General features: G+C 65.8%; 89 protein-coding genes and 1 pseudogene (1 of these 90 running past the window's edge). 39 read left to right on the forward strand and 51 right to left on the reverse strand.

Annotated elements, in window-relative coordinates:
* Together NZU74_07235 and NZU74_07240 are read left to right on the forward strand one after the other, a co-directional pair.
* On the forward strand, window positions 1-1763 hold a 1763-nt coding region (locus NZU74_07235; protein MCS6881111.1), incomplete at its 5' end, for a LuxR C-terminal-related transcriptional regulator.
* Window positions 1764-1904: 141 nt separating this feature from the next.
* Entirely contained in the window at window positions 1905-3356 is a 1452-nt protein-coding gene (locus NZU74_07240; protein ID MCS6881112.1) for an NAD(P)/FAD-dependent oxidoreductase, read from the forward strand.
* A 79-nt stretch (window positions 3357-3435) separates the two neighbouring features.
* Here NZU74_07240 and NZU74_07245 read toward each other — a convergent pair whose 3' ends face one another.
* The 7 genes from NZU74_07245 to NZU74_07275 form a co-directional block, all read right to left on the reverse strand.
* Window positions 3436-4389 (reverse strand): CoA ester lyase, encoded by a 954-nt coding sequence (locus NZU74_07245; protein MCS6881113.1) that lies wholly within the window; start codon window positions 4387-4389, stop codon window positions 3436-3438.
* 176 nt (window positions 4390-4565) lie between these two features.
* Window positions 4566-4811, reverse strand: a complete 246-nt coding sequence (locus NZU74_07250) for a hypothetical protein (GenBank protein ID MCS6881114.1) — start codon at window positions 4809-4811, stop codon at window positions 4566-4568.
* Between the two features lie 91 nt (window positions 4812-4902).
* On the reverse strand, window positions 4903-5427 hold the full coding sequence (locus tag NZU74_07255; GenBank protein ID MCS6881115.1) for an FHA domain-containing protein: 525 nt from the start codon (window positions 5425-5427) through the stop codon (window positions 4903-4905).
* Window positions 5428-5780: 353 nt separating this feature from the next.
* The gene (locus NZU74_07260; protein MCS6881116.1) at window positions 5781-7043 is read right to left on the reverse strand and encodes a VWA domain-containing protein; all 1263 of its coding nucleotides are present in this window, start codon (window positions 7041-7043) and stop codon (window positions 5781-5783) included.
* 2 nt (window positions 7044-7045) lie between these two features.
* Window positions 7046-8134: a protein phosphatase 2C domain-containing protein gene (locus NZU74_07265; protein ID MCS6881117.1), complete on the reverse strand. Its 1089-nt coding sequence runs from the start codon at window positions 8132-8134 to the stop codon at window positions 7046-7048.
* A gap of 139 nt (window positions 8135-8273) precedes the next feature.
* Window positions 8274-10319, reverse strand: coding sequence for a serine/threonine-protein kinase (locus tag NZU74_07270; protein MCS6881118.1), 2046 nt, complete (start codon window positions 10317-10319; stop codon window positions 8274-8276).
* A 172-nt stretch (window positions 10320-10491) separates the two neighbouring features.
* The gene (locus tag NZU74_07275) at window positions 10492-11295 is read right to left on the reverse strand and encodes a [LysW]-aminoadipate kinase (GenBank protein MCS6881119.1); all 804 of its coding nucleotides are present in this window, start codon (window positions 11293-11295) and stop codon (window positions 10492-10494) included.
* 246 nt (window positions 11296-11541) lie between these two features.
* Between NZU74_07275 and NZU74_07280 the strand changes: the two genes are divergently transcribed.
* Window positions 11542-12639 (forward strand): N-acetylmuramoyl-L-alanine amidase, encoded by a 1098-nt coding sequence (locus NZU74_07280; GenBank protein ID MCS6881120.1) that lies wholly within the window; start codon window positions 11542-11544, stop codon window positions 12637-12639.
* 507 nt (window positions 12640-13146) lie between these two features.
* On the opposite strand, the gene NZU74_07285 is transcribed toward NZU74_07280, so the two are convergent.
* Window positions 13147-15915 (reverse strand): C25 family cysteine peptidase, encoded by a 2769-nt coding sequence (locus NZU74_07285; GenBank protein ID MCS6881121.1) that lies wholly within the window; start codon window positions 15913-15915, stop codon window positions 13147-13149.
* A gap of 258 nt (window positions 15916-16173) precedes the next feature.
* Window positions 16174-17103 carry a DUF11 domain-containing protein gene (locus tag NZU74_07290; protein MCS6881122.1) on the reverse strand — a complete coding sequence of 310 codons (930 nt, stop codon included), beginning with the start codon at window positions 17101-17103 and terminating at the stop codon, window positions 16174-16176.
* Window positions 17104-17542: 439 nt separating this feature from the next.
* Between NZU74_07290 and NZU74_07295 the strand changes: the two genes are divergently transcribed.
* Together NZU74_07295 and larC are read left to right on the forward strand one after the other, a co-directional pair.
* Window positions 17543-18295, forward strand: coding sequence for an alpha/beta hydrolase (locus tag NZU74_07295; protein MCS6881123.1), 753 nt, complete (start codon window positions 17543-17545; stop codon window positions 18293-18295).
* On the forward strand, window positions 18292-19521 hold the full coding sequence (larC, locus tag NZU74_07300) for a nickel pincer cofactor biosynthesis protein LarC (protein MCS6881124.1): 1230 nt from the start codon (window positions 18292-18294) through the stop codon (window positions 19519-19521). The genes NZU74_07295 and larC overlap by 4 nt, the downstream gene beginning before the upstream one ends.
* A 24-nt stretch (window positions 19522-19545) precedes the next feature.
* Here the strand turns inward: larC and tkt are convergent, their stop codons facing one another.
* Window positions 19546-21576, reverse strand: a complete 2031-nt coding sequence (gene tkt, locus NZU74_07305) for a transketolase (protein ID MCS6881125.1) — start codon at window positions 21574-21576, stop codon at window positions 19546-19548.
* A gap of 316 nt (window positions 21577-21892) precedes the next feature.
* Between tkt and NZU74_07310 the strand changes: the two genes are divergently transcribed.
* The 4 genes from NZU74_07310 (at window position 21893) to NZU74_07325 (ending at window position 24034) form a co-directional block, all read left to right on the forward strand.
* Complete coding sequence (locus NZU74_07310) at window positions 21893-22372, forward strand: hypothetical protein (GenBank protein MCS6881126.1); 480 nt, start codon at window positions 21893-21895, stop codon at window positions 22370-22372.
* Window positions 22373-22516: 144 nt separating this feature from the next.
* On the forward strand, window positions 22517-23011 hold the full coding sequence (locus NZU74_07315) for a hypothetical protein (GenBank protein ID MCS6881127.1): 495 nt from the start codon (window positions 22517-22519) through the stop codon (window positions 23009-23011).
* Window positions 23012-23102: 91 nt separating this feature from the next.
* Window positions 23103-23657, forward strand: a complete 555-nt coding sequence (locus NZU74_07320) for an AAA family ATPase (protein ID MCS6881128.1) — start codon at window positions 23103-23105, stop codon at window positions 23655-23657.
* The gene (locus NZU74_07325; GenBank protein MCS6881129.1) at window positions 23654-24034 is read left to right on the forward strand and encodes a cytidine deaminase; all 381 of its coding nucleotides are present in this window, start codon (window positions 23654-23656) and stop codon (window positions 24032-24034) included. Before NZU74_07320 ends, NZU74_07325 begins: the two co-directional genes overlap by 4 nt.
* 390 nt (window positions 24035-24424) lie before the next feature.
* Here the strand turns inward: NZU74_07325 and NZU74_07330 are convergent, their stop codons facing one another.
* On the reverse strand, window positions 24425-25132 hold the full coding sequence (locus tag NZU74_07330) for a DarT ssDNA thymidine ADP-ribosyltransferase family protein (GenBank protein MCS6881130.1): 708 nt from the start codon (window positions 25130-25132) through the stop codon (window positions 24425-24427).
* 607 nt (window positions 25133-25739) lie between these two features.
* Window positions 25740-26015: a DUF4242 domain-containing protein gene (locus tag NZU74_07335; protein ID MCS6881131.1), complete on the reverse strand. Its 276-nt coding sequence runs from the start codon at window positions 26013-26015 to the stop codon at window positions 25740-25742.
* A gap of 327 nt (window positions 26016-26342) precedes the next feature.
* On the opposite strand from NZU74_07335, the gene NZU74_07340 reads away from it, so the two are divergent.
* The 6 genes from NZU74_07340 to NZU74_07365 all read left to right on the forward strand — a co-directional run bounded on the left by NZU74_07340 (window position 26343) and on the right by NZU74_07365 (window position 34777).
* Window positions 26343-26888 (forward strand): TIGR00730 family Rossman fold protein, encoded by a 546-nt coding sequence (locus NZU74_07340; protein ID MCS6881132.1) that lies wholly within the window; start codon window positions 26343-26345, stop codon window positions 26886-26888.
* 190 nt (window positions 26889-27078) lie between these two features.
* Entirely contained in the window at window positions 27079-28584 is a 1506-nt protein-coding gene (gene gltX, locus NZU74_07345) for a glutamate--tRNA ligase (protein MCS6881133.1), read from the forward strand.
* A gap of 121 nt (window positions 28585-28705) precedes the next feature.
* The gene (gene malZ / locus NZU74_07350; GenBank protein MCS6881134.1) at window positions 28706-30541 is read left to right on the forward strand and encodes a maltodextrin glucosidase; all 1836 of its coding nucleotides are present in this window, start codon (window positions 28706-28708) and stop codon (window positions 30539-30541) included.
* Between the two features lie 109 nt (window positions 30542-30650).
* A complete protein-coding gene (rplI, locus tag NZU74_07355) occupies window positions 30651-31151 on the forward strand; it encodes a 50S ribosomal protein L9 (GenBank protein ID MCS6881135.1) in 501 nt (166 codons plus the stop codon).
* Between the two features lie 293 nt (window positions 31152-31444).
* Window positions 31445-32776 carry a replicative DNA helicase gene (dnaB, locus tag NZU74_07360; protein MCS6881136.1) on the forward strand — a complete coding sequence of 444 codons (1332 nt, stop codon included), beginning with the start codon at window positions 31445-31447 and terminating at the stop codon, window positions 32774-32776.
* A gap of 585 nt (window positions 32777-33361) precedes the next feature.
* Entirely contained in the window at window positions 33362-34777 is a 1416-nt protein-coding gene (locus NZU74_07365) for a hypothetical protein (GenBank protein MCS6881137.1), read from the forward strand.
* Window positions 34778-34982: 205 nt separating this feature from the next.
* Here the strand turns inward: NZU74_07365 and NZU74_07370 are convergent, their stop codons facing one another.
* The 3 genes from NZU74_07370 to NZU74_07380 form a co-directional block, all read right to left on the reverse strand.
* Window positions 34983-36236 (reverse strand): serine hydroxymethyltransferase, encoded by a 1254-nt coding sequence (locus NZU74_07370; GenBank protein ID MCS6881138.1) that lies wholly within the window; start codon window positions 36234-36236, stop codon window positions 34983-34985.
* Window positions 36237-36277: 41 nt separating this feature from the next.
* A complete protein-coding gene (locus tag NZU74_07375; protein MCS6881139.1) occupies window positions 36278-37588 on the reverse strand; it encodes a hypothetical protein in 1311 nt (436 codons plus the stop codon).
* A gap of 267 nt (window positions 37589-37855) precedes the next feature.
* Entirely contained in the window at window positions 37856-38587 is a 732-nt protein-coding gene (locus tag NZU74_07380; protein MCS6881140.1) for a metal-dependent hydrolase, read from the reverse strand.
* Window positions 38588-38840: 253 nt separating this feature from the next.
* On the opposite strand from NZU74_07380, the gene trxA reads away from it, so the two are divergent.
* The 3 genes from trxA to NZU74_07395 all read left to right on the forward strand — a co-directional run bounded on the left by trxA (window position 38841) and on the right by NZU74_07395 (window position 39798).
* Window positions 38841-39167, forward strand: coding sequence for a thioredoxin (trxA, locus tag NZU74_07385; protein ID MCS6881141.1), 327 nt, complete (start codon window positions 38841-38843; stop codon window positions 39165-39167).
* A gap of 68 nt (window positions 39168-39235) precedes the next feature.
* Window positions 39236-39526, forward strand: coding sequence for a metal-sensitive transcriptional regulator (locus NZU74_07390; protein MCS6881142.1), 291 nt, complete (start codon window positions 39236-39238; stop codon window positions 39524-39526).
* Window positions 39523-39798 carry a hypothetical protein gene (locus tag NZU74_07395; GenBank protein ID MCS6881143.1) on the forward strand — a complete coding sequence of 92 codons (276 nt, stop codon included), beginning with the start codon at window positions 39523-39525 and terminating at the stop codon, window positions 39796-39798. The genes NZU74_07390 and NZU74_07395 overlap by 4 nt, the downstream gene beginning before the upstream one ends.
* Before the next feature lie 60 nt (window positions 39799-39858).
* Here NZU74_07395 and NZU74_07400 read toward each other — a convergent pair whose 3' ends face one another.
* The 8 genes from NZU74_07400 to NZU74_07435 form a co-directional block, all read right to left on the reverse strand.
* Window positions 39859-40923 carry a ParB/RepB/Spo0J family partition protein gene (locus NZU74_07400; protein ID MCS6881144.1) on the reverse strand — a complete coding sequence of 355 codons (1065 nt, stop codon included), beginning with the start codon at window positions 40921-40923 and terminating at the stop codon, window positions 39859-39861.
* Between the two features lie 77 nt (window positions 40924-41000).
* A complete protein-coding gene (locus tag NZU74_07405; protein ID MCS6881145.1) occupies window positions 41001-41921 on the reverse strand; it encodes a diacylglycerol kinase family lipid kinase in 921 nt (306 codons plus the stop codon).
* 35 nt (window positions 41922-41956) lie between these two features.
* Window positions 41957-43153, reverse strand: a complete 1197-nt coding sequence (gene trpB / locus NZU74_07410) for a tryptophan synthase subunit beta (protein MCS6881146.1) — start codon at window positions 43151-43153, stop codon at window positions 41957-41959.
* Between the two features lie 121 nt (window positions 43154-43274).
* The gene (locus tag NZU74_07415) at window positions 43275-43613 is read right to left on the reverse strand and encodes a hypothetical protein (protein MCS6881147.1); all 339 of its coding nucleotides are present in this window, start codon (window positions 43611-43613) and stop codon (window positions 43275-43277) included.
* A gap of 86 nt (window positions 43614-43699) precedes the next feature.
* On the reverse strand, window positions 43700-45184 hold the full coding sequence (locus NZU74_07420; protein MCS6881148.1) for a metallophosphoesterase: 1485 nt from the start codon (window positions 45182-45184) through the stop codon (window positions 43700-43702).
* Entirely contained in the window at window positions 45162-45824 is a 663-nt protein-coding gene (locus NZU74_07425) for a phosphoribosylanthranilate isomerase (protein MCS6881149.1), read from the reverse strand. The genes NZU74_07420 and NZU74_07425 overlap by 23 nt, the downstream gene beginning before the upstream one ends.
* Before the next feature lie 21 nt (window positions 45825-45845).
* Window positions 45846-47642, reverse strand: a complete 1797-nt coding sequence (locus NZU74_07430) for an NYN domain-containing protein (protein ID MCS6881150.1) — start codon at window positions 47640-47642, stop codon at window positions 45846-45848.
* A 438-nt stretch (window positions 47643-48080) separates the two neighbouring features.
* Complete coding sequence (locus tag NZU74_07435) at window positions 48081-49088, reverse strand: glycosyltransferase family 2 protein (protein MCS6881151.1); 1008 nt, start codon at window positions 49086-49088, stop codon at window positions 48081-48083.
* A gap of 117 nt (window positions 49089-49205) precedes the next feature.
* Here NZU74_07435 and NZU74_07440 point away from each other — a divergent pair, with 117 nt between their 5' ends.
* Window positions 49206-50258, forward strand: coding sequence for a radical SAM protein (locus tag NZU74_07440; protein ID MCS6881152.1), 1053 nt, complete (start codon window positions 49206-49208; stop codon window positions 50256-50258).
* Window positions 50259-50480: 222 nt separating this feature from the next.
* Window positions 50481-52736 carry a DUF2029 domain-containing protein gene (locus NZU74_07445; protein MCS6881153.1) on the forward strand — a complete coding sequence of 752 codons (2256 nt, stop codon included), beginning with the start codon at window positions 50481-50483 and terminating at the stop codon, window positions 52734-52736.
* Here the strand turns inward: NZU74_07445 and NZU74_07450 are convergent.
* The 10 genes from NZU74_07450 to NZU74_07495 form a co-directional block, all read right to left on the reverse strand.
* Window positions 52720-53511, reverse strand: coding sequence for a hypothetical protein (locus NZU74_07450; protein ID MCS6881154.1), 792 nt, complete (start codon window positions 53509-53511; stop codon window positions 52720-52722). The two genes, NZU74_07445 and NZU74_07450, sit on opposite strands and share 17 nt — an antisense overlap.
* Before the next feature lie 157 nt (window positions 53512-53668).
* Entirely contained in the window at window positions 53669-54598 is a 930-nt protein-coding gene (locus tag NZU74_07455) for a type II secretion system F family protein (protein MCS6881155.1), read from the reverse strand.
* On the reverse strand, window positions 54595-56592 hold the full coding sequence (locus tag NZU74_07460) for an ATPase, T2SS/T4P/T4SS family (GenBank protein ID MCS6881156.1): 1998 nt from the start codon (window positions 56590-56592) through the stop codon (window positions 54595-54597). The genes NZU74_07455 and NZU74_07460 overlap by 4 nt, the downstream gene beginning before the upstream one ends.
* A 133-nt stretch (window positions 56593-56725) precedes the next feature.
* The gene (locus NZU74_07465; GenBank protein ID MCS6881157.1) at window positions 56726-57991 is read right to left on the reverse strand and encodes a ParA family protein; all 1266 of its coding nucleotides are present in this window, start codon (window positions 57989-57991) and stop codon (window positions 56726-56728) included.
* 96 nt (window positions 57992-58087) lie between these two features.
* Window positions 58088-59323 carry an ATPase, T2SS/T4P/T4SS family gene (locus tag NZU74_07470; GenBank protein ID MCS6881158.1) on the reverse strand — a complete coding sequence of 412 codons (1236 nt, stop codon included), beginning with the start codon at window positions 59321-59323 and terminating at the stop codon, window positions 58088-58090.
* 163 nt (window positions 59324-59486) lie between these two features.
* On the reverse strand, window positions 59487-60356 hold the full coding sequence (locus NZU74_07475; GenBank protein ID MCS6881159.1) for an SAF domain-containing protein: 870 nt from the start codon (window positions 60354-60356) through the stop codon (window positions 59487-59489).
* 17 nt (window positions 60357-60373) lie between these two features.
* Complete coding sequence (locus NZU74_07480; GenBank protein ID MCS6881160.1) at window positions 60374-60925, reverse strand: pilus assembly protein; 552 nt, start codon at window positions 60923-60925, stop codon at window positions 60374-60376.
* 39 nt (window positions 60926-60964) lie between these two features.
* A complete protein-coding gene (locus NZU74_07485) occupies window positions 60965-61396 on the reverse strand; it encodes a pilus assembly protein (protein MCS6881161.1) in 432 nt (143 codons plus the stop codon).
* Window positions 61397-61616: 220 nt separating this feature from the next.
* On the reverse strand, window positions 61617-66182 hold the full coding sequence (locus tag NZU74_07490; GenBank protein ID MCS6881162.1) for a hypothetical protein: 4566 nt from the start codon (window positions 66180-66182) through the stop codon (window positions 61617-61619).
* A gap of 290 nt (window positions 66183-66472) precedes the next feature.
* The gene (locus NZU74_07495; GenBank protein MCS6881163.1) at window positions 66473-67141 is read right to left on the reverse strand and encodes a hypothetical protein; all 669 of its coding nucleotides are present in this window, start codon (window positions 67139-67141) and stop codon (window positions 66473-66475) included.
* A gap of 362 nt (window positions 67142-67503) precedes the next feature.
* Between NZU74_07495 and NZU74_07500 the strand changes: the two genes are divergently transcribed.
* Genes NZU74_07500 through NZU74_07515 form a run of 4 tightly spaced genes read left to right on the forward strand, consistent with a single transcriptional unit; the run spans window position 67504 to window position 72117 of the window.
* Complete coding sequence (locus NZU74_07500) at window positions 67504-68520, forward strand: thiamine pyrophosphate-dependent dehydrogenase E1 component subunit alpha (protein MCS6881164.1); 1017 nt, start codon at window positions 67504-67506, stop codon at window positions 68518-68520.
* 60 nt (window positions 68521-68580) lie between these two features.
* A complete protein-coding gene (locus NZU74_07505; GenBank protein ID MCS6881165.1) occupies window positions 68581-69615 on the forward strand; it encodes an alpha-ketoacid dehydrogenase subunit beta in 1035 nt (344 codons plus the stop codon).
* Between the two features lie 29 nt (window positions 69616-69644).
* Window positions 69645-71042, forward strand: a complete 1398-nt coding sequence (locus NZU74_07510) for an alpha/beta fold hydrolase (GenBank protein ID MCS6881166.1) — start codon at window positions 69645-69647, stop codon at window positions 71040-71042.
* A gap of 52 nt (window positions 71043-71094) precedes the next feature.
* Window positions 71095-72117 (forward strand): NAD(+)/NADH kinase, encoded by a 1023-nt coding sequence (locus tag NZU74_07515; protein MCS6881167.1) that lies wholly within the window; start codon window positions 71095-71097, stop codon window positions 72115-72117.
* A gap of 100 nt (window positions 72118-72217) precedes the next feature.
* On the opposite strand, the gene NZU74_07520 is transcribed toward NZU74_07515, so the two are convergent.
* Window positions 72218-73819 carry an alpha-amylase family glycosyl hydrolase gene (locus NZU74_07520; GenBank protein ID MCS6881168.1) on the reverse strand — a complete coding sequence of 534 codons (1602 nt, stop codon included), beginning with the start codon at window positions 73817-73819 and terminating at the stop codon, window positions 72218-72220.
* Window positions 73820-73829: 10 nt separating this feature from the next.
* Window positions 73830-74321 (reverse strand): YcxB family protein, encoded by a 492-nt coding sequence (locus NZU74_07525; GenBank protein MCS6881169.1) that lies wholly within the window; start codon window positions 74319-74321, stop codon window positions 73830-73832.
* A gap of 461 nt (window positions 74322-74782) precedes the next feature.
* Between NZU74_07525 and NZU74_07530 the strand changes: the two genes are divergently transcribed.
* Window positions 74783-75739, forward strand: a complete 957-nt coding sequence (locus NZU74_07530) for a pyridoxal-phosphate dependent enzyme (protein ID MCS6881170.1) — start codon at window positions 74783-74785, stop codon at window positions 75737-75739.
* A gap of 181 nt (window positions 75740-75920) precedes the next feature.
* Here the strand turns inward: NZU74_07530 and NZU74_07535 are convergent, their stop codons facing one another.
* From NZU74_07535 to NZU74_07550, 4 genes are all read right to left on the reverse strand, one after another.
* Window positions 75921-77171, reverse strand: a complete 1251-nt coding sequence (locus tag NZU74_07535) for an ABC transporter permease (GenBank protein ID MCS6881171.1) — start codon at window positions 77169-77171, stop codon at window positions 75921-75923.
* Between the two features lie 9 nt (window positions 77172-77180).
* Window positions 77181-77954 (reverse strand): ABC transporter ATP-binding protein, encoded by a 774-nt coding sequence (locus tag NZU74_07540; protein ID MCS6881172.1) that lies wholly within the window; start codon window positions 77952-77954, stop codon window positions 77181-77183.
* 176 nt (window positions 77955-78130) lie between these two features.
* Window positions 78131-79885 carry an efflux RND transporter periplasmic adaptor subunit gene (locus tag NZU74_07545; GenBank protein ID MCS6881173.1) on the reverse strand — a complete coding sequence of 585 codons (1755 nt, stop codon included), beginning with the start codon at window positions 79883-79885 and terminating at the stop codon, window positions 78131-78133.
* Window positions 79886-80110: 225 nt separating this feature from the next.
* Entirely contained in the window at window positions 80111-80770 is a 660-nt protein-coding gene (locus tag NZU74_07550) for a TetR/AcrR family transcriptional regulator (protein MCS6881174.1), read from the reverse strand.
* Between the two features lie 225 nt (window positions 80771-80995).
* On the opposite strand from NZU74_07550, the gene NZU74_07555 reads away from it, so the two are divergent.
* The 3 genes from NZU74_07555 to NZU74_07565 all read left to right on the forward strand — a co-directional run bounded on the left by NZU74_07555 (window position 80996) and on the right by NZU74_07565 (window position 83393).
* Window positions 80996-81865 (forward strand): glucosaminidase domain-containing protein, encoded by an 870-nt coding sequence (locus NZU74_07555; GenBank protein ID MCS6881175.1) that lies wholly within the window; start codon window positions 80996-80998, stop codon window positions 81863-81865.
* A gap of 415 nt (window positions 81866-82280) precedes the next feature.
* Window positions 82281-82574, forward strand: a complete 294-nt coding sequence (locus NZU74_07560) for a hypothetical protein (GenBank protein ID MCS6881176.1) — start codon at window positions 82281-82283, stop codon at window positions 82572-82574.
* Between the two features lie 105 nt (window positions 82575-82679).
* The gene (locus NZU74_07565) at window positions 82680-83393 is read left to right on the forward strand and encodes a glycerophosphodiester phosphodiesterase (protein MCS6881177.1); all 714 of its coding nucleotides are present in this window, start codon (window positions 82680-82682) and stop codon (window positions 83391-83393) included.
* A 130-nt stretch (window positions 83394-83523) separates the two neighbouring features.
* On the opposite strand, the gene NZU74_07570 is transcribed toward NZU74_07565, so the two are convergent.
* Together NZU74_07570 and NZU74_07575 are read right to left on the reverse strand one after the other, a co-directional pair.
* Window positions 83524-85335: an ABC transporter ATP-binding protein/permease gene (locus tag NZU74_07570; GenBank protein ID MCS6881178.1), complete on the reverse strand. Its 1812-nt coding sequence runs from the start codon at window positions 85333-85335 to the stop codon at window positions 83524-83526.
* A 226-nt stretch (window positions 85336-85561) separates the two neighbouring features.
* Window positions 85562-87400 carry an ABC transporter ATP-binding protein/permease gene (locus NZU74_07575; GenBank protein ID MCS6881179.1) on the reverse strand — a complete coding sequence of 613 codons (1839 nt, stop codon included), beginning with the start codon at window positions 87398-87400 and terminating at the stop codon, window positions 85562-85564.
* Between the two features lie 386 nt (window positions 87401-87786).
* Between NZU74_07575 and NZU74_07580 the strand changes: the two are divergent.
* Window positions 87787-89112, forward strand: a pseudogene (locus NZU74_07580) (FAD-dependent oxidoreductase).
* Window positions 89113-89207: 95 nt separating this feature from the next.
* On the opposite strand, the gene NZU74_07585 reads toward NZU74_07580, so the two are convergent.
* The 3 genes from NZU74_07585 to NZU74_07595 all read right to left on the reverse strand — a co-directional run bounded on the left by NZU74_07585 (window position 89208) and on the right by NZU74_07595 (window position 92542).
* Complete coding sequence (locus tag NZU74_07585) at window positions 89208-89495, reverse strand: HU family DNA-binding protein (protein MCS6881180.1); 288 nt, start codon at window positions 89493-89495, stop codon at window positions 89208-89210.
* A 324-nt stretch (window positions 89496-89819) separates the two neighbouring features.
* Window positions 89820-91214 carry an adenylosuccinate lyase gene (gene purB / locus NZU74_07590; GenBank protein MCS6881181.1) on the reverse strand — a complete coding sequence of 465 codons (1395 nt, stop codon included), beginning with the start codon at window positions 91212-91214 and terminating at the stop codon, window positions 89820-89822.
* A 353-nt stretch (window positions 91215-91567) separates the two neighbouring features.
* A complete protein-coding gene (locus tag NZU74_07595) occupies window positions 91568-92542 on the reverse strand; it encodes a metallophosphoesterase (protein ID MCS6881182.1) in 975 nt (324 codons plus the stop codon).
* 510 nt (window positions 92543-93052) lie between these two features.
* Here NZU74_07595 and uvrC point away from each other — a divergent pair.
* The 4 genes from uvrC to NZU74_07615 all read left to right on the forward strand — a co-directional run bounded on the left by uvrC (window position 93053) and on the right by NZU74_07615 (window position 99125).
* Complete coding sequence (uvrC, locus tag NZU74_07600; GenBank protein MCS6881183.1) at window positions 93053-95074, forward strand: excinuclease ABC subunit UvrC; 2022 nt, start codon at window positions 93053-93055, stop codon at window positions 95072-95074.
* A gap of 98 nt (window positions 95075-95172) precedes the next feature.
* Entirely contained in the window at window positions 95173-96780 is a 1608-nt protein-coding gene (locus tag NZU74_07605) for a methylcrotonoyl-CoA carboxylase (GenBank protein ID MCS6881184.1), read from the forward strand.
* A 124-nt stretch (window positions 96781-96904) separates the two neighbouring features.
* The gene (locus NZU74_07610; GenBank protein MCS6881185.1) at window positions 96905-97816 is read left to right on the forward strand and encodes a pseudouridine-5'-phosphate glycosidase; all 912 of its coding nucleotides are present in this window, start codon (window positions 96905-96907) and stop codon (window positions 97814-97816) included.
* 268 nt (window positions 97817-98084) lie between these two features.
* Window positions 98085-99125 (forward strand): sigma-70 family RNA polymerase sigma factor, encoded by a 1041-nt coding sequence (locus tag NZU74_07615; GenBank protein ID MCS6881186.1) that lies wholly within the window; start codon window positions 98085-98087, stop codon window positions 99123-99125.
* 64 nt (window positions 99126-99189) lie between these two features.
* Here the strand turns inward: NZU74_07615 and NZU74_07620 are convergent, their stop codons facing one another.
* The 5 genes from NZU74_07620 to recA form a co-directional block, all read right to left on the reverse strand.
* On the reverse strand, window positions 99190-99543 hold the full coding sequence (locus NZU74_07620) for a zinc-ribbon domain containing protein (protein MCS6881187.1): 354 nt from the start codon (window positions 99541-99543) through the stop codon (window positions 99190-99192).
* A gap of 418 nt (window positions 99544-99961) precedes the next feature.
* Window positions 99962-101644 (reverse strand): CTP synthase, encoded by a 1683-nt coding sequence (locus NZU74_07625; GenBank protein ID MCS6881188.1) that lies wholly within the window; start codon window positions 101642-101644, stop codon window positions 99962-99964.
* Window positions 101645-102054: 410 nt separating this feature from the next.
* Entirely contained in the window at window positions 102055-102723 is a 669-nt protein-coding gene (locus NZU74_07630; protein MCS6881189.1) for an MBL fold metallo-hydrolase, read from the reverse strand.
* 62 nt (window positions 102724-102785) lie between these two features.
* Window positions 102786-103451 carry a recombination regulator RecX gene (locus tag NZU74_07635; protein ID MCS6881190.1) on the reverse strand — a complete coding sequence of 222 codons (666 nt, stop codon included), beginning with the start codon at window positions 103449-103451 and terminating at the stop codon, window positions 102786-102788.
* 135 nt (window positions 103452-103586) lie between these two features.
* On the reverse strand, window positions 103587-104642 hold the full coding sequence (recA, locus tag NZU74_07640) for a recombinase RecA (protein MCS6881191.1): 1056 nt from the start codon (window positions 104640-104642) through the stop codon (window positions 103587-103589).
* A gap of 466 nt (window positions 104643-105108) precedes the next feature.
* Between recA and NZU74_07645 the strand changes: the two genes are divergently transcribed.
* The 5 genes from NZU74_07645 (at window position 105109) to NZU74_07665 (ending at window position 111820) form a co-directional block, all read left to right on the forward strand.
* Window positions 105109-105600 carry a DUF427 domain-containing protein gene (locus NZU74_07645; GenBank protein ID MCS6881192.1) on the forward strand — a complete coding sequence of 164 codons (492 nt, stop codon included), beginning with the start codon at window positions 105109-105111 and terminating at the stop codon, window positions 105598-105600.
* Window positions 105601-105732: 132 nt separating this feature from the next.
* Window positions 105733-107388: an ABC transporter substrate-binding protein gene (locus tag NZU74_07650; GenBank protein ID MCS6881193.1), complete on the forward strand. Its 1656-nt coding sequence runs from the start codon at window positions 105733-105735 to the stop codon at window positions 107386-107388.
* Between the two features lie 104 nt (window positions 107389-107492).
* On the forward strand, window positions 107493-108386 hold the full coding sequence (locus tag NZU74_07655) for an ABC transporter permease (protein ID MCS6881194.1): 894 nt from the start codon (window positions 107493-107495) through the stop codon (window positions 108384-108386).
* A gap of 32 nt (window positions 108387-108418) precedes the next feature.
* Window positions 108419-110500: an ABC transporter ATP-binding protein gene (locus tag NZU74_07660; protein MCS6881195.1), complete on the forward strand. Its 2082-nt coding sequence runs from the start codon at window positions 108419-108421 to the stop codon at window positions 110498-110500.
* A 375-nt stretch (window positions 110501-110875) separates the two neighbouring features.
* Complete coding sequence (locus tag NZU74_07665) at window positions 110876-111820, forward strand: ABC transporter permease (GenBank protein ID MCS6881196.1); 945 nt, start codon at window positions 110876-110878, stop codon at window positions 111818-111820.
* Between the two features lie 63 nt (window positions 111821-111883).
* Here the strand turns inward: NZU74_07665 and NZU74_07670 are convergent, their stop codons facing one another.
* Both NZU74_07670 and NZU74_07675 read right to left on the reverse strand, forming a co-directional pair.
* Window positions 111884-112498 (reverse strand): superoxide dismutase, encoded by a 615-nt coding sequence (locus NZU74_07670; GenBank protein ID MCS6881197.1) that lies wholly within the window; start codon window positions 112496-112498, stop codon window positions 111884-111886.
* Window positions 112499-112643: 145 nt separating this feature from the next.
* Window positions 112644-113273 (reverse strand): winged helix-turn-helix transcriptional regulator, encoded by a 630-nt coding sequence (locus NZU74_07675; protein ID MCS6881198.1) that lies wholly within the window; start codon window positions 113271-113273, stop codon window positions 112644-112646.
* Window positions 113274-113575: 302 nt separating this feature from the next.
* Here NZU74_07675 and NZU74_07680 point away from each other — a divergent pair, with 302 nt between their 5' ends.
* Window positions 113576-115343: the beginning of a DUF2298 domain-containing protein gene (locus tag NZU74_07680; GenBank protein ID MCS6881199.1), read on the forward strand. It continues 5963 nt past the right edge of the window; the window shows 1768 of its 7731 coding nt (coding positions 1-1768); it begins with the start codon at window positions 113576-113578; its stop codon lies beyond the right edge, outside the window.

Here is a 115343-nt window from a genome sequence, read left to right on the forward strand (position 1 = left end):
TGCCGCTGGACGGGGAGGGGCGCTGGCACCGCTTCCACGCCCTGTTTCGGGACCTGTTGCAGCGGCGGCTGCGGCAGCGGGACGACGGCGGTCTGGAGCGGACGTTGCAGCGGCGGGCGGCGGACTGGCTGGCCGCGGACGGGCAGGTGGAGGAGGCGGTGCGTCTCTACCTCGCCGCCGGTGAGGACGACGCCGCGGCCCACGTGATGGAACAGGCGCTGGCGCGCGAAATGGGCCGTGATGTGATAGCTGCGCCGCCCGGATACCTGCTCCGTCTACTGCCGGTTGAACTGATCCGCCGGCGCCCGGGCCTTTCCCTGCTCGAGGCGCGTCTGGGGGCGATGCTCCTCAACCCATCCGCGCTGGCCGCGAGCCTGGCCCGTGTTGACGCCCTGCTGGCCGAGCCGGAATATGCCGCTGCGCCACCGCCCTGGCCCAGCTTTTTCGGTGACCTGGCCGTGCTGCGCGGGACCCTGCGCGGCTTGCAGGGCCGCCCCGCGGAGGTCATTGCCCTCATGCAGGAGGCGCTTACCCTGCAGCCGGTTCCGGTGCTCGTCGGGCAGGCGCTCCTGTTGATGGGGCGCGCCTATGCCGCCGATGGCCGCTATGCCGAGGGTGTGCGACGCATCCATCAGGAGTTGACTGTCCCGACGGTCAAGGGCAACCCGCAGCACGCCGTGCACTGCTACGCGAGCCTGTGCTCGCTGCATAGCATCGTTGGCAGCATCGCCGACCTGGAGCGCGACACCGCGAAGTTGGCCAACGCAGGGATGGCCCTCCGGCCCTCTGAAAACTACTACGGCTACGTCCACAGCAATCTCGGACGAGTGGCCTATGAACTATCGCGCCTGGAAGTGGCGGCTCACCACTTCGGCATGATCGCGCAGCACAGGTACTATGCCACTACACCAATTGCGCTGGGTGCGATGACCGGCCTGGGCATGATTGCCGCCATTCAGGGTGATTATGCCACGGCCGAGGCATGGCAGCGTGAAACCTGGGAATTCGCCCATGAGCTTGGCACGCCGTATGCCCGCCATCAGGCGCTGGGGCTGGCGGTCTGGCTGGCCCTTCGGCGCGACGACCGCCAGACGGCGCTGCGGCTTGCGCGGGAGATTGAGCCAGATATCCACGTAGGCGCGTATGGGTGGTTCGCCTTGCAGCCGCCGCTGGTCATTCAGGTGCAGACCTTGATCACCGCTGGCGACCGGGAAGAGGTGGCCCGGGGCGAGACGCTCCTCAAGCGCCTGCGCGCCGCAGCCGAGGCGTTGCACAACATCCGTCCCCTGGTGGCCATCCTGGTATGCCAGGCGCTGCTCTTCCAGGCCCGCGGCCAGCGTCGCGAGGCGCGCGGGAGCATCGGGCGGGCCGTCGAACTGGCCATGCCTCGGGGCTACCTGCGAACATTCGTTGATTTTGGCCCGGCCATCGCCCCTTTATTGCAACTCCTGGCTGGTGAGGGCATCGCCACGGTCTACCTGCGACCCATTCTGGCCGCGCTCGAACCGTCCGCCGTAAGGCCCGGTCACGTTGCCGGCCCGGAGCAGCGCCCGCGTCTGCCCGAGGCCCTGTCGCGCCGGGAGCGCGAGATTCTGGCCTTACTGGCCGAACGCTGGTCGAACCAGGAAATCGCCGAGCGTCTGCATATTACGCTGAACACGGTGCGTAAGCACACCAGCACGATCTACAACAAACTCGGCGTGAGCGGCCGTCGCGAGGCCGTGGCCGTCGCGCGGACGCTCGGTTTGCTGCCGGGTCAATAGAAATGGGGAAACCTGGTTTCCCCACGCCCCTGCTCCACGGTTAGAAAGCTGGTCGCCTATCGCGATCGCGGATTGCGCAAGGCGCGTCCGGACACTCTTGAATTCGCCCCGATGTATGAACGGGTCGCCTGGCACCGCGCTATGAACCCTGAATATGTCGATGTCCTGATCGTCGGCGCCGGTCTCTCCGGCGTCGCTGCCGCCTACTATCTGCAGACCCGCTGCCCCGCGAAGCGCTATGCCATCCTCGAGGCCCGCGCTACCATCGGCGGCACCTGGGATCTGTTTCGCTATCCTGGCGTGCGCTCCGACTCGGAGATGTACACCCTGGGCTATAGCTTTCGCCCCTGGCGCGAAAAGAAAGCCATTGCCGATGGGCCGAGCATCCTGCGCTACATCCGCGAAACCGCTCGCATCTTCGGGATTGACCGGCGCATTCGCTTCCAGCATCGGGTGCGCCGGGCCTGCTGGTCGTCGGAGGATGGCCGCTGGACGGTCGAGGTGGAGCGCGGGCCAGAAGAGGCGCCGCTGCGCCTCACCTGCGCCTTTCTATTTATGTGCAGCGGCTACTATGACTACGCGCGCGGCTACACCCCCCGCTGGCCGGGGATGGAACGCTTTGGCGGGCGGATCGTCCATCCGCAGCAGTGGCCGGAGGATCTGGAGTATAGCGGGAGGCGCGTCGTGGTCATCGGCAGCGGCGCCACTGCGATTACCCTCGTGCCGGCCCTCGCCGAGGGCGGGGCCCAGGTGACGATGCTCCAGCGTTCCCCGACCTATGTGCTGACCCGGCCCTCGGAGGACGGCGTGGCCCTTGCGTTGCAACGCCTGCTCCCTCCATCGCTGGCTGCCCGGGCCACGCGCTGGAAGGCGGTGCTGGTCAACACCTTCTTCTACTACCTGGCGCGCTGGTTTCCTACCGCCACGAAGCAAACAATCATCCGCATGGCCCGCCGGGAGCTTGGCCCCGGCTACGACGTCGCCACCCATTTCACGCCGCGCTACAATCCCTGGGACCAGCGGCTATGCCTGGCCGCCGATGCCGACCTATTTCGCGCCATTCGCTCGGGCCGGGCGACGGTCGTCACCGATGAAATCGCCACCTTCACCGAGACGGGCATCCGCCTGTGTTCGGGGCGCGAGCTTGAGGCCGATGTGATTGTCACCGCCACCGGGTTGGTGATCAAGCTGATGGGAGGAGCGGAACTGGTGGTGGACGGCCGGCCGGTCAATCTCGCCAGCACCCTCAGCTACAAGGGCATGATGTACAGCGACATCCCCAATCTGGCTTCGGCCTTTGGCTACACCAACGCCTCCTGGACGCTGAAGTGCGAATTGACTGCCGCCTATGTCTGCCGCCTGCTCAACTACATGGAACGCCATGGCTATCGCCGGTGCACGCCGCGCCAGCGCGAGCCGAACCTCGCGACGGTTCCAGCGGTTAACTTCACCTCGGGGTATGTGCTGCGCGCTCTCGACAGCCTGCCGCGCCAGGGGGTCAAACAGCCGTGGAAGGTCTACCAGAACTATCTGCTCGACCTGCTGAGCCTGCGCTTCGGTCCCGTCAACGATGGCGTAATGGAGTTCCGTTGAACACCGTGCACGCGCATCATCGCCCCGTCTCTTTGGAAAGCTCTATCCGGCAATCCAACATCCACAATCCGCAATGGCATTATTCCTCGCCTCGCTGCTGGATCAGGCGGTGCTGCTCAACGATCACCTGAGCCATGCGAATGTTGACCGCGTCAATCATTTTGCCGTCGAGGCTGACGACGCCGCGGCCCTGGGCCACGGCCTGGGCATAGGCCCGCAGCACCGCCTCGGCGCGCGCCACCTCCGCGGCTGATGGCGCAAAGACGCGGTTGATGATCTCCAACTGCCCGGGGTGGATGGCCTGCTTGCCGTCGAAACCGAGGGCGCGGGCGGCGCGGCTGGCCCGTTCCAACTCTTCAGGCGCCTGCAAACCGGCGAAGGGGCCGTCGAGACAGCGCAGGCCGTGCGCCCGCGCCGCAGCCACAATCGCATGCATTACTGCGTGCCAGCGATGGCCGGGGTAGGCTGCGTCATGCTCATCGCGTTCACCCACATTTGCCAGGGGCGCCCGCAACCCTGCCGCGTAGTCGCCCGGACCATAGATCAACGTCTCCAGGCGGGGCGAGGCCGCGGCGATCTCGCGGATGTAGAGAAAGCCCCGCGCCGTTTCGATCTGCGCCTCAATGCCGATCCGTCGCGACAGACCACGGGCCAGTTCAATCTGCGTAAGCAGCCGGTCCACGAAGGCGATATCCTCGGGACCGCTGACCTTTGGCACCATCACCAGGTCCACGTGCTCGCCGGCCGTCTCGATCACCTCAATCAGGTCGCGGTACGCAAAGGGGGTGTCCAGGCCATTGATGCGGAAGGAGCGCAGGCGCGGCCCGAAGTCGAGTTCGCGAAAGGCGCGGGCCACATTGGCCCGGGCGCTGTCCTTGTCGGCGGGGGCGACGGCATCCTCGAGGTCAATGCACACCGCATCGGCGGCGCTGCGGGCCGCCTTTTCGATCATGTTCCAGCGCGATGCAGGTACGAACAATTCGCTGCGCTGGAGCCGGCCCGCAGCGCCAGCGTGACCGGGATACTCGATCATAGGCTGTTTCCTGTCCATTTGTCGGCGTAAGCGCGCCACCGGGCGCCCACGCCCGTACTGTGTACAAACAGGGAAATCTAGATTCCCCGTGTCTCTGCCCGTGGGGAGGCCCGGCAGCCAGGCGCCTGGCTGCCGGGCAGCGCAAACCTCTGGTTTGCGCGCAGAATCGTCTGCAGTCACGAACGGAAGAAGTCGATCACTGAACTGCGTTCTTCCTCACTGGGCATTAGTTCGATGAAGGTAATGCGATGCCAGGGAAAGATCACCGCCTGCACCCCGGCAGCTAGGTAGCTGACCGGCTTGCCGTCGCGCTTGCGCATATTAAAGACGCGGATAAACTGGTCGCCCGGCTGAGGTTCGGCCTCGATCTCCGCCAGCAGCGGATCTTCGCCGGTCAGATGCAGAATGACAGTCTTGGCCACAGATGACGCTCCTGAGATGACGAGCGGCGCCTACGGGAGCATCCGCGAGAACGAAGTCCTCCCAGGCGCCCTTCGGATGACCGACACCCATTTATCCTATCTCGAATCGCAGCAGCAGCGTGCCGAGTTTCAATTCATCGCCCGAGCGAATGGGGAAGGGTTCCTGCGGCGGCAGGCGTCGCCCGTTCACGAACGTGCCATTGGCGCTGGCCAGATCTTCGATGCAATAACTGCCGTTTTGCAGGGAGATCATCGCGTGGCGGCGCGAGACCCCGGCATCGTAGCCCCCATCGAGGCCGAGATCCACGTCGGGGTAGATCCCGCGCTGGTTATCTTTGCGGCCGATGAGCAGGGTGTCGCCGGCCTCCAGGGTGATGCGCCTGCCGCTGTTGATCACCACCAGGGTAAAGGTTGGCGCCAGGCTCTCGGCTGGCGCGTCAATCACCAGCGGCTCGTTCATCGCGGAGGCCGGTTCTTCCCCCCTGGCCGCCGCGGCCCGATTGAGGGAAGCGGTGGTCTCACGGCGCTGCGGGTTGCCCAGCAAACTGGCGCCACACTCCGAGCAGAAAATTGCTCCGTCAAGTTGTTGCGCGTTACAGTGAGTACATCGCTGCATGCCTGCCTCCCTCGGCGGACTGGCGGGCGAACACAGGTTCGCTGCGCCAGTCGTTCGTATTTCGGTGCGGCTTTTTGGGTTAGACCATCTCTCAAAAGGGATTACGCTTGCGTTACGGTCTTGTACCGGCCCGCCCCCTCCCTGACCTTCCCCCGGCGGGGGAGGGTGGGGGAGGGGGCGGAGTTGCCGAAAAACTTCGTTCACAGAGTACTGAGTAGTCTGTAAAGTAAGTTTCCTGGTGTTTGTCACCCCAAGCGGAACGAGGGGTCTACGGCGCCAGGAAGCGGAAGATGCTTCGCTTCGCTCAGCGTGACAGGGCGAGCGAAATCCGGAACACTTAATTCACAGACTACTCAGTCCTGTCCCTCCCCCGGCCCCATCAATCCGCGCGTGCCATACTTAATGCGTTTGCGCCCTTCGGCGCTGGCGATGCCTGAGCGCAGCAGGCGGGTGGCTTCCTCCTGCACGGTGCGCGCGAGTTCGGTCTCCCCGGCCTCGAACAGGCGCGTGCCCGCCATTTGCAGGCGGCGCGTGGCCTCCTCGATCTTTCCCTCGGCGACGTCCTGCCATGCGCTGGCCTGCAACCGGTAGGCCACCAACCGTTCCAGCCAGTGCTTCACGGTTGGATCGACCTCATATGTCACGCTGTCGGCGGAGCGCACGGCGACCCGCAGGACCAGTTCGCCGTGCTGCTGCATCAGGTGCATGGCGGGAAGGTTGTAGGTCAGGTTCAAGCGCAGCAGAGGGTGGTCGCCAATGCCGAGAGAGGGAACGACGACTTCGAGCAGCAGGGCCTGTGGATCGGCGCCGGACCAGTCGCCCAGGGGCGCGTTCCAGACCAGTTCCCGTTCCTCCAGCGCCTGCACCTTGCCGATGAACGGGCGCACCCGATCCACTGAACGGAGCAGCGCGCCGGGGCGCAGTTCGCAGCGCAGGGTCATATCCTGCGCGAAGGTGGAGGACATGCGCCGGACTTCATCGGTAAAGATCGCGCCGATCTCCGCTGCCGAAGTGATGAACTGGGTGCGGCTGCTCTCATGGGCGGCCATGGTTTCGAGCAGGTCTTCGTTCCACTCGTTGCCGATGCCCAGGGCCGTCAGGCCGATGCCGCGATTCTGGGCGCGGCGGGCGATTTCGACGCAGCGGCCCTCGTCGCCGTAGGTGCGTCCATCGGTCAGCAGGAGAATGCGGCTCACACTCCGACCCAGCACCGGTTTCTGGATCTCCTGAAGCGCCAGGGCCATGCCCGTAGCCATCTCGGTGCCGCCAGCGGCCTCGATCATACCGATCTGGCGCTTCAATTCATTGCGGTTGCGAACCCGCTGCGCCGGAATAACGACTTCGGCGCGATCATTGAAGGTGATCAGGGCGAAGTAATCATCGGCATCGAGCATCTCCACAATGCGCCCGGCGGCCTCTTTCACCTGCTGAAGCCGTTCGCCGCGCATCGAGGAGCTGCGATCAATCACCAGGCAGAGGTTCAGGGGCAGCTTCGGCAGGGTCGCCGGCAGACCCTGGGCCGTTAGTTCGAGCAAAGCGTAGAGCAGTTGCGGCTCGTTGCTCGCGGCGAGCACATTACGACTGAGGGTCACGCGAAGGGCGATGCCTGGGCCCATAGTCACTGCTCCGTGCGCGGCAGGGTTACTACGATTGCCGAGATATTGTCGTCGCCCCCGGCCAGATTAGCCAGAGCGACCAGTTCGTCGCAGGCGTCCTGGGGCCACTGGCACTGGCTCAGGGTCTGTTCCATAGTTGCCTCGTCCACCAGGCTCCACAGGCCGTCGGAGCAGAGCAGCAGATGCGAACTCTGGCCGACAGGCTGGTAGATGAAGTCTACCGGCACATGCGGCTGCTGCCCGACGGTGCGGTACAACTGGTTGCGCAACGGGTGCTCGCGGGCTTCCAGGGGATCGAGCTGGCCAAGCTGGATGAGCCGGCCAACCGTCGAATGATCGGTCGTCAGGGGCCGCAGGCCGCCTGGTTCGTAGAGATAGGCCCGGCTATCGCCCACGTGGGCAATATAGAGACTATGGCCAACGAGGAGCGCGGCGGTGCAGGTGGTGCCCATGTCGCTGCCCAGGGCCTGCGCCGCGTCCCAGACGGCCTGGTTGGCGGCCTGCACCGCCGAGATCATGAGCGGTTGCAGGGCCTCGGTGGCGTTGTCGTCGAGGGCGGGCAGAAGAAGCTGGCTGAGGACATAGTTCACCACAGTGCGGACGGCCATGCGGCTGGCCAGTTCGCCGCCCTGATGCCCGCCCATGCCATCGGCGACGATGAACAGCCCGATGCCGACATCGCCATTCTCACGGGGGAGTGAGGCCAGCATGGCAAAGCTGCTGTCCTGATTATTCTCGCGCACCCGCCCGACGTCGCGGGCCACGGCAACGGCGAGACCCTGCAGGGAGCGTCGCGCGCACACCGCGGGGGCGCTACTGGCATCGAGGTAGTGGGTCGAAGGCTCCGGGCCGCTGTCGTCGGCATCGGGAGGCGGTTGCAGGGGCAGGGTGGGCGTCTTCGCCGGATCAGGAGGCGCTTCCGGCAGGGGCGTCGCCTCTTGCGGCGGAGCGACTTCAACGGGAGAGGCGTCCTCACTGGTCCACCAGGGCGGCTCTTCTGGCGGCGGGTCGGTGATAGAGCGAGGCTCGTTGCTCCCGCTCGCGGGGTGGTTGGCATCGTCGGGATAGAATAGCTTGCCAAAGTGGATCATGACAACTCCGACCGCGTCGAGACAATCTTAACCTTGACAGCCGGTTAGAGGAGAGCGGGGACGCCGGGGTTCTTCATATCCCTGCCCGGAGGCCCGGACGGGCGAAACCTGTCCAGAAACGCTCTTACTCCACCGGCACTCATGCTTTCAACGCATAGATCTTCTGATCCATTGAGCCAATATACACGATCCCTTCGGCGATGGCCGGCGAGGAGACCACCGGACCGCCGGTGGGATATTTCCAGATCAGGTTGCCCTGACCGGCGTCAAGGCAGTACACACAGCCGTCCACAGCCCCGAAGTACACCCGGCCAGCCTCTACCCGCGGCGAGGAAGTGATCTGGCTGCCCACCTCATACTTCCAGGCCAGGCGTCCCGTCTTGGCGTCGAGGGCGTAGAAAAATCCGTCTACACCGCCAACAAAGACGCGAGTGCCCACCACGCACGGTGAAGAATTCACATAATGACCGGTGCGGAAGCGCCAGGCTGGCCAGCCGCCTTCGGCGTCCAGCGCATACAGGTTCTGATCAAGCGAACCGACATAGACCAGGCCCTCGCCGATAGCCGGCGAAGAGCGCACCGGCATCTGGGTGCGCTGTTTCCACTTCACCCCGCCGCTGCGCGCATCGAGGCAGTAGACGTGCCCATCGTCGCCGCCGATAAAGATCGTCTGCCCGGCGATGCATGCCGACGAGCGGATTGGGTTCCAGGTGCGGTACTTCCAGATCAGCGTGCCGCGCAGCCCATCGAGGGCATAAATGTGCTGGTCATCGGAGCCGATGAAGACCACCCGATCCTCGATCCGCGGCGATGAGCGCACCGGTTTGGAGGTGCGAAAAGTCCAGCGCAGACCGCCGCGGCGCATATCGCAGCAGTAGATCGCGCCATCCTCGGAACCGACAATGACGTTATCCTGCCAGACCGCTGGCGACGAACTGATGCCCGCCTCGGTGGCATACTTCCAGCGGAACTCGCCGCGCCCGGCGTCGAGAGCGTAGAGATTATGGTCATACGAACCGACAAAGAGCATGCCCCCGGTGACGCAGGGCGAGGAACGCACCTCATCTTCGCAGGCAAAGCTCCACACCAGGCTGGTGCTGGCGGCGCCCTTGATCGCTGCCGGCGCCGTGGCGCGAGGGGCGGCCGGCGTCTCGCCGATGCCTGGAACGGCCAGCAAGGCTCGTTTCAGCTCCTCGGCGTTCTGCCAGCGGGCCTCCATATCATACTCGATGGCCTTGACGATTAACGCCTCCATTTCCGGCGAAACCGAGGGGTTCAACTGGCGGATGGGACGCTCGTGGAAGGTGAAGGGCGTTTCCAGGCGCGGATCGGTATTAGTGAGCAGATGGTGCAAGGTGGCGCCGAGAGCGTAGATGTCCCCTACTGGCTCGGCGATGCCACGGTACTGCTCGGGGGGCGAGTAACCCTCGGTGCCGATCATGGTGCCCTTGCGATCGCTGCGATTCAGGGTGCGGGCGATGCCGAAGTCAATCAGCACAATGCGATCATCTTCGAGCACCATGATGTTGGACGGCTTCATGTCGCGGAACACGATCGGCTGGGGTTGGTGATTGTGGAGGTAGGCCAGCACATCGCAGATCTGCACGGCCCAGCGCCCCACGCGGACTTCGTCGAGAGGTTTGCCCGCTTCTTCGAGCACTGTCTCCAGGTCCTTGCCCTTAATCAGCTCCATGACCAGGTAGACGCGCCCATTTTCCTCGAAGAAGTCGTAGACCTTGGGAATGGCCGGATGTTGCAGGGTCGCCAGCAGACCGGCCTCGCGCTCGAAGTTCTTCAGATTGAGCAGGCGGGTGTGCGAGTCCGGGGCGCTCTGGGCCATTTCTTTGACCGCGCAGTAGCGCACCACGTCCTTGAAACGCAGGTCCCGTCCGCGGTAGACCAGGCTCATCCCGCCGATGCCGATGGCCTCTTCAATCTGGTAGCGCCCCTGGAGCACGGCGCCGGGGGGCAGGAGCGGCATCGCGGCAGAGTTTCGGGGCGTGGGGGGATGTGCGGCGCCGACCTTCTCACCGGCAGCGCGGTTGGAATCAATGGCCCGGGCGCCCTCATCGGCGGCAGTATCGCCGACGAATGTTCGAGTTCCCTCCTCGGGGGGTGGAGCGGAAGCGCTTTCGGCTGGCGGAACGCTGAAGGCTTTCGTGCCGACTTTCTTGATCAGACCCATCGTCAACCTCTGCGGGCCGGGCGAGCCTGCGCCACAAATGAAGGAGGGAAATGCATGCGTATAGCTACACTGCGAACCATTATAGTGACGGAGCGTACCAGTTGGCAACTGTCCGGCTGATTACGCCGGTACAGAGACGGTCAACTCAAAAAATCCGCAATCTAACATTGCCCTAGGCAATGACCGTGCCCTGGCCGGCGAGAGCCGCGCTGACGCATCCGGGACGCCGCGCGTCGCCGAGCACCACCCGGCGCACCCCCTGCTCCAGCGCCTCCTGCGCGCCGAGGATCTTCTTGCGCATACGGCCCTCGGCAAAGGCCAGGTTGGCTTCAATCTCATCGCGAGGGATACGGGTGATCAGGCTGCTCTCGTCGGGAAAATTGCGCAGCAGGCCCGGCACATTCGAGAGCAGCAGCAGCGTCTCGGCCTCCAGCGCCGCGGCGATCGCCGCCGCCGCGCGGTCCCCGTCAACATTCAGGGCCTCGCCCGCCTCCGAGCAGGCCAGCGGCGCCACTACCGGCAGGTAGCCATTGTCGAGCAGCATCCGCAGCAGCGCCGTGTTCACCCGCTCGATTGCGCCCGTCCAGTCGTCGCGGAGCAGTTTCTGCCGCCCATCTTCGACGATGCGAATGGTCGCCTTGCGCTTGCCCTCCAGCAACCGCCCGTCGAGGCCGCTCAGGCCGATGGCGTTACAGCCGCGGCGCTGCAACCGTTCGACCAGCCCCTTGTTGACCAGCCCGCCCGTGGCCATCATAAACAACTCCAGGGTGCGCCGGTCGGTGTAGCGGCTGGTGTAGCCGCTGGGGGAGGTTACGAAGCGCGGCGGGTGGCCCAGCGCTTCGCCGAGCCGGTTGGTTTCATCGGAGCCGCCGTGGACCAGCACGAGCCGTTCGCCCCGGGCATGGAGGGCGGCCAGGTCGTCGCAGAGGGCCTCGTAGTTGTTGCCGGCGCTGCCGCCGACTTTGATTACGTTCATAGTGCGCCTCGAACCCTGTAGTGGGAGCGGAAGCCGCCGGCTTCTGTTGTTCTTTATAAGCCGCGGTCTACCGATGCAAAGCACGCCGTCACGGGCTACACTGTTAAAGATCTTTAGCCCCTCCGGGTCCTCCCTCTCTGCACCAATCAAGATATACTGAGAGGGCGCAGCCTGCCCGGACAATGCCATCCAGGGCGTAGGTTTTACGCCGCCGGTCTGGCTTAATCATATCCGAGGAACCCGTAGATGTCCAAACGACTGAACCGGCGCCCCGTCGCTCCGTTGCTCGTGCCGGCCCTGACGTTGCTGCTCTCGGCCTGCATCGCCGCTCGCGCCGCGCCCCCGCCGCCCACGATGCCCGCCCCCTCTCCGACCGCGCGCGCTACGATTGCCCGCAGCCTGGCGGCCCCTACCGGCGGCTCATCGCCGACGCCCGCGCCGGCGCCGGAGACGAGCACGACCGCGCCCCTCGCCACGCCAACTCCTCGCCCTCCAGGCACGCCGCCACGGGTTGGTCTTCAGGCGGGGCACCTGCGCGCCGACGAATTGCCCGAGGAGCTGGCTCGTCTACGAACCTCAACGGGCGCCCGTTGGGGCGACGTTACCGAGGCAGAACTGAACCTCGCCATCGCCAACCGCGTCAGGGCCTTGCTCGAAGCGCAGGGCGTGGTCGTAGACATCCTGCCGGCCACTGTGCCGCCGGGCTACGACGCCGACGCTTTTATCGCCATTCATGCCGACGGCTCCGGCAACTCCGCCGCCCGAGGCTGGAAGCTGGCCACGCCCTGGCGCGCCTCCGCCGCCTCGCGGGCGCTGATGCAGGCCGTAGCCGCCTCCTACGGCCCCGCCACGGGTCTCCCGGAAGACGGCGGCGGCGTTACCTTCAATATGAAGGGCTACTACGCCTTCAGCTACCGTCGCTACCAGCACGCCATCGCTCGAACCACGCCAGCGATCATCATCGAGATGGGCTTTATGACCAGCGCCGCCGACCGTGCGGTGCTCTTCGGGCAGCCTGAGCGGGTGGCTCGTGGCATTGCCGAGGGTGTGCTTGCCTATCTGCGCCAGCGCAATCCGAACGACGGCGCAGCCCTGCTGCCGCCTGAGTACCCGGTGATGCGCGCCGTGGCGACGGGCGCGCTGGTGCGCGCCGCGCCCCGCAACGACGCCCGCGTCCTGCTGCGAGCCGGAGAAGGCGCACGCATCGTGCCGTTTGATAAGCTCGATGGATACTATCAGGCTTTCGTGCGCGCTGGCGACGCGCGGGTGGTTGGCTGGGTGCGCGAGGATGAACTCATCGCCACGAATGAGCAACCGATCTTCCCAACGCCCACGAACCCGTAGCGGGTGAAGCGGCGGGTGCGAGCAGCGAGGCGCAGCGGGATCTAATTACTCTGTGAACGACTTTTTCGGCATCTCCGCCCCCTCCCCAACCCTCCCCCGCCGGGGGAGGGAGTCCGGCTCCTCCCCCAAACGGGGGGAGGCTGGGAGGGGGGCGGGAATGCCAGGAAACTTCGTTTGCAGACTACCAGGTAGTCTGTGCATTCAATTTTCCGGCATTTCGCTCGCCCTGTCATGCTGAGCGAAGCGAAGCATCTTCCGCCTCCTGGTGCGACAGATCCCTCGCTCCGCTCGGGGTGACAAACACCGGGAAACTTAGTGCACAGACTACTAATGAAGATGAAGAAAATAGTCCAGTATTCCTGGACGCTGCGGGCTGAAGCCCCGGCTGAGGTCATGAAAGCCCCTCCGGGGCTTCCACGTCCTGAGCGATGGCTTTAGCCCGCAGCTCAGAGCACGCGCGACGTGATAGCGCCAGGATACCGGATTCATTTCTTAATTCTCATCAGATCACCGCCGCGTAATTGGCAGATACAGGCTCTCTCCCGCCAGATTCGCCCGGGGAGCAGTAAGGGGGTCGCCGAGCAGCGTGAAGGTGCTGCCGGTTTCCTGGCAGCACGCCGACGCTGTGAACAGTTCCAGGTGGCCGGCCAGCGTCAGCGCTCCCAGGGGCGCGGGCCGCGGCGCGGCCCACAGCGCCTGGTAGAAGCCCCGTTGCAACGCATCGTGGCCGTAGAGCACCCCCAACCCGGTCGAGCTCCAACTGGCAATTGCCCCGCCGTCGGGTCGCACGACCAGGCGCTCATCAATTGACGTGCCGGTGAATGCCGGGGTCTGGAAGGCGCCGGTAAGACAGGATAACGCCAGCACGACCGGCAGCCGCCCGGTATTGCGCAGGTCGTCCACCTCGAACAGACCCAGGAGGTACTGCCGATCCTGCGGGGCGTCGGGCTGCAGCGGCGGCCCGGTATAGGCCCACTGGAACTGCAAGCCGTGGCCGAGGAAGGTGATAAACGCCGCGCCATTGTCAAAGGCGCCCATCGTGCGGCTCAACGCCGCCAGCGGGTCGCGTTCGCGCCAGGGGTCGCCCGCAGGCGCCTCGGGGTCGTAGTAGACCCGCGTGATCCGCGCCCGCGGCGAGTGGAGGGCAATACTTTCCTCCGCAGCAAGGGCGAAGTTGCCGCCGATGTCGGGGTTATCGGCGATGTAGGCCAGGCGCGCCCGCCAGCCGCCCAGCAGGCCGCTGCGCTCATACGCCAGGATCTTCGCCGCCAGGGCCGCTGTTTCTTCAACGCTCTTGGAGGGTAGACGCCCCAGCCACATATCCGGCAGGCGATCGCGAAGCGGGTCATCGCCCTGGAGGCGGACGAAACAGGTCTCGCAGGCCGTTTCGCCGAGCCAGGGGTCAACCATAGCCAGGTAGGGAGGGATCCAGGTGCGGTTGTTGCGTCCGAGGTAGTTGCGCGGGTCGGAGGCGCCATCGCCGACCAGCACGACGGCCGTCGGGGCGGTCTCCCAGCTTGCGGCGGCATAGCGCAGGAAGCTGCGGATCGCCTCCGGATGCACCTCCCCGCCGCTCCAGGCATCGTAGAGGGCTTCGACCGCCACGGTCGCCACCGTCCACCCCTGGGCGCGGCGGTGGGCGATGAGCGGCTCAAGCGCTTCGAGAAAGGCCCGCGGCGCGATGTACACTGTCTGCGCGTTACGGGGCAGGGTGACGGGCGCATGGGCCGCTACCGCGGGCCGGTGCAGCGTGCCCGGCCCGGTGACCAGATAGGTGCGGGGCGCGGGCGCGTTGTCCTCGAAGGCGGCCCCGCTAAAGTTCAATCGCGCGGGCGCCCGCGGATCACTTACATCATACAGCGTCGCGCCTGAGGGCAATCCCTCGAGCTGGTAGCGGAAGCGCCCGGCGCTGCCCACGAAGCGGGCGCCGTTGCCGCGCAGGTCGAGGCTCACCGGCGCCTCCCATGCCACGCCGTCCAGGTGCACCTGGTCGGCGCCTCTCTCAGGTAGCAACCAGACCGTCACCTGGGTGGCAAAGGCCGGCAGACTCACCCGTTCCGACCAGGTTCCCCGGCCGCTCCAGCGGGCGATGCCTTCTGGCTGCCCGGCGGTGGCGCAGGGCCGGTAGGAGGGGTCGGCGGGAGGCGCGCCGGCCCGCGCGCAGAGCGTAAAATCGCCGCGCCGCAGGGTTGCGCCCTGAAGGGTGAGGGTGAGCGGCCCGTTCGGCGGGAGCACGGGGGTAATGGCGGCGATCACGCTATCCGGCGGGTTTGGGGGCGATGCCACGCGTAGATCGGCGCTGAAGAAGTGATCGCCATCAGGACCGGGAAGGCGACTCTCGAGGATCTGATTGGAGCGCCAGATACCCTGTTCAATTGCAGTGGTGCGGAGCGGCGCGTCGGTAGCGGTGGCATCGCGAACGGCCATAAGCGCCCCGGCGCCCCGGCCCGCGGTCAGCCAGAAGGTGGATGCGGCGTTCCAGCGATCGCCCGGCTCGGCGTAGAAGCGCAGGGCCGCCGGGGTGCCGTCGGCGGCGCGCAGGATCTCCACGGGAACATCGCGTCCTCGGTAGCGCAGGCGCAGCGTCGCCGGATCGGCCTGGGCCAGGTTCAGCCCGGCGGCAGCCAGGTCCGCTGCGGTGAGTTCCTGGATGCCGGGCGCGGTTACGGTGATCTTCCAGGCCGGCTCGCCGGCCAGCGGGTCGGGCGCAGGGGCCCCGGTCGTGAAGGGCCGCGCCTCCAGTCGCGCCAGGGCGCTGATGTCAGCCGGGCGCGCGCCGGGAACAAGCGCTTCGGCCACTTCCACCCGGAACGCGGCGTCGCCGGCCACGTAGACCGGGTTGAGGGCATACACGCCCAGGCGCTGATCGCGCAGCCATCCTTCGCGGAGCAGGGTAATCGGCCCGGCGGCCACAGGGAGCGTTGCAAACTCCGGCAGCGGCGGGTACACCTCGCCATCCGGATGGGTCCGGACAGGCAAAGGGGCGCGGTCCGGCGCGTCGCCGCTCCACGGCGTCTGTTGCAGCCTGGTCAGTCGGGGAGCGGCATCACCTTCGGCAGGCAACAGCAGCGCGACCAGTGTTGAAGCCGGGGGCGCCGCGGAGGCTGGCCCGGGCCCCTCCGGCCACTCCAGGCGCAGCGTAACGCCGTCTGTGCCGGCCAGTGCACCGGCGCGCGGGCCGGGAGGCTCGGACCGGGCGGTGATCAATGCGGGCGCCTGGACAACAAAAAGCAGAGCCAGGACGATCGAGAGGAGGGCTGAAAGGGGCGTTTTCATGTCGTTTCCTGGCGTTGGTCTAATATCATTTTGGATTGCGGATTTTGGATTTTAGATTGCGCTGTATGGTGTTCTGATGGGGCCTGGCGATGATACGCGGGCAAGGTGTTCAACAGGAAGTGGCATAAGGATAATGTCAAAACGTCGGAGGAGGGCGCGGCTCTCCTTGAGCCTCCCATACAACAACAGGATGTTGCCGGGATTCTGCTCCAAAAGGCCGCGCCGCCTCTGTCATCCCTCATCCCTTCAAATTGCAGGTCAGGAACGCGCCCCGGGTCGCGCCCTGCGGCGCACCAGCAAGCTCCCCGCGATCAGCATCAGGCCAAGCATGATTGCCAGGGCAGGCAACACCCCGTCATTGCCTGACGAAGTGCCGGGCAATGAGGCTGGCGGCGGGCTGCCCAGGGCTGCCGAAGCCTGATTGTTGTTCGGGTTAGCGTCTGGACTGTTGCTCGACACGCTGGCCAGGTTCCGATTGTTCGGCGGCCGGGGCGCTTGCGTCACCCGCGCCACGATACGGACGGTGATCGACTCGCCCGGCGCCAGCTCGCCAATGCTCACCCGGACGGTGTTTCCGCTCACGCTCACTTCACCCCGATCAGCCGTCGCCGACAGGATCGTCAGGAAGGAGGGAAGCGTGTCCTCGACAACGACGCCGGTTGCCACACTGCCGCCAATGTTCGAAACGACGATCGTATACGTAACATCGGCCCCTACTACGCCAACCTGCGGATCAACCGCTTTGCTGATCGCCGGATCGGCCAGAACCGCCGGCGTGGCTGTTAGCGATGGCGTAGGCGTCGCGGTCGGGGTCGCAGTTTGGGTTGCAGTCGGCGTTGCCGTTGACGTGGGCGTATCGCGTGGGCGCTCCTCCTCTTGCGGTGGCGGAGGGCTGGTTGGCGTCGCGGGCGGCGTCACCGTGGCCGGGGGCGGCGTCACCGTGGCCGGGGGCGGCGTCACTGTGGCCGGGGGCGGCGTCGCCGTGGCCGGGGGCGGCGTCGCCGTGGCCGGGGGGAGCGTTGCCGTCGGTGGTTCCGGGGTGCGCGTGGCCGGCTCTCCAGTAGGGCTCTCGGTAATGAGCAACACCGGCGCTGCCACGGCAGGCATGCTCTGGCGCGGCAACAACCCCCATCCGACGAGCAAGATTCCGATGAGGAAGAGGAGCGCTCGCCCAGGTGCAGCCTTCATTGTTGACTCCTAGCGCTGGTGAAAGGTTCCTTGTGCGTACGATACAGATTAGGATCTCACCTGGATACAGGCTATTGTACGGGTGAGGGAAAACCGGGTTCTGCGCACCCCCGCCCGACGTACTGGCGCTATCCTAACATCCCTTGCTGAAAAGCAATGCACATAGCAAGGTTCTCAACTAAGTATGGACGGCTGAAACCTTATTCTGGTCACGGTGCGCCGGATTGGCAATGCCTCTTGACGGCGCGAAGGCCCCGGCGTAGGATCGCCCACAATAGGCTGTCCAGGTCCTCACCCTCCCCCAGCCCCCTCCCTCTCCACCTCTTGTGGAGAGGGAGGGGGCGCCGGGCGCAGCGAGGTAGAGGAACACCCTCTGACGCCGATTGGACAGACGCGGGGCAGACCGATTTCCCCGCGCCCCTGCTGGAGAGGAAATCGCTTGAACCTCGTTCCAACCCGCCACGGCCCCTTGCACTATCTGGACGCGGGATCAGGCCCGCCGCTGATATTACTGCATGGCAATACCTACACCGCGGCTACACAGGCTCGCCTCGCGGCCCGTTTTGCCGACGAGCACCGGGTCATCAGCGTGGACCTGCTCGGTCACGGTCGCTCGGCGCGGCCCGAGGGGCTGTTTACGACGCGCTATTTTGCCATGCAGGGCGAAGCCATGGCCGATTTCCTCGGCGCAATGTTCGACGCGCCCGTGCCGGTGTTCGGCATGAGCGCTGGCGGCATCACCGCCCTCAACGCCATCTGCCATCGCCCTGACCGCATCGCGGCCCTGATCCTCGATGGCGTTTTTTACCAGGTAACCACGGCCACGGTGGACGCCCATCACCACAGTACTACGAACATGTCACCATCCTGGCACCGTTACATGCGCGCCCAGCACGGTGAAGACTGGTGGCCGCGTCTGAACGCCGGCGTCGAGTATGCTATCGAACTCATGGCCGCTGCGCGCACCGTTGTTGCTCCCTGCCTGGAGGCCATCCACGTTCCGGTGCTGGTGTTCCAGGGAGGCCGGGACCCGTTCGTGCCGAACGCGCAGGCGCAGATTATCGTGGCGGGTATCCGGGGCGCGCGGCTGGTGTACGAGCCCGAAGCCGGGCACCTGCTGTCCTGGCGCAATCCTGCTGCCTTCCGCGAACGGGTGCGACGCTTTCTCCACGACCACGGGTTAGCGCCATGAAGGTTGCCTATTTCGATTGTTTTCACGGCGCCGCGGGAGACATGCTCCTCGCGGCGTTACTGGACGCCGGGCTGGAAGTCGCCGCGCTGCAAACGGCCCTGAACGGGCTGGGTCTCGACGGGTATACTCTCACTGTCCGACGCGCCCTCAGCCACGGCGTGATGGGCGCCCGACTTGAGATTGCCACACGCGAGGACCAACCTCCGCGCGACTGGGCGCAGATCCGCGCCCTGCTTGCCGCAGCGGACCTGCCCTCGCCAGCGGGAACCTGGGCCATAGGCGCGTTCGCGCGCCTCGCCCGGGTCGAGGCCGCTATTCACGGCGTGCCGGTTGAGCATGTGCATTTCCACGAGATCGGCGCCGTTGACAGCATCGTTGACACCGTCGGCGTCTGTGTCGGGCTGGCCCTGCTGGGGGTCGAGCGCGTCTACGCCTCGCCCTTGCCCCTGGGACGGGGCTGGGTGCCGACGCAGCACGGCCCGCTGCCCGTGCCGGCGCCGGCCACTCTGGCACTTCTGGCCGAGGCCGGCGCGCCGGTGCTGCCCGCCCCGCCCGGCAGTGACGGCGAACTGGTTACGCCCACCGCCGCGGCGCTCCTGGCCGAACTCGCCCGCTTCACGCAACCCCCGATGATCGTGCGCAGGGTTGGCTATGGCCTGGGCCGCAGGGAGTTTCCCCGGCTCAACGGCCTGCGAGTCTGGATCGGCGAAGCGTACCCGGACTCCGGCGCTGAGCCGGCGGCAACCGGCGGCAACTCCTCCGGCCATCCTGAAACGCTTTACGAACTGCGCTGCAACCTCGACGACGCCACCGGCGAAGGGGTCGCCTATGCCATCGAACGTCTGCTCGCCGCCGGCGCCCTCGATGCCTGGGCCGCGCCCCTGGTTATGAAAAAGGGCCGTCCGGGGCTGCATCTCGCCTGTCTGGCTCGCGCGGAACAGGTGACCACGCTCGCCGAGCTGATGCTCCGCGAGACACCAAGCCTGGGGGTGCGCTGGTCACCCGTGGAGCGCCAGGCGGCCGCTCGCGACTGGGTGATGGCATCCACCCCCTGGGGTGCGGTGCGGGTCAAGCGCAAGCTCCTCAACGGTGCGGTCGCAGGTCTGGCCCCTGAGTACGAGGACTGCGCCGCCATCGCCCGCGCCCACAACATCCCGCTGGCGCAGGTATATGCGGCCGCCGTCCGGGCCGCCGAGACGTCGGGGTTGGAGGAGGGCGCCAGCTAGTGCAATCCGCAATCGAAAATCGCTCTATGCCTCGCGCAACAAGGCCAGCGTCGCCTCAACTACATGACGGGCGGTGAGGCCGTAGCGCCTGAACAATTCCTGATAAGGCGCCGAGGCTCCGAAACGATCCACGCCCAGAGCTATGCCACGAGGTCCGAGATAGCGTTCCCATCCCAGGGTGCGCCCCGCCTCAATCGCCACCCGCACCGTCATAGCGGGCGGCAGCACGCTCTCTCGGTAATCGCGCTCCTGGGCCTCGAACAGCTCCCAGCAGGGCAGGCTCACCACCCGCGCCGCGACGCCGCGCTCGGCCAGCAGATCGGCGGCCTCGAGGGCCACGGCCACCTCGGAACCCGAGGCGATCAGCAGGGCCTGCGCCCCTTCGGCGTCACGCAGCACGTAGCCGCCCCGCAGCGCGCCCTCCGCCGGCGCCAGCCGCTGGCGATCAAACGTGGGCACATTCTGGCGGGTGAGCACCAGGGCCGTCGGGCCGTCGCGCCGTTCGAGGGCGTGCCGCCAGGCCATGCGCACCTCGTTGGCATCGGCGGGCCGGAAAACGTGCAGGTTGGGGATGAGCCGCAGCGACATCAGATGCTCGACCGGCTGGTGGGTGGGGCCATCCTCACCCAGGCCAATGCTGTCGTGGGTGAACACGAACACCACCTGCAGGCCCATGAGCGCCGCCAGCCGAATGGCCGGGCGCATGTAGTCGCTAAACACCAGGAAAGTGCCGCCGTAAGGAATAATCCCACCGTGGAGCGCCATCCCATTGAGCGCCGCCGCCATGGCGTGCTCGCGCACCCCGAAGTAGATGTTGCGCCCGGCGAAGCTCGCGCCGCTCAGCGGCGCCGCGCCCTTGAGCGTGGTGTGGTTCGAGCCGCCCAGGTCGGCCGAGCCGCCCAGCAACCCAGGCACGACCGGCGCCAGCGCGTTCAGCGCCTGCCCGGAGGCCACCCGCGTGCCCTTAGCCTGCGGGTCGGGCGCGAAGGGTGGGAGCAGCGCCTCCCAGTCGGCGGGGAGCGCGCGGCTCTGCATCTGTTCCCAGAGGGCCGCCAGTTCCGGGTAACTCGTCCGGTAGCGCGCCAGGAGCGCGGTCCACTCCCGCTGGCGCCGGTCGCCCACCTCCAGCACCAGATGCATGTGCTCGTACACCGCCTCGGGCACGTAGAAGGCCGGTTCGAGGGGCCAGCCCAGGTTGGCCTTGGTCAGCCGGGCCTCTTCAGCCCCCAGCGGTTCGCCATGGACGATGTGCTTGCCGGCCTTATTCGGGCTTCCGTAGCCGATCACCGTGCGGGCGATGATCAGCGAGGGCCGGCTGCGCTCCGCCCGCGCCTCGGCCAGCGCCTCGGCCACCTCGGCCATCTGGCGCCCGTCCACGTGCAGCACCTGCCAGCCATAGGCGGCGAAGCGCGCGGCCACATCCTCGGTGAAGGTCAGTTCGGTCGGGCCATCGAGCGAGACCAGGTTCGAGTCGTAGAGCGCAATCAGTTTGCCCAGTTGCAGGTGCCCGGCCAGACTCGCCGCCTCGTGGCTGATGCCCTCCATCAGGTCGCCGTCGGAGCACAGGACATACGTGTAATGGTCAACGATGGGAAAACCAGGTCGGTTGAAACGCTCGGCGAGCCAGCGTTCGGCCATGGCCATTCCCACCGCCATCCCGAACCCCTGCCCCAGCGGGCCGGTGGTCGTCTCCACGCCGGGAGTCAGGCCATATTCGGGGTGGCCGGGAGTTTTGCTCTCCCACTGCCGGAAGGCGCGCAGGTCGTCGAGGCTCAGGTCGTAGCCGCTGAGGTGCAGCAGCGCATAGAGCAGCATTGAGCCGTGCCCTGCCGAGAGCACGAAACGATCCCGATCCGGCCAGGCGGGATCGGCGGGGTTGTGCTTCAAAAAGCGGGTCCACAACACATAAGCGGCGTCGGCAATGCCCAGCGGCAGCCCTGGATGGCCGCTCTTCGCCGCCTCGATCGCGTCAATCGCCAGGGCGCGGATCGCATTCGCGCAGAGCCGGTCAATCTCAGCCTGCCCCAGTTCTCCTGCGCCCGTCTCGTTGGTCATACGTTGCTCCTTGGTGACAGTGTGGCTATGACCTGAGCATTATAGCACCGCGGCTCGCTGCTTCTCGTAGCATTACGGCAACCGCAGAGCTAATGCGATAGCCCCTTCTGGCGGCGGCGTCTTGCAGCCCGGGGCCCTGCGCGGAGGTCAGGGCCTGCCTCAGGAGGAGTCTGGCGCCGACCGAGTGACCCAATGGCCATATGCGCCGTCATGTCTGCAAAGCTCGCCTGACGGCCATACTCCGGCTTTCACTGGCGCGCCGCGTCGTTGCGGCAATGGCGAAGGAAGCGACATCAAGGGAGGAAAGGACAATCGAATGGCCTCGAAGTCGGATTTCACCCCCGAAGAGTGGCAAACCATCGGTCTCGCGCCGGTCGTTACCGCGATGTACATCTCGATGGCCGATCCCAGCGGTCCGATCGGGTTGATGAAAGAGATGTTCGCCGCCGTCAGCGGCATCATCGAAGGCGCCAAAGACGCAGCCTCGCTTCAGATCGTCAAGGATCTTGCCGCCGATCTCGAGGCGCGCGCGATCAAGCCCGATCTGCCGAAGTTCTCCAGCAAGGAAGAGGCCAAAACCTTTGCCGTGAATACGGTCAACCAGGCCATAGCCCTGGTCGAGGGTCGCTCGCCGGAGGAGGGCCGGGCCTTCAGGCAGTTCCTCTACGATACGGCCCAGAAGGCTGCCGAGGCCGGCAAGGAAGGGGGCTTCCTCGGCTTCGGCGGTACGGCGGTCAGCGACCTCGAGCGGCAGGCCCTGGCCGAACTGGCCTCGGCGCTGGGCCTGGCGGCGTAGAAGCCGGCCCGGCGGCGTAGAGCCGGCCCGGCGGCGTTACGCCGCCGGGCGCGTTCATTACCCCCCGTCCGTTTGCATCGCCCGCCTGCATCCTCTACAATACGGCGGTGACGCCAGGCGCCCGGTCCGTTCGCTCTCAACCGTATGGCTGATCTCCGGCCCGATTCCGACCCGGCCATCGCCGCCCTCGCGCGCGACCTCGACCGCGCCCGCGCGTCGAGTTACCCGCTGACGTTCGCCGTGCGCCGTCTGGCCGCCGATCCGGTCCATCCCGCCGCTGCCTGCGACGCCCTGGCTGTGGAACTGGGCTATCAGGGTCTCGGCGACCACTGGGTCGAGATACCTCGCCGCATCGCGGTCAAACTCCTCACCCATCTCATCGGCGGCGACCTGGCCTACCCGGTGCAGGTCGTTCCGCCAGCGCAGGCCCAGGAGCTTGCCCGGCGCGTGCTCGACCTCGTGCCGGGCCGCGCCCGCTACTTCACTAACGGGGCCATCAGCGGCGACTTCGCCCTCTACGACATCAACGGGCAGGAGGTGCTCGGCTGGCGCTCCATCAGCGCGGCTATGTTCGACAACGGCCTGATCATTGTCGGCGATGAGCGCATCGTCTTCCTCTGGGCCGAAACCTCGGCCTGACCGGGGAGAGTTCAGGGACAGAGCCTCTTCCGAAGGCAAGGGCTACCGGGCCGCAGAACCACACCAGGTGCGTAGCGAAGGAATCACAGCCATGGTCCTGGCAATCGTAGGGATGGCCGGTTCAGGCAAGAGCCAGGTGACGCGGCGGCTGGCCGAGAAGGGACTGCCGACGATCCGCTTCGGCGAGTTCATCATCCGCGAGGTGCTGGCCAGGGGCCTGCCGATCACTCCCGAGCACGAACGGGCCGTGCGCGAGGAGCTGCGCGCGACCCACGGGATGGACGTGTGCGCCCGGTTCGCCCTGCCGCAGATCCGCGCTCTGCTCGCCGAGCATCCGGCCGTGATTATTGATGGGCTGTACAGCTTCAGCGAGTACAAAACCCTGAAACGTGAGTTCGGCGACGACCTGGTGGTCGTCGCGGTCTATACCCCGCGGGCGGAGCGCTACCGGCGGCTGGCCGCGCGCGACGAGCGGCCTCTCACCCCGGCCGAGGCCGAGGCCCGCGACGAGCGCGAGATCGAGCACATCGAGAAAGGCGGGCCAATTGCTATGGCTGATCAGCTTATCGTCAACGATGGCGACCTGGCGACGCTGAACGCGCGGGTGGATGCGCTGTTCGACCGGTTGACGCAGGAGCGGGAATGACAGACTTCGCGAGCTTGCTGGACGCCGCGCGGCGGGCCACGGCGCTGGCCCATGCGCCGCGCACGGGGCGGCAGGGCGGGGCGGCGCTGCTGGCCGAGGACGGGCGCATCTTCGCCGCAGGCAACCTGGAGGTCGCCAACTACGCCTCCAGCGTCTGCGCGGCGAAGGCGGCGCTGATCAGCGCCTGGGCCGCGGGCGCGCGCCGCTTCACGGCGCTGGCCGTGGCCGGCGCTGGCGCCGACATGCCCTACCCCTGCGGCGACTGCCTGCAGGCCCTCATCGAGTTCGCCCCCGCCCTGCTGATCCTCAGCGAAGCCGATCTCGATCGCCCTGTGCCCATCGCCGATCTGTTGCCTGATGCGTTCGGGTTGGGGTAAGCCTCCGCCGTTCGCCTTCGATTTGAATGCCCCATACCACAGCGTCGCATCCCGTTGGGCGCTATGCCTGTCCGGAGAGTGCAAAAACGGCTTAAATGCAAGCTTTAAGGGCTATTTCTTTAACAGAAAATCGGCCTTCAAAACTTCTGGCGTTACTTCTTGCTCTCTTGGCAGATAAATTCTGACAGGGATCTCTAATTGCGACAAATATCTGCACATTAAAGGGTCTACCTCCCGCCAAGACAGACCTCCTAAACCACAACCCAGGGCTGGCATTGCAAGCGATATAATGCCTTCTTTTTAGTTATTTTTAATCCATTTCAACCCCTCCTCAATGCCTATAATATCAGAGCGTTCCCTCCAGTGTTTTTTGTTGGAAAAAGCAAAAAATCACTTGTTTGAATTAAGATTTGGAAGACCTGAAGGACCATCTGCAAGTTGTCTGTCGAAGTATGCTTCACGTTTATACAAGGCGGGCTTGCCCATCATTAATATTTTCTTGCGACAAATATCTTGATAGTATACATAAACGTCAGGGAATTGATACTTTGCCCTGGACGCCAGCCCTTTACCCATTACATCTACGGTGTTTACGCTAATCGTAAGTGTTTGCATTTGTGAAAAGAACATATCCCCTTCGATAAGGTAAAGACTTTGAGTGATCTTGTGCTGCTGCTTAGGCTGAAAGAACATGTATGACTCTGGCATAATAGACACTTGCAATAGATGTATTAATTCCCTTACTTTCTTAGCTATAGTGTGATTCGCCACATAAATTGTATCAATTAGTTCAGAAGGAATGATATCAGGAACAAGACACTCGGCCATTATTTTGCGCTTGGAACCGTCTTCTTCTTTCCACCATTCATTGTTGATAATATCCCACATTTGAGAAATGCTCTTCAAGCTTTGTTCAGCAGATTGAATTTCTGATGTCGTTGCATTTCCTGTTGAAATAAATATATCTGATCGAGCAAGTAAATCTTGGCGAATTCTAAGAACAACTATGTCATCATTTCTTGTCTTGTATGACACGGTAAAGCATTGGATTGCGAGGTTGAAAGTAAACATTAGCAAACTCCCAAAGACTCTTGCCATCAGGCGTTGTTCTCTTTTGACGATTGCTCACTATTTGTGCGTCATAAATTGGTGTATAGTCGATGCCTTTCGCTTCCACGAGAGCGTGTGACAGTATGCCCTCTTGAAGGATGGAACGAATATTATTGATATGCGTAATGTAATAGAGACCTTTGATAGGAGGCTTCTTCATAGTACCCCTAACCTTTCAAGAGTTGAGCGGCACAGTTGTTCAACTAATAATATAAAGTCTGCGGTCTCCTTTCAGGAGACAGAGCTTGTGCAAAGTCTGTCTCATGCGGCGGATTTGGGGCCAACCTCACGAAGTTTGCACAAATCCTATTTCAGGAGGCGGCTGAACAGTTGAGTTACAGGCCCGCATCACCTGAGTGGTTTGGCAAAGACGTCCGCCTGATTTTTGCCACCCTAAGCGCATTCAATGCTATACCCTGTTAGCAAGCGGGATATGCTTTATCTAGCTCAACATTACAGAGCGAATAACGTACTGGGAAACCTTAATTCACAGAGAAAATATCTTGAAGTCCTGTTCGAAGGTTTCTACATAACCGCCCGCGGCCCCGCCGCCACTGGCCGGCGACCGAACCGCGGGCAGGGTGACGGGGCGAAACTACTCCGCCGTCGTCGGGTCAATCACCGTTCGGACCTCGGAGATGCGATTGGCCGGAAAGCCACCCTTTTCCGCGTGTTCCCGGATCGTCGCTTCGTCGGGCGCGATGTACACGCAGTAGATCTTGTCGTCGGTGACGTAGCTGTGCAGCCACTGGATCCGCGGCCCCATGCCGTGCAGCACGTCGCACGATTTCTGTGAGATGGCCTGCAACTCCTGGGCCGAGAGCTTGCCCGCTCCAGGAAGCTCGCGCTCGATCACGTACTTTGGCATCATCGACCTCCTTGTCATGTGGCAGGGAAACCCTCGTTCCCTATCCTCTGCAACCTGCGGCCAGGAGTCGCGCGGCGCCCCTTCCCGCCCCCGGGCCAAGGTCCTGAGCAGACAATGACGTCGCTAAACCTCCCGGAAGGGGTGTTCGCCTGCCTCGAATCCGTGGGGGAAGCTCCTTGATTATAACCTATTGTCGCCGGTTGTGTTTCTCGGCGATCACTCCCGAATTACTCCCTGGTGTACAATACGAACCGTATCATTTAAGCAGCGTATCTGTTGCGCCAGCCTGCGCGCGTGCAGGGGGCGCCTGCCCCGCGGTGGAGGACGTCTATGAAGCGCTCGATCTGTCTGTACTGTGGCTCCCATTCCGGCACGAACCCGGCCTTCGCCGCCGACGCGGCGGCATTTGGCCAGGCGGTGGCAGCGCGTGGGTGGCGGCTGGTCTATGGTGGCGGGAGCGTGGGTTTGATGGGCGTGGCTGCTCGCGCCGCCCTCGCCGTGGGCGGTCAGGTGATCGGGGTCATCCCCCGCGCCCTGCTCGAACGCGAACAGGGCTTTACTGAAGCGAGCGAGTTGATCGTTACCGAAACCCTGCGCGAACGCAAGGCGCTGATGTTTGAACGCTCCGACTCCTTCGTCGCTCTCCCCGGCGGCTTTGGCACGCTCGAGGAGACGGTCGAGACTCTCACTCTGCGCCAGTTGCGCTACCATAATAAGCCGATCTATTTGCTGGATACCGCGGGCTTCTTCCAGCCCCTGCTCCAGTTTTTTGAGCACGCCCGCGCCTCCGGGTTCATCCAGCCTGAACATTTTCACCTGTTCACGGTGACCAGAAGCGTTCCCGAGTTGATGAATCTGCTCGAACGCGGCGCGTAAGTCCGCGAACCTCCGGGCGCAGGCCCGGGGCGACCCGGTTAGCCTGCAATGTGTAATGCCGGCGCCTGTTGATGGGCGTCCCCCCCCGGTGGCGCCGGCATGCGCTCTATGACAATCCCAAATCCAAAATCCACAATCCAAAATGGTATACTATGGGGGTGTCTGATATCTCCCGCAGCGGAGCCCGCGCATGATTGAGATTACCCCTCCGGTTCGGGTGCGTTTCGCCCCCAGTCCCACCGGCTACCTGCACATTGGCGGCGTGCGCACCGCCCTGTTTAACTGGCTTTTCGCCCGTCACTACGGCGGGCAGTTCATCCTGCGCATCGAGGATACCGATGAGAAGCGCTATGTGCCCGGCGCCGCCGATGATATTATGGCCTCCCTGCGCTGGGTCGGCATCGAGTGGGACGAAGGCCCCGATATCGGCGGCCCGTATGGCCCCTACATCCAGTCGCTGCGCTTCGACCAGGGCATCTACCAGGTGTACAGCGAGCAGTTGCTCGAGTCGGGCCACGCCTATATGTCCTTCACCACTGAGGAGGAGCTGGCCCGGCTCCGTGCCGAAGCCGAGATGCGCGGCGTCAAGGCTTTCCGCTTCCGCGGCCCCGAACGCGACTGGCCCCTCGAACGGCAGCGCGAACTGGCCGCTACCGGCAAACCTTACACCATCCGCCTTAAAACGCCCCTGACGGGCCAGACCACCTTCACCGATCTGGTGCGCGGCGCCGAAGGCATTACGGTACAGAACGATCAGTTGCAGGATATTGTCCTGATCAAGACCAGCGGCATGCCCGTTTACCACTTCGCCCATCTGGTGGACGATCATCTGATGCGCATCACCCACGTGCTGCGGGCCGAGGAGTGGGTGCCCTCCACGCCCTATCACGTGTTGCTCTACCAGGCGTTCGGCTGGGAACCGCCCGTCTTCGCCCATCTGCCGGTGATCCTGCGCCAGGACGGAAAGGGCAAGCTCTCCAAGCGCAAAGATGATGTGGCCACCAATCGGTTCTGGGAGCGCGGCTACCTGCCCGAGGCGATGATGAATTACCTGGCTCTTCAGGGATGGAGCTATGACGATAAAACCGAGATTATGAGCCGCGAGGAGTTGATCGAGCGGTTCACCATCGATCGGGTCCAGGCCAGCCCCGCCCGCTGGAACCCGGAGAAGCTGCGCGATATGAATGGCATCTATATCCGCAAGCTCGCTCCCGAGGATCTCGCGGAACGTCTCCTGCCCTTCCTGGTCGCCGCCGGGCTGATTGGCGATCCGCCCTCCGAGGCCGAGCGCGCCTATGTGGTGCGCCTCGTGCCCTTGATCCACGAGCGGCTGGAGGAGTTGAGCGAGGCCCCCGGCCTGCTCGAGTTCTTCTTCCGTGAGCCGCGGCCCGGCTCCGAGGGCTACGCCCCGGCTTCGCTCGTTCCTAAAGGGCTGGACGCCGCCCAGACCGCGGCGATGCTGCAAGCCGCCCACGCCACCCTGCGCGACCTGGAACCCTGGACCCCCGAGGCCCTGGAGGCGGCGCTGCGTGACCTGTGCGCGCGCCTGGAGCGCAAGCCCGGCCAGCTCTTCGGGGCGCTGCGCGTGGCCGTCTCCGGCCGCACCGTCGCCCCGCCCCTCTTCGATATGCTCGCCGCCCTCGGTCGCGATCGCACGCTGGCCCGCCTTGATGCCGCCATCGCGGGGCTGGGGTGATGGTCCTCACCCTCCCCCGCCGCGCTGCGCTCGGCGCCCCCTCCCTCTCCACTGCAGGTGGAGAGGGAGGGGGCCGGGGGGAGGGTGAGGACCATCATCTCAATGAAATGGACACACCTGCATGCTCCCGGACTGGTCCCATTCCATTCATCACGACGGCTCGCCGCGCTACGTGCAGCGGGCGGGCCTGGCCCTCGGCGATAGCGCCCGTCTCTGGCTGCGAGTTGCTGTTGATGCTCCCGTCGAGGCCGTGTTTCTCCGCACCTGTCCCGATGGCGAAGAGTCGGTGACGGCCATGGCCCCGGCGGGCATCGAGGACGGCTGTCGCTGGTGGCATGCCAGCCTGAGATTGACCATGCGCCGCACCGGCTACCGCTTCGTGCTGCGCACGCGCGACGGCAACCGCTGGTATAACGCGGCGGGGGTCTGGTTGCATAACCCCACCGATGCCAACGACTTTGTGCTGCTCGCCGGCTACGAGGCGCCGGGCTGGGTGCGCGAGAGCGTGTTCTACCAGATTTTTCCCGACCGCTTCGCCGACGGCGATCCCACGAACAATGTGCGCGACGAGGAGTACCTCTGCTACGGCCGGCCCGTGGCGGCCCGGCCCTGGGACGCCCTGCCGCGCCGGGGCCACGGCGCCAGCGAGTTCTACGGCGGCGATCTGCAGGGGATCGTCGAGCGCCTTGATTACCTCCAGGATCTCGGCGTGACGGCGCTCTATCTCAACCCGATCTTCACTGCGCCGAGCAGCCACAAGTACGACGTGGCCGATTACACTGAGGTGGACCCCCACTTCGGCGGCAACGCGGCCCTGGCCGACCTGCGGGCCGCCCTCAGCGCCCGCGACATGCGGCTGGTGCTCGACATTGTGCCGAACCACTGCGGCAGCACCCATCCCTGGTTCCAGGCGGCCCTGGCCGACCTCCGCGCCCCTGAGGCCGAGTTCTTCACGTTCCACCGCCATCCCGACGAATACGAGTGCTGGCTGGGGGTGCGCAGTCTGCCGAAGCTCAATTACCGCAGCGAGCGCCTGCGCGACCTGATGTACGCCGGCCCCGACGCGGTGATGCGCCGGTGGATGCGCCCGCCCTACCGTATCGATGGCTGGCGCATTGACGTGGCCAATATGCTCGGGCGGCAGGGGCCCTGGAACCTGGGCCACAAGCTGGGACGCGGCATACGCCGCGCCGTCAAGAGCGAGAATCCCGAAGCCTATCTGCTCGGCGAGCACTTCTTCGATGGCACGCCCCATCTCCAGGGTGATGAACTTGACGCCACGATGAACTACCAGGGCTTCACCTTCCCGGTCTGGAACTGGCTTGGCAGCGCCGGACGCAAGCCCTGGAGCGATCCGCATCCCCTGCCCACGGCCGCCCTGGCCGCGCAGTGGACGGCCTTTCGCGCCGCCATACCCTGGCAGATCGCCATCCAGCAGTTCAACCTCCTTGGCAGCCACGACACTCCCCGCGTGCGCACCGTCCTCGAACACGACCCCCGGCGCCTGCGGGTGGCCGTCGTGCTGCTGTTCACCTACCCCGGAGCGCCCTGCATCTACTATGGCGACGAGGTGGGTCTCGCGGGCGACGGCGACCCTGAGTGCCGGCGCACTATGCCCTGGGACGAACGGGAGTGGGATCATGACCTGCGGGGCTTTTACCAGCGTCTGGCGCGGTTGCGGCGCGCCTCGCCCGCCCTGCGCGAGGGCGGCTTCCAGCTCCTCTACGCCAGCGGGCACACCCTGGGCTACCTGCGCGAGGCCCCCGACGAGCGGCTGATCATCGTCGCCCGGCGCGGCGACGATGGCCTGGCCGCTATGCCGGTGCGCCACGCCGGCCTGCCCGACGGCGCGCGCCTGCGCGACCTCCTCAGCGGCGCCGAGACCAGCGTGCAGGGCGGCTGGCTGCCCCTCGCCGCTCTGCCGACGGTGGGGGCGCAGATCTGGCAAGTCGGGTAGGCTTCTCAGCCGGTCCGACCGCCATTGACGCTCCTCCGCTCGCTGTGGTATCATACCCGGCGTTGCATTGCGAGCCGTGCATTTGAGGAGTGGCATTGTGGGCGCAAAAATGAAGGTCATCCTGCTCCAGGATGTTGAGCACCTGGGCAAAGCGGGGGATATTAAATCCGTCTCTGGCGGTTTTGGGCGCAACTATTTGATCCCGAAGGGTTACGCGGTGCTGGCCACCCCTGGCCAGATCAAGCAGGCCGAGGAGCGCCTCGCCGCCCAGCGGCGGCGCGCCGAGGCCGCGCGCCGCGATGCCGAGGCCGTCGCTGCGCGCATTAATGGCCGCACGATAGCCTTTACCGTGAAAGTAGGCGAGCAGGACCGGCTCTACGGTTCGGTCACCAGTAGCGACATTGCCGCGCAGATCGCCGCGCAACTGGGCGTGGAGGTGGACCGCCGCAAGATTGAGCTTGAAGAGCCGATCAAGCGTACCGGAACCTATTCGGTGACCGTGCGCCTGATGAGCGGGGTTGAGCCGGTGGTGAACGTAGTGGTCGCCGGTGAGGGCGGTCTTCCTGCTGCCGCCCCGTCTGATGCCGAAACGGCTGCCGAGCAGGCATAACCCGGCAGAAGACGGTCCCCGCAGCCGGTAGGACTGATCCTGCCCGGCGACAGGCAAGCCTTTCCAGCCTGGCGGGGCAACCCGGAGGGTCGCCCCGCTCTCCAGGAGCAACACCTGGTTTTCCTGCTCTTCTCAGCTATGACCGTGTTGTAACACGCCTGTGCTAAAATACAACTGAACATCCGTTCAAGGATGTGCCGCGGCAGTGCCGTGGCACATCGTCGTTTCTGCACCCCTTGTGGAAAGCCTCTGGAAAATCAGGGGAGCGAGGTGGAAAAGCAGGGGAAAAAGCTATGGATCGCTCCGTGCCATTCGATCTACAGGCCGAGCGCGCCACGCTCGGCGCCATCCTGCTGGAACGGGATGCGATTGTCACCATCGCGCCCTGGCTGCCATCCGACTACTTCTACCTCGAAAAGCACGCCCTGATCTACGAGGCCATGCTGGCCTGCTACAACCGCCGCGAACCGCCCGATCTCGCCACCGTCGCAGCGGAGTTGCGCCGCCAGGAACGCCTGGAACTAGTGGGCGGCCTGGCTTACCTCAGCGACCTGGCCGCCGAGGTGCCCACAGCGGTGCACATCGAGTACTACGCCCGCATCGTCGAACGCACCGCCGTGCTGCGCCGCCTGATCGAGGCCGGCGGCAAAATTGCCGCCATGGGCTACGATGAGACCGCCGACCTCGACGAGACTCTGGATCGCGCCGAAGCCGAATTGTTCAGCGTCTCGCAGCGCCGCAGCACCCAGGACTTCGTGGCCATTGGCCAGGTCGTTAACCAGTTGTTCACGCAGATCGAGAGCCTTCAGGAGCGGCGCGGCGAAGTGGTCGGCGTGCCCACCGGCTACCCCGATCTGGATGCGATTACCGGCGGCCTGCAGCCCAGCGACCTGATCATCCTGGCGGCCCGGCCCAGCGTCGGCAAGACCTCCCTGGCCCTCTCGCTGGCCTACAACGTGGCCTTTTTGAGCAACGCTACCGTGGGCATCTTCAGCCTGGAGATGAGTCGCGAACAAATAGTGCAGCGGGTGCTGGCGATGCACACGGGGATTGATATGCAGCGTCTGCGCACTGGCAATCTGCGCGGCGATGAGCTGAACCTGGCCTTCGAGGGTATGGGCGTGCTCTCAGAGTTGCCGATCTACATTGAAGACACTCCCGGCCTGAGCATCGCCGAGGTGCGTTCTAAGGCCCGGCGCCTGGCCGCCGAGGTCGGCGTGGATCTGTTGATGATTGACTACCTGCAACTGATGTCGGGCCGGCGCAGCGATAACCGGGTGCAGGAGGTGAGCGAGATCAGCCGCGGTCTCAAATCCCTCGCCCGCGAACTCAACGTGCCGGTGATCGCCCTCTCGCAGCTCTCTCGTGCCGTTGAGGGGCGCCAGAGCCACGTGCCGATGCTGAGCGACCTGCGCGAGTCGGGGAGCATCGAACAAGACGCCGATATCGTGATGTTCATCTATCGCGAAGAACTCTACGACAAAGACACTGATAAAAAAGGCATCGCTGAGATCCATATCGCCAAGCACCGCAACGGCCCGCTGGGGGTGATCCCCCTGCGCTTCGAGCCGCGCACCACGCGCTTCCAGAACCTGGAACGCTACCGCGCTCCCGAGGGGTATTGATGAGATCAACGAGCCGTGTGGCTGGCTTGCTCGCGCGCCATCGCTGCGGATCAATCGTTTCGAATGATCTTTAAGAATTAAATCCGGCATCGCCGAACGCTGCGGGCTAATTAGTCGGTGAACGAAGTTTCCTTGCATTTCCACCCCCCTCCCAACCTCCCCCCGTTGGGGGGAGGAGCTGGACTCCTTCCCCCAGCGAGGGAGGGTTGGGGGTAATGGCAACCACCTTGCTATCCGGTTTCGCATCCTTCCCCCAGCGAGGGAGGGTTGGGGAGGGGGCCGGGGTGAATGATGTTCCTCACCCACCCCCTGACCCCCTCCCTCTCCACCTGCGATGGAGAGAGAAGGGCGCGGAGCGGAGCGCAGCGGCGGACTGACTCCTTAGCCAGAGGAGGATTTGGAAGGGCCGCGCCCTCCCATTGTTGAGCGGCGTTCCTGGCGGCACGGCCCCGCGGAATCTGGTACACTGAGAGAGCCGATCGTCCTCAACCAACCGCGGGTAGAGCGGTAGAGGACGCCGGATGGAACGCGGCGGGGAAAGGTAATGCCGGGGCGACCCGCGGGTTGCGCATACGGGAAAACCCTGTGGAACGACTGCGACGCCTGCTTGCGCCGCTGCTTGTGGCGCTGATCGTGATGCTCCTGGTTCCGGGCATGGCCGCGGCGCAGCCCGGCTCGCCCTGGCGCCAGCGCGCCACGAGCTATTTCACCGTTCTCTACGCCCCCGGCAGTGAGGCCGAGGCCGGGCGCTACGCCGCCTGGGTTGACGAGATCTACCTGGAACTTGCCGCCGCCTTTGGCTTCCGCACCGCCACCCCCCTGGTCCTGCGGCTCTATCCTACCAGCGAGGACTACTATCAGGTAAACCCCGCGGCGCGCAACGTGCCGGGCGTGATCGCCCATGCCGACTTCCAGCGCCGTGAACTGGTCGTCATCCTGGAGCGCACCGCCCAGCAGACCGAGGTGGAGATCCGCAACAATGTGCGCCACGAACTGACGCACATCATTGCCGCCGATCTGAGCGAGAACCGCCTGAACACCGGCTTTCAGGAGGGCCTGGCCCAGTATATGGAGCATGCCTCCGGCGAACTGGAACGCCGGGTGGCTATGCTGCGCGTCGCGCACGAGCAGGGCCGCCTGCTGCCCTGGACCGCCTTCGACCACCGTGAACAGATCTACGGCGCCCCTGAGGTGGCCTATCCGCAGACGCTTTCGGTGGTGGCCTTTCTGGTGGATCGCAACGGTTTCGCCCAGTTCCGCGAGTTCCTCCGCGCCAGCGCCCGCAGCAGCAACTATCGCGCGGCCCTGGAGCATGTCTACGGGCGCACGCCCACCGAACTCGAAGCCGAATGGCTCGACTGGCTGCCCGGCTACCTGGACGGGGGGTACCGGCGCAATGCACTGGAGCGCTACGATCTGGCCCTGGCGCGCGACCTGGTCGCTCAGGGCAACTATGCCGCAGCGGTGGAGGAGTTGCAGCAGACGCTGGAGTGGCTGCGCCGCCAGGCCGACACCCAGCCGCCCGATGTGCTGGATGAGGCCGAGGCGTTATTGACGCGCGCCCAGGCGGGGATGCGCGCCGAGGAACTGGCCGAGCGCGCCCGCGCCGCCCTCGAAGCCGCCGACTACGAGCGCTCGCTGGCGCTGATCGAGGCGGCGCGCACCGCCTATGGCAAACTTAATGATACGCGCCAGGCCGAAGTGCTGGCCATCTACGAACAGCGAGCGATGCGTGGGTTGCAGGCCAGCGCCCGGCTCGAGGCCGCCAGCGACCTGGCCCGCTCCTTCCGCTACCCCGAGGCCCGCGCCGCCGCCGATAGCGCCGCCGCCGAGTTTGCCGCCCTCGGCGATACGGTGCGCCAGAGCAACGCCCTGAACCTGCGCGCCACGCTCGACCGGCGGCAGCGTCTGGTCGGCCTGATCTTGATAGCGATTGGCGCCCTCGGCGTGGCCCTGAGCCTCGGGGCGCGGCTCTTGAAGCCGCCATCAGAGGCGTGGTAGGGCGCGCGAGGTTCAAACTAGCTCGATGATCCGGCCTTCACCTCCACAAACCGGTCCTGTGGAGATGTAGAGATGTGGAGATGGGGAGGTGTGGAGAGGTGGAGGAGCAGCGCTGCGTCTCAGCAGGCTTAAACCGGACCGGGTGGTTTTGCGCTCCACCCCTCCACAGACCGGTGAGAAGAGCGTCGTTCGTCCAGATGCCCCGCTACACCCGCACCGCGTCGGCGGGCACCGGAAAGCCCTGACACAGCTCCCGCACCTCGGCGGCCACCCGCTCCTGCACAGCGGTGTCGTCGATGCGCTCCAGCACCTCGACGATCCAGCCGGCGATGCGTTCCATCTCCGGCTCGCGCATGCCCCGCGTGGTGACGGCGGGCGTGCCGATGCGGATGCCCGACGTGCGCATGGGCGGCTGAGGATCGTCCGGGATGGCGTTCTTATTGACGGTGATACAGGCGCGATCAAGGGCCTTCTGGGCCTGGGCGCCGGTAATGCCGAGGCCGGTCAGGTCCACCAGCATCAGGTGGTTGTCGGTGCCGCCGCTGATCAACTTCAGGCCCCGACGGGTCAGGCCCTCGGCCAGCGCCCGGGCGTTGCGGCGGATCTGCGCGGCATAGGTCTTGAACTCAGGGCGCAGGGCCTCGCCAAAGGCCACCGCCTTGGCGGCGATCACATGCATCAACGGACCGCCCTGCGTGCCGGGGAAGACCGCCGAGTTGATCGCCTTCGCCAGTTCTTCTTCCATCATGATCAGCCCGCCGCGGGGGCCGCGCAGCGTCTTGTGGGTGGTGGTGGTGATCACCTGGGCGTGGCCCACGGGGCTGGGATGTTCGCCCGCGGCCACCAGCCCCGCAATGTGGGCGATATCGGCCATCAGCAGCGCGCCGACTTCGTCGGCAATCTGGCGCATGCGCGCGAAGTCAATGATCCGCGGGTAAGCGCTGGCGCCCGAGGTAATCAGCTTCGGGCGCACCTCCTTTGCCTTGCGCAGCAGGTCATCATAGTCGATCTGTCCACTGGCGGGGTCTACACCATAGAAGTGGACCTGGTACCACTTGCCGGAGAAGTTCACCGGACTGCCGTGGGTCAGGTGGCCGCCGTGGTCGAGGCGCATGCCCAGGATGGGGTCGCCCGGCTGCAACAGGGCGGTGAAGACGGCGATGTTGGCCTGGGCGCCGCTATGGGGCTGCACATTGGCCGCTGGCGCTCCAAACAGCTTCAGCACCCGCTCGATGGCCAGTTGCTCAACAATGTCTACAAACTCGCAGCCGCCGTAGTAGCGTTTGCCAGGCAGCCCCTCGGCGTACTTGTTGGTCAACACCGAACCCTGAGCCTCCATCACGGCCAGGCTGGTGTAGTTTTCACTGGCGATCAGCTCCAGGCCCTCGCGCTGGCGACGCGCCTCCTGCTCGATGGCCGCGGCGATGGCGGGGTCGGACGCCCGTAGATGCTCAAGCATGGTTCCTCCTTCAAACGAAGCTGCAACGATGTTACGTTCTGTTACGGCGCCGACCCGGTTGCAGCGCGGGGAGCGGGATAGGCTGTTCCCGCGAAGACATTGACGGTGGCTCGCGCCAGCAGGTCGCCGCGCGAGTTGACGTCGCTGACCTCGATGGTCACCAGACGGCCGCCCTGGTCAGGCAGATCAAAGTCTATCACAAAATCAACTGCCTGGCCGGGGATGCCACGCACCGTTGCGATGACCGAGTACACCACCGTGCCGCGGGTGTCGAAGACGGTGACGTACAGATCGCCCTCAGAGGGGTAAATGACGGTGCGGCCGCGCAGTTGCACTCGCGTGCCGACCCTGCTGCCATCCACCGGTTGTTCAATGGTGATCCGCTGGGCGGTGGTGGGTGCGTAGCGCACACTGCGCCGGGTGCTGGCAATCACCGCCCCGGTGCGCGGGTCAACCTCGCTCAGTTCAATAATCACCGTGTTGCCGAGGGGGGCGGTATAGGCGATGTACTGCGAGAAACGCTGCTCGCGCACAGGGAACGTGCCCCGCGCCAGTTCGGCGCCATTTGGCTCGGTGAAGCGGTAGAACAACCGCTCGTCGGCGGGGGTGCGGGTGGTGCGACCGCTCAAACGCACCGGGCTGCTGACCACCGCGCCTTCGACCGGTTCGTCGAGCAAGATCTGGGGCAGGATCGGCGTTGCCGTCGGCGGGATCGGGGTTGGCGGCGCGGGCGTCGGTGCGATCAGCGGGCCTCCCAGCAGCACCTCACGGCCGAGCAATCCGAGCAGAATGTCGAAGGGCGGGCGGTTCTCAGGGTGGTACTCCATGCGCCGGCGCTCAAAGTACTGCACCGCGAGCGCGCGCCCCTCAATCACCTCGGCAATCTCATCGGTGATCGGGAAACCGAAGCGCGCCAGCCCGCCGTTGCGCTCCCAGTAGGCGCGAAAGCCGCCGCACAGGTAGTAGCCGGTTTCAGGGAACAGCCGGCAGCCGGGGACAGGTTCGCCCGGAGGCCGGAACTGCCACGGGCGCCCCTGGCGCGCCAGGTACTCGACGCCGAGGCGCCCCGCCAGCACCCCCTGTCCTTCAGCAGAGTGATCCTCCAGCCGGTCGCGCTCGAACCACTGCACGGGCCCGGTCCAGTTCTCAATCGTTTCGAGGCGCAGGGGTGAAATCGGAAAGCCGAAGACCGCCAGCCCGCCATTCTGTTCCCAGTAGCGCCGGATCGGCCCGCTGATGCACTGGCCGGTTTCGCGGAAGCAGCGTTGCTCGCCCTGGGCTTGCAGATTGGCCGCAGGCAGCGCGCTCAGGACCACAATGGCGACCAGCAGAAAAACAGGAAGATGGCGCATAGGCTCATCCTGAACTAGAGCACTGACCGGAATGCTTGATCCGCTGAGGACACTGAGCGGTGTAGCTCGCTGCGCCTGCGCCGCTATCGTTACGGCTCAACCTTATTCGAGAAACGCTATAGAGGCCCGCACCTCGCGAGTCGAGCGGCGCCCTGCCGCGCGTGTCCCTCTCGCGTTCCCTCCCTCTCCCGCCAGGCGGGAGAGGGAGCGGGTGAAGAGGAGGGTGAGGGTTGAGCCGGTGTGGTTACAACCACGAAACCTCTTGCATCAAGCCACCGACTCGCCCGGTTTAAGGGCGATAATCTCGGTCGTGACGCCAAACTCTTTGCACGCTTCCGCCAGGGCCTCGGGGGTGCCTTTCAGGACGGGGAAGGTGCCGAAATGTTCAGGGATGGCGTAGCGCGCGCCGATCAATTTCAACGCATAGGCGCCCTGGCGCGGGTCCATAGTGAAATGATCGCCAATTGGCAAAATAACCAGATCAGGATTGTACAGATCTTTGATGATCTGCATATCCATAGTAACGCAGGTGTCCCCGGTGTGATAAATGGTAAAGCCGTTGCTAAAGCGCAGCACATAGCCCGCCGGGGCGCCCAGGTTGATGATCTGGCCGTTTTCGTAGATCGTGCTGGAGTGATGAGCGACCGTCAGGGTGGCATACACATCGGCCACGCTCACCGTGCCGCCCATGTTCATGCCGACCAGTTTCTCATTGGAAATGCCCTTGGATTCCAGATAGGGAACCATGTCGAACTGGCAGACCAGAGTGGCGCCGGTATCCTGCGCGAGGGCCTGCACGTCGCCAATGTGATCGAAATGGCCGTGGGTCAGGAAGATGGCCGCGAGGTTCTGGCGCACGCGGGCCTTCAGCGGCTCGGGACAGGCGGGATTGCCGTCAACCCAGGCGTCAATCAGAATGTTCTTCCCCTCAGGGGTCGTGATGTGGAAGGTGCCGTGGCCGACCCAGGTGATCGTCACATCTTTGCCGATCGTGGTCATTGTTCCCTCCTTAACGACACACTGACCTCGACACAGGGGCAGCCGGGTAGGGCAACTCGCAGAGGGCAACTCGCAGAGGGCAACCCACAGAGGGCAACTCGCAGAGTTGCCCCACCCACCGGAGCCTAGTATAGCACAAGGGAACCCGGCGATTGACAGCCCGCCGTAGCACGGTATAATGAAGTACCCTGTGGGGGTACCCACGGAGGAGATATGTTCCGGGCCGCGGGCGGTCCGTAAAGGAGGATACGGAATGGCCAAGCCGATTGTAGTGACAGACGCCGATTTCGAGGAGAAGGTGCTCCAGGCCGACAGGCCGGTGGTGGTGGATTTCTGGGCGCCCTGGTGCGCTCCCTGCCGGGTGATTGCGCCCATCCTCGATAAGCTCGCCACCGAGTACGAAGGGCGCCTGACCATCGCTAAAATCAATACCGACGAAGAGATCGAGCACGCCAGCCGGCTGGGCATTCAGGGTATTCCCACGCTGGTCATCTTCAAAAACGGCCAGGAGGTCGGGCGGCTGGTCGGTTCCCGCTCCGAGGCTCAGTATCGCGAGGTGTTCGACAAGGTGCTCGCCTGAGAAGGCGGCGCGGACGATCGCCTGCCGGCGTCTGTCGCTGCACACCGCACGTTGACAAGGAGGTCACCATGGTTGAGCCGCAAGCTGGCTCTGTGCGCACCCTGTCGCCGGAGCGGCGCGAGGATATTCTGCTGCGATTGCGCCGCATCGAAGGCCAGGTGCGCGGCGTGCAGCGCATGGTTGATGAGGGTCGCGATTGTCGCGAGATTATCATCCAGGTGGCGGCAATCAAGTCGGCCCTGGCCAGCGTCAGCAATCAGGTGCTGCAGTGCTACGCCCGGAATTGCCTGAGCGACGATGAACTTGCCCGTGATCAGGTCATTGCCGAGTTGATCGAGTTGTTTCAGGGCGTGCGATGAGCCAGGAACCTCCCTGCCGGATCGGGGCCACCCCCGCCGATCTGGCCCGTGAAGCCGACCGCGCGGTGCTCTACGGCGCCGTGCTGGCCGCGCAGCGGCCGGGGGTGCGTCTCAAGCCGGCCATCGCTGAAGCGGCGCTGGCCCTCGTCCCCGCCGTGCGCGCCTATCTCAGCGGCGAAGACGGCCCCCTGGCCGATATGGCCCTCGCCTACGCCCGGGCCTGCGGGGCCGAAGCCTTCCTCATCGCGAAGCGCCGCTCCTCCCAGGATTGACCCGTCACGCGCCGCCGCAATCCAAAATCCACAATCCAAAATCCACAATCCAAAATACGATCACTCCTCCACCTCCCAGCCCTGCTGGCGCGCCAGTTCCCGTAAGCCGCGGGTCAGGCTCTCGAGTTGCTTGAGCAGCAGCCGCAACTTGAAGGGCGCGCCCTCGTCGTGTTTGACCCACTTCACCACGTCGCCCTCGGCGTAGGCCCGCGCCAGCCGGTCGGTCTCATCCACCATCTGGTCCAGCGAGCGGATGCGGAACACCCGCGCCTTGTTGCGCGGCTGGTTTTCGATTGTCTCATCCTCAACGCCCAGGTAGGAGCCGGCCTCGTCATCCGTCGCTTCGTCCACCCACAGATCGGCGTCCGCTTCCTCGCGCTCCACGGTGCTCGCGCTGGTTTTCGCCAGCGGCCCGCCACTGATCTGCACCTCTGGCCCCGAAGGGCCGGTGCGCAACTGCTCGCCCGCTTCCAGGGCCTGCAATGCCGTCTCGAGGCTCAGGTTCGGATTGGCGGCGAAGTAGGCCGCCAGGCGGCTCAACTCAGCCGCCGACAGCCCCTCCTCGACCGCGAAGCGCGCCAGTTCGACCTGAGTGCGCGGGTTGGCGACGCGGCGCAGATGCTGGGCCTGGGTGACGTTCAGTTCGCGGCGGCGGATCAACTGCTGCACCTCGTCGGGCAGTTCGAGCAACCCCAGGTAGCGGCGCACAGTGCGCCCGCTCAGGCCCACTGCGGCGCCGACCGCCTCGTCGAGTGCGTGGTCGGGCAGACGGCCCCGTTCTTCGGCAATCCGCGCCCGCAGGCGGGCGAAGGCCCGCGCCTGCTCAAGGTCGTTCAGATCCTCCCGCTGCACGTTCTCGATCACCTGGCGCAGCAAGAGATCGGGGTCATCGGCGTCAAGCACGATGCAGGGCACCTTCTCGAGCCCCAGGCGTTCGGCGGCGGCCCGGCGCCGCCCGCCGTAGACGACGCGGTAGCGCCCGCCGCCCACGCTGACCACTCCGAGCGGCTGCAACAGGCCGCGCTCGGCGATGGTGGCGGCAAGACCGGCAATATCGCCCAGGTCCTCGCGCACGCCGTCGGGGTCGGCCTCAAGCTGGCGGGGATCAAGGTAGAGCAACTGCATAGAAAAGACACTCCGCTGAAATGCAAAACATTTGTGCCAGGGCGGAGTATAGCAGAACTGGCCGCGCGCGGCAACCACTACACCACCACGCGCATCGCGCGCGGCAGCACGTCGACGCACACGCGCCGGGCGCTGGTGGTCAGCACCTCTCCGTCGGTGGCCACGGGGAAGGGCGCAGCCGAGGCGATCTCGACCTGCTGAACGGTGGCGGTGATGATCTGGCGCAGCTCAACGTGACTGCCGTCGAACAGTCTGGGGTAGTAGCGAATCACCTCATCGAGGCGCAGTTTCGGCACGATGCACAGGTCGAGCCGTTCATCATCGAGCTTCGCCGCGGGGGTAAGGAGAAAGCCGCCGCCCTGCCAGCGTCCGCTGGCCACGGTGGCGAAGAAGAGCCGTTTATGGACTTCCTTGCCGTCATAGCGCACGCTCATCACTGCAGGCTTGTAGGTTGCCAGGGCGCGCAGCGAGGCGACGATGTAGGCGGCAAGTCCGGTCAGACGGGGCAGGTTTTGCACCTCAACGGCAACCTGGGCGTCAATGCCCGCACCGAGGCCGTTAATGAAGACCCGGCGCAGTTCGAGGCCGCCGCTCTCAACGCTGATCGCGCCGAGGTCAACGCTGGTCATTCTCCCGGCGGCGAGGCGGTAGGCCATGCCGGGCAGCCCCCCGGTATCAAAGCCGGGGAACATCTTCGCGAAGTCGCAGCCGGTGCCGAGCGGCAACAATCCGAGCGCGGCGTCGCCCGCGCCGGCCTGGCGGGCAGCCAGGATGCCGTTGACCACTTCGTTGATCGTGCCATCGCCCCCGGCGGCGGCGACGCAGGGAAAGCCCTGCTCGACCGCCTGTGCGGCCAGTTCGACCGCCCCGCCGGGTGCATGGGTGGCGACGAGCGTATAGTCCACCCCGGCGCGGCGCAGGGCCTGTTCCAGCTCGTAGCGCGCCCTGCCGGCGGCGCCCCGGCCCGCGGCGGGGTTAAGGATGACAAAGGTCTTCATAGCGGGAGGGGGCGGGACGGCGAAGCCCTCGCGCCTCAGATCGCCACGCCCAGGGCCTCGGCGACGGTGAAAATATCCTTGTCGCCGCGACCGGACATATTGACCAGGATGATCTGGTCGCGGCCCAGACGCGGGGCGAGCTTCAGGGCCTCGGCCACGGCGTGGGCGCTTTCAAGCGCGGGAATGATGCCCTCCAGGCGCGCGCACAACTCGAAGGCGTTGAGGGCCTCCTCGTCGGCGGCGCTGGTATAGGTCGCGCGGCCGGTGTCGTGGAGCCAGGCGTGTTCCGGGCCGACGCTGGCGTAATCCAGCCCGGCGGAGATCGAGTGGGTGCGAGCGATCTGCCCGGCCTCGTCCTGCAAGACGTAGGAGTATGTGCCCTGGAGCACTCCAGGGCTGGCGGCGAGGAAGCGGGCGGCGTGGTCGCCCAGGCGCGGGCCGCGCCCGCCCGCCTCTACTCCGCGAAGCGCCACGCTTGCGTCGTTGAGGAAGGGGTGAAAGATGCCGATGGCGTTGGAGCCGCCGCCCACGCAGGCCAGGATCACGTCGGGCAGGCGGCCCTCGGCGGCCAGGATCTGCTCGCGAGCCTCGCGGCCGATCACGCTCTGGAAGTCGCGCACCATAGCGGGGTAGGGGTGCGGGCCGAGAGCCGAGCCGAGGAGGTAGTAGCTATCGGGGTTCGTCACCCAGTCGCGCATAGCCTCATTAATGGCGTCCTTGAGGGTGCGCGAGCCGCTCTCCACGCCGCGCACCTCGGCCCCCAGCAGGCGCATGCGGAAGACATTGGGCCGCTGCCGGGCCATGTCTTCCGTGCCCATGTACACCACACACTCCAGACCCAGCAGGGCGCAAACCGTGGCAGTGGCGACGCCGTGCTGGCCCGCTCCGGTTTCGGCGATCACCCGGCGCTTGCCCATGCGCCGGGCAAGCAACCCCTGGCCCAGGGCGTTGTTAATCTTATGGGCGCCGGTGTGGGCCAGATCCTCGCGCTTGAGGTAGATCTTCGCCCCTCCGCAGTGCGCAGTCAGCCGAGCGGCGTAGCTCAGCGGCGTGGGACGCCCGGTGTAGGTGCGGTGCAGATGGGTCAGTTCCTCCCAGAACGACGGATCGGCGGATGCCGCCGCATAGGCCTCCTCCAGGGCCGTTACGGCGGGCATCAACGTCTCGGGCACATACCGCCCGCCATAGGGGCCAAAGCGGCCCGTCCGCTGAGCCTCAGGCGCGATTGCCATGCACGTGAACTCGCTTTCCCAGGCGCGTTTCAAATAAGCTTGACCGTCGGACCCACACCTCCACAGGCCGGTTAACGATGGAGCAACTGTCAAGCTGGAACGCTCAGGTCTGAACCTTGCCTTACCGCTGGATCAGGCTCTCGTCCTTGTTCTTCTCGCCCTCTTCGAGCAGCATGATCGGGATGCCATCTTCAACCGGGTAGCGGTACCCGTTGCGGCGATTGACCAGCCACTCCTTGCCGTTGCTATCGGTGATCAGTTCGACCGGGCCCTTGTCGCCGGGATCGGCGAGAATGCTCAGCAGTTCGGGGCTGATGCTACGCCGCTGGCCGTCGCCGCTGGCGGGAGCGGGCGCCAGATCGAAGACGCTATCCTCGCGGTACTGGCGAATGGCGCGGACAATGACCACGGCCAGCGCGACCAGAGCGGCGACGCCGAGAATGCGAACGAGGATCTTCATAGGCTTTCCTCCTGACTGACTGGAACGGGCGCATAGCGCGCGCCCGCAAGCCGAGACCGGAAGCACAGGCGCGAAACGTTTCCCCATTATACCCGATCAGCGGCGGTCTGCGAGGTTGGCCGCGGCCCGTGCCGGGGCAGGCGCAATATCGCCCCTTCGCGCCAGGGCTGGGGCGGCGTTTCGGGATCGATCCACACCAGCAGGCGCGCCCGCGGCTGCGGGCCATCGGGATAGGTGATCTCAAGAAAGGGAAAGCGCTGTTCCTGGCGGCGCATGGTGGCAATATCGTAGATGATTTCGGTCCAGGTGCCGGTATTGATATAGTACTGGCCCATACCGAGGGGCACAATACCGGCCAGGTGGGTGTGTCCACAGATGAACAGCGTATCGTCTCGATGGGCGGGACTGCGGGCGATGCGCAGCATTTCGCGGGCGCAGCGGTCGTTGAAGGCGCGCACCTCGCGCGCCGCCTGGCGGGTCGCTTCGCTCTGCACCTGGTCAATCATCTCGCCGGGCGGTTCCACCGCGCTGGCGACCATGCCCACCTGGCGCGCCACTTCACGATGGCGGGCCACGCGCCCGCGACGGATGCCCGCCGTCCAGCGCCAGAAGCCGCGCAGCGCCGGGGCGCTGAGCATGCCGCCGGGGCCTTCGCCGGTGATCGGCATCTGGTGGGGTTCGGGCCAGGCTACCACTTGCAGGAAGCCGGCCACCCCGCGGGCCAGAAAGCGCCGCGCCGCCGGCGTGCGCAACTGTGGCAGCGCCAGCAGGTACCAGAACAGCGCCGAGGAAGGTTTGACATTGTCAATCAAGGGGGCGATGGCCAGCGGTTCGTCCTCCAGGTCATTGATCACCTCTTTGACCATCTGGGTGCCGCGCACCACCTCAAACGGCTCGGTAACACCGTCGAAGTGGACGAAGCGGTTCCAGCCGTCAAACTGATTGCCGTGCACGATGTAGATGCCGCCCCCGTGGTAGCTCACCCCGAAGCGCAGCCGCGGGTCGTCGGGCGCAAGACCGAGGGCCTCGCGCAGGCGCGCCTTGGCGGCAGGGTAGTGCAACTCAAAGTCATGGTTGCCGATCAATAGCGTAAGTTGCGCGTCGGGTCGGGCGACGAAGCGCGCCAGTGCGGCGAACACCCCGGCGTGAGCGCGGATCACCGTCTCAATGCGCCGCGCGGCGGCGGCGTCACTGTATTCATCATCGTCAAGGTCGGGCAGGCGCACCTGGAGAAATTCGATTGTATCCCCCGCCAGGATCAGTTCCGTAGGTTCGCCGGAGACATAGTGGTCGAGGAAGGCGATCAGCGCCGCATCATCGGTGAAATCATCGAGGTGGTCGCCGCCTCCCAGATGCAGATCGCTCACCACAATCCGGCGCTGCCGGGGAGTGATGGCGTCCGGGCCGATGGGGGGCGTAGTATAGTCCGTGGGTCGCAGCACTACCCGGCGCACGCGGAGAAAGACCCAGCGCAACGCCAGCGCAAGCAGGGCTGCCCCGCCGATGACCTGCAGGGCGCGGATGATCGCATGCGCCGGGACGCGTGTTCTAGGCTGAGCGTACTGCGGCAATGAAGGCCTCGATCTTGGCTGGATCCTTGACCCCGTCGGTTTCGACGCCGCTGCTCACATCAACTCCGACTGGCCGTACCGTGGCAATGGCCCGGGCGACATTGGCAGCATGCAGGCCCCCCGCCAGGATCAGCGGCGTCTCGGCGGCGAGCGCGGCGGCCCGCGACCAGTCGGCCGGCGCGCCGGTGCCTCCATAGGCCCCCGGCACGTGCGCATCCACCAGCAGCAGCACCCGGGGCGGTGTACGGGCGGAGATCGCCTGCCGTTCCGGCTGTTCGCGCTGCGCCCGCGCGATCCAGGCTTGCTCAACAGGCGCGCCGGTAAGGCGCACGGCCTTCAGGACGGGCAGGGGCAGCACGTCGGCGTACTCGACCGGCTCATCGCCGCTCAACTGGATCAGATCAAGACCCACGGCGCGGGCGACAGCAGCGATCGTAGCAGGGGATTCGTTCACAAAGAGGCCGGCAAGCAACGGCGGGGGAGTGGGGCGCTCGCGCAACGCCGTGGCGATGGCGCTGGCTTCGGCTACACTCACCCGCCGTTTGCTCGCCGCGAAGACCAGACCGATCCAGTCCGCTCCGGCGGCCGCGGCGGCGCTGGCGTGGTCAGCGCGGCGCAGGCCGCAGATCTTGACAATCACACGCACTCCAGCAGCAGTCGGTTACTCCGCCTTCAGCGTATAGTAGACCCGCTTTCCGCGCCCGCTCCGCTCGAGCATGCCGGAGTTGATTGCCTGCTTGACCATTGAGCGCAACTGCTCATTGGTACGGACCAGATTATGCTCCTTGCGCCGTTCGCGAAGCGTGTCGAAGATCTGTTGGAAGGAGACGGGCCGGCTAAAACTGGCCATCATCTCCCGAAAGATCGTCCATTCCTCGTCGCTAAACACGATCGGTTCGAGCGCTTCGAACGCATCACCGCCCTCATCGCTTTCATGCGCGGTTTCGGCCGTGGCCTCGGCAGGTTCAGCCGAGGTCAGCAACTCGACCACTCCCTCCTGAATTGCGGGGGGCGCTGCTTCGGCTATGGCGACCGCTTCTGCCGCGGCCTCGGATGGCGCGTCCGGCAAAAACTCCTCCACCACCGCGCCAGCGAACTCTGCGGGTGAGACTTCAGAGAGGAGGTCCTCAGGCTCAGGCGGCGCGAACTCGACAAGGTCGTCGCTTTCCTCCGTCACGTCCTCGACGATAGAGACGAACTCCTCGGCCAGATGTTCAACGCCGAGGGGGAGATCATCAACGGCGTGCTCGAGTTCATCGAGGGTGAAGATGTCCTCTCCCGGCGCCTGCACCTCCTCCTCAAGCGGCGGCGTATACTCCAGTTCATCGAGATCCGCCTCACACGCCTGCACATCGAGAGCTTCCGCCGGGGCAGCGGCATTCTGGCTGCGGCGCGAGCGCCGGCGCCGGCGACGCCCGCCGGGCGTGGGGCTGGATTCGACCGCCATCGCGGCGCTGATGGCGCTCGAGGTCTCCTTGCGCCCATTGCTGAAAACGCTCGTATCCGCCACCGGCTCGACCGGCGGTTCCTCGCTGAGGGCGGCGGCGAACTGGGAGAGCTTATACGGGTCCTCGCCGGGAAGGAAGACCTCGTTGACGGTGCCATTGGTAAAGATCTGCACCTTGCCGCGTTTCTCGGCGTCCAGCACAAAGTCCTTGAACTTTGCGAAAGGACGCCCGTTGAGATCGCGGTAGCGGCTCTCCTTGAAGTCGCCGCCCATAAGCTCCTTCATCACCAGTTTGATCGAACCGAGGGTGGAGACATAGCCACGCTTGCGCACCAGGTGGATCGCTTCCACCAGCACATCGTAGATGTCGGGTTCGGCGGCGGGCGCGCCCGGCGACGCGGAGGGGTCAACGACCGGTTCGCGCGGCGATTCGAGCGCCGCTTCGATACTGCGGTTCAGCTCAGTAGCGCGGCTGGCAATTGCCGTGGCGGCGGCGGAACCACTGGGCGTTTTGCCAACCAGTTGCTCGTAAAACAAAAACTCATCGGCGCTCTGGGCCAGGTGCGTGCTTGCCGCCCCGCCGATGCCGATGATATAGACTTCCTTCCCCTGCTGGCGAATGCTGTTGACCAGCGGGATGAAATCGCGGTCGCCGGTAACCAGCACGAACCGGCTGATATTTGGATTGGTGAACAGCGTCTTCATCGCGTCGATACACAGATTCATGTCGACGCTGTTCTTGATTGCCCGGCCGGTGCGCCCCATATCCTTGTCGTAGTAGTAGGTCGCCACGTAGATCGGCTCGATCGCGTTGGCGTACAGGGCGCTCGTGACGCGGGGGTAGCGGTACCAGTCAGCGTAAGCTCGAGAGATGACCACGCGGCCAAGATCGCCGCAGCGGTCCATAATCGCCTCGAAATTCGGATTGGCGTTCAGCTTGTCGCGGACACTAACGTAGACGTTCTCGAAGTCAATGAAGACTGCGACGTCGGGTCGCCGTTGCTCGTACATTGGTTGTTAATCTGCTCCTGTACTGTAGGTCGTAAGGCAGGCGGGAGATACTTCGGGGTTGGCGCGGGGCTGCCCATCGGGGCGCCGCCTCTAACCTGCGGCGCCAGTGGTCGCGGAACGCGAGCCGGAGCGCGACGACTACGCGGGCGCGTCTGGCTCATTGGCTCGACAGCGCCAGTCATCGCATCGTGCCATCGGCGAGCGTTGCCGGTGACCAGGGGCAGCGGCACAGGCGCAACACCGGGAAATCTCCCTGGCTCCGCCTCATACATCTGACAATTCCGTTCGAATACCAGCACGTTATTCCCTTGAGGCCGCCAACTCAACGGTTGCTGCCGGTTCACTGCTACTATAGCATCGGAACGTTACGGATGCAAGGAGTTGCGCGGCGCTCTCGGCGCCAGTGCGCCGTCTCCGGGGCGTGTCAATGTTCCGCCGTTAGAATCGAAGAATCCGGCCATAGGCCAGCAGGCGCGCGCGCAGTTCGTCACGTTCGATGCGCCCGGCGAGGTAGGCGCGCCAGGCGCGGAGGGTCAGACGCAGCATACCGGCGCGCACGATGGCCCGATGGGCCGCGAGGCGCCAGGCCGGGCCGCGCATGGCGGCGAACCGGTCACGGCTCTGCCAGAGGGCCACCAGCATGGACCAGCGCGCCTGGGCGGTGGCCGCGCCGCCGATGTGGGTCACCCGCGCCGCTGGCACCTGCCAGATGGCCCAGCCGGCCTGCCGGATGCGCCAGCACCACTCGATCTCTTCGCTATACATAAAGTATGCTTCGTCCATGGCGCCAACAGTGGCCAGCACTTCGGCGCGCACGAGCATGCAGGCGCCAAGAGGGTGATCGATGGGGAAGGGCTCTTCGCCGCGCTCTTGCGGGTAGCGTCCGTGCCACCATGAGCCGTATAGCCGCCCTGGCAGCACCTCGCCGGGCGGAAACAGGTCGAATGCGGTCATCAGCAGGGTGGGGAAGCGGAACGCCGCCGGTTGCAGCGTGCCATCGGGGTTGAGCAGGCGCGGCCCCGCCATGCCAACGCGCGGGTGGGCCTCGAGGAAGGCGACCAGGCGCTCAATCGCCCCGGGATGCACCACCGTGTCGGGGTTGAGAATGAGCGCGTAGGGAGTAAAGATTTTGAAGCGGGAAATTGATTCGGAACGAATGGCATTCTCAGGATCACATGCGCATGCATTAACAGGCTGGCCTGCGAGATAGGCCAGGCCCGCCGCGACGCCCCCGGCGAACCCGCGGTTGCGCTCCAGCGCCACCAGTTCCGCTTCGGGAAACTCGCTGCGCACCAGCGCCGCGCTGCCGTCACGCGAGGCGTTGTCTACTACGACCACGCGCAGGGGGAGCGTGCAATCGCGTAGCGAGCGCAGACAATCGCGCAGCAGGGCGGCGGTATTGTAACTGACGACGATCGCGGCGACGTGCGGCGGGCTATGGCTCATAGCGGCGCGATTGTAAAGCTGAACCGCCACAGGCGCAAGGCGCCCTTGCGGTTTCCCCGGATGTTGTTACAATCCAACCGAGCCTCGATCCGATCCGCCGAGGCCGACAGGTGCCCCATGGCCTACTACATTCGTGAAACCCTCGCGGATCGCCCGGCCCTCAGTCCGCGGCGGCCAACCATCAACGAGTTTTTTCTCTCCAGCTATACGCTCAGCATCTATTCCGGCTGCGAGCTGGGCTGCCCCTACTGCGATAGCTGGATCTACCAGGAACGGCCACTGAACGAACAGATATACGTTCCGCTCGACCTGCCGCAGCGCCTCGCCGCCGAACTGCGCGATGTGGATCGCGGCGACCTGATCGCCATTACCGCACTGAGCGATCCGTACCAGCCCGCCGAGCAGATCTACCGCCTGACCCGCCAGACGCTGCAGGTGCTTGCCGAACGAGAACAACCTTGCCTGTTGCTTACCAAGAGCGCCATGGTGCTGGAGGATAAACCGCTGCTCCAGCGTATGAATGAGCGCAGCCTGGCAGTGGTGATGACCACGCTGGTGACCGTCGATCCGCACCTGAGCGAACGGCTGGAGGGCAAAGCGCCGGCGCCGGGGTTGCGCCTGGAAATGCTGCGCGAATTGAAGCGCGCTGGCGTGCCGGTGGGGGTGGCAATCGTGCCTATTATCCCCTATGTCACTGACCGGCAGACTGCCCTGCGCTCAATGGTGCGGGCCTGCGCTGACGCGCAGGTTGACTTTGTGATCTGGGATTATCTGCACATTCCCAACCAGCACCACTGGATACGCATCAACGAATTACTGGCCCGGCTGGGAAACTATCCGGTTAGTTACTACCGCGATCTTTACCGCGATCAGCCCACCGTCAATGCGCTCTACCGGCAGGAGATTGACCGCGAGTTGCTTGACCGTTGCGATGGTCTTGGCCTGGAGGCGCGTGTGCCGCATCGCATCTTTACCCGGCGGCTTGCGCCGCGTAACGAGGCGGCCCTGCTGCTCAAACATGCCGCGTTCCGCAATCGCGTCCAGGGTCGCGAGCTGGTCGCGGTCAAGGAGCGGGCCCTGGCCGATCAGGTCTACGCGGGAACGATCGATCCGGCCGCGCTGCGCGAGAGTTCCCTGTACCCGTTGCTGAGCGATGTGCTGGGGCTGTGATTCTCTGGCTGCTGAAGGAAGCGCGCCGCCCGCTCCCCGACGCCGACAGGTGCGGCCGGTAAGGGCGCACCGGCTTCCCCCATGCGCCCGTGCTCCACGGTAATCGCGAAGCTGTGTCATAGCGTGGCGAGAGTACGTTATAATCGGACGGCCAGCACGCAGTGAGGGTGGCTTGCTCCGCGTATGATGAAAGCCGCATCTGATCCACCGGCCAGGAAGACCGTGATCGCCCGGTCATTGCCCGAGGCGCTCCGTGTTTTTCTGGCGGCCGCTATCGCTCTGGCGCTCCTGTGGGCCGCATCTGCCGCGGTGTGGCCCCTTACGATTGACGTAGGGGGCAACGACCACCGGTTCGCGCGGGGCTTCCACGAACCGGAGCAGTTGGGCGGGCGTTCCATGCGCTGGACGGATGGGGACTCGACCCTGCGCCTGCCCCGGCCGCCCGCTGGCGCACCCTCTGTTCTAGAACTGGAGTTGCTGGATAGCCGCCCCGAACGTTCAGTTCCCCTGGTCGTCAGGCTCAGCATTGACGATGCCGAGGCGACCTCGCTCGTCTTACACGGCTACTTGCCGCGGAACTACCAGGTGCTGCTGCCGTCGCGCCTTTCCGTCAGCGGGGTGGTGAAGGCGCGTCTCCAGAGCAACGCGCCCCTCATCGCGAGCGACGGGCGTCACCTGGGGGTGGTGGTCTTCGACGCGACGCTCATGCCCCTACGCGGCGCCCTGTTGCCGGATCTATGGCTCGCCATGTGCGCGCTCGGCGCCGGCGCGCTCGCCTACGCCACGCTGCGTCTCGCCGGAGCGGGCAGCCGACTCGCGCTGGCAAGCGCCTGCGCCGGTGCGGCCCTCATCGCTCTGGGCGTGGCTCTGCGGCCACTGGAGGTGCTGCCCTATCTCGGGCACTTCGCCGCGATCGCCATCGTCGCCTGCCTGGGGGTGCTGATCGTCCGACTTATCGTGCCGCTGGCCCCGGCAGACTCCCGGCCCCCCGGTAAATCAGAGGCCCGGTTGCTGGTCGTCGGCGAGCACGCCGCGATCGTGCTGGCCGTGGCCTACTGGATGGCCATTCTCTACCAGCAATTCATGGTCTGGGACGGCGCTACCGCCCTTGGCCCCTCGCCCTGGACGGTCGGGGTCGGCGTGGCGCTGGCGGGCGCGCTGGGATTGGGGGGGCCGCTCTGGTGGGCGTTGCGGGGCTGCCGGTTGCCTCCGAGGGAACGGCGAATCCGCGGCGCGCAGATCGCCCTGGTGGTGCTGGCCGGCGCCGCGGGGATTCACCTGAGCTGGAGCCTGTGGTACGCCTTCACGCGCCAGGCGCCCGACTTCTGGATCCTCTTCCGCGGCGCGCGCGCCTGGGTGCATGGCGGTTCGCTCTACGATCTGGAGGCGGTTGCGACCAATCATTTCGGCCATGTCTTCAAGGTGCCGCCATTCTACGGGATGTTCTTCGTACCCCTGGTGCGCGCCTTTGATGGCCAGAGCGTGCTCGTGGCTCACCGCGTCATGAACGTCGCTTTGATCATCGCCACGGCCCTGCTCTGGCTGCGCATGTGGCGCATCCCCCTGATCTCCCTGAGCGCGGCGGCCCTGCTGATCGTGTTCAATTTTCGCCCCCTGGCCGACACGATCGCCTTCGGGCAGATTGACCTGGTGCTGTTGGTTGTGCTGACCGCGGCGCTCTGGGCGCTGCGCGAAGAACGCGATGGCCTCGCAGGGGCGCTGGTGGCCCTCGGCGCGCTCTTCAAACTCTATCCGGTCATCCTGCTGGTCTTCTTCGCGCTCAAACGCCGCTGGGCCGGGCTGTGGGGCTTTGTCCTGGGGATGCTGCTCTTTAATGGCATCGCCGTCGCCGTGATGGGCTGGGAGATGCACCGCGTCTACCTCTTCGACGTGCTGCCGAAGATCGGCGGCACTACGGCCTGGATCGAGAACCAGACCCTTACGGGCTTCGTGGCCCGGCTGGCAGCCTCGCCCATGTCGGCGACCATTTTTCAGGACCAGACGCTGCGGTTGCTAGGTATGGCGCTGTCGGCAGGCGTGGCGCTGGCGGTGTGCGCCCTGGCTCTCATCCCGTTCGACCGGCGCAGCCCGGCCTTCGCGCTGCAGTACGGCCTCTTTCTATTGCTGATGGTCCTGTGCGTCCCGGCGGCCTGGATGCACTACGAAACCCTGCTGGTGATCCCCTTCGCCGCCATGCTGTTGCGCCTGTGGGGACAGCGGACGCCCCTGGGGTACATGCTGGCGCTGGGGTTGAGCTTCGCGCTGATCGCCTACGGCAACCAGTGGTCGTTCTTCAACGGAACGGTGACGGGCGTATTGAGCCTGCTGGGCATCTCCTACAAGCTGTACGGCATGCTGCTGCTTGGATTCCTGTCGAGCGCGGCGCTCCTGGCGGCGCGGCGGCCCGTGGTCGCCGCGCCGGGCGAGCGGGTCGCCGCGGCTGGCGAAGCGCCGGTGGGCGTCACCCCAGGCGGGTGAACAAACTGCCGCCGACGGTCATCACGAAGAGCAGGTTGATCAGAATCCCCACTACGAGACTGATCGCGACCATCAGCAACAGATAGAGGGTGCGTCGCCGAATAGCGCGCTTGAACTCCCCTTGCAGGATCAAGGTCAACGTCGCCTGGTGCGCCGCCAGCACCTCTTCGACCGAGCCACCCTCGGCTTCGGCCTGCGCCAGCGCTCGTGCGACATCGAGCAGTTCGCGGCAGCCGCGCTCGCGGGCGACGTGGGCCAGGGCGGCAAAGGGGCGCAGGCGCAGATCGGCGCTTCGTTGCAACGCCTCGCTGACCAGGGCCTGCATCGGCGCGAGGCGGGGATATGGGCGCGCTACATAGCGGCGCATGATCTCGATCGGCGCCTCAAAGCTGCCAAGGGCTACGCGCACGAAGGCGACAAAGCCCGGCGTGAGCCGGCGCAGAGCCGCGGCCTCACGCTGGCGGCGCCGCTCCGGCCATCGAGGGAGTAGCCACCCCAGGCCAAGATAGGCTCCCAGCGCGCCGCAGAGGAGCAGGGCATGCATCGCGCCGCGCGCGCCGCTCGCGGCGGCGAGGAGCAGCAGCGTCGCCGCAGCGCCGCCGGCAATCTGGCCGGCGACGAGCCGCCCGGTCGTATCAAGCCATCTGGCGCGGACAAGCGCCGCCGCGGGCGCCAGAGCGTCGTGTCTCAACGTCAGGCCGAGGAGCGCCAGCAGCGCGCCAGCCATTGACAGCAGCCAGCAGGGCGCGCCGGGTACAATTAGCAGATCGGGCATAGCACTTCCTCCAGGTATTGTGGTCCTCACCCCCCCTGTCCTCCTTCCCTCTCCACCTGCGGCAGAGAGGGAGGGGAAGAGGAGCGGCGCTTTAGCGCGGTGTGGAGAAACCCGGTTTCCCCATACCTCCGCTCATCCGCGAATGGCGAAGCACGGCTCAATAGTCAACATCCTCAAAACGGGCGAGCAGAACCCCGCCGATGATCGGCAGTCCCAGGGCGCTTATCACCAGCGGCGCCACCAGCACGCCCGCCGGGGTCGAGTAAGCCTGCACGACCCGCTCCCACTGGCTCCAGACGAGGTACAGCGCCATGCCGATCCCGGCCAGGCCGACTGCTATGCCGCTGTAGCGCACCTGGGCCAGTTCGGTGGCCACTTCGTCGCGGCGTCGCTCCATAGCCTGCAGGGCCTCGTAGGCCGCTTCGCACCGTCGGGCCAGCACGTCGAGGGGCTGGCCCGACGCCGCTCCCAGGTGGTTGAGCAGGGTGGCATGGCGGCGCGAGGGGGTCTGATCGGCCAGGGCAGCGATGACCTGCTGAGGAGTGGCGATGCCGTCGTTCAGGGGCGACCCCTGGCGGGTGATCAGGAAGCTCCACTCGGCGCGCAGAGGGCCGGGAGACAGCTCGGCGACGATCTGCTCCAGGGCGGTGCGCAGGCTGGCCCCGCCTTTGAGCAGCGCGCCCAGGCGCCCCACCGCCGCCGTCAATTCTGAATCCAATCGGGCCACGTAGCGGCGTTCCGCGGCGACAAGCAGCCCCCAGCCGGCCAGGACCGTCAGGGGCGCGCCCAGCAACAGGGCCAGATGCAGGGGCGCGATCAGCGCGAGGGTCACCGCGAGCGCCAGGGCAAGCCCCAGGCACCAGGCCACCAGACGTTCGGGCGCGAGGGTCTCAGGCGTCCATACCAGCGCTGGCGCGACGGTCAGGTGGCGCCGCGATCGCTGGCTGCGGTAGCGCGCCTTGGCCACGAGAAGGGCCAGGGGGCGGCGCAGCAGCAAGGCTATGACGAGGATCGCCGCGGCGGCCAGGGCCGGCGCGGTTGCCGTCACCAGCCAGGCCGATTGGGGATGGGTGGTAAGCGGGTTCATGCGTTCCTCCTCTCCTCAAGGGCGCTGATAGCCGCCTCAACCGGGGCGAGGGCCGCCGCTCCGATTTCTCCGCTTGCTTGCAGGGCCAGCAGGGCCTCGCGCCGTGTGCGGAGCAGATCCAGCGCGAGCGGCGGCGAGAGATGGCCCGCGTCGAGCGGCGCGAGCAGGTCGGCGGCATCGCGGGGACGCGCGCGCTCCAGGGCCGCGCGGGCCTGCGCGACGCGCTCGCTGGCCAGCCGGTCGTTCTCCTCACCTGCGGCAATCAGAGTTTCCAGGGCCGTCCAGCCGCCCGGGGGCGTATAGGCGGCGAAGAGGGGCAGGTTAGCGGCAAGGGCCGCGTAACTGGCGCGCGCCGCAGTCCAGTCGCGGGCTGTCAGCGCCTCTCGCACCGCTGCTTCGGCGGCCAGAGCCTGCCCGGCCAGCCGTTGCGCCAGGTCCAGGTCGGTCTGGATAGCCCGTTGCGCGGCGGCAACCAGCCGGTCGTCGCGCCGGTCGCGCCAGGCCCGTTCGAGGATTGCCAGGGCCTGCCCGGTCTCGCCAGCGCTCGTCGCGGTATCGGCGCGAGCCACACTGGTCTCCACTGCCGCCTGGCTGGTAGCGGCAACCGGCGCTGGCGTCTGGAGACGCAGCAACTCCAACCGGCGCCGCAGCGCTTCGGGGGTGCGCTCGGAGCCGTTCCAGAGCAGGTTCTGGCCCGCGACGCGGGCGGCGACGCGCCAGGCCAGCGCATCGCCCTCGACCACGGCGCGGGCCAGTTCGATCAGGCGCGGGCGTGGCCGCTCGCCGCTGAACTGGACGCCGTCGAGGAGGGCGATCTCGCTGATGTAGCGCCGGCCCGCCATTTTTTCCAGATGGATGACCACGTGGAAGTTGTCGCAGAAATCCTCCAGCGCGTTTTCGCGGCGACCCTCGTAGATGTAGGCCCCGGGCATGGCCGCGCAGTCGGCGAACCGCTGCACCGCGCGGGCGGCGGAACGAGCGTGAATGGTCGTGACCACAGCATGCCCGCTCACTGCCACCGCGAGGATGGCCCCGGCCTCTTCGGCGCGGATTTCGCCCGGCGCGACAAGGGAGGGCGTCTGCCGCAGCACCTCGCGGGCGGCGCGCCCGAAGGCCCCGCGCTCGACTGCCGTCTGAACGAGTTCGCGCGTCCAGGCCCGGTGGCGAACGTTGATCTCCAGGGTGTTATCCTCGATGGTAATGACGTGCGGCTCGCCGGGCCAGGAATTGACGATGGCCTCCAGCAGAGCGGTTTTGCCGCTGCCGGTCTCGCCGGCAATAAGGAACGAGCAGCGTGCGCGCACCAGCAACCGCAGCAACTCGCCAACCGCGGAGCTACAGACGTCGCGCTGGAGCACGTCATCGAGGCGCCAGGCGTGGCGGCGCCCCCGCCGGATGCAGATCAACGCCGTGTCCTCGGGCGTGCAGGGCGGGATGGTGACGTGCATGCGCGTGCCATGGGCCAGGGGCAACGTGTCCTGGGGATGGGAGCGATCCAGGGGCACGTTGAGCCGCGCCGCGAGCAGCAAGGCCCGGTCGAGGGCCTCACGCGGGTTCGCGAAGCGTTCGGGAGCGATGGTAAAGTCGCCGCCCTCTTCCTGCACCATGATTAGATCACCGATGATTTTTACCTCCTGGACGCGCTCGTCGTCGAGGTAGGGCTGGGCCGGTCCCCAGCCCAGGGCGTCCTGGAAGAGCCGCAGCAGGCTGCGTTCGTCAGTCGGGAGAACGCGCAGGGGGCCGTAGCCCCGTTCGCTCTGCGCGCCGATCTCGGCGCGGAGCACCCGCAAGACCTCAGGGTTCCGGGTGGCCGCGGGGGCCACCGGGTCGAGCAGTTCGGCACTGATGCGGTCGCGGAGGGCATCGCGGACCGCCTGTAGCATCGCGGGGTCATTGAGCGGCCCGGGGACCTGTGAGCGCGCTGGTTCTGGCTTCAGGGCAGCGAGACCGCCGTCTTCGATCACCAGCAGGGGCCGGTGGGTGGATGTGGACATGTCAACTCCTGGCGTAAAGCGATTTTGGATTGCCGATTTTAGATTTCCGATTGAACATAGCCAGTTAGAAGAGGGAAGCTGTTTTCCCTGTACCTGCCGCGAATTCCGGCGTCAGGACTGGCCGGACGCATACTCAGGCGACGGCGGGTAACCGCTGCGCCAGGGCGCGCTCGCCGCGCAAACGCGCGTTGAGGCGCGCCCAGAAGCTCGAACGCGGCAGCGGCAGGGTCGGTTTCAGCCCCAGCCGCTCGCAGAGCGTGTTCACAACCTGATGCACGGCGGCGGTGAACGGGCTGTGCGGCCCGATGTCGAGCATCGAGATGTATCCGTCGTGCTCATCGGCCAGACTGGCCAGCCGGGGAGCGCGGGGCAGCGTGCCCAGGCTGCTCACCTGCGGGTAGCGCCGGGCAAAGAGCGCTGCCACTTCCCTGACCGTCACCGTTACGCCTCGTTCCGGGGCCATGAAGAGCAGCATGCACTGCTCCAGGCGTTCAGGGGCGTGCTCGCGCAGATGATCAAGCAGATGGCCAACGCCCATGCGTTCGCGTGCGCCGGGCGGCGCGGGGAGCACCACCGCGCCGCCGCGCTGGAGCACGTGGGTGGCATACGGGCGGCGCAGGTAATCGGGCGGGGTATCAATCAGCACGAGATCGTAGCCCTCCAGACGGGCGACGCCCTCGTAGAAGCCCTGCCAGTCGGGCAGCCGCACGTCATTCTCGGCCCGCGCCACGGCATGCGAGCCGATCAGAAAATCGATCGCGCCCCATCCTGCCTCGCTGCCGCGCGTATGTTCGGGCTGGTAGATAAACGGCCGGATGCCGTCAGACCCCCAGTGGGCCGGGCCGCGCTGGATCAGGTGCAGGTAGGACGGCGCGCTGGAGGGGATGCGAAAAGCCGGCACCAGGCCGGGGTTGGAGATATCGCTATCCCAGACCAGCACGCGCAGCCCGCGGCGTCGCAGGCCCTCTGCCAGCACGCAGGTGGCGAAGGTCTTGCCGATGCCGCCTTTCGCCGCTCCAATGGCGACCACCGGCAGGCGCGGGGGCGTAGCGCGCCCCAGGTGCAACTGTTCGGCGAGCCAGGCGACGATGCGGGCCGGGTCGCGCTCGCTGAGGGCCGGCAGGCCGGCGGCCTGGGCGTCGTTGAGGGCCCCGCGGGTCGGCCCGCTAAAGTTCACCAGCACCCGCGCGCCCACCCGACGCGCCAGAGCGATGACGCGCCAGAGGTCGGGCAGCGCCGCCGGACGTGTGTCGTCGAGGTATAGCGCCTCGGGCGGGCGGTCGTCTTCCAGCAAACGCACCACCTGCTCCAGCCGCGAAGGGGCCAGAACGGCCAGATCGCCATACTGCTCGAGCTGCGCCTGCAATCCGTCCATGGCCGAAAAGATCACCAGTTCCATGTGCCATCCTCCACGAATGGACCTGCTCGCTTATGTCGGAAGTTGCGTTCAAAGAGAGGTTGCCCGGGAGGGGTGCTTCGTCTCTCCCGCCCGGAGTTACAGGCGACCCAACCCCCAGGCACCGTTGACGTTGCCCACCCGTACCAGGCAATCCGCGCGGGCGTCGTAACGGAAGAGCGGGTTGGTGGGAAACACGTCGCCGCTCTGCCCCTGGGCGCCCTGGCGCAGCACTTCCTCAATGGCCATCACGGCCCGGCGCCCGCGGGGCGTGCGGCCGATCTGCACCACGATCAAGCTGACGACATCCGAAGTGATCAGCCCGCGCACGATCTGGGCCGCCGCCTGCCCGCCGCCGCTGGCTTCCGCCGCCAGGCCGATCATGGCCATGCGCTCCAGGTTGCGCAGCGCCCCCTGAACGCTGCCGGCGTGGATGGTGCCGATGCCGGGATGCCCCGTGGCGGCGGCCTGGAGCATGGCCATAGCCTCGCTGCCGCGCACTTCTCCCACGATGATGTACCCTGGCTTCTGCCGCAGGGCGAACTTCACCGCCTGGCTGAAAGCCGCCTCTTCGGTCACCTCAATGTGCAGGCTGTTTGGCGCGCGGGGCAGTTCACCGCCATCTTCGACAAACACCAGCCGCATGCGCTGCCCGATCGCCTGGGTGAACCCCGCAGTCAGCGTCGTCTTGCCGCAGCCGGTTGGGCCGGCAACCAGCACCGAGGCGCCGCTGGCGAGCGCCTCCAGCAACAGGTCGCTGGCCTCGCGGGTGAGCATCCCGGCCTGCACCAGATCGTCGAGGGTGCGCCAGCGTTCGGGGAGCAGGCGAATAGCCAGACTGCCCCCATCACGCGAAACCGGCGGCCGGGTGATGGCAAAGCGCAGGCCATCGGCCACGCCCTGCATCATTGGCGCGGGCCAGTCCTCATAGGGTTCGAGCCGGAAACTCCGCAGCAGCAACTGGCGCTGGGTCCACGCAATCCATTCCGGGTGCGCCGTCACCCCGGTGTTGAGCATCGCGCCGCGCTGGACGACGAAGAAGGGGTCGCCGGGCGGGCCGTTGTAGAGGATGTCGGAGACCTCGTGTTCGGGATCGCGCCACAGTTCCAGCGGGCCATACCAGTCCACGCGCGCCCATTCGTGTTCCATCAGGTCTCCGCCAACCCCAACCAGGTCAAACACCTCTTCGGGCGGCAGGTTCCAGCAATCTCGCAAGCGGCCGCTGCGCACATAGCTCCGCAGTTCGTTGCCCAGAGCCGTAATGGCGCCAGGGTCATGACGGGGTGGTTCCCTGGATGGAAGCGCAATGTCTGCGTCAAGGTCATCGTGGCGCATCGTTGTTCTCCTGACGAAATAGCCGCTTCAGACGGGATTGGGGAAACCGGGTTTCCCCCACCTCCTGCCTGATGGGTGGATCCAGGAAGACCGCATCTTCCCAGGAATCCTCATTCCTCATCCCGGTGCATACTGAGTGTGCGCAGCCACGGCCTGCCTAGCTTCATGGCTGGCGACTTCCGGGAACCTGGCTGCTCGCTCCGGGGAGCGTCGCGCTCGCCGCGGGATCGTCCATTGGTGGCGCGTCCAGACGTTCAGCGCTCACCTGGCCAATGTCGAGTCGATCAAGGCTGGTAAGCGGGGTGGAGGCGGCTCCGTACCGCTCGCCCCACAACTCGAGACCGGCCGCCTGTAGCGCCCAGATCGTGTGGGCCTGGTAGGGAGTCAGTTCGAGATAGGCCACTCCGGCGGTCTCGTCCACATAGAGCACCCGCACCGAACTGAGCAGGCGGCAGGCATAGGGCCGCGGCTGGGCGTTGCTGCCGGTGGATGGCGCAAGCGAGGGGGCGTCTCCCGCAGCGCTGCGTTTCGCCCGGTCGCACAGATCTGGAGCGCCGCTGCGGTCGTTGAAGCCGATGTTCACCCGGTCGCGATGGGTGAGCGGGCCGATGGTTGCCGTCGAGAAGGGCATGGGCACCATGTTGGGCGATAGCGCCTGCCCGCTGGGATACACTGGCTGCGTGGGCGGTTCATCCAGCAGCATGGGGGCCTGAACGAGATCGTTCGCGCCCAGGTCGCGCGCGGCGTAGCGGCCCACCACGGCGGCGGGGTCGCTGATGCCGGCAAGCTGGGCGGGGCGGTGGAGCGGCAATTCAATTACGCTGATGTCCTCGGCGGTGATCTGCCGGCCATAGGGCACGTCACGGGCCAGTACGACCACGGTCTCAGTCTTCTGGCTTTCCAGGTAGCCTAGCACCGCGAAGGTTACGGCGACAATCAGCCCGCAGGCGAGCAACACCGCGGGTAATGGATTGCCGCGCTTGCGGGCCAGAGCCTGGCTCAGCGGGGCCGACGTGGGGGTGAGAGTGGTCATGGTGTCATTCCTCCATCTCAACGGATCGGTTCCAGGGTCTCTCCAGCTACAATCAGGGGCGTAAACTGTCCCCGGCCAACGATGCCCTGCAAGACCGGCCGCACCTCGGCGCACAGGAGCGGCGTCGCTTCGGTGACGGGGGATACCTGCGCGCTGCTGTAGCGGCACGTGCCCCCCGCTGGCAGGACGGTCCATGTCACCCGGTCGGCCAGCGCCTCCGGGTCCTCCGCCAGGCCGCGCACCCCGCGCAGGTTGGCGCCGAAATAGGCTGTCGCCTGCTCAATGACGGCCCGACACGGGGCCGCCGCCGCGTCGGTGCGGCGCACCTGCACACAGGCCGTGCGTGCTCGCAGACTCGTGGCGTTGCGGGCAAAGGCGGCGTAGTCCATGGTCTGCACTGCCGAGCGGGTGGCCTGTTGCAGCGCGTCTTCAAGCATCGCCACCTGCATCCAGCGTTCGGCCACCTCCACCACCAGCAACACGAAGGCCATCAGCACCGGCAGCGTCAGGGCCGCCAGCACAAGCGCCTGACCCGGCGCGCGCCGCGAGTCCATCGCTCTGCGTCGCATGCTTCCTCCTTGGTTTCAGGAACTCCTCTCCGGCGCGATCTACCGCTGGTCGCGTTCCGCGGCCCGCACCGCCTCCGCTTGCACTTCAAAGGCCGTGAAGAGCGGCGGCAGCGGCGCCCAGAACTCTCCCTGGTAGCGCACGGTGACGCTGATCGGGGCGTAGCGCCGGCACGGGGCTGCACATGTCACCGTGACAGCGGCCTGCTCAGGTTCCATTCCCACTCCGGCGGCGATAACCTGCCGGGCGGTATGCCGCGCGGCGGTTTCGCCAGCGTTGCCGCCCCCGGCGATGGCCGCCTGGTGCGCCGCGGCTCGCGCCGCCTGGGTGACCGTGTAGTTGGCCAGCAGGATCTGTCCCAGGCCGATCAAGCCCAGCACCAGCAAGAGCAGGATCGGCAGCGCCAGCAGCGTCTCAACAAGGGCCTGCCCCCGGGTGCGCCGCCAGCGCCAGTCTCGTGTCAGGTTGTCCATCCGTTGTTCCTCCTTGGTTTCTTGCCTGTTCTTATGGCCCGCGGGGGTGTCAGGCGCCCCGACGCCGGCTATGAGGATGGGGAAACCGGGTTTCCCCACGCCCCTGCCGGCGGGGCGCAAAGGGCGCCCCCTCGCGGCGGACCGCCGCGGCGTTCCCCGCGCCGCTGCCCGGGGGTGCGGGGGGCGCCACCCGCGGCGGACCACCGCGGCGCCACGTACTTCAACGCGGCACGCTCCCCGGCCCTACGACGCTGCGCGGGGCGACCAGATGCACCGTAAACGTCTCTTCGTAGACCTGTTGCTGCGGCGGTGGCAGGGGCGCGACGGGTATTTCCGGCGCCTCTCCGTCCCACAGGTCACCGGGATCGGGGGCCGTGTTCACGATCCATACCTCGGCATCCACCGCCACGCGGATGCCGACGGGCGCGAGCCGTTCCAGTCCGTAGGCGTGCCCTCTGCGCTCGCTGAACAGCGGGAGGGGCGCGTGGCTCCAGTAGACATGCGCCTGGCGAGCAATCTCGTCTTCGCGCACCGAGCGGTTGGCGCGAATCTCGTCCAGGGTCGCGCCGCCGAGGTAGGCGTGCATGCAGCCCGGCAATCCGGTTGGTGATTGGGCGCAGCCCATCGTTCCGGCGCCCGCGCGCGGGTCGTGCCAGATGCCACGGTCATCCTGGTAGCCGGTGACGCGCCAGCCAGTGACCCTGGCCCGGTACTCGTAGTGCGGGAAGAGCAGCAGCGGGTCCCACTCATTGGGAAAGACAAGCTCTGTCAATCGCGGCGTGAAGCGCAGAGTCTCCCCCGCTGGCCAGGCAAACCGCGTCCCTTCGGTCAGGTAGATGGCGTCGGTCGGATTGGCGCCGCCGGTCAGCGGATCAAACTCTGAGTTGATCGCCAGACGGAGGCGCGCCTGGCCCTGTTCGATGGTCGGCGGCGGATCGACCGGCGTCTCCTCGACGGCGCGATTGTCCGCCGGGTCGTCACCCGGAGTGACCGTGGCAATGACCGCCTCCATGCGCAGGTGCCGGCCCGCTGGTACGCTGGTCTGCACCACGAGGGTCAGGGGTTGGGATGAGCGGAAGCGTGGCGCCAGGTCGCCCAGGTCCCACTCCAGCACGCGGCCATTCTTGCGGCCAGGGGTAATAGTGGCGCGGAGGAACTGCACGTCAGGTGGCAGGGTGATACGCAGGGTTACGCCTATCGCAGCGCGGGTCAGGTCGGGACGGCGGCGGTAGAGGTTGCCGTAGTCCACTTCATAGGCAAAGATGCTGCCCCAACCGATGATCGCCGCCGGTCCCCGCGCCGTAACGTAGACGTTGGGACGGATCACGTCCGCAGTCGTTGCCGCGGTGTTGTTGGCGCGATCCGCAGGTCGTTCGGGCGTGCTGGTGCTGATGCTTCCCCGCGCGCCGATGGCATCGGCAGGAAAATTATTCGCGTCAGCAGGTGTGGCCGGCAGGCGAATGGGAATGCGCAGCGTCCAGACCTGGCTGCCATTCGGGCGCAGATCGCTGGCGGTGCAACGGACGCTGACCGGCCCGGTGGCCCGACACTGGGAGGGCAGAGTCCCCGGCGTCGCGCCGTCGTCTATGGTCACCTCAATCGTTGGATCATAGGCCGTGCCCGTTCCCCGGTTCACCGCGGCAACCACCAGGTCGCCCCATTCGCCTACGGGCAGCGGGGACGGGTTGAACGCCAGGCTGATAGCCACGTCAGGGAAGAGCACCCGCGTGGTCGCGGTGGCGCTGTTGTTGCCGGGCGGATCACCGGCAGTGCTCGTTGTGACCGTGGCCGTGTTTTGGAGGATCTCTTCCGCCTCCACCGTCGGGCGAACGGTGATACGGAACGCGATGACCTCATCAGGGCGGTGTTCGTTCCACGCGCAGCGCACAGCGTGGGTGGGCGCGTCGTAGGTGCAGGCCGGATGATCCACGCTCACGAAGCTCACTCCGCGGGGCAACGGATCGCTGAGGCGCGGTTGCCAGGCCACGGTGCTGCCACGATTTCGCACCGTCAGAGTGTAAGTCAGCTCGGCTCCGACCAGCGCCTCCGGCGGGGCGGCCTTGGTCAGGACCAGGTCGGGGGCAACAATAGCCACTGCGGCCATAGCCTGGTTGTTGAGCAGGGTCCACTCCGGGGTGGTCGTGGTGATACGGGCGCTGATGGTCACGAGCGGCGGCGCTGCCGGGTCGGAGACGGGCAGCGTCGGGCGTAAGGGCAGCCAGAGATTGCGCCATTCGCCCGGAGCGAGCGCGCCCAGGTTAAAGGTGCGGATAGATTGGCCGTCATCATCGAAGACCAGGCCACTGGAGAGCGAGACGGTGACCACGGCGTCGTCGGACCGGGCGAGGGCGTCGCTGCTCCAGTTCCCGGCCTGAAGGAGCGCCCAGAAGGGCGCTCCAACCAGTACCCGCTCAGGAGTGAAGAAGCCCACGGCTACGTCAGGCGCCTGAATGGTGGTGGCGGCAACGGCTTCGTTGTTGCTGTAATCGGTTTCGGGCGTGGTGGTCGTGACGCGGGCCATGGCGGTGACCGATGGCGGCGAGACCGGCCGCGGGGCGCGAACCCGGACGCGGTAGGCGCGCGCATCGCCTGGTCCAAGCGCGCCAACGTTCCAGATAACCGGCATGCCGCCATCGAGGCGCTCCAGACCTGGGGGCAGACTCAGAATGATCTGAACATTGTCTGCGCTGCTCGTCGTGGTCAGATTGCGGATGGTAACATCGTAAGCAAATGGATCGCCGGAGCGCGCCTGGGCCGGGGCAGTGAGCGATATGGCAAGGTCCAGCCCGGCGCGGACGCCCATGTCCAGGGTGCGCCGATCCTCCTGGCGGGCCAGGCGGGCGGCTTCGCGGTCGTGCGGTGAACCATTGAGCAGGTTGCTCCCGACTCCAGCGAGGATGACGCCCTGCGGCCCGGCGTCGCTGTCGCGGCTCAGATCGCTGCTGGCGTTGGGCGTGGTGTAGGTGGCGCCGGGGAGCGCGCCGCCCGCGGCGAAGGCCGCTGGCGCAATACGGACGCGCAGATCCCGGTTCGGCGGTGCGGCGAAACGGTAGCGCCCCTGGCCATCGGTGGCGACCGTTGCCAGGACCGTCCCGGCGGCGTCGGTCAGTTCGACGGGAATATTCGCGCGGCGTGGCTCGCTGTCCTGGCGAACGCCGTCCCGGTTGTCGTCCTCCCAGATTACGCCCTGGACGTAGGCGTAGGTACAGAGGGGTTCGATATCCCCCAGGGCGGCGGCTTTGGTGGGAGTGGCATGGCCGACAATAGTCTGGAAAGCGCTTTCCTGGCCGCCGCTACCGGCGTAGAAACTCACTGCGGCCTGATTGACGCCGAACAGTTGGGTCACGACCACCTGAGCCCGGGCGGGATCCGCTCCAGTGGGCAGAGTTGCCAGGCCACCCATATGGTTTTCGGTATGGGGCGGCGTGGCGCCCACGGCGAACTGGTGCAGGTTGTCAGTGAAGGCATCATAGCGGTGAGCCGGCCAGGTGCGGCCATCGCCAGACGCGCGGTTGAGGGGGTCGGTGCGAGAGACGCTTACGAGGCTCCAACCGCTGCCGGTCCAGCGGTAGGCCAGCGTATCGCCCTGGGAGCTAACCTGATAGCCGCCTGGAGGTGGGCTGCGGAAGAAGAGCTGGTCGCCGGCCCGATCGCGGATGCCAAGGAAGAGAGTCTGCCCATCCGGGGCAAATGTCAGGTCGGTCAGCACAGGCTGCGGGTGCGCAACAGTGTCGTTCACGCGCGCCATCGCGCCTTCGCTGTCCACCCAGGGGTTCCAGGCGGCCCCGCTTCCGCCGATGCCATTGGCTGGAGATGTAATGATGATCTCGGAAAGGGACGTGCCATCCAGGCGATCAAGCATGGCGCCGCTGCGAAGGTTCTGGGTAAGGGAGGCGCCCCAGGTCCACGCCCCGCCGGGGGTGCGGTAGAAGGTGGCGACAAAGACGGTGGCGGTATCGCGATTGGTGAAGCCAACGAGCATGGCCGGGGCGTCGTTGACCGGCTGCGGCGTAAAGGCAATCGCGAAGGGGTAGGTCACCGTAGTATCCTGCCCGATGGCGGCATAGGCGCCCGCCAGCGATAGAGGTGGCAGGAAGGCGCCCGTAGTGACATCCAGGCGCTCGATGCGCCGCTCGGAGATGTTGACAATGAACAGATGGCGCCCTTCGGGATGCATGGCGATGCCGCCGAGGCCGCTTGTGCCGGTACGCGCGGTGGTGGCGCTGTCGTCGCGATCGTTGCCGCTGCGCTCCCAGTGATTGCCGGGAACCGAAGCAAACAGCGACCAGGCCCCCGTGACGGGGTTGATGGCGTAGATGGCGCCGGGACCGCCGGGGCCGAAGGCGGTGAAGCGGCGGAGATGGGCGGCGGCGAAGAGGCGCGGCGCGCCGCTCAGCGCGCCGTCGTCGTAGGCCAGGCCGTAGACGGCGCCAAGGCCGTTCTGGACGCGCGCGCTCGCCGGGCTGCCCGGTGGACGCTGGCCCAGCGGGGCGAGGGCGCGTGTACCGGACGGCGATACCTCTAGAATGGCATTGACGTTGGCGCGCGGCTCGAAGATCGTGTCGTCGCCGCGGGCAACGGCATACGTCGGGGCTGCCAGGCACGGAACGGCGCCGGTGGAGACGGCGCTGCCAGAGGGCAGGACGCCCTGAGCTGCGACCTGTCGTGGCGGCAGTAGAACCATCAGGAGCGGCAGAAAGGCCAGGGCAGCCAGTACGGCGGCGAGCACCTGGAAGGCGTTCCGGCGGCGACGATGCAGGGCAAGGATGCACGGCAACAATGGCATAGATACGGACCTCCGGTACTGAGTTGCCACCTGTGATTGTGGATTGTGGATTGAGCACGGGTGTCTGGAAGCGGTCAGGGTGGTGCTCATTTCCGACTCGGGGGTCCTGAGCAACACGGTTCGCTTATGTACCGCACACCGGGGCCTGGCGATACGCAGTGAGCGTTCAGCTCGATGTGCGGCTTCACTGCCTGATGTGAAAACAGCCGGTAGCCGATAGGTTGGCGCCAGTCGTTTGATCGCGGCGGTGTGCGCCCTTTGCGTGTGCGTCTGAAAAAAACCGGGAGGACTCAGGTTTTCAGGTGTAGGGTTTTTCGAGCGAGAAGCGGTTTTTGCATTCCAATGCGCTTACGATCCTCACCCCCCGCCCCCTCTCCCGCGCGGGGGGGGGAAGTTGGGCGTCCGAATGCCCCGGATGGCGCATGCGACGCGAGCATGCGCCGAAAAACCCTACACCTGAGAACATACAAGCCCCGGTCGGCAAGCGCCACCACCGTCCGGGCGCGCGGGATCGCTGGCCGTAGGAGGCGCAGGAGCCGCAGCCATTCGCGCCGCCACGCCCCTTTGCGTCCGGCCCGCAGCACGGCCCAGGCGACCGGACTGCCGTTCCCCCGATACACCACGGAGACGGACAACACCGCAAAGCGGTCGCCCAGGGTGGTCGCATCCAGGGTCAGCGCCAGGCGGTTCCCCTGCCACAGGCGCACGATCCAGGCCAGGAAGGGGACACAACCGGTCGTCGCGTCGAGGGCCTGGCGCTGCCGGCAGGCCTGGCGCAGGGCCTCGACGCACCAGTCGCACCAGCACTGTGCAACGGGAGCGACCTTGCGCGTCAGCAGCAGCGCCAGGAACGGCGCCACTGTCAAGCGCCCGCGCGACCGGGCTACGGCAGTGCCAAAACTCCACCACGGCAGCGCCGTCGCCCGGGGTTTGCTGAGGTGCGGCGGATTGGTTGGCACGCAGCGCATCCATTCCGATAACGCCTCCTGACATCATGGTGGCATGGGTACACCTCACGATACCGGATAGGGATGACTGACCTCAAATACCTGCCCCCAAAAGTCTCTATCGCCCCCATCCCATGCCCCCGTTCGATCCAGGACGATTACCCTTGACACGTCCAGATAAGAATCGGTATAGTATAGATATCAAATACATTCCCGAACAAAATATAACCGGTCGCCCCTGGTCAGGACTCACCTCCAATCGCCCCTTCGTTGGGGTTGACCTGGCTGTCTCAATTTCAGCTTGATGCTCTCTACAGGCTCATTGGCGAGCTACGGATACAGGCTGTCGTTCATTGGCGAACGGAGAAAACGCAATGGAGATCAGTCGGGACAGGCTCATTTGGGCGTATGAGCGCATGCGGCTCATTCGTGAGTTCGAGGATCGGCTCCACACCGATTTTGCTGCCGGTAAGATCCCTGGCTTCGTTCACCTCTACGCTGGCGAAGAGGCGGTCGCGGTTGGCCTCTGCGCGCATCTGCGCGATGATGATTTCATCACCAGCACCCACCGCGGCCATGGTCACTGTATTGCCAAAGGCGTCGATCTGCGCGCGATGATGGCCGAGATCTCCGGCAAGGCGACCGGCGCCTGCAAAGGCAAGGGCGGCTCGATGCACATCGCCGATGTTGACAGGGGCATGCTCGGTGCGAACGGGATCGTCGGCGGCGGCCCGCCGCTGGCGTGCGGCGCTGGCCTGACCGCCAGGCTCAAAGGCACCGATCAGGTGACGGTCTGCTTCTTCGGTGATGGCGCCTCGAATCAGGGCACAACCTTCGAGGGTCTCAATCTGGCCGGCATCTGGAAGCTACCGGTGGTCTTTGTGTGCGAAAATAACGGTTACGCCGAGACCACATCGCCCCGCTATTCGGTCTCTGGCCAGGACATCGCCGCCCGCGCGCGTGGTTTTGGCATGCCGAGCATTGCCATTGACGGCCTCGATTTCTTTGCCGTCTACGAAGCGGCCGGCGAGGCGATTGCTCGCGCGCGTCGCGGCGAGGGGCCGACCTTCATCGAGGCGCAGACGTATCGCTACTACGGCCACTTTGAGGGCGACTCGATCCGCTATCGCACTCGCGAAGAGGAAGAGCATTATCGCTCGCTCGATTGTCTCTACCGCTTCCGCCAGACCGTTATTTCCCAGGGTTTGCTAACTGAGGCTGAGCTTGATGAGATTGACGTCCGCGCTCGCGCCGCGATCGAAGATGCGGTGCGGTTCGCCGCCGAAAGCCCGATGCCCGATCCGGCTGAGCTGCTCACCGATGTCTATGTCGAGTATCCGATGGCGGCGCTCTGGCCATTCCAGGAGGCGGCAGTTCCGGTGCATCGCTAGGTTTTGATCCAGGATTTCCGGCGGAGATTCTCCGTTGCTACTCAACGATGAGGTGACGCCATGACGGCAATGGTTGAAGAGGCGGTACGCACCTTGAGCTATCGCGAGGCGATTAACGAGGCGTTGCGCCTTGAGATGCGGCGCGACCCAACCGTAATCCTGATGGGTGAGGATGTGACCGGCGCGTCACACAGTGAAGATGAGAGCCATCTCGATGCGTGGGGCGGCGTGTTGGGTGTGACCAAGGGGTTGGTGCATGAATTTGGCCGCCAGCGCGTGCGCGATACGCCGATCACCGAGTCGGGTTTTGTCGGCGCCGGTGTCGGTGCGGCGGCAACCGGCCTGCGTCCGGTGGTCGAGCTGATGTTCATCGGTTTTATGGGCGTTTGCCTCGATCAGATCGTCAATCAGGCCGCCAAGATGCGCTATATGTTTGGCGGCAAGGCCCGCATTCCGCTGGTGATCCGCACCATGATCGGCGCCGGTTTCCGCGCCGCCGCCCAGCACTCCGATTCGATCTACTCGACCTTCGTTCATTTCCCCGGCCTCAAGGTGGTAGCGCCGGCGACGCCTGCCGATGCCAAAGGCTTGCTGGCGGCGGCCATCCGCGACGACGATCCGGTGATCTTCTGCGAGCACAAGCTGCTCTACGATATGAAGGGGCCGGTGCCCGAAGGCGAGTATGTAATTCCGCTCGGCCAGGCCGAAATCAAGCGTGAGGGCGGCGATGTGACGATCGTGGCGATTTCGCGCATGGTGTTGCACGCGCTCGAAGCCGCTGAACGGCTGGCTCAGCAAGGGATCAGCGCCGAGGTGGTTGATCTGCGCACGCTCTCGCCGCTTGACGAGACGACCGTGCTCGAGTCGATTCGCAAGACTGGCCGCCTGGTGGTGGTTGATGAGGATAACCCGCGTTGTAGTGTGGCTGGCGATATTGCCACGCTGGCGGCGACGCAGGCCCTCGAATTCCTCAATGCTCCCGTCAAGCTGGTGACGCCGCCCCATACCCCGGTACCGTTTAGCCCGACGCTCGAAGACGCCTACGTGCCCTCGCCGGAACGCATAGTCGCGGCCGCACGGGCGACGCTTGGCTAACTCGGTGGGCTGTTGTTGCAGGAGTTGCCATGCCTACCGAGGTGGTTATGCCCAAGTGGGGCTTGAGTATGCAAGAGGGCAAGATCAACCTCTGGCTCAAGCGCGAGGGCGAAGCGGTACAGAAGGGCGAACCGATTGCCGAGGTCGAGACCGAGAAGATTACGAATGTGGTGGAAGCGCCGGCCAGCGGCACGCTGGCCCGGCTCTGCTACCCTGAAGGTAGTGTGGTGGCGGTGACGGAGGTGATTGCCTACATCACCGCCCCCGGCGAGAGTCTGGCCGATGTAACCACGAACGGCGCGACCGAGACGGTGACAACCACTCCCGCGCTGCCGGCAGCGGCGGCGCCGAAGCCGGCTTCACCGCTGCCGGCAGCTCCTGCTGGCGGTGTGCGGGCTATGCCGGCGGCGCGCAAGCTGGCCCAGGAGCATGGGATTGATCTGAACACGCTCACCGGCAGCGGTCCCGGCGGCGCAATTGTCAAGGAGGATGTGGAGCGCGCCATCGCTGCCCGCGCCACGCTGGCGCAGCCGTTGCAGCGAGTGCAGTTCTACAGCGCCGGTTACCGGCTCGATGGCTTGCTCTACACGCCGCGCAGCTTGCCGGCGGGCGAACGGCGGCCCGGCGTGGTCTTGCTGGTCGGGTACACCTATCTCAAGACGATGGTGATGCCCGATATTGCCAAGGTCTTGAACGCCGCCGGCTATATAGCGCTGGTCTTCGACTATCGCGGGTTTGGCGAGAGCGAAGGGCCGCGGGGTCGTCTGTTGCCGCTCGAACAGGTGGCCGATGCGCGGGCTGCCCTCACTTTCCTTAACGAGCAGCCCACGGTCGATCCCGATCGATTGGCCGTGGTTGGGATCAGCCTTGGCGGCGCACACGCCATCACCACTGCCGCGATCGATGAGCGGGTCAAAGCGGTGGTGGCGCTCGAACCGCCGGGCAATGGCGCACGCTGGTTGCGCAGTCTGCGCCGCCAGTGGGAATGGACGCAGTTCCTTGCCCGGTTGGACGAAGACCGCCGCCAACGGGTGCGCACCGGCATCTCGGCAACGGTCGATCCGTTAGAGATTGTGCTACCCGATCCTGATTCGCGGGCGTTTCTCGATCAGGTCTGCGCCGAATTCCCGCAGATGAAGGTCATGGTGCCGCTAGAGAGCGCCGAGGCGCTGATCGAGTATGCGCCCGAAGAGGTGGCTGATCAGATCACGCCGCGCCCGCTGTTGATCATCCACGGCGACCGCGATCAGTTGGTGCCATTGGCGGAAGCACAGGCGATTGCCGCCTGCGCCGGTGACTCGTGCCGGCTGGAGGTAGTGCCCGGGATGACCCATTTCAACTGGGTGCTGCCGGGCAGCCCCGGTTTTACCCGCGTGACTGATAGTATCGTCGCGTTTTTGCGCGCAGCGTTGCCGGTCGCACCGTGATCAGGTGTTGTTTCGTAGAGCCGCGCGGCCGTGCGGCTCCAACGCAAATTCTATGATCATAGCCGGCATCATTGCTAATCCAGCCTCAGGTAAAGACATCCGGCGGCTGGTGGCTCACGGGTCGGTCTTCGATAACGAAGAGAAGGTCAGTATCGTCAAACGGGTGTTGCTGGGGTTAGAAGCGGTCGGCGTGCAGCGCGTCTGGATCATGCCCGACCGCTTCGGCATCGGTCTCAAGGCGCTCGACAACCTGCCCTTGCAGATCGAAGCGACGTTGCTCGATATGCTGGCGTGGTTCAACCCCGACGACTCACGGCGGGCGGCGCAGCTTTTGGCCGAGCGCGGCGCTGGTTGCATCGTGACGCTTGGAGGCGACGGCACCAACCGGCTGGTGGCCAAGGGGTGCGGCGAGGTGCCGTTGATGCCGATCTCGACCGGCACCAACAACGTCTTTCCGATGATGATTGAAGCGACCACCGCCGGCCTCGCTGCCGGGCTGGTAGCGCTCGGGCGTGCCGAAGCAGCGGTGATGCGCGCGCCGCGGATCGATGTCTATCGCCAGCGCGCCGATCAGGACGAGTATAACCTGCCTGCTGGCGCGCCGCCTGACGACATTGCCCTGGTCGATGTGGCCGTCTACGACGAGCGATTTGTCGCTGCGCGTGCGATCTGGGATAGCGCGCGCATCAGCGATCTGTTGCTCACCCGCGCCGAGCCGGGCAATATCGGGTTGTCGTCGATCGGGGCCAATTTTCTGGCTGGCAACTATCCGCCGGGCCACGGGCTTTACCTGCATCTAGCCGCAACCGGCCAACCGGTGTGCGCGCCGGTCGCGCCAGGGCTGATGCAGACGGTGCATGTCGCTGCGCATCGGGTGTTGGCGCCCGGCGACGTGGTGCAGGTGTGCCGCGATCAGCCGGCAGTGCTGGCGCTTGATGGCGAACGCGAATTGGAATTGCGTGCTGGCGATTGCGCGTTGTTGCGCCTGAACCCCCACGGCCCGCGGGTGATTGATCCGCGGCGGGCGATTGCGGTGGCGGCGGCGGACGGATTTTTCACAGCGGGGCGGGTCTGAAACCCGCCCCGCCCGCTCAGGTTCCTGCGCCGTGTGTCTCGCGGCGCACGTGCCGCCAGTCTTGCAGATCAACCTTTTCGAGAAACGCTATGCAATCGTATTATAGGGTCAGCACATCAATTACCAGACCCTCGTGCGGGCGCAGGTCGAGGGCCGCCAGGGGCACATGGCCGGTGCGATCCATGGCGGTGCAGGCGGCGACGACGCCCTCGGCGGCAATGTGCCGTAGATCGAGCTGGCAGGGGCGATCGGCAAAGTTAAGCGCTATCAGCAAGTGCTCGGGGCCACGCGCGCGCAGGTAGGCAAAGACGTCGGGATTGCCGGTCTCGATGGTGCGATAACTGCCGGCGTGTAAGGCGGAGGAAGCCCGGCGCAAGGCGAGGAGATGGCGCGTCAGGGCCAGCATGGAGCGCGGGTCGGCGCGTTGCGCCGCCACGTTGCGTTGCCTGGCGTCGGCGGCGAGGGGCAGCCAGGGTTCGCCGCGGGTGAAGCCGGCGCCGGGGCTGTCGTCCCATTGCATCGGGGTGCGCACGGGGTCGCGGCCATAGCCGGGCACGCGGATGCCCAGCGGGTCTACCACACGTTCGGGGGGAATGGGCACATCTTCCATGCCGATCTCATCGCCGTAGTAGAGCGTTGGCGTGCCACGCAGGGTAAGCAGCAGCATCTGGGCGATGCGGGCGTGCGCGGCGCCGAGGCGTGAGGCGACACGCGACCGGTCGTGGTTGCCGAGCACCCAGTTGGGCCAGGCGCCTGGGGGCAGAGCGCGCTCATAGCGTTCGACCAGATCGCGCACCGCGGCGGCGCTCCACTCCGGCAGGGTGATCAGGTTGAAGTTGAACGGCAGGTGCACCTCATCCAGATTGGCGCCGTAGTACGCCACCAGGTCCTCCACAGGCTTGTAGATTTCGCCGATCAGCACCCGATCCTCAAACTCATCGGCCACGGCGCGCATCTCGCGGATCACCCCGTGGACCTCGGGCTGATGCTGGTCGTAGAGGCGCAGCAGCCGGTGATAGGGTGGATGCGCGGGCGTCCAGTCGGGGTTGGGGGGGTTGTCAGGCAGATCGGGATGCTTGATCAGCATCCAGATCACATCAACCCGAAAGCCATCCACCCCTTTGCGAAACCAGAAGCGCATGACCTCATAGATTGCCTGGCGGACGGCGGGATTGCGCCAGTTAAGATCGGGCTGCCTGGGATCGAAGAGGTGCAGATAGTACTGGCCGGTAGCGGGATCGAAGGTCCAGGCGGGGCCACCGAAATGGCTGAGCCAGTTGTTGGGCGGGCCGCCGTCGGGAGCGGGATCGCGCCAGATGTACCAGTCGCGGTAGGGGTTGTCGCGGGCGCTGCGCGACTGGCGAAACCAGGGATGCTCGTCGGAGGTGTGATTGGGCACCAGGTCGAGCAGGAGTTTCATGCCGCGGGCATGGGTGGCGGCGAGGAGGCGGTCGAAATCCTCCATAGTCCCGAAGCGAGGGTCAATGCCGGTATAATCGGCGACATCGTAGCCGAAATCGGCCATGGGCGAGGGAAAGATCGGCGAGATCCAGATCGCGTCAATTCCAAGCCACTCCAGGTAATCCAGCCGCGCGGCGATGCCGGGCAGATCGCCGATGCCGTCGTCGTTACTATCCTGGAAGCTCCAGGGATAGATCTGGTAGACTGTGCCGGTCTGCCACCAGCGAAAGGTTGTACGCATGGCCGTAGCTTCAGGCATCGAACACGCCAGGCTCGGGGCGTGGCGTGATGTGCTTCTTGAGCAAGTCCTCCAGGGCGGCGGCCTGACGGGGCGAGAGGGCGCGCTGGGAGATGATCAGCAACTGGCCGGTCCGGAGGGTCAACTCGTATACCCCCTCGGCCTTGCGCCAGGCGCGGAACTCGTCCCAGGCGAAGCTGCTGCGCCCCTGGCGCGAACTCATCTCTACGCCGCGCTTATCAAACTCATAGCGCGTTGGCAGGTAGATCGGCAAACTGGTATCGCGGCTGCGCCGGGTAATGATGACCCATCCCACGATGGCGTAGACCGCCAGTGGCAACCAGGCGGCCAGGTAGAGGATCGTCGGCGCGTCGGGCGCGAAGAAGCCATACGCCGTGAGTGTGGCGGCAACAAAGGCGTAGAGGTAAAATCCCGGGCGCCGGAAGTACCGGCTCAGGGCATGCCGTAAAAACTCCTTGCGAGAGACGGTGCTTTCGATAACCATGGCTACATTCCGTCGTTGTGGAGGCGCCTGCCAGGAGGGTCCAGGAGGGCCAGACCCCCCGGGAAAACCTTTCATTCGTCCCCTTGTTCTGCGGCGCAGCCGCGCACGCCAGGAGGGGCGGGGGAGGGCGACGTCCTCCCGAGAGAACCGTTCTTGCGTCCCGTGGTTGCGCGACCCAGCCGTATGGACTTCTATTATACGCCGAACCGCGACCAGTTCCGCTTTGCGAGGGGATGCGACAGGGGGTGACAAAGGGCGTTCGTCGGGCGGTGTAGCCGCCCCAAACCACGCCGCTGGAGGCAGACGTTGCCCTGGGCCCGCAAGCGCCGGGGTACGTGTTCACACTTCTCCTGGGAGCGAGGGCACCTTGCCCTCGAATCCTGACGAGGGCGGGACGCCCTCGCTCCCAGGTCTGCGGCGTTACCCCAACTCTGAACACGTACGCGCCGGGGAGGAAATCTATGACCAGTCTGGCCATCAATCTCGAGGATGTGCGCGATGCGGCGGCACGGCTGCGGGGCATCGCCAATTTCACCCCGGTGCACACCAGCCGCACCCTGAACGAGCTGACCGGTCGCGAGATCTGGCTCAAGTGCGAGAACTTCCAGCGGAGCGGCTCGTTCAAGTTCCGGGGGGCCTACAATGCCATCAGCCGGCTGCCGGCGGAACGGCGGGCGCGCGGCGTGGTGGCCTTCAGCAGCGGCAACCACGCCCAGGGGGCGGCCCTGGCAGCGAAGTTGTTCGGCATCCCCGCTGTGATCTGTATGCCCGACGATGCTCCCCCGGTGAAGGTCGCAGCCACCAGGGGCTACGGGGCCGAAGTGGCGATCTTCGACCGTTCCACCGTGGACCGTGACACCTTCGCCCGGGCGATTGCCGAAGAACGGGGCATGACCGTCATTCCACCCTACGACCATCCCCATATCATCGCCGGACAGGGCACGGTGGCGCTGGAACTGCTGGCCCAGGCGGAGGGGCTTGACGCGCTGGTAATCCCGGTGGGCGGGGGCGGGCTGATCGGTGGATGCGCGGTAGCCGCCAGGGGCTTGCAGCCAGGAATCCGGATCTTCGGGGTGGAGACTGAAGGAGCCGACGATGGGCGGCAGTCGCTCGAGCGAGGCGAACGGGTGACCATTCCGCCACCCGCCACCATCGCCGACGGCATTCGCACCACCTCGCCCGGGGAACTCACCTTCCCCATCATGCAGCGGCATGTCGAACGCATTCTGGTGGTGAGCGACGAGGCGGTGCTTGAGGCGCTGCGCTTCATTCTTCTGCGCCTGAAGCTGGTGGCCGAGCCAACCGGCGCGGTCGGCCTCGCGGCGGTGCTGGGCGGGCTGCTGCCGCCGGAGTGCCGCCGGGTAGGGGTGGTGATCTGCGGCGGCAACCTTGAGCCCTCGCTGCTGGCGCGACTGTGAATGGGATTTGGGATTTTGGATTTGGGATTTCGGATTTGGGCCTGCTGGGCATGGCAATTCAAAGTCCAGGCTGGCGCGACCGGAATAGGATTTGGGATTTCGGATTTGGGATTTGGGATTTTGGATTTGGGCCTGCTGGATATGGCAATCCAAAATCCCAAATCCAAAATCCCAAATCGCATTACTCATACCGCAGGGCCTCGATGGGTTGCAGCATCGCGGCGCGGCGAGCGGGGTAGAAGCCGAAGCCAATGCCGATCAGCGAGGCGAAGGCCAGGGCGATGGCCACGGCGCTCCAGGAGATCGGCGCGCCGATTCCTGTCGCCGCGCCGATCAGCAGGACGATGCCGATGGCCCCGGCGATGCCGATCAGGCTGCCGACCAGGCTGAGGGCCAGGGCCTCGAGCACGAACTGGCCGAGCACGTCGCCGTCGGAGGCGCCGAGAGCCTTGCGAACGCCAATCTCGCGGGTGCGCTCGGTTACCGCCACCAGCATGATGTTCATGATCCCGATGCCGCCCACGACCAGGCTGATGCCCGCTACGACGGCGATGAACCCGGTAATGGCCCCGTTGATGCCCCGCAGCACGTTGAGCGCCTGGGTGGGCGTGCGCACCTCGAAATCGTTGATCGCCCCTTCGGGTACGTTGCGGGTGGCTCGCAGCGTAGCGACGATCGCCTCCTCGGCCGGGGCGACCACCTTCTCGCTGGTAATGCCCAGCAACACGCTGCTCATGCGCAGCCCGCGCCCCGGCAGATCCAGATCGCCAACCAGGCGCAGGCGTACTGTGCTCACCGGAGCGAACACCCGCCCGTCGGTGGAGAAGGGGCCGCCATTCTCGTCAATCACGCCGACGATCGTCAGCGGCTGGCCATTGATCTCCACCGTGCGGCCAACGGCGGCCCGCAGCGCCTCCGGCTCGGCGCCGAACAGGTCGCGGGCCACCAGGTAGCCCAGCACCCCCACGCGGGCGCCATCGGCTTCGTCGGCGGCGGTGAGGAAGCGCCCGGCCAGCATCGGCACTGTCTGAACCTGCGGGTAGGCCTCGGTGGTGCCGACCAGCAGCGTCTGGACGGCCACGGTTCCGGCGCGCACCTGGGTATTCACCGCCACTTCGGGGACGGCCACGCGGAAGAGATCGGGCCGCGAAGCGGCCAGATCCGACAGCACCCGGTAGTCCTGCACCGAGAGCAGGCCGTAGCCGGGCACGTCGCGGGCGCCTTTGGCGTCAGGGTCGCCCGGCTCCACAGCGATGCGCCGGGTGCCCAGGTCCACGAATTGCTCGAAGACGCTGCTCTGGAGGGCGTTGCCCAGGGAGAGTACGGCCACCAGGGTGCCGGCCCCGATGATGATGCCGAGCATGGTGAGCAGCGAGCGAAACTTGTTGGCCCTGAGGCTGTCGAGGGCCATAGCGATCTGTTCTTTGATCATCTCTCGAACCTACTCCTGAACGGCATCGCGGCGGCGCACAGGAACGGGCACCGGCTCAAGACCGTGCTCGCGCTCGATGCGCTCGAACACCTCGACGCCGTAGTATTCGCTCAGAATGTTCTCGGCCAGGCGCCCGTCGCGCAGGCCGATCACCCGGTCCATGTGCCGGCCGATCTCCGGGTCGTGGGTCACTATGATGATCGTCCGGCCCTGTTCGCGGTTCAACTCGCGGAAGAGGGCCATAATCTCGGCTCCGGTGCGGGTGTCGAGGGCGCCGGTAGGTTCGTCGGCCAGGATGATCGCCGGGTTGTGGACGAGGGCGCGGGCGATAGCGACGCGCTGCTTCTGGCCGCCCGAAAGGGTGTTGGGCAGATTGTCGGCCCTGGCGCCGAGGCCCACCGCCTCCAGGGCCGCGCGGGCCAGTTCGCGCCGCCGCCGCCCGTCCACGCGCCCGTAGACCAGGGGCAGTTCCACGTTTTGCAGCGCGGTGAGGCGGGGCAGCAGGTTGAAGTTCTGGAAGACGAAGCCGAGCTTGCGGTTCCGCACCCGGGCCTGTTCCAGGCGGGTAAGGCCGCTCACGTCCTCGCCGTCAAGCAGGTAGCGCCCGCTGGTAGGCGTGTCGAGCAGGCCGATCAACGTCATCAAGGTGCTTTTGCCAGAGCCTGACGGCCCCATAATGGCAATCATTTCGCCCTGGTCAACCTGCAACGAAACATTGTCGAGGGCGCGGAAGACGCCGTCGCCGGTAGGAAACTCTTTGACGATGTTTTCGATCTGAACGATCGGTCTGGTTCTATAGTCGGTGTGCATGGCACGGTGCTCCATTGTGTAAGGGGGAAACCGGGGGTCCCCAGGCCCCGGCCCGCCGGGGCGCCGCTGGAGCGCAACCTTCCAGGTTGCGGTCCGGGGAAACCGGGTTGCCCCGCGGGGGCTTCCGGCAGTTCAACGTCGGGCAGTTGCTAGCGAATGACGATCTGCTCGCCCTCGGCGAGGCCGCTGCGGATCTCGATGCGATCACCGGCGCGCAGACCGGTCTCCACAACCCGTTCCTCCACCCGGCGCTCGTTGCCTTCGCCCACGACGACGCTGACCACGCTCCTGCCGTCAACCGTCCGCACGGCGGCCAGGGGCACGCTGAGGGCGTTGTCGCGGCGGTCGGCCACGATGGTGGCGCTGGCGGTCATGCCGGGCTTGAGCAGAGCGCCGGCGGGGTCAATCTCGACGGTGACCTGGTAGGCGGTCACGCCGCTGGCGCTTGTAGGCAGTGGCTCCAGGCGCAGGACCGTGCCGGGAAGGGTCTGGCCCAGGGCGTCCACGAGCACCTCAACCGGCTGGCCGGGCCGGACACGGGCGATATCCACCTCATCTACCGTCACCTTGACCAGGAAGCGGCTGATGTCAATGAGCACGACGGGGGCGGCGGCCCCGACGCTCTCGCCGGGGGCGACGTTGACGCTGGCCACCACGCCGTCGAAGGGGGCGCGCAGGGTGAGGTCATCGAGAGCCGCCTGGGCCTGCGCGAGCTGGGCCTGGGCCTGCGCGACGCGGGCCTCAGCGCGGGCAAGGTCGCTGGCGGTCGGATCGGCGGTCAGTTGTTCCAGGCGCGCGCGGGCGGCCTCAAGGTTGGCCTGCTGGGCGGCGAGAGCGCCGGCGCGCTGCGCTCCGGTCAGACGGGCCAGTTCGGCCTGAGCGCGGGCCAGTTGGGCGCGGGCTGCGGCCAGGTCGTCGGCATCGGCGCCGGCCAGCAGCGTATCCAGATCGGTCTGGGCGGCGCGCACGCGGGCCTCGGCGGTTTGCAGGCCGCTGATTTCGTTCTGGACGGCCGTCTCATACGCTATCCGGGCCTGCTGGAGAGCGGCCTCGGCATCGGCCAGGTTTCGGGCGGCCTGGTCGAAGGCGACCTGGAAATCCTGCTTCTGGAAATCGTTCAGCGAACGGCCGGTGCGGGGGTCAGTGCCATTGCGCCGCACGTGCTCGAGGTCCCAGTAGGCGGCGCTGTAGGCGCTCTGGGCATTGCGCACCGTGTTGGCGGCGGCCTCGACGTTCAGACGGGCCTGCTCCTTGGCGCTGGCGAGGGCCGCGCGCTGGCGTTCAAGCTCGGCGCGGGCCTCGGCGAGGGCCGTCTCGGCGCGAGCGCGAGCATCGCTCTTCGCTCCGGCCTCGAGTTCGGCCAGGCGGGCGCGGGCCTCCTCCACGGCGGCGCGGGCGGCGGCGATGTCGGCATCGGTGACGCTGCCCCGGGTCTGGGTCAGGGCGCCCTGAGCGGCGCGCACCTGAGCCTGGGCCTCGGCGATCTGTTCGGGCGTGGCGCCCTCGCGCAGGGCCTGCAGGTCGGCCTGGGCTACGGCGAGGTTGGCCGCGGCAGCGTCGCGGGCGGCCGCCTGCTGCCGGCTATCGAGCACGATCAGCGCATCGCCGGCCCTGACTGCATCGCCTTCGACGACCAGCACTTCGGCGACGCGGCCCGAAGCGGCGGGGAAGGACAGTTCGGCCTGGACGCGCGGCTCCACCCGCCCGGTGGCGCTCACCCCCAGCACCAGGTCGCCCCGGCTCACGGGAACGAGCGTGGCGTCGGCGAGGGGATTGGCCCGCGCGCCGCTAAAGTTGCGGAAGGCGAAGGTGCCGGCGACAGCCAGCAACAGGACCAGAGCAATAATCGCGGCAAAGGTCGGGCGGCGCAGGCCGCCCGGTCGAGACTGTGGAAGCGTCGTCATAGAGTGAATATTCCTCTCAATGCGTGTGGTCAACCATGCGCGATGCGCATCGCTCGTCGGGAGAACTCCTTCGGGAGGGCTATACCCTCTCAAGAACGCGCGTTCACCGGTCGTCTGGAGGAAGGTGGGGAAACCAGGTTTCCCCACACCCCTGCCGGAGGGGCGACTCTAGGGGGCACAGCCCTCCCAGACCACCCGGGCGCGTTCCCCAGGCGCCTCAGGTTCTTAATGGGTGTCCGTGGCGTCCGTAGCGCCAGGGCGACCGGCGGCCGCAACCCCGTAAAGAAACAGATCCACCATTTCCGAAGATGAGATCGGACTGATCTGCACGGGAATGCCGCTCTCGGCGGCCCAGGTGGCCATGCGGCTCGCGCCGGCAAACTCCTGGCAAGCCTCGGACACGCTCAAGAATAGATTGGCAAGCGTCACGGGCGCATAATGTCCAAGGGCGCCTTCAGCGACACCCTCCTCCATCACGCCAAGAATCGGGCGAAAGAGGTGGGTGAAAAAAGCCCGCGCCAGACGGTTGCGATTGGCCGGTCCGAGATGCTCGGCCATCTCGTGGCGCATCATGCGCATATCCCGGTCGCGGTCGTCCATCAACACGGCGGCGAGGGCGCGCAGGCGGGCGACCGTCCCGCCAGGAGCATTGGCGGCCGCGGCGAGGCGGGCGCCCATCTCCTGCAGCACTCGCAGCCCCATCTGAACGAAGAGTTCCTCTTTGTCGGCGAAGTAGTAGTACAGGGTTGGCTTGGTTACATCCGCGGCGCGGATGATATCGTTGATCGAAACGGCCTTATAGCCCCGCTGCATAAAGAGATGGCTGGCGGCGTCAACGATCTTCACCGCCGTGGGGCTGCTAATGGGTTCGAGATCCTGCGTCATAGCGATTCTATATGACCGGTCAGTAAATAAAAGAAGCCAAAAGATTTCACAACTTTACCGACCGGTCAGGAAGAGTATACACCCCTTGTCCGGTCTTGTCAAGGTTTTGCACAGATTAGATGGACAACCTGGTTGCGCGCGGCGCGAACGGCGGGATTGCCACCATTCTGTCATCTTCAAAGATGTCAAATACGCCTGACGGGCGCGTTTAACTCGACAGCCGCCATGGAGCGCACCGGTCGCCGCTGGCGCGTCGCCCGCGCCGGCGGCCAGAGATGGGTGGAATCCATGCTCTCTCGCCGACGCCTGCTGCGCCTGCTGGGCGCCACGCTCGCGATGGTCGCCGGCCCGCGCCCTGCGCATGCGCAGGAAGCGCCCTTCCGCATCCACCTCCCCTTCGTCAGCGGCGCCGAGCCGCTATCTGAGCCTGCCCCTGACCCCGGGCCTGAGCCGTCCCCCGCGCCTGTTCCTGCGCCGCCGCCCCCGCCGGCCCCCGATCCAGGCGTATGGACCAACGATAACGGCTATCTGCTAGCGCCGCCCTCGGGCACGCCAGAGCAGGCCATCGCCTGGTTTGCCGCCCGCTCGACGCTCTACACACGCTACGACATCACCACTATTGTGCAGGCCTATGCCCGAATCGGGAACGCGGCAGGCGTGGACTGGTTCCTGGCCCTGGCGCAGTGCGCCCACGAGACCGGCAGCCTGACCTCCTGGTGGTGCGCCCGGCCCCGCCGCAATCCTGCCGGCATCGGCGTGACCGGCGCGACCCTGCCCGGCTCACCCGACTATCCGCCCGGGCGCAACTGGGCCTGGGATGGCCTGGTCTGGCGCGAGGGGGCCAGTTTCGCCGCCTGGGACAGTGACGCGGTGCGGGCGCACCTGGGGCGCTTGCTGGCCTACGCCCTGCCGGCCGGCTCTGGCACGCCCTACCAGCAGGAGTTGATCGCCTACGCCCTGGACGTGCGTGGTCTGTCTCCCGCCAACCGCGGGGTCGCGCTGACTATTACCGACCTGAACGGTCGCTGGGCCGTGCCCGGCGCCGAATACGGCCAGCGCATTCTGAGCCTGGCGGAGCGCATGCGCGGTGGATGAAGGCCAGCGCGATTGCCGATTGCCAGGTGAGGGCGATGCGAACGGAGGCGGTCGGCCTCGTACTGACCCTCCAGCACGTCGCCCGGAGCCGCACCCCTCTGGCTTAAGAAATCTCCACTCTCGCCCGGAACGGCATCATGCGCCCTATAGCCCGTTATGACGCGCTGCAACCTCTCCTGGGACCGGCGCATGATCGCCCTTGACTCCCCCCTGCCCTGGTTCTATAATAGGCCTATATTAAGCACCCCTTAACCTCTGATCCAGGAGGCGTGTGCTATGGGGGCAAAAACAAACAGTGCAATGAATATTTTCCTCAGGGGCGCGTAGGCATACGCCTGCGGCGCCCCTGATGTTTTTCGCGTTGACGCACGGAGCGACCTGAACCCGGTAGTTCAGTCATAACAGGAGGCAAGCGATGCATTCCGACCTGATTGGCAAGATCGAAAAGGCCCGCCGCTACGCTGAGGAGCCGGAGCGGATCAAGTTTAACGAATTCACTGTCACCTTCCACGGTGGAAATAGCAACCATACCATCTCCTTCAAGGATGGTCACTGGCATTGCGATTGCTCGTTTTTCCAGGTCTGGAACACCTGCGCCCACGTCATGGCGTTGCAGCGCATCCTCCAGCCGATGCTAACCGCGGAGGCCTTGAGCGTCGATCTGCCGATCCCCGAGCATGACCTGAGTGAAGAGGGTGTGGCCGTCTGACGCGCAACACCCTCAGAATGAAGATGACAGGGAGGGTCTGGGAGCGCAGCCTGCTCCCGGACCCTCCCCTTTTTGCCGCCTTTTGCGCGGCGAAGCGAGACGTGTATGCCGCTGATCATCGCCCACCGGGGCGCTTCGGCCTGCGCCCCGGAGAACACGATGGCCGCCTTCGAACTGGCGTGGCGGCAGGCCGCGGATATGATCGAACTCGACGTGCGGCGCACCGCCGATGGCCGCCTGGTGGCGTTCCACGACGAGACGACTGAACGCTGGAACGGCCAGAAACGCCCCGTCGCCGCGTGCACCCTGGCCGAGCTGCAAACCCTGGACATCGGCGGCGAACGTGTGCCGGCGCTTGAGGAGGTGCTGGAGTTCGCCCGCGCGAGCGGCATGCGGCTCAACCTCGAGTTGAAAACCACGGGAATGGCCGCCCGTTGCGCCGAGCTCCTGGCCACTTTCGATCTGCTCGAGCAGGTGCTTGTCTCATCGTTCAGGGAGGCCGCCCTGCGCGAACTGCGCGCCGTGGCGCCGGCGCTGCCCCGCGGCTATCTGATGGGCACGCGCACTGTTCACCCCGCCGTGCGCGCCCGCGAACTCTGGCCCTTCTTCGCCCTCCGCGCCGTCGAGGCCGTCGCCTGGCATCCCTACTGCGACCTCCCCAACCTCGACTGGCTGCTGCCCCTGGCGCGCCGCGCCGGCTACCAGGTCAACGTCTGGACGGTGGACGAGCCGGAGCGCATGCGCGCCCTCGCCGCCCTTGGTGCGACCGGCATCATCACCAATCGGCCCGATCTGGCCCGCCAGGTGTTAAAGGGCTAATCTGAAACCTGGGGAAACCCGGTTTCCCCACCCTCCTGCCGACGGGCGTCCCGCGCCCCATTGCTGCGTGGCGGGCGATGGGGAAACCGGGTTTCCCCATCGCCCCTGTCGGCGGAAGGGCATGTCACTGTTACGCGGCCCGGCGCGACTCTTCAATGTAGCTCAGCGACTGGTGGCGGAAGTAGGTGTTGTAGAGTTCGGCGTAGTGCCCGCCACGCGCCAGCAGCTCGTCGTGAGCGCCTTCTTCAATGATCGTTCCCCTGTGCAGCACGATGATGCGATCGGCGTGGCGCACCGTCGAGAGGCGATGGGCGATGACGATCGCGGTGCGCCCCGCCAGCACCGTGTCCAACCCCTCCTGGATAAGCGCCTCGGTCAGCGGGTCAATGCTGGCCGTAGCCTCGTCGAGGATGCAGATCGCCGGATCTTGCAGCAGCACCCGCGCCAGGGTCACCAGTTGCCGCTGGCCCATCGAGAGGCTGCCGCCCCGTTCGCCCACCCGCGTGTCGAGACCATCGGGCAGGTTGTCGAGCCAGTCGCCCCCGCCGACGTGCCGGGCCGCGGCCAGCACCTCGTCGTCGCTCGCCTCCGGGCGTCCGTAGCGGATGTTCTCGCGCACTGTGCCGTCAAAGAGAAAGGGCGTCTGGGTGACGATACCCAGCCGTGACCGGTAGGCGGCCAGGTCGAGTTCGCGAATGTCCACTCCATCAATCGTGATCCGGCCTCCCTGGAACTCGTAGAAGCGCGCCACCAGCTTCGCGATGCTGCTCTTGCCCGAGCCGGTGTGGCCCACCAGGGCCACCGTCTCGCCGGGCCGGATGTGCAGATTGAACCCGGTGAGCACTGGCTCGCCCTCGCGGTAGGCGAAGTCCACCTGCTCGAAGCTGATCGCGCCTGCGAGCTTCGGCAGGCTGCGGTTGCCGGTCTGCACCACCTGCGGTTCGCTATCAATCAGGGCGAAAACGCGCTCCCCTGCGGCCAGGCCAAGCTGAAACTGGCTCCAGAAGGAGGCGATGCCGGTCAGAGGGAACCAGAAGGTCTGCAACCCCTGGATGAAGAGGAACCACAGTCCTGCGGTCAGCATGCCGGTGCGCACTTCCAGACCGCCGAGGTAGACCAGGGTGGCCGTGGCGATCGCCGCCATGAGGTTGAGGGCGGGGAAGATGCCGCTCAAGACGAAGCGCATACGGCGGTTGACCCGCAGGGAGCGCCGGTTCACCGCCAGGAACTCGGCGTAGATGGCCGGCTCCTGGCGGAAGGTCTTGGCGACGCCGATGCCGTTGACCGTCTCGCCGATATGGGCGCTGACCTCGGCATTCATACGGCGCGAGGCGGTGATGGTGCGGCGGGCGATAGCGCGGAAGGCCAGCGCCGCGCCGATAATAAAGGGCGTCAGCACCAGCAGCACCATCGTTAGCTTGAGGCTGATCGTGGCCAGGTAGCCGACGATGAAGAGCACCAGCAGCAGCCGGCTCATCAGGTCCATCGTCAGGGTCATGACCTGGGCGAAAGCGGCCGTATCGGAGTTGACGCGGCTGACGATCTTACCGGTCGGGAACTGGTCGTAGAACGACATATCGCGGCGCAGCACGGCCTCGACGGCGTCCTCGCGCATGGCCAGCACCACATCGCCTACCGCCTGCGCCGAGAAGGTCTGCCGCACCAGGTTGAAGAGCCACGATGCGGCGCCGAGGAGCGCCAGTCCGGCGGCCAGTCCGACGATGAGCCACGGGTCGGGGGTGGCGCTGATCCAGTCGAGGCTGCGGGCGATGAAGATCGGCGCGCCGGCATCGAGCGCCGCTGTAGCGACGACCATCAGCGCGGCGAGGAGCATCTTGCCGGCCTGGGGCCGGAAATAGCCCAGGATGCGGCGCACCAGCGCCCCGTCACTGTAGGTGCGATCATAGGCTTCGGCGTCAAGCCCATCGAGAATGAAACCCATACTGGCTCCCTGGTTGCTAGAGCACTGACCGGAATGATTATCCGCTGAGGCCACCGAGTACTCTGTGAACTGAGTTTTTCGGTAACTTCGCCCCCTCCCCAACCCTCCCCCGCTAGGGGAGGGAGTCCAGCGCCTCCTCCCCACCGGGGGGAGTCTGGGAGGGGGGCGGAAACGCAAGCACACTTTCTTACGGCAACCTTGAAGGTGGCGCTCCCTTCCCCCGGCCTCATGCCGCTTGCAGCGTTCCGCCCGCTTCGTTCTCCAGCGGAGGCAGGTCCGCCTCGTAGCGGGCGAAGATGCGCCGGTAGTGCGGCGAGCGGCGCAGGAGTTCGTCGTGGGTGCCGGCGGCGGCCAGCCGCCCTTTGTCGAGCACCAGAATCAGATCCGCCCAACGGATCTGCGAGAGCCGATGGGTGATCAGCAGCACGGTGCGTCCCTCCTGGGCCTTGCGAATGGCCTGCTGGATCTGGTCCTCGGTCGCGCTGTCAATCGCGCTGGTTGAGTCATCGAGGATCAGGATGCGCGGGTTGCTCAAAAAGGCCCGCGCCAGGGCGATGCGCTGCCGCTGCCCGCCCGACAGGGTGACGCCCCGCTCGCCCACCACGGTGTCGTACCCCTCGGGAAAGCTAGTGATGAAGGCATGGGCCTGCGCCGCCCGCGCGGCCTCCTCGATCTGCGCCCGCGTGGCCCCCGGCGCGCCGAAGGCGATGTTCTCGGCGATGCTGCGCGTGAACAGGAAGACGTCCTGCTCAATGGCGCCGATCTGCGACCGCAGCGCGTCCAGGCTCCAGTCGCGCACGTCCACGCCGTCAATCAGCACCCGCCCGGCAGTGGCGTCGTAGGTCCGGTTCACCAGGCGCGTCAGGGCGCTCTTGCCGCTGCCGGTCTGCCCGACGATGGCCACGGTCTTGCCGGCGGGAATGTGGAACGAGATGTCCTCGAGCACGCTCGTGGGCCGCGCGGGAGCGCCGTCGTCGCCCGCTTCGCCATCGTAGTGGAAGGAGACGCGCTCAAAGGTGATCTCGCCGCGCAGCTCGCCGCGATAGCCGTCACTGTTTTCATCGAGTTCAGTCTCGGCGTTGATGATCCGCAGGATGCGCCGGGCGCCGGACATGCCGGCCTGGATGACAGAGAAAGCAAAGAGCGAGATAAACGTCGGGAAGCGCAGCACATTGACCAGCCCCATGACGCCGATCACCTGCCCGACGCTGATCGTTCCCTGGGCGTAGAACCACATCGCATGGAGAAAGGCGCCGCCCACGGCGATCCCGTAGAGCAGCAAGGGCAGGTACCGGGCTTCGATGTAGCCCTGTCGCACATAAAAGTCGCGGAACAGCCGCGCGTTGCGGCGGTACTTCTCGCGCTCGAAGGGCTCGCGGGCCGAGGCCTTGACCACCTCGATGCCCGAGAGCGTTTCTTCCAGACCGGCGTTCATGACCCCGTACTGTTCCCGCTGGGCGTCAATCACCGGTTCGAGCCGGCGCAGGTAGCGCCGCGCGGTGATCACATAGAGCGCCACGAATGCGACGGGAACCAGGAGCAATTCGACGCGGGTCAGGGCGATGAAGCTCAGCGGCGCCAGAATGCCCAGCACCGTCTCGGCGGCAAGCAACCCGCCGGGGACGATCAGGTCGGCCAGGGAGCGGGTATCATCGGTGGCGCGGGCCATAATGTCGCCGGCGCGCTGGCGGTCGTGAAAGGTCTTGCTCTTGCCCAGCAGACTCTCGTACAACTCCTGCCGCGCGTCGGCCTCGAGGTGCGAGGCCAGGCTCTCGGCGGCCAGCAGGCCGATCAGCCCGCTGATGGCATCGCCAAGCATAACCGCCAGCACCGCCAGGGTGGCGATCAGCAGGCCGTTGGGCGCGCTCGGGTTCAGAATCTCGTCGGCGGCGCGGCCGATCAGCACCTGGGTGAACGAATAACACGTCCAGGCGCTCGAATAGAAGATGACAAAGCCCAGCGCGAAGTGCCAGTAGCGCCGGATGTGTGAGATGATCCAGCGTCCGGCGCTGCGCGTATCATACTGATGGGCATTCGCAATGCTGAACTCGCTGCGAAGCGCCATGGCAATGCTCCTCACCGGCCTCGCGGCCTCACAGGGGGCGCGGGGCGCAGACACACTAAGGCCGCGGCTTTCCCTGTCGTATCAGGTCTGCCGCGGCCATCACGGGATTAACCGGCCATGGGGCGGCAATCAGGGGTCCGGGGGCGCGCCTGCGCGAACGGAGGCGACGGATCGCGACTGATCACGGTTCATCGAACACCTTTGCCCTTCTCGCGGTCGAATACTCCGTCCAGAGTAGCAGTCCGTGCAACTGTGGGCATCGGCCTGGAGACTGAACCACGCTCCACCGCTGCCGTGTGCTATGATACGCCGCACCGGCGCCGGGAACGGCCTTCGGCGAAGCATGCTACAGCTTGCGTACAACCATGACCATATTCGGGCGGAGGGTAGTAGTGATCGGCGCCGGGGTTGCCGGCCTGGCTGCGGCGCGACGTCTGCGTTTAGCCGGAGCGCAGGTGACGATGCTGGAACGGGCGCCGGCGCCCGGGGGCCGCGTGCAGACGCTGCTGATCGAGGGTTGTCGCGTCGAGCTGGGGGCCGAGTTCCTGGCCGATTTTTATACCCGCACGCTGGAACTGGTGCGCGAACTGGGTCTGGCGGGGGAACTCCGCCGTATTCCACGCAGCGCTGCCACGCTCCGCGCGGGCCGTCTCTACCCCCTCTGGCCTGGTGTTGCCGCCGCGCTCACGCCCCTGGTCGGCCCGCGCCACAAAGTCGCGCTATCCTACCTGGTCGGCGCACTGGCGCGCCATCGCTCGCAGCTTGACACTCATGCCTTCCACAAGGCCTATGCCCTCGATGATCGCTCCGTGGCCGAGTATGCCCGCGCGCATCTCTCCGAAGAAGTCCTGGAGTACGTGCTCCAGCCGCCGCTTTCGGGGATCTTTTACTGGGCGCCGGAGCGCACCTCGCGGGCCTTGCTCTTCCTGGCATTGCGCGCCGGCCTCAGCCGTCCCGCTGGTATGCGTCTCTACACCCTGCGCGAGGGCCTGGGACAACTGCCGGCGGCTCTGGCCGCGGGCCAGGATCTGCACACCGGGGTTGAAGTCGAGACGATAATACCTGACCCTGGCGCGGGCTACACCGTCTACGGGCGCGTGGGTGACACCCCGTTCTCCCTGGCCACCGATGGGGTGATCATCGCCACGACCGCCAGCACCGTGCCGCGCCTGCTCCCCTGGCTCGACGACCGCCAGCGCGCGTTCTTCTCCGCAGTCACCTATTCTACCACCACTCTGCTGGCTGTAGTCGTTCGTGATCATTTCCCGCGCCACACCTACGGCATGTTCTTTCCTCGCCGCGAAACCCCGTTTCTCGCCGCCGCCACGCTGCCGACGGTCAAGGATCCGGCCTTCGCCCCTCCCGACCGCGATGTGATCTGCCTGCGGCTGAGCGGCCGGGCCGCCGCCGCGTTACGCGAGTGCGCCGATGATACGCTGGCCTGCCTCATGCTCGCCGAATTGCGGCGTCTCGCTCCGGGCTTCGATCCGGCGCCTCGGAGCGTCTGTCAGCGCCTCTACCGCTGCGACGAGGCCCTGCCCGAGTTCGCCGTGGGGCATTTCCACCGGCTGCGGGCTTTCGCCTCCGGGGCGATCGAGTTGCCCGCGCTCGCCTTTGCCGGCGATTATCTTGGCGGGCCGTTCATCGAGGGCGCCATCGTGAGCGGTGAGCGTGCCGCAGAACGGCTGCTCGACCATCTCCGCGGCGGATAAGTCAATAACAAAAGCCGAAGAGTTGGGGAGGACGCAGCACTTCCTGACCCTCCCCCTCTTCTTCGGCTCCTGGCGCCGTCGTGCCGCAGAAGCACTCAACTGGCCTGCGACCCCTTGACGGCTTCTTTGAGTGTGCTGCTCGCGCTGAAGCCAGGCGTCTTCGTGGCGGGGATCTGGATCTTGTCCCGCGTCTGCGGATTCACGCCTTCTCGCGCCTGCCGCGAGCGGACCTCGAACGTCCCGAAGCCGGTCAGGGTCACCTTTTCGCCCCGCGCCAGAGCCTCGGTGATCACTTCGAGCGCCGAGTCAACCACGAGCTTGGTCTCTTTCTGCGACACGCCCGCTCGCTCCGCCACGGCCTTGATAAAGTCGGTCTTCTGCATTGGTGCAGACCTCCTCCAAGCAAGGATCAGCATATGCACTATATGCCTTTGTGAAGCAGTATACCGCACCTGTCAATACCTTTGACGCATTCTAACGCGGTATTTGCCCCTTCAGACTTTCCAACTCGGTTTTAGCACATCAGAAAGCCATGGAATATCGAAACATTTGTGTTTATCCGGGCCGGACGCTGCACCTGGCCAGTTCCGTTGCCCGAAGGATGAGAAGAGCTTCTGGAAGCGCCCAGGCCTCCCAGACCATCGCCCGAGGCGGGGCGAGGGGCAACCCGGTTTCTCCACGCTCCTCCATCCGAGCCAGGAACAGGGTCACCAGCCCCCCGCAGTCCGGTCGTCGCGCAGGCGCGCCAGATCGGCCGCAAGGCCGGTATAGTTCTCCGGTCGCAGCGCCAGCAGTTCCGCCCTGACCTCCTCGCGCACGTCGAGCGTCTCGACGAACTGCCGCAGCCCCTCCAGGGTCAGATCGCGCCCGCGGGTCAGGGTTTTGAGCGTTTCGTAGGCTTCGGGGTAGCCTTCGCGCCGCAGAATGGTCTGGATCGCTTCGGCCAGCACTTCGGGATGCGCTTCCAGGTCGGCGCGCAGTCGCTCCCGGCGCACCGCCAGTTTGTCCAGTCCGCGCAGCACGCGCTGGCAACCCAGCAGGCTGTAGCCAAAGGCCGTGCCCAGGTTGCGCAGCACCGTGCTGTCCGATAGATCCCGTTGCAGGCGCGACACGGGCAGCTTGCGGCTCATGTGCTCCAGCAGGGCGATCGCCAGCCCCAGGTTGCCCTCGGCGTTCTCAAAATCAATCGGGTTAATCTTGTGCGGCATAGTTGAGGAACCGACCTCGCCGGGAGCAGGTCGCTGGGCCAGATAGCCGTCGCTGATGTAGCGCCAGATGTCCTGGCACAGATCCACCAGGATCACGTTGACGCGCTTGAGCGCGTCGCAGAGGGTGGCCAGGCTGTCGTGGGGCTCGATCTGCGTGGTGAGCAACACCGGCTCCAGCTCCAGGAGGCGGACAAAGGCGCGCGAGAAGGTGATCCAGTCTACTTCTGGCAGGGCGACAGCATGGGCGGCGAAGGTGCCGGTGGCGCCATTGAGCTTGCCGGTCAGCCGAACGTCGCGCACTGCCTCGAAGGCCCGACGCAGTCGCATAAAGAAGACGTTCATCTCTTTGCCGAACGTCGTCGGCGTGGCGGCCTGACCGTGGGTGCGGGCCAGCATCGGCGTGGCTGCCTCGACGTCGGCCAGCTCGCGCAACCGCTCGAGCAGACGGCTGAGGGGCGGCAGAATCGCTGCGTCGCGGGCCTCGCGCACCAGCAGGCCGTAGGCCAGATTGTTCACGTCCTCCGAGGTCAGGGCGAAGTGCACCGCCTCCTTCCAGCGCTCCAGACCCAGTCGGTCGAGTTGTTCGCGCAGCCAGTATTCGACCGCTTTGACATCATGGTTGACCCGGCGATCCCATGCGGCGATGGCCAGCGCGTCGGCGTCGCTAAACTGGCGATACAACTGCCGCAGTTGGGCCTGCTGCTGCGCGTCGAGGGGGGCTACGAAGCCAACGCTGGGAGCGCGTGAAAGGAAGATCAGATACTCAACCTCCACGCGTACACGGTAACGGAACAGCGCTGCTTCACTGAAATACGCCGCCAGATGGCCCACATCGCCGCGGTACCGCCCATCCAGCGGGCAAAGGGCGGCAAGCCGGGTCACGTCATCGGTCATAGTGCTATCCTTTTTGCCCTCCCGGTCCCTGCTGCGCGAGGCGCGTGGTTACATCAGGTTGCATTGCTTCTCATGATACAACCTTTCGGGTGGGGTTGGCGTTGCTGCGGTTGCAAGAGGAGAGCCGTAGAATGGGGAAACTCGCTTTCCCCATCCCCCTGGCTGTAGGGAGGTTCCGGGAGGGACTGATTAGTCTGTCAAGTAAGCTTCCTGGCATTTCCACCCCCCTCCCAACCTCCCTCCCGTTGGGGGGAGGAGCCGGCCTTCCTCCCCCGGCGGGGGAGGGTTGGGGAGTGGGGTGGGAGTTTAGCGAAAGACTTTGTTTATAGACTACTGATGGTGCGGCGCTATGGTCAGGCTGTACTACCGGCCTCTGAAGCACGCCTCAGGGTGAGAATCGTCACCTCAGGGGGACAGCCGAGGCGGAATGGCAGGCCGCCGATGCCCCGGCTGACGTAGAGCTGTAGCGCGCCGATGGTCAGATGGCCAATAGGATAGCGCCAGCCATGGCGCGGCAGGCAGAACGATCCGAGAAGCGGCAGGTAGACGTGCCCCCCGTGGGTGTGCCCGGAAAGTTGCAGATGCACGCCACGAGCGGCCGCTTCGTCGGCCAGGTCAGGACAGTGCGACAGGAGCACCGTGAAGACGCCTTCAGGCGCGCCATCGAGCGTGGCCGCCAGGTCATGGGCGCTGTCCCACATATCGTCAACGCCGGCGAGCACCAGTTCGGCCTCGCCGTCGCGCAGTCGCCGGTGGCTGTTGAGGAGAAACTCGACCCCCAGCGGGGCAAGCGTCCGCTGGATGGCCGGGAAACCCTCCCAGTAGTCGTGATTGCCCGGCACGGCGAAGATGCCCAGCCGCGGGCGCCAGGACTTCAATGGCGCCAGGACTTCCGGCAACTCGGGGATAGCGCGCTCGAAGCTCACGAAGTCGCCGGTCATTACCAGCAGATCGGGTTGTTCGGCCACCAGGCGCTCAACGGCCCAGCGGGCGTTGTCCGCGGTGTACGGCAGCCCCAGGTGCAGATCGCTCAACTGGCCGATGCGCAGCCCGTCGAGTGCCAGCGGCAGCCGGGGCAGGCGGAGCGTTACCTGTTCCAGCCTCGGCTGGCGCGGCTCGTGCCAGAAGACGTAGGCCGCCCCCGTCGCTCCGAGCAGGCCCAGCGCCGCCGCGGCTGGCGCGCCGCCGGCGACCAGCGCCAGGACGGCCAGCGCGCTGCCGCTCGCCGCCGCGCCGATCCAGCGCTCGGAATACCGCACCTGCCCCGGACTGGGATCAAAACGCCGTCCCTCACGCTGTGGTCGAAATCGCTGTGTCGTTATTGCCATTGTTCTGGATCTGCTCTCTGATGTGAAACCAGGCGTCACAGGGAAAGGATCGGGAGGTGTGCCATCTCACAGAACCCGTTGTTAGGACGAGAAACCAGGTTGCCACGCACGCCTGCCTGCAGAAGGCTCCGCCACGCGAGCCACAGTATACGCGATGGAGATGAAGAACCGATGAAATGCCGCTCCCGGAAACCTCACATCGCCGGGGTATGCCTGGTTTCGGCTCTGCACACCTCGTCTCCGGCGAGGGCCTGGCACCGCCCCGGAGATATTGCATCAACCTGGTTCGGCGCCACGGCGTCCTTTGACGCCTCTCACCCCTGCGGGTACAATGCGGTAATCGTATAGGTTCGGCGCTTTCCGGATAGACGGCCCATCTGGCGCATTCTTCGATGGAAGGAGCTGCGAAGGCGGCGCCCTCTCGACCAGCGCTCCTTCCCGGCCATCCGGGTAACGCGCTGATGGCCCAAGGAACATATGTTTTTCCAGATCGTGATTATTCATTGAACTATGCCCGATTTTGCATACACCTCGATCGCTGACCCCGTGGCCTTCGAGGAGCGGCTGAAGCGCGTACCCGACGCTCCGGGCGTGTACCTCTGGAAAGACGCGGCGGGAACGTTGCTCTACGTGGGCAAGAGCAAGCGCCTGCGCGAGCGGATGCGCTCCTATTTCGGCTCGCCGCGTGGTCTCAACGCCAAAACGCGCCGCCTCGTCAGCCACATCGCCGATTTTGACATCGTGGTGACCCAGAGCGAACTGGAGGCCCTGCTGCTGGAGATGAACCTGATCAAGCAGCACCGGCCCCGCTACAACATTTTGCTCAAGGACGACAAGAGCTATCCTTACATTAAAGTGACGCTCCAGGAGGACTGGCCGCGCGTTTTTCCCACCCGCACGGTGCTCGAGGATGGGTCGCGCTACTTCGGTCCCTACGCCAGCGCTGCGTCGGTCTACAAGACCCTCGATCTGCTCAACCGGCTCTTCGCCTTTCGCCCGCCCTATGAGTGCAAGGACGACAAGTTCAATCGCCACCGCAAGCTGGGCAAGCCCTGCCTCTATTATCAGATGCGGCGCTGCCTTGGCCCCTGCGTGCCCGGTCTGGTCTCGCAAGAAGAGTACCGGGCGACTATTACCGCCGTCTGCCGGTTCCTTGAGGGCCGTACCGAACAGATCGTGCGTGAGATTCGCCGCGACATGGAGGCTGCCGCCGAGGCGCTGAACTTTGAACGGGCGGCCTATCTCCGCGACCGGATCACGGCCATCGAGCGCATCTCCGAGCGCCAGCAGGTGTTGCGCACGGTGGACGAGGACCAGGACGTGATCGCCTTCGCCCGCGAGGACGGCTCCGCGGTGGTGCAGGTGCTGTTTATCCGCGGCGGCAAGCTGGTCAACGCCGAGCCGTTCACCCTCCAGGGCGCCGAGGACGAGAGCGACGCCGCGCTGCTGAGTTCGTTCATTACCCAGTTCTACGACCGCGCCCCGACCGTGCCGCCCACCCTGCTGCTGGCCGAACATATCGAAGAGCCGATGATCATCGCCTCCTGGCTGGCTCAGAAGTCGGGCCACAGGGTGGAGATCGCCGTGCCCCGGCGCGGCCAGAAGCGGGAACTGGTCGAGCTGGCCGCCACCAATGCCCGCCAGAAGCTCGCCGAGTTGCGCCAGCAGTGGCTCAATTCCGAACAGCGGGCCGTTGCCGGTCTCAGCGCCCTGCGCGACCTGCTCGCTCTGCCCGCTCTTCCCCGGCGCATCGAGTGCTACGATGTCTCGACCATCCAGGGCCAGCATACGGTCGCCAGTATGGTTGTCTTCGAGCACGGCGAGCCGAAACCTTCGGCCTACCGCCGCTTCCGCATCAAGACGGTCGAGGGCGCCAATGATGTCGCCGCGTTGCGCGAGGTGCTGGACCGCCGCTTTCGCCGCGCTGCGAGCGAGAGCACGTTAGCCGAAGAACCGTCGCAGGCTTTGTCACCCGCTCCTGGCGCGCCCGGCGCCAAGGACCGGGAAGGCGAGGAGCGCATGCCGGAAGAGGCGCCGTTGCTCGAGGCCGGCGCGCCAGAGGCTCATCTGCCGCCGCCCTCCGCCTGGGCCGATCTGCCCGACCTGGTGCTGATTGACGGCGGGCGCGCCCAGGTCAACGCGGCGCTGGCGGCGCTGCGCGAGGCAGGCTTCGAGCAGATCCCGGTCATCGGCGTGGCCAAGGGCCCCGACCGCGACCGTTTCGACCTGGTGCGCCCTGACCGGCCCGAGGCGCTGGCGCTCGAACGTTCGAGCCCCGCGCTGCACCTGGTGCGGCGTATTGACGAGGAGGCCCATCGCTTTGCCATCGCCTACCATCGCAAGGTTCGCGGCAAGGCCGCCCTCACCTCGGCCCTGGAGGAGATCCCCGGCATCGGCCCCCGGCGCAAGAAGGCCCTCCTGCAAGCCTTCGGCTCCCTCGACGGCATCCGCCGGGCCAGTGTGGAGGAACTGGCCGCCGTGCCGGGAATGAACCGCAAGGCTGCCGAGATGATCAAGGGGTTGTTGGGCTGACGATGGGGGTCGGGGCAGGCTGGAGGGTTGCCCCGCCTGCCTCCAGATAGGAAAGCAAAGTCTCCCGGAGATGGCCCTGTTTAGCGCCAGAGTTCCCTATGACAGTCATTCATTCCCACATCAACCCGCAGAGCGAAGAGTTCAAAGCCAACGCCGTCTACCACCGCGCCCTCGCCGATGAGTTGCGCGGTCGCGTGCTCGCCGCCTCGCACGGGGGCAGCCCCGACGCGCGCCAGAAGCACGTCGCCCGCGGCAAGTTGCTCGTCCGCGAGCGGATTGATTTGCTGCTCGATGAAGGCACGGCCTTTCTGGAACTCAGCCCTCTGGCCGCCTATCACGTCTATGACGACGACGTGCCCGGCGCGGGGATCGTCACCGGCATCGGGCGGGTGAGCGGTCGCGAGTGCGTCATTATCGCCAACGACGCCACGGTCAAGGGCGGCACCTACTACCCGCTCACGGTCAAAAAGCACCTGCGCGCCCAGGAGATCGCCCAGGAGAACCATCTGCCCTGCATTTACCTGGTGGACAGCGGCGGGGCCTTTCTGCCGCTTCAGGCCGAGGTGTTTCCCGACCGCGACCACTTCGGGCGCATCTTCTACAACCAGGCCCAGATGTCGGCGCGGGGCATCCCGCAGATCGCTGCGGTGATGGGCTCCTGCACCGCCGGTGGGGCCTACGTGCCGGCCATGAGCGACGAGGTGGTGATCGTCAAGGGCACGGGCACGATCTTTCTTGGCGGGCCGCCGCTGGTTAAGGCCGCCACCGGCGAAGAGGTCAGCGCCGAAGAGCTGGGCGGCGCCGACGTGCATACGCGCCTCTCCGGCGTGGCTGACCATTTCGCCGAGAATGACCGCGAGGCCATCGGGATCATCCGCGACATCGTCGCCAACCTCGGCCCCCGCCGCCGCCCGCCCTGGGAGGTGCAGGCCCCCGAACCGCCACGCTACGACCCGGAGGAGTTGTATGGCATCATTCCCCGCGACACGCGCAAGAGCTACGATATTCGCGAGGTGATCGCCCGCCTGGTGGACGGCAGCCGGCTCCACGAGTTTAAGACGCGCTACGGCACGACCCTGGTCTGCGGCTTCGCCCACATCGAGGGCATCCCTGTGGGCATTCTGGCTAACAACGGCATCCTCTTCAGCGAGAGCGCGCTGAAGGGGGCGCACTTCATCGAACTCTGCGCGGCGCGGGGCATTCCGCTGCTCTTCCTACAAAACATTACCGGCTTTATGGTCGGCAAGCAGTATGAAAATGCCGGGATTGCCAAAGACGGCGCCAAGCTCGTCACCGCAGTGAGTTGCGCCGCCGTGCCGAAGTTTACCGTGGTGGTGGGAGGATCGTTTGGCGCCGGGAACTACGGCATGTGCGGGCGCGCCTATCAGCCGCGGCTGCTCTGGATGTGGCCCAACGCCCGTATCAGCGTGATGGGGGGCCAGCAGGCGGCCAACGTGCTGCTTACCGTGCGGCGCGATAACCTGCTCGCCCAGGGCCGCGACATGACCCCCGAAGAGCAGGAGGCCTTCAAGGCGCCCATTCTTGAGAAGTACGAGCGCGAGGGCAGCCCCTACTACTCCACCGCGCGCCTGTGGGACGATGGCATCCTCGTGCCCACCGATACGCGCAAGGCCCTGGCCCTCGGTCTGGCCGCCGCCGGCAACGCCCCGCCTCAGGAAACAAAGTTCGGCGTGTTTCGCATGTGACCGCTGGCGATTGTGCGATGTACGGAGGTCCTGCACGGGAGAGCGCGGGCGGGCCTGCCCGGGAGGGCGAAGCCCTCTCAAGAACGCCCTTTGTGCCGCCTTTGTTGTCCGGAAGGTTATCACTATGCTCCGACTCTCCGAAGAAGTAGCCACTGCAGTTGATGAGGGCCGGGCGGTCGTAGCGCTGGAAAGCACCCTGATCAGCCACGGCCTGCCGTACCCGGAAAATCTGGCGATTGCCCGGGCGTTGGAAGCCGAGGTGCGCGCGGCGGGCGCGGTTCCGGCGACGATCGGCGTGGTGGGCGGCACGCCGACTGTCGGCCTGGAAGAAGCGGATCTGGAGCGCTTCGCCACACGCGGAGCGGCGGTGCGAAAACTCTCGCGCCGCGACCTGGCGGCATGCATCGCCCAGGGCGCTGATGGCGCCACCACTGTTGCTGCGACCATGGCCCTGGCCGCCGCCGCGGGTATTGCCGTTTTCGCCACCGGCGGCATCGGCGGCGTACATCGCGACGCCGCCCGCTCCTGGGACGTATCCGCGGATCTCATTGAACTGGCCCGCACCCCGGTGCTGGTGGTGTGCGCCGGGGCCAAGGCCATTCTCGATCTGCCTGCCACGCTGGAGTATCTGGAGACCCTGGGCGTGCCGGTCGTGGGCTATGGCGTCGCCGAGTTTCCCGCGTTCTACAGCCGGAGCAGCGGGCTGCCCCTGCCGATGCGCGCCGACCGGCCCGAGGAAGTCGCCACCCTCTGGACTGCCCAACGTTTGCATTCAGCCGTGGCCGCTCCGGGCGGGATGCTGCTATGCGTGCCGCCGCCCGATGACGTCGCGCTCCCCGCCGCCACGGTGGAGGCCGCTATCGGCCGCGCCCTGGCCCGAGCCGCGGCTGCCGGGGTGCGCGGCCCGGCGGTGACCCCCTTTCTGCTGGCCGCGGTAGCTGAAGAGACCCGCGGTGAAAGCATCGCCGTCAACGTCGCCCTGCTGCGCCAGAATGCCCGCGTCGCCGCCCAGATCGCCCGCGCTCTGGCCGTCTAGCCCTGCCTGTCTCTGCGAGCGGATGATTCTCCCCGGCCCGTGCGCAAAATTTCGGTAAAAAAACTCTTGACAAGTTATGATTTCGCAACTATACTGGGCATCGCAGCCATCGTAATGATGGCTGTTGGAACGTACCCTCAATAAAATCCGCACGCGCTTAACCCCGACCCGTTGAGTGCAAGTAAAGAAGGGCTGTGATAACGCCACTCCTGCCCATGAGGGGGAGTTGTATTCTGTCTTTTTAACTCTAGGCGAGGAGCACGGATTGATGCTCAAGCGGACAACATCCATCTGGGAACTGACTGATGCACAGGCTATGGCACAGGATCCCGAGGCGGAGCGTATTATCGAAGAACTCGAGGACCTGAGCCACGACCTTCCCGAGCAGTCCCGTGGCACTGAGCCGGCCCTCGACCCTGTACAGCATTATTTGCAGGAAATCGGTCGCGTTTCATTGCTGACGGCGAGCGAAGAGGTGGAACTGGCCGAGCGGATCGAGCGCGGCAATCTGGCCGAGGAGCGGCTGAACGACCCGGATCTGCCGCCGGAGGTGCGCCGCGCCCTGGAGCAGGATGTGCAGCTCGGTCAGGAGGCGCGCCGTCACCTGATCCAGGCCAATCTGCGCCTGGTGGTCAGCATTGCGAAGAAGTACGTCGGGCGCGGGTTGTCGCTCCTGGATCTGATCCAGGAAGGCAACATCGGCCTGATGCGCGCGGTGGAGAAGTTCGATTATCGCAAGGGTAATCGCTTCAGCACTTACGCCACCTGGTGGATCCGCCAGGCCGTGACGCGCTCGATTGCCGAGCACGGCCGGACGATCCGCCTGCCCGTGCATATGAGCGAGTCGGTTGGCCAGGTGAAGCGCGTCTCCGAGCGACTGGCGCAGTCGCTGGAGCGGCAACCCACGGCGGAAGAGATCGCCGTTGCCCTGGGGCAGCCGGTTGATCGCATCCAGCGCGTACTGGAGGCCGCGCGCCGGCCCGTGTCTCTGGAGACGCCGGTCGGTGATGAAGGTGAGCACACGCTGGGCGATTTTCTGACCGATGAGGAGATCCCCTCACCGACCGAGTTCGCCTCGACGCAACTGCTTCGCCGCGACCTGGCCAATGCGCTGGATCATCTGAACGAGCGGGAGCGCCGGATCATTGACCTGCGGTACGGCCTGGTTGATGGTCGCCGGCGCACGCTGGAAGAAGTTGGTCGCGCTCTGGGGATGACCCGCGAGCGCGCCCGGCAGATTGAGGCCGAAGCCCTGCGACGGCTGCGCAGTCCCGATGTGGGCCAGCATCTACGGGATTATCTGGAGTGATGTAAGACCGTAGGAGAGAGGGGGGTGTGGTCTTGTAACCACACCCCCCTCATCAATCTTCACCTCAGAACCGCGCCCCGCCGCTACTGTTGCGCATGGCGTCAAAACAGGAACTACAGTACACCGGTTTAGTGCCCCTTGGCACAAACGGCACGGTAGTTTCCTGACCGCAGTTGGCGCAGATCGTCTTGTAGCTCACCCGCTCGCGCGCGACGCCAGCGGATATCGGGCTGCGGGCGGGACGCTCATCCCGGAGGGCGCCGTTGTTTAGAGCAGCCTTGCGCGCCTGACGGCACGCAGGACAGCGCACCGGCTCGTTGACGAACCCCTTTGAAGCGTAAAACTCCTGCTCGCCTGCCGTGAACACAAAATCCATCCCACAGTCCCGACACGTAATGGTCTTGTCCGCGAAGCTCATCGCTCGCCGCTCCTTGCCGAAGGTCCTTTGCCAAGATTGGTCCGTGCCAGGGGTAGCGAGCAGGTTCGCCCTTGGACCCAAGGGTGTCGGGGTGGCTATGCCCATCGCGTTCGCCTAAGCCGTCCCATTGCCGACATATTATAAACACTTTTCAGGGTAACGCAAGACTTCCACAGCTTTCTGAAGCCAAATCGAGAAGTTTTTCACTGGCGGGGATGGAAAGGTTCCCGCGAGACGGTCGGGGAGGATCATCATCGGTAAGCGAGGCGCGGGGAGGTCTGGACTCTCCGCGCCTCTTTGCCTGGCTCGCAGGTTGGCCGTCGCAGGCACAACCCCACGATCGCAGAGGGATAATGCCTCTGCACATCCCTGAACGATGGTGTACAGGGGGCCGCGCGGTGGTTGCGCCAGCCATCGCTTATGAGAGTTCCATGGATGCCCAGGCTGTCACAGCCGTGGACGGACTGGCGTCCACCAGGCGGAGCTGGTGCGGTTCGCTGGCCCGCTGGATGCGCGCGGCTGCGGCGATGAACTCGCGGAACAGCGGATGGGGCTGGTTGGGTCGTGATAGAAACTCCGGATGGAACTGGCTGCCGACAAACCAGGGGTGCTCGCGGAGTTCAATGATCTCAACCAGGTGTTGATCCGGCGAGAGGCCGCTGATGACGAGCCCCGCCTCCTCCAGCACTTCGCGGTAGCGGTTGTTGAACTCGAAGCGGTGGCGGTGGCGCTCGTGGATCAGCTCCTTGCCATAGGCGGCATAGGCGCGCGTGCCTGGCACGAGCCGGCAGGGATAGGTGCCCAGGCGCATTGTACCGCCCTTGTTGGTCACACCACGCTGGTCAGGCATCAGATCAATGACCGGATGGGCGCAATGGGGAGCGAATTCAGTGCTGTTCACATCCTGGGTGCCGAGCACGTGGCGAGCGAAGGCGATGGTGGCGCATTGCATGCCCAGGCACAGACCCAGGTAGGGGGTGCCGGTACGCCGGGCGTAGTCGGCAGTGAGGATCTTGCCTTCGATGCCACGGTCGCCGAAACCACCGGGCACGACGATGCCATACACCTTGCTCAGCAGCCGGTCGGGGCCTTCGCGCTCCACCTGTTCCGCAGACACCCAGTGGACGTCAATGTCGAGCTCCTGGTGCAGACCGGCGTGCCGCAGGGCCTCGACCACGCTGATGTAGGCGTCTTTGAGTTCCACGTACTTGCCCACTAGGGCGATCGGCAGCACGCGCTTGGGCTGGCGGATCATCCGCACCAGTTCTTGCCAGGCGCTAAGATCGGGCGGCGGCGCGTTCAAGCCAAGCTGCTTGCAGAGGTAATCCCCCAGGCCGGCTGTTTCCAGCACCAGGGGCACATCGTAGATCGAGTCGACCGTCTGAAGGGGGATGACGGCGCGCGAGTCGACATCGGTGAAAAAGGCGACCTTGTCGCGAATTTCGTCGGAGATGGCGTAATCAGCGCGACAGATGATCACATCGGCGGTAATGCCCACGTTTCGCAGGGCCATCACCGAGTGCTGGGTGGGCTTGGTCTTCAGTTCGCCGGTCGCGCCGATGTGGGGCAGCAGGGTGACGTGAATGTAGAGCACGTTGTCACGGCCCACGTCCTTGCGCATCTGCCGGATGGCCTCCAGAAACGGCAGGCTTTCGATGTCGCCCACTGTGCCGCCAACCTCTACGATCACCACGTCGGCGTTGCTCTGCCGGCCCACGGCCACGATCCGCGCCTTGATCTCTTCGGTGATGTGCGGAATCACCTGGATGGTGCCGCCCAGATAGTCGCCGCGGCGTTCCTTGGCGATGACCGCCGAATAAATCTGGCCGGTCGTAACATTGCTCAACCGCGTCAGATTCTCATCAATAAAGCGCTCATAGTGACCCAGATCGAGGTCGGTCTCAGCGCCGTCTTCAGTGACAAAGACTTCGCCGTGTTGATAGGGCGACATTGTCCCTGGATCGACGTTCAGGTAGGGATCAAGTTTCAGCACCGAGACGCGCAGGCCGCGACTCTTGAGCAGCCTGCCGATCGAGGCGACGCTGATCCCTTTGCCCACCGATGACACTACACCACCAGTAACAAAGATGTACTTCGCCATCCTTTCAGATGCTCCTTGTCTTCACAATCCCCGTAGTTCCCCGGTTCGACACTGGCGCAGAGTGATCGAAAACTGTCATCCGCAAAGCGCCCCTGCGCCGAATTGTCGGTCATCGCGAATGAAACCGGTCAGGAAGTATGACGTAAAATTGAGAGGGTCGGTCAACTGGAGGGTTGCACCGACCCACTACAACGGTTCGCATTCGGTTTGACCCAGGGTTCCATAGGGCTGCGCCGCTCAGCCTGCCGAAAACGGCGTGTCCAGACGTTGGAAGCGCCTCACTGTTCCGTGTCCGGTTCCTGGGGTTGTACTGCTGCATCAACGACGCTTCCGGCAAGCTGAGGTCGCGAATGACCAGGGACGAATATCACTAGATATGAACGCGCCTTGCCGGAGCTTTTACAGATGGTTCACTCCTTGATCGGGCGAAGCACGACGACGCGAGTCTCTTCACCCTCTGCTGGCAGACCGGCCGCTGTGACGGTCAATTTCTCTTCGGGCGCGACGTCTTTAAGGCCCATCTCGTGGATGAAGCGTTCGAGGGGCGCCAGCTCGTACTCAAAGGAGAGTTGACCTGTGCCGAAGTGGATCGGCACCACGATGCGCGGCTCGAGCTGGGCAATGACGTTGCAGGCCTCGGCGGGCGTAATCGTCTCGCCGCCCCCGACGGGAATGAACAGGACATCCACACTGCCGATCTCCTCGATCTGCGCCTGGCTCAGTTCGTGACCCAGATCGCCGAGGTGGCAAAAGACCACCTCGTCGAGATGGATCGTATAGACCGTGTTTGGCCCCCGTTCGGCGCCTTTCACCTGATCGTGGTAGGTGCGAACGCCGGTGATCAGCACGCCGCCCACTTCGTACTCACCGGGACCGTTGATCACAAACAGGCGCTCGCGCATCGGCCTGACGCCGGCGACGTTGTTGTGATCCGGGTGATCGTGGCTCACGGTCACAATATGGGCGGTTGGCCGTCCAAGGTCAAGACCGATCGCGCGGCTGTAGGGATCACAGACAATGATACCATCACGACCGCGGATACGCACGCAGGCATGGCCGAGAAATTGAACGTCAGGCATAACTCTTCACCTTCCAGACGTCCACAACTGGTGATTGGAACGGCAGGGCGGCGGACGCCGGGTTATGGATCGCGAGGCGGCGCGTTTCGTTCGCGCCAGAGTATAGCAAGGATCGGGCGAATGGTGTCAAGGCTGAAGCCGCGGCGTTGGAGCAAACCGCCGAGGCGGCGGTCGAAGGTGGCGCGATCGGGCGCGCCGGCATAGCGCGGAAGGGCGGCGCGGGCGACGGCGAGGGCGCGAGCGTGTTCCGCGTCGGCGTCGCCGCCGTAGGTTTCCATGGCCGCCTCAATGGTCTCGCGATCTAATCCCTTCTGGCGCAGTTCGGCGCGCAGGGCGCGGGGGCCACGGGGGCGGAAGCGCTGGCGGTTCTCGATCAGGTAGCGGCTGAAGGCGACGTCATCGAGCATGCCGGTAGCGCGCAGGCGTTCGAGGACCCGGGCTGTTGCAACGGCGCCGAAGCCCTTGCGGCGCAGACGCTGGCGCAATTCGGCGCTGGAGCGTGGGCGCGCAGCGAGCAGGCGCAGCGCGGCGTTCAGGGCGCGTTCAGTTTCGACGAGGGTCTCCAGGCGCGCCCAGGCGCCCTCGTCGAGGCGCTGCCCCACGTACAACCCCTCGCGGGCGAGAGCGTCCAGGCTGAGGCCGAAGGCGAACCGCCCTTCAACAAAGATGTTGACCCGCCGGCTATCGCGGGTCTGGGGGGTGATGGCTGTAATGGTTCCCGTTGGCATTGGCAGTGCAAAGCAAAAAACGGGGAAACGTGGCTTCCCCGAGGCGGAGCGAGGGTTATCTCTGTAGCGCATAGCCTGCAGGCAGGGCAGGAACAATCTGGAGGCTAGCCCTCACCCTGCCTTGCCGGCGGAAAGCTACTCGTCGAAGAAACCGGTCGGGTCGTCGTCGGGAGCGCTGAGGGGGAGGACGACGGGATTAGTCTGGGTTTTTTCCCTGATCAGTTGCTCGATCTCGTTGGCGAGTTCTTTATTCTCCTTGAGGAACTCGCGCACATTCTCACGTCCCTGACCGAGGCGATCCTCGCCGAGGTAGAACCAGGCCCCGCTCTTGCGGATGATGCCCAGTTCCACTGCCATATCGAGGATATTGCCCTCGCGGGAGATGCCCTCGTTGGCGAGGATGTCGAACTCAGCCTGGCGGAAGGGGGGCGCCACCTTGTTTTTGATCACCTTGACCCGCGCGCGGGCGCCGATGGCCTCCTGGCCCGATTTGAGCGTCTCGATGCGGCGAATGTCGAGACGCACCGAGGCGTAGAACTTGAGCGCCTGGCCGCCCGTGGTTGTTTCAGGGGAGCCGAACATGACCCCGATCTTCATGCGCAACTGGTTGAGAAAGATCACGCACGTCCGACTCTTATTGATCGCCCCGGAGAGTTTACGCAGGGCCTGGCTCATCAGGCGCGCCTGCAACCCTGGCAGCGAGTCGCCCATATCGCCTTCGATCTCGGCGCGCGGCACCAGCGCCGCCACCGAGTCGATCACAATCACATCAACCGCGTTGGAACGCACCAGCGTCTCGCAGATCTCCAGCGCCTGCTCGCCGGTGTCGGGCTGCGAGACGAGCAGATCGGCGATCTGCACCCCGCAGCGTTCGGCATAGATCGGATCGAAGGCGTGCTCGGCGTCAATGAAGGCGCCAATCCCGCCCATCTTCTGAGCTTCGGCGATCACGTGCTGGGCCAGCGTGGTTTTGCCGCTGCTCTCCGGGCCGAAGATCTCGATCACCCGGCCCCGCGGCAGCCCGCCGACGCCAAGAGCGATATCGAGGGCGATGGACCCGGTAGGAATGACCTCGATCGCCAGTCGGGAGCCAGCCTCGCCCATTTTCATGATCGAGCCTTTGCCGAACTTGCGGTCGATCTGGCTGATTGCCGCGGCCAGGGCCTTCTCCTTCTCCGGCGAGATGGCCATCGCGGGCGCTCCTCCGTTGTTCGTACTCACGGGTGTGCTCCTCAAACTACTCGTATTATAGGGGATGGCGCCCTCTCAGCGCAACCGATGTGGCACGTCTGTGCTATTGTAGCACAGACGTGCGCATCTTGCAAGGGCTGCCATCATTTACAGGGCTGAGGCAATTCCGCCTCCAGCGAGGGGATTGGAGCGGCGACGCCGCAAAAACCAGCGAACAATCCAGGGGCCGGGGCCAGCCCGGGAGACTCTGCGCCCGCCCTGTTCATCATTCATACCGTCTGCGCCTGCCCGGAGTTGCGCAGGTACACGGAAGATATGAACTGATTGAATTCGGCATTTTCGCGTAACTGGAGGCGGCATGCGTCCTGTCCTGTGGTATAGTGACTTGATGTGAAAGGATTTCCGTTAGACCTGGTTCACCAGCGCTTTACCCTTTGCCTCTTTACCAGCAGGAAGTGAATTGCCAATGACCCGTCGTATTCCACCCGGTCCCGGTCAGGAGTCGGTCTGGGACTATCCTCGCCCTCCGCGGGTTGAGCCGACCACGCGCCGCCTGCGGGTGGTCTTCAGCGGAGTGCTGATTGCCGATTCGCGCCGTGGTTTGCGGGTGCTTGAAACGAGCCATCCGCCTGTCTACTATATTCCGCCCGCCGATATTCAGATGGAGTATCTGACGCCGACCGGGCGGCGAACGTTCTGTGAGTTCAAAGGTCAGGCGCGCTACTATACGCTGACCGCTGGCGGGCGCCGCGCTGAAAACGCCGCCTGGTGCTATCCCGACCCTGCTCCCGGCTACGAGGCCATTCGCGACGCGGTGGCGTTTTACCCGGCTCTGATGGATGCCTGCTACGTGGATGATGAACTGGTGACGCCGCAGCCAGGCGGCTTCTACGGGGGCTGGATCACCTCAGATATCGTTGGGCCGTTCAAGGGCGAACCCGGCGCCTGGGGCTGGTAGGGGCGCCTCGTGCTCTCTCGGCGCGCATAGCGCCGTTTGCACGCTCCTGAGTCGACTCTCCCTCGTTGTTCCCTTCCCTCTCCGCCTGATCTTCGGCGAGTCGCTCCTTGCAAGCCTCCGGAGGAGACCTCTATGTCCGTGCACGATGCTGATGACCGTATCATTGAGGCGGCGCGCCGTGACGTGTTTGCCGGCCGGCTCAGCCGGCGCGAGTTTATGCGGCTGATGAGCGCCCTGGGCCTCTCCGCCGGGGCGGCCGCCCTGGCCGCCTGTGGCGCCGCCGCCACCCCGCCGCCAGCGACCGCGCCGCCGGGAGGTGCGCCAGCAACTGCCGCGCCCGCCACTTCCGCGCCCGGCGGCGCCGCCGCTACCCTGCGTGTCGCCACCGAGATCCCCGTCCAACTCGATCCGGCCCTGGCTTCCTCCGATGCCGAGATCCTCATCCTCCACTCGATCTATGACTATCTGGTGGACATCAACGCCCGCAACGAGATTGTTCCGCGCCTGGCCCGCGAATGGCAGGTGAGCGACGATGGCCTGACCTACACCCTGCGCCTGGTCGAGGGGGCGGCGTTTCACGATGGCAGCCCGCTTACCGCTGCTGATGTGGTCTGGACCTTCAACCGCCTGCGTGATCCGTCGTTGCAGTTGCCCACCGCCGATCTCTATGCCGGCGTCGCCGCGGTGGAGGCCGACGGCGATGGCACGGTGGTGTTTACCCTGTCGGATCCCAACCCTTTCTTCCTCTACGACCTCAGTGATAACCGCGCCCTGGTGCTCAAAGCCGAAACCGCCGACGCGGCGACCTCCTTCAACGGCACCGGCCCCTTCAAGATGGTGGAGTACCGGCCAGAGAATCGCATGACCCTGGCGGCCAACGAGAACTACTTCGTTTCCGGCAAACCCGGCGTGGCCAATCTGGAGTTGATCTTCTTCGCCGACCAGGCTGCCGCGGTTGACGCGCTGCGCGGCGGGCAGGTGGACATTGCCATGCGTATGCCGACGCCGCTCTTCGAGACGTTGCGGCGCGAGCCGGGCCTGACGGCGGTGCAGGTGCCGACCAATGGCTTCGACCTGGTGCGCCTGCGCTCCGACCGCGAGCCGGGCAATAAGCTCGAGGTGATCCAGGCGCTGAAGCTGGCCACCGACCGCCAGGCGATCTTCGAGACGGTGACGCTCGGTCTGGGCGCCGTGGGTCGCGATAGCCCCATTGGCCCGCTCTTCGCGGCGTACTATAGCGAGGAGACGCCCATCCCGCCCCGCGATCCTGCCCGCGCCCGTGACCTGCTCGCTCAGGCCGGCTATGCTAACGGGCTGAAGCTCGACCTGCACGTGCCCGACTCGGGCGACCGGCCCGACCTGGCCGTGGTGCTGAAGGAGCAGTGGGCCGAGGCGGGAATTGACGTGAACGTGATCGTCGAGCCGGAGAGTGTGTATTACGGCGAGAATGGCTGGCTGGAGGTCGATCTGGGCATCACCGGCTGGGGCTCGCGGCCCGTGCCGCAGTTCTATCTGGATGTGATGCTGGTGACCGGAGCGAAGTGGAACGAGAGCCGCTTCTCCGATGCCGAGTTCGACGCGCTGGCAGCTAAAGCCGGCTCGACCCTCGACGAGGCGGAGCGGGTCGCGGCCTACCGGGAGATCCAGCGCATTCTGATCGAGCGCGGCCCGATCATCGTTCCCTATTTCTTCGCGGCCCTGGGCGCCATTCGCAACGGCTTCGAGGGTTTCGAGCTGCGGCCGTTCCCCGGCCGCACCGATCTGGCGGCGATCCGCGCCGCGGGGTAGGGGAGGGTGTGGAGGTGTGGAGGTGTGGAGGTGTGAAGGCGTGGAGGTGTGGAGGTGAGATTACACCTCTACAGTTCCACACCTCCACACCTCCACAGAGAACCATGGCCCTTGACACGGTTGAACGCGGCATTGGCGACAGAGCGGCGATCAGCGGCGCGCCTGGCGCGTGGCGCGGGGCGCTGCGGGCGATCTGGGGGCGCCCGACGTCGGCGCTCGGGGCGACGATTGTCTTGCTCTTCGTGGCGCTGGCCCTGTTTGGCCCGCTGATTGCTCCGTACCGCGCCACCGACCAGCTTCCCGGCGCGCGCTGGTTGCCCCCGTCGCGCGAGCACTTCTTCGGCACCGACCGGCTGGGCCGCGATGTCTTCAGCCGGGTGGTGCTGGGCACGCGCGACATCTTCGCTCTGGCGGGCGCCGGCACGCTGGCAGCGGTGGCGCTGGGAACGGTGGTGGGGCTGGTTGCCGCCTATCGCGGCGGCTGGGTCGAGGAGGTCACCTTCCGCTCCTTCGACGGGTTGCTGGCCATCCCTGCCCTGCTGCTGGCGCTGGTGCTGCTGGGCACGGTCGGCCCCTCGCGGCAGAGTGTGCTGCTGGTGATTGTGCTGGTGTATACGCCGATTGTGGCGCGGGTAGTGCGGAGCGTAGTGCTGGCGGTCAAGCCGCGCGGGTTCATCGAGGCGGCGCGCATGCGCGGCGAGACGCTGAGCTACATCCTGGGGCGCGAGATCCTACCTTCGGTGCTGCCGGCCCTGACGGTGGAGGCGGCGCTGCGCTTCTCCTACGCGATCTTCCTGGTGGCTTCGCTAGGGTTCCTGGGAGTAGGTGTGCAGCCGCCGGCCCCCGATTGGGGCCTGATGGTGCTGGAGGCGCGCAACGATGCGGCCCTGGCCCCCTGGTCGCTGTACTTTCCCGCCGGGGCCATTGCCCTGCTGGTCATCGGGGTCAACCTGCTCGCCGATGGGTTGCGGCGGGCGTTGCAGCCCGGCGGAGGGTGAGCAGGGCCGACCCTTTGGAAACGGTGCCAGGCGTGTCCATCCTGGAGATTGACAATCTGACCGTCGGGTACCGCGGCGCGGAGGGATGGCGCGACGCGGTGCGCGACGTGACCCTGCGAGTGGCCCCCGGAGAGCGCCTGGGGGTAGTCGGGGAGAGCGGCAGCGGCAAGAGCACCCTGGCGCTGGCGGCGCTGCGCTTTCTCGGCGCCGGCGGGGCGATCCGCGGGGGCACGGTGCGTCTTCGGGGCATTGATCTGGGCGCGCTGTCGCCGGACGCGCTGCGGGCCGTCTGGGCGCGCGATGTGCGCCTGGTGCCGCAGAACCCTCTGGCGGCGCTCAATCCTTCGCTGCGCGTCGGAGATCAGGTGGCCGAGGCCATCCTCCAGAGCGCGCCGAGGCCGATCACGCCCGCCGAGGCGCGCCGGCAGGCTCTGGACCTGCTGCGCCTCGTGCGTCTGGCCGATCCGGAGCGGGTGGCGCGGGGCTACCCCCACGAGCTGAGCGGCGGCATGCAGCAGCGCGCGCTGATCGCTATGGCGCTGCACGGCGATCCGGCCCTGCTCATTCTTGATGAGCCGACTACCAGCCTGGACGTGACCACCGAGGCTGCTATTCTCGCTTTGCTGGCCGACCTCACGAACAGGTCGAGGGAACGGGCGACGTTATTCATTTCGCATAACCTGGGCATTGTGGCGCGCATGTGCAACCGGGTGGCCGTACTCTATGCAGGCGAACTGGTCGAGGTGGCGCCCACGGCGGCGCTGTTCGCCGCGCCGCTGCATCCCTACACCGCCGGGCTGATCGGCAGCCTGCCCCGTCCAGGTATGCGCCATACGCTGCGCCCGCTGCGCCCCATCCCCGGCGCCATCCCGCGCCTCGATAATCTGCCCCGCGGGTGTGTGTTTCACCCCCGCTGCCCGCTGGCGCTGGATCGCTGCCGCGCCGAGCGCCCGCCCCTGGAAGCGCCCGCGCCAGATCGTCAGGTGCGTTGCTTCCGCTGGCATGAGGTGGAGCGCGGGGCGCTGGCCGGCGCCGAGGAAGCTGACGCCATGCCCCTATCCGAAACATCTCGCGCCGCTGCTGAGCCGGTTCTCTCCCTCCGGGGGGTCGAGAAACAGTTTCGGCTGCGGCGCAGCCTGGCCGACCGGCTGGCGCGTCGCCCGCCGCGGGCGGTGCGGGCGGTGGACGGGGTTGATCTACAGTTAGGCCGCGGGCGCACCCTTGGGGTAGTCGGCGAGAGCGGAAGTGGCAAGACGACCCTGGCCCGCTGCGTGGTGGGGTTGGAGGAGCGCACCGGTGGCGAGATCAGCCTGGTGGACGTGCCCCTGGCGCCTGGTCTGGAGCAGCGCGCCCCGGCGGTGTTGCGGCGCATCCAGATGGTCTTTCAGAACCCGCAGGAGGCGTTGAATCCCTATCTGACGGTCGGTGAGACGCTACGGCGCCCGTTGATGCGGCTGGGGGGCCTCACGCGGGCCGAGGCCGATCGGCGCGTGGCCCGGCTGCTCGACGCGGTGAAGCTCGACCCCGGTTACGCCGCGCGGTACCCGGCGCAGTTGAGCGGCGGCGAACGGCAGCGCGTGGCGATTGCCCGCGCCTTTGCCGCCGAGCCTGACCTGGTGTTGCTCGATGAATCAGTTTCGGCGCTTGACGTCTCGGTGCAGGCGGCGGTGCTCAACCTGCTGAGCGAGTTGCGGCGTCGCAACGGCACGACTTACCTCTTCATCACCCATGACCTGGGGGTGGTGAGCTACCTGGCCGACGACGTGGCGGTGGTCTATCTGGGGCAGGTGCTGGAAGAGGGGCCGGTGGAAGCCGTGCTCCGGCCGCCGATGCACCCCTACACCGAGGTTCTGCTCTCGGCGCTGCCTGCCCTGCCACCCGACCCGCCGCGCGCGCCGATCGCCCTGGAGGGCGACATCCCTGCGCCTACGGCTATGCCCTCAGGATGTCGCTTCCACACTCGTTGCCATCGCTTGCTCGGGCCGATCTGCGCCCAGGAAGAACCGCCCTGGCGCGATGCCGGCGACGGCCATCGCATCAGGTGCCATATCCCCCTCGAGGAGCTCGGCAGGTTGCAGAGATCGAGGGAAGAGGAGGGTTATTTTGGATTTTAGATTTGGGATTTTGGATTTTGGATTATCGTGGGCGGCATCGCGGTTTTGGATTCTAGATTTTGGATTGCCGTGGGTGGCATTGCGGTGAGGTGTGGCGATGATGCGCCAGCGCTCTCTTCAACAGGAATTGGTGTACGATGCACATGGGCAGGGCGCACAACGTCGCGATGCATACGTGGCTATAGCGCTTTCGAACGCCCGTGCCAGGGCCTATTTTCATATCGGGGCCTCGCTGATGGCCAGGTTGTACGGTGACGCACAGTTCGCAGGAACCTTGCCATTCGCCGCGTTTGCCTCCCTCCCAGCCTCCCCCGGGGGGGAAGGGCCTGGTTCTCTACCCCGGCGGGGCAAGATCGGGGAGGGGGCGGCTCGTCAATGACACGCTATATCTTGCGTCGTCTGGGCTTTCTGGCGCTAACGTTGCTGTTCACCTCGGCGCTGATCTTCGTGATCACCCGGCTGCTTCCGGGTGACGTGGCCCGGGTGATCCTGGGGCGCGAGGCGAGCGAGCAGGCCCTGGAGGCGCTGCGCGAGGAACTGGGGCTCAATCGGCCGGCGGTGGTGCAGTACCTTGACTGGCTGGGCGACTTTGTGCGCGGCGACTGGGGACGTTCCTACAGCACGCGCCTGCCGATCCGCGAGGTGGTGCTGGAACGGCTGGGCAACTCGCTGATGCTGGCCGGTTTCACGCTGGTGATCGCTGTGCCGCTGGCGGTGGCTCTGGGGGTGATCGCCGGGTTGCGCGAGGATCGCCTGGCGGACCAGGCGATCAGCATCGGCGCGCTGGCGGTGGTCGGGTTGCCCGAGTTTGTCACCGGGCTGGTGCTGATTGACCTGTTCGCCTTCCGCCTGCGCTGGTTGCCGGCGAACTCTTCGATTGCTCCGGGCAGCGGCTTTCTGGCCGCACTGCCGCAGTTGATCCTGCCAGCGCTCACGGCGACGCTGGTGCTGCTGGCCTACATCATTCGTCTGACGCGGGCCGGAGTGATCGAGGAGCTGCGGCAGGATTACGTGCGCACGGCGGCGTTGAAGGGCCTGCCGCAACGGGTGGTGATCGTGCGCCACGTCTTACGCAATGCCCTGTTGCCGACCGTCACGGTGGTGGCGATCAGCCTGGGATGGCTGATCAGCGGCCTGATCGTGGTCGAGAATGTCTTCAACTACCCCGGCCTGGGTCGCCTGCTAACTTTTGCCATTGATCGGCGCGATCTGCCCTTGTTGCAGGCTGTGAGCATGATCACGGTGCTGATCTTCGCGCTTGCGAACCTGGCCGCGGATGTGATCTATGCCTTTTTGAATCCACGGATCCGGTTGGGATAGAGGGAGGTGAAAATCTCTGGGAGGGCTATGCCCTCCCAGATCCTTCCGTGAAGGCCGTCGCGGTTACGCTTTGGCGGCGGCGTAGAGTTCGGCCACCTTGTTCCAGTTGACGGTGTTCCACCAGGCGTCAATATAGGCGGCGCGGCGGTACTGGTACTTCAGGTAGTAGGCGTGTTCCCAGACGTCCACGCCGAGGATGGCGGTTTTGCCCTCCATGAGGGGGTTATCCTGGTTGGGCGTGCTCATGATGCTCAGCGCGCCGTTCTTATCGGCGATGAGCCAGGCCCAGCCGGAACCGAAGCGGCCCAGGGCGGCTGCCTTGAACTGCTCCTGGAAAGCGGAAAAGCTGCCAAAATCGCTGATAATGGCGGCAGCCAGAGAGCCGGTCGGTTCACCGCCGCCGCCGGGAGTCATGATTTCCCAGAAGAAGGTATGGTTCCAGTGACCGCCGCCGTTGTTGCGCACGGCCATACGGATGTCCTCGGGAACGGCGTCGAGGTTGCGGAGCAGTTCCTCCAGGCTCTTATCCTTCAGTTCCAGATGTTTGGCGATAGCGTTATTCAGATTGTTAACGTAGGTCTGATGGTGGTTGTCGTGGTGGTAATGCATGGTCGCCTCGTCAATATGAGGCTCGAGGGCGTTGTACGCATACGGAAGCGGCGGGAGTTCGAACGGCATCGGAGACCTCCTCTTTCGCTACAGCGCGTGACATGAAACGGGAGGCCAGCGCAGAGACTGACCGCCGGGCCGTCTCTACGCCAGCGCCCCTCCCTCCTTTTCCTGCGGGTCTCGGCGGCGAGGCCGGTTCTAAACGAACCAGATGTCAGGCGGGAACGTGGTACCGGCAGCAGCGCGCGCCAGTGGCGATAGTGCCGTCGCGGGCGATCGGCGTTCCAAGCAAGTCTTCGTAGAGCCGTAATTCCTGGGCGCAGAACTGCGGGTGGCGACGCGCGACGCAGTCAACCGGACAGTTATACTCGGTGAGGGTAAACGAGCCATCCTCGTGCTGTTCCCACTCGCACATGTATCCCTGCTCGGCCAGGAGTTCGGCCAGGGCCGCCACCCGGGCAGCGCGGTCCTTGCCGTCCAGATGGGGCCGGAATTCCTGTGCCAGCGCCTCGCGGCGGCGAGAAAGGACCTGCTCAATCGCCGCGGAACCGCCAATGTCATCCAGGCAGGTTACCAGGTCAAGGGCCAGGCGGTCGTAGCCTTTGGGAAAACAGGCCTCGGCCTCGGCGGTAAGGGCGTAGAGATGGGAAGGGCGCCCGATGTTGCGCCGTACTCCGACCACCTGAACCTGACCGTCACGCTCGAGCAGGGCCAGGTGCTGGCGCACCCCTACCGCGCCAATGCCAAGCGCATCACTGATTTCCTGCGCCGTCATTTCGCCATGGCGGCGGAGGAGGTTCAGGATGTTCTGGCGGGTCGCTCCCTGCTCTCTGCGTTCTGTCATGACCATGGTTTTATCAGTCTGCGCTATTAAAAGCATAGGGAGTATAACACGCATTTTTTTCGAGTGTCAAGGCGACCCCGCCTTGAGAGCATTCGCGTTTACCGCATACGTATTCATCGCAAAGGGCGCAGAAAGGTTGTAAAAAGCCAGCCTCTGGTCTCCTCTGCGAACTCTGCGGCGAGTCTAAACATGGTGCTCGCCTTGCCCCTTCGCGGAGCGATTCTGTATAATGCAGCGGGGGCGCGGGCCCTCATTTTGTGTCGGGTGGCGCGTGACGGCGCGCCGCATCACAGGCGGCCAGTGTGAATATCGAACAGCCTCGCGTAGCTTCGCGCCGTAGCATCTTGCCAGCATCGTTGCGTTCGGTCTGGGCGTCGCGCATGCTGCTGGCGATCATCCTCTTGCTCGGGGCGTATTTCCGCACCCTCAGCCTGACCGATTGGGACAGCGACACCGGCCAGCACCCCGACGAGCGCTTTTTTTCCGTTGTCGCCTCGACGGTGCGGCTTCCCGGCAGCCTGGGCGAGTTGTACGACTCGTCGCGTTCTCCGCTCAATCCGCGCAACTACGACAGCTCTCCGCTATACGTCTACGGGCCTTTTCCGATCATCGTCACCAGAGTAGCGGCGGTAATGCTCACGCCTGCGGAGGCGCTGCCGGCGCAGACGCCGCGGATCAACGGGCCGCCGCGGGTGGGCGCCGACCCGATGTATCCGGGCGAGCAACGCACTGACTATGGTCCGCCGGTGGCGAATCCTGAGCGCGCCTTTCCCCGCGCCAGCCTGCTGATACCGCTGCTCAACCCCGAGGGTCGCGATCTGACCGCATACGGCCAGATCCAGAAGGTCGGGCGCGGGCTGGCGGTGCTGTTCGATCTTGGCTCGATTGTCCTGGTGTATCTGATTGGGCGGCGGCTGTTTGGCCGGCGCATCGGGTTGCTGGCCGCGCTGCTCACGGCGCTGACCGTGATGCATATCCAGCAGTCCCATTTCTTCGTTGATCCCATCTTTTCTACCTTCTTCTGTCTGCTCAGCCTGTACTGGGCCGTGCGGGCGGCCCAGGGCGGCGGCTGGTTGAGTTATGTGGCGCTCGGTCTCGCCATTGGCGCAGCAATGGCGAACCGGATCACGCTGGCGACGCTGGGGTTGGCGGCGATTGCCGCGGCAGCAGTGTCGGCATGGCGCCATGCGCAGGGCGCCAGCCGCGAGGAAGGCGCGCCGGTCGCCACATTGGCCTGGGAACGATTTGTGAGTCGCGAGTTGCCGCTGCTGATCCTGGCCGGCACGCTGACATTGCTCAGTTTCCGCACCCTCGCGCCCGATGCGTTCACCGGCTCGACGCCCACGTCGCCAGCGCTTGTCGTCGAGGGCCGGCCGCAGGCGGCGGGCTGGCTCCAGGGGGCCGGTTTTCTCGACATCCGGCCCGAGCCGCGCTTTGTCAGCAATATCAGCGCGGTGCGGGCGCTAGTAAGCGGGGAACTGGATTATCCGCCTTCGCAGCAGTGGGTCGGGCGCACTCCCTACCTGTTTCCCTGGGTGAATATGGTGCTCTGGGGTATGGGTCCGGCGCTGGGGCTGGCAGCCTGGGGGGGCGCGGCGGCCTTTGCCCTCCGAGGGATGCGCCAGGCGCTGTGGCCGCAGCCGGCCCCTCCGCAGCTCAGCCCGGCCTGGGTGCTGCTGGCATGGATCGGCTTCTACTTCGGCTGGCAGGGGGGGCAGTTCGCGATCACCCTGCGCTACCTGCTGCCGATCTACGGCGCGCTGACCGTGTTCGGGGCCTGGGGGCTCGTGCGCCTGGCCGACCTGGCGCGTCAGCCGGCGCCGCCGGGCTGGCGGGCGCTGGCGATCCGCGGCGGGCGGTGGGCGCTGCCGCTGGTGGCGCTGGCGACGCTGGCCTGGGCCTACGCCTTCTCACGGATCTACGTCCAGCCCCACTCGCGGGTGATGGCCGCCCGCTGGCTGGCCGATAACGCGCCGCCCGGCGCGTTCGTCATGTCAGAAGTCTGGGATGACCCGCTGCCCTTACAGGCCGCCGATGCCGCCTGGGGCCTGACCTTCCAGGGCCTCCAGT

Source organism: Chloroflexaceae bacterium (assembly GCA_025057155.1).
Taxonomy (GTDB): Bacteria; Chloroflexota; Chloroflexia; order Chloroflexales; family Chloroflexaceae; genus JACAEO01.

What these genes read in the sequence shown, in the direction of transcription:
- NZU74_07550 (MCS6881174.1), bottom strand. Translation starts at nt 80,770, where the DNA reads ATGACGCAGGATCTCGAACCCATTAGCAGCCCCACGGCGGTGAAGATC.
- purB (MCS6881181.1), bottom strand. Translation starts at nt 91,214, where the DNA reads ATGACCGATGACGTGACCCGGCTTGCCGCCCTTTGCCCGCTGGATGGG.
- NZU74_07330 (MCS6881130.1), bottom strand. Translation starts at nt 25,132, where the DNA reads ATGGCAAGAGTCTTTGGGAGTTTGCTAATGTTTACTTTCAACCTCGCA.
- NZU74_07275 (MCS6881119.1), bottom strand. Translation starts at nt 11,295, where the DNA reads ATGAACGTAATCAAAGTCGGCGGCAGCGCCGGCAACAACTACGAGGCC.
- NZU74_07390 (MCS6881142.1), top strand. Translation starts at nt 39,236, where the DNA reads ATGGTTGAGCCGCAAGCTGGCTCTGTGCGCACCCTGTCGCCGGAGCGG.
- NZU74_07510 (MCS6881166.1), top strand. Translation starts at nt 69,645, where the DNA reads ATGCCTACCGAGGTGGTTATGCCCAAGTGGGGCTTGAGTATGCAAGAG.
- NZU74_07460 (MCS6881156.1), bottom strand. Translation starts at nt 56,592, where the DNA reads ATGTCCACATCCACCCACCGGCCCCTGCTGGTGATCGAAGACGGCGGT.
- trpB (MCS6881146.1), bottom strand. Translation starts at nt 43,153, where the DNA reads ATGGCAATCGCGCCTGAGGCTCAGCGGACGGGCCGCTTTGGCCCCTAT.
- recA (MCS6881191.1), bottom strand. Translation starts at nt 104,642, where the DNA reads ATGGCCATCTCGCCGGAGAAGGAGAAGGCCCTGGCCGCGGCAATCAGC.
- NZU74_07515 (MCS6881167.1), top strand. Translation starts at nt 71,095, where the DNA reads ATGATCATAGCCGGCATCATTGCTAATCCAGCCTCAGGTAAAGACATC.
- NZU74_07625 (MCS6881188.1), bottom strand. Translation starts at nt 101,644, where the DNA reads ATGGCGAAGTACATCTTTGTTACTGGTGGTGTAGTGTCATCGGTGGGC.
- NZU74_07415 (MCS6881147.1), bottom strand. Translation starts at nt 43,613, where the DNA reads ATGAAGATCCTCGTTCGCATTCTCGGCGTCGCCGCTCTGGTCGCGCTG.
- NZU74_07470 (MCS6881158.1), bottom strand. Translation starts at nt 59,323, where the DNA reads ATGCGCCACGATGACCTTGACGCAGACATTGCGCTTCCATCCAGGGAA.
- NZU74_07320 (MCS6881128.1), top strand. Translation starts at nt 23,103, where the DNA reads ATGGTCCTGGCAATCGTAGGGATGGCCGGTTCAGGCAAGAGCCAGGTG.
- larC (MCS6881124.1), top strand. Translation starts at nt 18,292, where the DNA reads ATGAAGGTTGCCTATTTCGATTGTTTTCACGGCGCCGCGGGAGACATG.
- NZU74_07240 (MCS6881112.1), top strand. Translation starts at nt 1,905, where the DNA reads ATGAACCCTGAATATGTCGATGTCCTGATCGTCGGCGCCGGTCTCTCC.
- NZU74_07485 (MCS6881161.1), bottom strand. Translation starts at nt 61,396, where the DNA reads ATGGACAACCTGACACGAGACTGGCGCTGGCGGCGCACCCGGGGGCAG.
- NZU74_07595 (MCS6881182.1), bottom strand. Translation starts at nt 92,542, where the DNA reads ATGGCAATAACGACACAGCGATTTCGACCACAGCGTGAGGGACGGCGT.
- NZU74_07450 (MCS6881154.1), bottom strand. Translation starts at nt 53,511, where the DNA reads ATGCCCGATCTGCTAATTGTACCCGGCGCGCCCTGCTGGCTGCTGTCA.
- NZU74_07665 (MCS6881196.1), top strand. Translation starts at nt 110,876, where the DNA reads ATGACACGCTATATCTTGCGTCGTCTGGGCTTTCTGGCGCTAACGTTG.
- NZU74_07565 (MCS6881177.1), top strand. Translation starts at nt 82,680, where the DNA reads ATGCCGCTGATCATCGCCCACCGGGGCGCTTCGGCCTGCGCCCCGGAG.
- NZU74_07620 (MCS6881187.1), bottom strand. Translation starts at nt 99,543, where the DNA reads ATGAGCTTCGCGGACAAGACCATTACGTGTCGGGACTGTGGGATGGAT.
- NZU74_07395 (MCS6881143.1), top strand. Translation starts at nt 39,523, where the DNA reads ATGAGCCAGGAACCTCCCTGCCGGATCGGGGCCACCCCCGCCGATCTG.
- NZU74_07335 (MCS6881131.1), bottom strand. Translation starts at nt 26,015, where the DNA reads ATGATGCCAAAGTACGTGATCGAGCGCGAGCTTCCTGGAGCGGGCAAG.
- NZU74_07605 (MCS6881184.1), top strand. Translation starts at nt 95,173, where the DNA reads ATGACAGTCATTCATTCCCACATCAACCCGCAGAGCGAAGAGTTCAAA.
- NZU74_07280 (MCS6881120.1), top strand. Translation starts at nt 11,542, where the DNA reads ATGTCCAAACGACTGAACCGGCGCCCCGTCGCTCCGTTGCTCGTGCCG.
- NZU74_07325 (MCS6881129.1), top strand. Translation starts at nt 23,654, where the DNA reads ATGACAGACTTCGCGAGCTTGCTGGACGCCGCGCGGCGGGCCACGGCG.
- NZU74_07500 (MCS6881164.1), top strand. Translation starts at nt 67,504, where the DNA reads ATGGAGATCAGTCGGGACAGGCTCATTTGGGCGTATGAGCGCATGCGG.
- NZU74_07545 (MCS6881173.1), bottom strand. Translation starts at nt 79,885, where the DNA reads ATGACGACGCTTCCACAGTCTCGACCGGGCGGCCTGCGCCGCCCGACC.
- NZU74_07535 (MCS6881171.1), bottom strand. Translation starts at nt 77,171, where the DNA reads ATGATCAAAGAACAGATCGCTATGGCCCTCGACAGCCTCAGGGCCAAC.
- NZU74_07285 (MCS6881121.1), bottom strand. Translation starts at nt 15,915, where the DNA reads ATGAAAACGCCCCTTTCAGCCCTCCTCTCGATCGTCCTGGCTCTGCTT.
- NZU74_07400 (MCS6881144.1), bottom strand. Translation starts at nt 40,923, where the DNA reads ATGCAGTTGCTCTACCTTGATCCCCGCCAGCTTGAGGCCGACCCCGAC.
- NZU74_07575 (MCS6881179.1), bottom strand. Translation starts at nt 87,400, where the DNA reads ATGGCGCTTCGCAGCGAGTTCAGCATTGCGAATGCCCATCAGTATGAT.
- NZU74_07645 (MCS6881192.1), top strand. Translation starts at nt 105,109, where the DNA reads ATGACCCGTCGTATTCCACCCGGTCCCGGTCAGGAGTCGGTCTGGGAC.
- NZU74_07650 (MCS6881193.1), top strand. Translation starts at nt 105,733, where the DNA reads ATGTCCGTGCACGATGCTGATGACCGTATCATTGAGGCGGCGCGCCGT.
- NZU74_07615 (MCS6881186.1), top strand. Translation starts at nt 98,085, where the DNA reads ATGCTCAAGCGGACAACATCCATCTGGGAACTGACTGATGCACAGGCT.
- NZU74_07455 (MCS6881155.1), bottom strand. Translation starts at nt 54,598, where the DNA reads ATGAACCCGCTTACCACCCATCCCCAATCGGCCTGGCTGGTGACGGCA.
- NZU74_07315 (MCS6881127.1), top strand. Translation starts at nt 22,517, where the DNA reads ATGGCTGATCTCCGGCCCGATTCCGACCCGGCCATCGCCGCCCTCGCG.
- dnaB (MCS6881136.1), top strand. Translation starts at nt 31,445, where the DNA reads ATGGATCGCTCCGTGCCATTCGATCTACAGGCCGAGCGCGCCACGCTC.
- NZU74_07435 (MCS6881151.1), bottom strand. Translation starts at nt 49,088, where the DNA reads ATGAGCCATAGCCCGCCGCACGTCGCCGCGATCGTCGTCAGTTACAAT.
- NZU74_07585 (MCS6881180.1), bottom strand. Translation starts at nt 89,495, where the DNA reads ATGCAGAAGACCGACTTTATCAAGGCCGTGGCGGAGCGAGCGGGCGTG.
- NZU74_07670 (MCS6881197.1), bottom strand. Translation starts at nt 112,498, where the DNA reads ATGCCGTTCGAACTCCCGCCGCTTCCGTATGCGTACAACGCCCTCGAG.
- NZU74_07260 (MCS6881116.1), bottom strand. Translation starts at nt 7,043, where the DNA reads ATGGGCCCAGGCATCGCCCTTCGCGTGACCCTCAGTCGTAATGTGCTC.
- NZU74_07490 (MCS6881162.1), bottom strand. Translation starts at nt 66,182, where the DNA reads ATGCCATTGTTGCCGTGCATCCTTGCCCTGCATCGTCGCCGCCGGAAC.
- trxA (MCS6881141.1), top strand. Translation starts at nt 38,841, where the DNA reads ATGGCCAAGCCGATTGTAGTGACAGACGCCGATTTCGAGGAGAAGGTG.
- uvrC (MCS6881183.1), top strand. Translation starts at nt 93,053, where the DNA reads ATGCCCGATTTTGCATACACCTCGATCGCTGACCCCGTGGCCTTCGAG.
- NZU74_07375 (MCS6881139.1), bottom strand. Translation starts at nt 37,588, where the DNA reads ATGCGCCATCTTCCTGTTTTTCTGCTGGTCGCCATTGTGGTCCTGAGC.
- NZU74_07380 (MCS6881140.1), bottom strand. Translation starts at nt 38,587, where the DNA reads ATGACCACGATCGGCAAAGATGTGACGATCACCTGGGTCGGCCACGGC.
- NZU74_07270 (MCS6881118.1), bottom strand. Translation starts at nt 10,319, where the DNA reads ATGGGTCTGATCAAGAAAGTCGGCACGAAAGCCTTCAGCGTTCCGCCA.
- NZU74_07610 (MCS6881185.1), top strand. Translation starts at nt 96,905, where the DNA reads ATGCTCCGACTCTCCGAAGAAGTAGCCACTGCAGTTGATGAGGGCCGG.
- NZU74_07505 (MCS6881165.1), top strand. Translation starts at nt 68,581, where the DNA reads ATGACGGCAATGGTTGAAGAGGCGGTACGCACCTTGAGCTATCGCGAG.
- NZU74_07310 (MCS6881126.1), top strand. Translation starts at nt 21,893, where the DNA reads ATGGCCTCGAAGTCGGATTTCACCCCCGAAGAGTGGCAAACCATCGGT.
- rplI (MCS6881135.1), top strand. Translation starts at nt 30,651, where the DNA reads ATGAAGGTCATCCTGCTCCAGGATGTTGAGCACCTGGGCAAAGCGGGG.
- NZU74_07265 (MCS6881117.1), bottom strand. Translation starts at nt 8,134, where the DNA reads ATGATCCACTTTGGCAAGCTATTCTATCCCGACGATGCCAACCACCCC.
- NZU74_07555 (MCS6881175.1), top strand. Translation starts at nt 80,996, where the DNA reads ATGGAGCGCACCGGTCGCCGCTGGCGCGTCGCCCGCGCCGGCGGCCAG.
- NZU74_07655 (MCS6881194.1), top strand. Translation starts at nt 107,493, where the DNA reads ATGGCCCTTGACACGGTTGAACGCGGCATTGGCGACAGAGCGGCGATC.
- NZU74_07430 (MCS6881150.1), bottom strand. Translation starts at nt 47,642, where the DNA reads ATGTACGAGCAACGGCGACCCGACGTCGCAGTCTTCATTGACTTCGAG.
- NZU74_07630 (MCS6881189.1), bottom strand. Translation starts at nt 102,723, where the DNA reads ATGCCTGACGTTCAATTTCTCGGCCATGCCTGCGTGCGTATCCGCGGT.
- NZU74_07440 (MCS6881152.1), top strand. Translation starts at nt 49,206, where the DNA reads ATGGCCTACTACATTCGTGAAACCCTCGCGGATCGCCCGGCCCTCAGT.
- NZU74_07475 (MCS6881159.1), bottom strand. Translation starts at nt 60,356, where the DNA reads ATGACCACTCTCACCCCCACGTCGGCCCCGCTGAGCCAGGCTCTGGCC.
- NZU74_07465 (MCS6881157.1), bottom strand. Translation starts at nt 57,991, where the DNA reads ATGGAACTGGTGATCTTTTCGGCCATGGACGGATTGCAGGCGCAGCTC.
- NZU74_07255 (MCS6881115.1), bottom strand. Translation starts at nt 5,427, where the DNA reads ATGCAGCGATGTACTCACTGTAACGCGCAACAACTTGACGGAGCAATT.
- NZU74_07480 (MCS6881160.1), bottom strand. Translation starts at nt 60,925, where the DNA reads ATGCGACGCAGAGCGATGGACTCGCGGCGCGCGCCGGGTCAGGCGCTT.
- gltX (MCS6881133.1), top strand. Translation starts at nt 27,079, where the DNA reads ATGATTGAGATTACCCCTCCGGTTCGGGTGCGTTTCGCCCCCAGTCCC.
- NZU74_07405 (MCS6881145.1), bottom strand. Translation starts at nt 41,921, where the DNA reads ATGAAGACCTTTGTCATCCTTAACCCCGCCGCGGGCCGGGGCGCCGCC.
- NZU74_07570 (MCS6881178.1), bottom strand. Translation starts at nt 85,335, where the DNA reads ATGGGTTTCATTCTCGATGGGCTTGACGCCGAAGCCTATGATCGCACC.
- NZU74_07520 (MCS6881168.1), bottom strand. Translation starts at nt 73,819, where the DNA reads ATGCGTACAACCTTTCGCTGGTGGCAGACCGGCACAGTCTACCAGATC.
- NZU74_07560 (MCS6881176.1), top strand. Translation starts at nt 82,281, where the DNA reads ATGCATTCCGACCTGATTGGCAAGATCGAAAAGGCCCGCCGCTACGCT.
- malZ (MCS6881134.1), top strand. Translation starts at nt 28,706, where the DNA reads ATGCTCCCGGACTGGTCCCATTCCATTCATCACGACGGCTCGCCGCGC.
- tkt (MCS6881125.1), bottom strand. Translation starts at nt 21,576, where the DNA reads ATGACCAACGAGACGGGCGCAGGAGAACTGGGGCAGGCTGAGATTGAC.
- NZU74_07530 (MCS6881170.1), top strand. Translation starts at nt 74,783, where the DNA reads ATGACCAGTCTGGCCATCAATCTCGAGGATGTGCGCGATGCGGCGGCA.
- NZU74_07370 (MCS6881138.1), bottom strand. Translation starts at nt 36,236, where the DNA reads ATGCTTGAGCATCTACGGGCGTCCGACCCCGCCATCGCCGCGGCCATC.
- NZU74_07340 (MCS6881132.1), top strand. Translation starts at nt 26,343, where the DNA reads ATGAAGCGCTCGATCTGTCTGTACTGTGGCTCCCATTCCGGCACGAAC.
- NZU74_07245 (MCS6881113.1), bottom strand. Translation starts at nt 4,389, where the DNA reads ATGATCGAGTATCCCGGTCACGCTGGCGCTGCGGGCCGGCTCCAGCGC.
- NZU74_07290 (MCS6881122.1), bottom strand. Translation starts at nt 17,103, where the DNA reads ATGAAGGCTGCACCTGGGCGAGCGCTCCTCTTCCTCATCGGAATCTTG.
- NZU74_07635 (MCS6881190.1), bottom strand. Translation starts at nt 103,451, where the DNA reads ATGCCAACGGGAACCATTACAGCCATCACCCCCCAGACCCGCGATAGC.
- NZU74_07675 (MCS6881198.1), bottom strand. Translation starts at nt 113,273, where the DNA reads ATGACAGAACGCAGAGAGCAGGGAGCGACCCGCCAGAACATCCTGAAC.
- NZU74_07525 (MCS6881169.1), bottom strand. Translation starts at nt 74,321, where the DNA reads ATGGTTATCGAAAGCACCGTCTCTCGCAAGGAGTTTTTACGGCATGCC.